The sequence below is a fragment of the Streptomyces sp. NPDC013157 genome, from assembly GCF_042899865.1.
Classification (GTDB): domain Bacteria; phylum Actinomycetota; class Actinomycetes; order Streptomycetales; family Streptomycetaceae; genus Streptomyces.
In genome coordinates this window covers 338369-450117 of record NZ_JBIBAK010000005.1, presented here as the reverse complement: position 1 = coordinate 450117, position 111749 = coordinate 338369, and the positions used below count along the sequence as shown (strand labels likewise).

Annotated in this window: 106 protein-coding genes and 2 pseudogenes (1 of these 108 cut by a window edge); 61 read left to right on the top strand and 47 right to left on the bottom strand. The window is 72.5% G+C overall.

The features are described 5' to 3' along the window. The 6 genes in view from ACFY6U_RS18500 to ACFY6U_RS18475 are tightly spaced (at most 49 nt apart) and all read right to left on the bottom strand, a layout consistent with a single transcriptional unit that may run on beyond the window. A protein-coding gene (locus ACFY6U_RS18500; protein ID WP_390039418.1) for a fumarylacetoacetate hydrolase family protein crosses the window boundary here: on the bottom strand, nucleotides 1–414 show its 5' portion. It extends 543 nt beyond the left edge of the window; 414 of the gene's 957 nt are visible here — the first part of the coding sequence; the start codon lies at nucleotides 412–414; its stop codon lies off the left edge, out of view. Nucleotides 415–420: 6 nt separating this feature from the next. Then, nucleotides 421–1791 carry an FAD-binding oxidoreductase gene (locus ACFY6U_RS18495; RefSeq protein ID WP_390039416.1) on the bottom strand — a complete coding sequence of 457 codons (1371 nt, stop codon included), beginning with the start codon at nucleotides 1789–1791 and terminating at the stop codon, nucleotides 421–423. An 8-nt stretch (nucleotides 1792–1799) separates the two neighbouring features. After that, on the bottom strand, nucleotides 1800–2633 hold the full coding sequence (locus ACFY6U_RS18490) for a cyclase family protein (RefSeq protein ID WP_390039414.1): 834 nt from the start codon (nucleotides 2631–2633) through the stop codon (nucleotides 1800–1802). Next, nucleotides 2630–3634 (bottom strand): amidohydrolase family protein, encoded by a 1005-nt coding sequence (locus tag ACFY6U_RS18485; RefSeq protein WP_390039412.1) that lies wholly within the window; start codon nucleotides 3632–3634, stop codon nucleotides 2630–2632. The genes ACFY6U_RS18490 and ACFY6U_RS18485 overlap by 4 nt, the downstream gene beginning before the upstream one ends. Further along, the gene (locus ACFY6U_RS18480; RefSeq protein WP_390039410.1) at nucleotides 3631–4755 is read right to left on the bottom strand and encodes an FAD-dependent monooxygenase; all 1125 of its coding nucleotides are present in this window, start codon (nucleotides 4753–4755) and stop codon (nucleotides 3631–3633) included. Before ACFY6U_RS18480 ends, ACFY6U_RS18485 begins: the two co-directional genes overlap by 4 nt. Before the next feature lie 49 nt (nucleotides 4756–4804). Further along, nucleotides 4805–5110 (bottom strand): antibiotic biosynthesis monooxygenase family protein, encoded by a 306-nt coding sequence (locus ACFY6U_RS18475; RefSeq protein WP_390039408.1) that lies wholly within the window; start codon nucleotides 5108–5110, stop codon nucleotides 4805–4807. 278 nt (nucleotides 5111–5388) lie between these two features. Between ACFY6U_RS18475 and ACFY6U_RS18470 the strand changes: the two genes are divergently transcribed. The 6 genes from ACFY6U_RS18470 to ACFY6U_RS18445 all read left to right on the top strand — a co-directional run bounded on the left by ACFY6U_RS18470 (nucleotide 5389) and on the right by ACFY6U_RS18445 (nucleotide 12391). Further along, on the top strand, nucleotides 5389–6354 hold the full coding sequence (locus ACFY6U_RS18470; protein WP_390039406.1) for a fumarylacetoacetate hydrolase family protein: 966 nt from the start codon (nucleotides 5389–5391) through the stop codon (nucleotides 6352–6354). Then, nucleotides 6351–7286 (top strand): VOC family protein, encoded by a 936-nt coding sequence (locus ACFY6U_RS18465; RefSeq protein ID WP_390039404.1) that lies wholly within the window; start codon nucleotides 6351–6353, stop codon nucleotides 7284–7286. The genes ACFY6U_RS18470 and ACFY6U_RS18465 overlap by 4 nt, the downstream gene beginning before the upstream one ends. A 29-nt stretch (nucleotides 7287–7315) precedes the next feature. After that, on the top strand, nucleotides 7316–8617 hold the full coding sequence (hisD, locus tag ACFY6U_RS18460; RefSeq protein ID WP_390039402.1) for a histidinol dehydrogenase: 1302 nt from the start codon (nucleotides 7316–7318) through the stop codon (nucleotides 8615–8617). Then, nucleotides 8614–9375: an SDR family NAD(P)-dependent oxidoreductase gene (locus ACFY6U_RS18455; protein WP_390039400.1), complete on the top strand. Its 762-nt coding sequence runs from the start codon at nucleotides 8614–8616 to the stop codon at nucleotides 9373–9375. The genes hisD and ACFY6U_RS18455 overlap by 4 nt, the downstream gene beginning before the upstream one ends. A gap of 290 nt (nucleotides 9376–9665) precedes the next feature. Then, a complete protein-coding gene (locus ACFY6U_RS18450; protein ID WP_390039398.1) occupies nucleotides 9666–11573 on the top strand; it encodes a hypothetical protein in 1908 nt (635 codons plus the stop codon). 68 nt (nucleotides 11574–11641) lie between these two features. After that, complete coding sequence (locus ACFY6U_RS18445; RefSeq protein WP_390039396.1) at nucleotides 11642–12391, top strand: class I SAM-dependent methyltransferase; 750 nt, start codon at nucleotides 11642–11644, stop codon at nucleotides 12389–12391. Here the strand turns inward: ACFY6U_RS18445 and ACFY6U_RS18440 are convergent. The 7 genes from ACFY6U_RS18440 to ACFY6U_RS18410 all read right to left on the bottom strand — a co-directional run bounded on the left by ACFY6U_RS18440 (nucleotide 12361) and on the right by ACFY6U_RS18410 (nucleotide 18410). Then, a complete protein-coding gene (locus ACFY6U_RS18440) occupies nucleotides 12361–13104 on the bottom strand; it encodes a GntR family transcriptional regulator (RefSeq protein WP_390039394.1) in 744 nt (247 codons plus the stop codon). The two genes, ACFY6U_RS18445 and ACFY6U_RS18440, sit on opposite strands and share 31 nt — an antisense overlap. Before the next feature lie 180 nt (nucleotides 13105–13284). Further along, on the bottom strand, nucleotides 13285–14457 hold the full coding sequence (locus ACFY6U_RS18435) for a serine hydrolase domain-containing protein (protein WP_390039392.1): 1173 nt from the start codon (nucleotides 14455–14457) through the stop codon (nucleotides 13285–13287). Nucleotides 14458–14546: 89 nt separating this feature from the next. Next, a complete protein-coding gene (locus tag ACFY6U_RS18430; RefSeq protein ID WP_390039390.1) occupies nucleotides 14547–14951 on the bottom strand; it encodes a nuclear transport factor 2 family protein in 405 nt (134 codons plus the stop codon). Between the two features lie 13 nt (nucleotides 14952–14964). Next, on the bottom strand, nucleotides 14965–15933 hold the full coding sequence (locus ACFY6U_RS18425; protein WP_390039388.1) for an acetylxylan esterase: 969 nt from the start codon (nucleotides 15931–15933) through the stop codon (nucleotides 14965–14967). 285 nt (nucleotides 15934–16218) lie between these two features. After that, a complete protein-coding gene (locus tag ACFY6U_RS18420) occupies nucleotides 16219–16806 on the bottom strand; it encodes a hypothetical protein (protein WP_390039386.1) in 588 nt (195 codons plus the stop codon). 232 nt (nucleotides 16807–17038) lie between these two features. Beyond that, nucleotides 17039–17812: a ferredoxin reductase gene (locus ACFY6U_RS18415; RefSeq protein WP_390039384.1), complete on the bottom strand. Its 774-nt coding sequence runs from the start codon at nucleotides 17810–17812 to the stop codon at nucleotides 17039–17041. Then, on the bottom strand, nucleotides 17805–18410 hold the full coding sequence (locus tag ACFY6U_RS18410; RefSeq protein WP_390039382.1) for a sulfite oxidase-like oxidoreductase: 606 nt from the start codon (nucleotides 18408–18410) through the stop codon (nucleotides 17805–17807). Before ACFY6U_RS18410 ends, ACFY6U_RS18415 begins: the two co-directional genes overlap by 8 nt. A gap of 169 nt (nucleotides 18411–18579) precedes the next feature. Between ACFY6U_RS18410 and ACFY6U_RS18405 the strand changes: the two genes are divergently transcribed. Continuing rightward, nucleotides 18580–19503: an NADP-dependent oxidoreductase gene (locus ACFY6U_RS18405; RefSeq protein WP_390039380.1), complete on the top strand. Its 924-nt coding sequence runs from the start codon at nucleotides 18580–18582 to the stop codon at nucleotides 19501–19503. Continuing rightward, entirely contained in the window at nucleotides 19500–20249 is a 750-nt protein-coding gene (locus ACFY6U_RS18400) for a GNAT family N-acetyltransferase (RefSeq protein WP_390039378.1), read from the top strand. The genes ACFY6U_RS18405 and ACFY6U_RS18400 overlap by 4 nt, the downstream gene beginning before the upstream one ends. Here ACFY6U_RS18400 and ACFY6U_RS18395 read toward each other — a convergent pair. Then, nucleotides 20210–20611 (bottom strand): MarR family winged helix-turn-helix transcriptional regulator, encoded by a 402-nt coding sequence (locus tag ACFY6U_RS18395; protein WP_390039720.1) that lies wholly within the window; start codon nucleotides 20609–20611, stop codon nucleotides 20210–20212. The two genes, ACFY6U_RS18400 and ACFY6U_RS18395, sit on opposite strands and share 40 nt — an antisense overlap. Before the next feature lie 184 nt (nucleotides 20612–20795). Between ACFY6U_RS18395 and ACFY6U_RS18390 the strand changes: the two genes are divergently transcribed. Together ACFY6U_RS18390 and ACFY6U_RS18385 are read left to right on the top strand one after the other, a co-directional pair. Further along, complete coding sequence (locus ACFY6U_RS18390; RefSeq protein WP_390039376.1) at nucleotides 20796–21860, top strand: hypothetical protein; 1065 nt, start codon at nucleotides 20796–20798, stop codon at nucleotides 21858–21860. A 125-nt stretch (nucleotides 21861–21985) separates the two neighbouring features. After that, complete coding sequence (locus ACFY6U_RS18385; protein WP_390039374.1) at nucleotides 21986–22771, top strand: putative protein N(5)-glutamine methyltransferase; 786 nt, start codon at nucleotides 21986–21988, stop codon at nucleotides 22769–22771. Nucleotides 22772–22963: 192 nt separating this feature from the next. Here the strand turns inward: ACFY6U_RS18385 and ACFY6U_RS18380 are convergent, their stop codons facing one another. Next, nucleotides 22964–23551: an NADPH-dependent FMN reductase gene (locus ACFY6U_RS18380; RefSeq protein ID WP_390039372.1), complete on the bottom strand. Its 588-nt coding sequence runs from the start codon at nucleotides 23549–23551 to the stop codon at nucleotides 22964–22966. Nucleotides 23552–23638: 87 nt separating this feature from the next. Between ACFY6U_RS18380 and ACFY6U_RS18375 the strand changes: the two genes are divergently transcribed. From ACFY6U_RS18375 to ACFY6U_RS18365, 3 genes are all read left to right on the top strand, one after another. Next, nucleotides 23639–24127 (top strand): MarR family winged helix-turn-helix transcriptional regulator, encoded by a 489-nt coding sequence (locus tag ACFY6U_RS18375; RefSeq protein WP_390039370.1) that lies wholly within the window; start codon nucleotides 23639–23641, stop codon nucleotides 24125–24127. A gap of 93 nt (nucleotides 24128–24220) precedes the next feature. Further along, nucleotides 24221–25096, top strand: a complete 876-nt coding sequence (locus tag ACFY6U_RS18370) for an acyl-CoA thioester hydrolase/BAAT C-terminal domain-containing protein (protein WP_390039369.1) — start codon at nucleotides 24221–24223, stop codon at nucleotides 25094–25096. A gap of 112 nt (nucleotides 25097–25208) precedes the next feature. Further along, nucleotides 25209–25664 (top strand): VOC family protein, encoded by a 456-nt coding sequence (locus ACFY6U_RS18365; RefSeq protein ID WP_390039367.1) that lies wholly within the window; start codon nucleotides 25209–25211, stop codon nucleotides 25662–25664. Between the two features lie 238 nt (nucleotides 25665–25902). On the opposite strand, the gene ACFY6U_RS18360 is transcribed toward ACFY6U_RS18365, so the two are convergent. Continuing rightward, on the bottom strand, nucleotides 25903–26301 hold the full coding sequence (locus ACFY6U_RS18360) for a winged helix-turn-helix transcriptional regulator (RefSeq protein ID WP_390039365.1): 399 nt from the start codon (nucleotides 26299–26301) through the stop codon (nucleotides 25903–25905). Between the two features lie 77 nt (nucleotides 26302–26378). Between ACFY6U_RS18360 and ACFY6U_RS18355 the strand changes: the two genes are divergently transcribed. Together ACFY6U_RS18355 and ACFY6U_RS18350 are read left to right on the top strand one after the other, a co-directional pair. Beyond that, on the top strand, nucleotides 26379–27332 hold the full coding sequence (locus tag ACFY6U_RS18355) for a zinc-binding dehydrogenase (RefSeq protein WP_390039363.1): 954 nt from the start codon (nucleotides 26379–26381) through the stop codon (nucleotides 27330–27332). 39 nt (nucleotides 27333–27371) lie between these two features. Beyond that, nucleotides 27372–27656 (top strand): hypothetical protein, encoded by a 285-nt coding sequence (locus tag ACFY6U_RS18350; RefSeq protein WP_390039361.1) that lies wholly within the window; start codon nucleotides 27372–27374, stop codon nucleotides 27654–27656. 21 nt (nucleotides 27657–27677) lie between these two features. Here ACFY6U_RS18350 and ACFY6U_RS18345 read toward each other — a convergent pair whose 3' ends face one another. Both ACFY6U_RS18345 and ACFY6U_RS18340 read right to left on the bottom strand, forming a co-directional pair. Further along, on the bottom strand, nucleotides 27678–28424 hold the full coding sequence (locus ACFY6U_RS18345) for a hypothetical protein (RefSeq protein WP_390039359.1): 747 nt from the start codon (nucleotides 28422–28424) through the stop codon (nucleotides 27678–27680). 150 nt (nucleotides 28425–28574) lie between these two features. After that, a complete protein-coding gene (locus ACFY6U_RS18340) occupies nucleotides 28575–30653 on the bottom strand; it encodes a SpoIIE family protein phosphatase (protein WP_390039357.1) in 2079 nt (692 codons plus the stop codon). Between the two features lie 274 nt (nucleotides 30654–30927). Here ACFY6U_RS18340 and ACFY6U_RS18335 point away from each other — a divergent pair, with 274 nt between their 5' ends. From ACFY6U_RS18335 to ACFY6U_RS18320, 4 genes are all read left to right on the top strand, one after another. After that, complete coding sequence (locus ACFY6U_RS18335) at nucleotides 30928–31800, top strand: hypothetical protein (protein ID WP_390039355.1); 873 nt, start codon at nucleotides 30928–30930, stop codon at nucleotides 31798–31800. 123 nt (nucleotides 31801–31923) lie between these two features. Then, the gene (locus ACFY6U_RS18330) at nucleotides 31924–32298 is read left to right on the top strand and encodes a hypothetical protein (protein WP_390039353.1); all 375 of its coding nucleotides are present in this window, start codon (nucleotides 31924–31926) and stop codon (nucleotides 32296–32298) included. A gap of 122 nt (nucleotides 32299–32420) precedes the next feature. Further along, entirely contained in the window at nucleotides 32421–34436 is a 2016-nt protein-coding gene (locus ACFY6U_RS18325) for an FAD-dependent oxidoreductase (RefSeq protein WP_390039351.1), read from the top strand. 22 nt (nucleotides 34437–34458) lie between these two features. Further along, on the top strand, nucleotides 34459–35004 hold the full coding sequence (locus ACFY6U_RS18320; protein WP_390039349.1) for a PadR family transcriptional regulator: 546 nt from the start codon (nucleotides 34459–34461) through the stop codon (nucleotides 35002–35004). On the opposite strand, the gene ACFY6U_RS18315 is transcribed toward ACFY6U_RS18320, so the two are convergent. Next, complete coding sequence (locus tag ACFY6U_RS18315; protein ID WP_390039347.1) at nucleotides 35001–35579, bottom strand: hypothetical protein; 579 nt, start codon at nucleotides 35577–35579, stop codon at nucleotides 35001–35003. The two genes, ACFY6U_RS18320 and ACFY6U_RS18315, sit on opposite strands and share 4 nt — an antisense overlap. A gap of 179 nt (nucleotides 35580–35758) precedes the next feature. Further along, entirely contained in the window at nucleotides 35759–36721 is a 963-nt protein-coding gene (locus ACFY6U_RS18310) for a fibronectin type III domain-containing protein (protein ID WP_390039345.1), read from the bottom strand. A gap of 385 nt (nucleotides 36722–37106) precedes the next feature. Between ACFY6U_RS18310 and ACFY6U_RS18305 the strand changes: the two genes are divergently transcribed. After that, the gene (locus ACFY6U_RS18305; RefSeq protein WP_390039343.1) at nucleotides 37107–37793 is read left to right on the top strand and encodes a glycoside hydrolase family 75 protein; all 687 of its coding nucleotides are present in this window, start codon (nucleotides 37107–37109) and stop codon (nucleotides 37791–37793) included. A gap of 32 nt (nucleotides 37794–37825) precedes the next feature. Here the strand turns inward: ACFY6U_RS18305 and ACFY6U_RS18300 are convergent, their stop codons facing one another. Next, nucleotides 37826–38587, bottom strand: coding sequence for an SDR family NAD(P)-dependent oxidoreductase (locus ACFY6U_RS18300; protein WP_390039341.1), 762 nt, complete (start codon nucleotides 38585–38587; stop codon nucleotides 37826–37828). Between the two features lie 162 nt (nucleotides 38588–38749). On the opposite strand from ACFY6U_RS18300, the gene ACFY6U_RS18295 reads away from it, so the two are divergent. Beyond that, nucleotides 38750–39385, top strand: coding sequence for a TetR family transcriptional regulator (locus tag ACFY6U_RS18295; RefSeq protein ID WP_390039339.1), 636 nt, complete (start codon nucleotides 38750–38752; stop codon nucleotides 39383–39385). On the opposite strand, the pseudogene ACFY6U_RS18290 reads toward ACFY6U_RS18295, so the two are convergent. The 6 genes and pseudogenes from ACFY6U_RS18290 to ACFY6U_RS18265 form a co-directional block, all read right to left on the bottom strand. Further along, nucleotides 39382–40267: pseudogene (locus ACFY6U_RS18290) on the bottom strand (glycoside hydrolase); the annotation flags it as partial. The gene ACFY6U_RS18295 and the pseudogene ACFY6U_RS18290 overlap by 4 nt on opposite strands. 84 nt (nucleotides 40268–40351) lie before the next feature. Next, nucleotides 40352–40762: a PTS-dependent dihydroxyacetone kinase phosphotransferase subunit DhaM gene (locus ACFY6U_RS18285; RefSeq protein ID WP_390039337.1), complete on the bottom strand. Its 411-nt coding sequence runs from the start codon at nucleotides 40760–40762 to the stop codon at nucleotides 40352–40354. Further along, nucleotides 40755–41354 carry a dihydroxyacetone kinase subunit DhaL gene (gene dhaL, locus ACFY6U_RS18280; protein ID WP_390039335.1) on the bottom strand — a complete coding sequence of 200 codons (600 nt, stop codon included), beginning with the start codon at nucleotides 41352–41354 and terminating at the stop codon, nucleotides 40755–40757. The genes ACFY6U_RS18285 and dhaL overlap by 8 nt, the downstream gene beginning before the upstream one ends. Before the next feature lie 59 nt (nucleotides 41355–41413). Continuing rightward, nucleotides 41414–42406, bottom strand: a complete 993-nt coding sequence (dhaK, locus tag ACFY6U_RS18275) for a dihydroxyacetone kinase subunit DhaK (protein ID WP_390039333.1) — start codon at nucleotides 42404–42406, stop codon at nucleotides 41414–41416. Nucleotides 42407–42992: 586 nt separating this feature from the next. Next, nucleotides 42993–43844 carry a hypothetical protein gene (locus ACFY6U_RS18270; protein WP_390039331.1) on the bottom strand — a complete coding sequence of 284 codons (852 nt, stop codon included), beginning with the start codon at nucleotides 43842–43844 and terminating at the stop codon, nucleotides 42993–42995. A 209-nt stretch (nucleotides 43845–44053) separates the two neighbouring features. Further along, nucleotides 44054–46732 (bottom strand): LuxR C-terminal-related transcriptional regulator, encoded by a 2679-nt coding sequence (locus ACFY6U_RS18265; protein WP_390039330.1) that lies wholly within the window; start codon nucleotides 46730–46732, stop codon nucleotides 44054–44056. 260 nt (nucleotides 46733–46992) lie between these two features. On the opposite strand from ACFY6U_RS18265, the gene ACFY6U_RS18260 reads away from it, so the two are divergent. The 3 genes from ACFY6U_RS18260 to ACFY6U_RS18250 all read left to right on the top strand — a co-directional run bounded on the left by ACFY6U_RS18260 (nucleotide 46993) and on the right by ACFY6U_RS18250 (nucleotide 51597). After that, entirely contained in the window at nucleotides 46993–47427 is a 435-nt protein-coding gene (locus ACFY6U_RS18260) for a hypothetical protein (RefSeq protein ID WP_390039328.1), read from the top strand. 121 nt (nucleotides 47428–47548) lie between these two features. Further along, nucleotides 47549–48346, top strand: coding sequence for a hypothetical protein (locus ACFY6U_RS18255; protein WP_390039327.1), 798 nt, complete (start codon nucleotides 47549–47551; stop codon nucleotides 48344–48346). A gap of 308 nt (nucleotides 48347–48654) precedes the next feature. Further along, nucleotides 48655–51597 (top strand): LuxR C-terminal-related transcriptional regulator, encoded by a 2943-nt coding sequence (locus ACFY6U_RS18250; protein WP_390039325.1) that lies wholly within the window; start codon nucleotides 48655–48657, stop codon nucleotides 51595–51597. Here the strand turns inward: ACFY6U_RS18250 and ACFY6U_RS18245 are convergent. The 4 genes from ACFY6U_RS18245 to ACFY6U_RS18230 all read right to left on the bottom strand — a co-directional run bounded on the left by ACFY6U_RS18245 (nucleotide 51519) and on the right by ACFY6U_RS18230 (nucleotide 54322). Continuing rightward, the gene (locus ACFY6U_RS18245; protein ID WP_390039323.1) at nucleotides 51519–51992 is read right to left on the bottom strand and encodes a hypothetical protein; all 474 of its coding nucleotides are present in this window, start codon (nucleotides 51990–51992) and stop codon (nucleotides 51519–51521) included. The two genes, ACFY6U_RS18250 and ACFY6U_RS18245, sit on opposite strands and share 79 nt — an antisense overlap. After that, nucleotides 51977–52336, bottom strand: coding sequence for a hypothetical protein (locus tag ACFY6U_RS18240; RefSeq protein ID WP_390039322.1), 360 nt, complete (start codon nucleotides 52334–52336; stop codon nucleotides 51977–51979). Before ACFY6U_RS18240 ends, ACFY6U_RS18245 begins: the two co-directional genes overlap by 16 nt. Before the next feature lie 209 nt (nucleotides 52337–52545). Then, a complete protein-coding gene (locus ACFY6U_RS18235; RefSeq protein ID WP_390039320.1) occupies nucleotides 52546–53454 on the bottom strand; it encodes an AraC family transcriptional regulator in 909 nt (302 codons plus the stop codon). 4 nt (nucleotides 53455–53458) lie between these two features. Continuing rightward, on the bottom strand, nucleotides 53459–54322 hold the full coding sequence (locus ACFY6U_RS18230; RefSeq protein WP_390039318.1) for a phytanoyl-CoA dioxygenase family protein: 864 nt from the start codon (nucleotides 54320–54322) through the stop codon (nucleotides 53459–53461). 198 nt (nucleotides 54323–54520) lie between these two features. On the opposite strand from ACFY6U_RS18230, the gene ACFY6U_RS18225 reads away from it, so the two are divergent. The 12 genes from ACFY6U_RS18225 (at nucleotide 54521) to ACFY6U_RS18170 (ending at nucleotide 71208) form a co-directional block, all read left to right on the top strand. After that, nucleotides 54521–55630 carry a LacI family DNA-binding transcriptional regulator gene (locus ACFY6U_RS18225; protein WP_390039316.1) on the top strand — a complete coding sequence of 370 codons (1110 nt, stop codon included), beginning with the start codon at nucleotides 54521–54523 and terminating at the stop codon, nucleotides 55628–55630. Continuing rightward, a complete protein-coding gene (locus tag ACFY6U_RS18220; protein WP_390039314.1) occupies nucleotides 55627–56553 on the top strand; it encodes an ABC transporter permease in 927 nt (308 codons plus the stop codon). The genes ACFY6U_RS18225 and ACFY6U_RS18220 overlap by 4 nt, the downstream gene beginning before the upstream one ends. Further along, nucleotides 56553–57431 (top strand): ABC transporter permease, encoded by an 879-nt coding sequence (locus ACFY6U_RS18215; RefSeq protein ID WP_390039313.1) that lies wholly within the window; start codon nucleotides 56553–56555, stop codon nucleotides 57429–57431. Before ACFY6U_RS18220 ends, ACFY6U_RS18215 begins: the two co-directional genes overlap by 1 nt. Before the next feature lie 69 nt (nucleotides 57432–57500). After that, nucleotides 57501–59042 (top strand): ABC transporter substrate-binding protein, encoded by a 1542-nt coding sequence (locus tag ACFY6U_RS18210; RefSeq protein ID WP_390039311.1) that lies wholly within the window; start codon nucleotides 57501–57503, stop codon nucleotides 59040–59042. After that, complete coding sequence (locus ACFY6U_RS18205; RefSeq protein WP_390039309.1) at nucleotides 59039–60070, top strand: ABC transporter ATP-binding protein; 1032 nt, start codon at nucleotides 59039–59041, stop codon at nucleotides 60068–60070. Before ACFY6U_RS18210 ends, ACFY6U_RS18205 begins: the two co-directional genes overlap by 4 nt. Further along, a complete protein-coding gene (locus ACFY6U_RS18200) occupies nucleotides 60067–60891 on the top strand; it encodes an ATP-binding cassette domain-containing protein (RefSeq protein ID WP_390039307.1) in 825 nt (274 codons plus the stop codon). The genes ACFY6U_RS18205 and ACFY6U_RS18200 overlap by 4 nt, the downstream gene beginning before the upstream one ends. Beyond that, a complete protein-coding gene (locus ACFY6U_RS18195; protein WP_390039305.1) occupies nucleotides 60888–63065 on the top strand; it encodes a trehalase family glycosidase in 2178 nt (725 codons plus the stop codon). Before ACFY6U_RS18200 ends, ACFY6U_RS18195 begins: the two co-directional genes overlap by 4 nt. Then, entirely contained in the window at nucleotides 63062–64675 is a 1614-nt protein-coding gene (locus ACFY6U_RS18190) for an FAD-dependent oxidoreductase (protein ID WP_390039303.1), read from the top strand. Before ACFY6U_RS18195 ends, ACFY6U_RS18190 begins: the two co-directional genes overlap by 4 nt. Then, nucleotides 64675–65739 carry a dihydrodipicolinate synthase family protein gene (locus ACFY6U_RS18185; protein ID WP_390039302.1) on the top strand — a complete coding sequence of 355 codons (1065 nt, stop codon included), beginning with the start codon at nucleotides 64675–64677 and terminating at the stop codon, nucleotides 65737–65739. The genes ACFY6U_RS18190 and ACFY6U_RS18185 overlap by 1 nt, the downstream gene beginning before the upstream one ends. Before the next feature lie 67 nt (nucleotides 65740–65806). Then, on the top strand, nucleotides 65807–67933 hold the full coding sequence (locus ACFY6U_RS18180) for an exo-alpha-sialidase (protein WP_390039300.1): 2127 nt from the start codon (nucleotides 65807–65809) through the stop codon (nucleotides 67931–67933). Between the two features lie 247 nt (nucleotides 67934–68180). Further along, nucleotides 68181–68585, top strand: a complete 405-nt coding sequence (locus ACFY6U_RS18175; RefSeq protein WP_390039298.1) for a hypothetical protein — start codon at nucleotides 68181–68183, stop codon at nucleotides 68583–68585. A 340-nt stretch (nucleotides 68586–68925) separates the two neighbouring features. After that, nucleotides 68926–71208: an MMPL family transporter gene (locus tag ACFY6U_RS18170; protein WP_390039296.1), complete on the top strand. Its 2283-nt coding sequence runs from the start codon at nucleotides 68926–68928 to the stop codon at nucleotides 71206–71208. An 83-nt stretch (nucleotides 71209–71291) separates the two neighbouring features. Here ACFY6U_RS18170 and ACFY6U_RS18165 read toward each other — a convergent pair whose 3' ends face one another. Together ACFY6U_RS18165 and ACFY6U_RS18160 are read right to left on the bottom strand one after the other, a co-directional pair. Then, nucleotides 71292–71945, bottom strand: coding sequence for a response regulator (locus tag ACFY6U_RS18165; protein ID WP_390039294.1), 654 nt, complete (start codon nucleotides 71943–71945; stop codon nucleotides 71292–71294). Next, entirely contained in the window at nucleotides 71933–73084 is a 1152-nt protein-coding gene (locus ACFY6U_RS18160) for a histidine kinase (protein ID WP_390039292.1), read from the bottom strand. The genes ACFY6U_RS18165 and ACFY6U_RS18160 overlap by 13 nt, the downstream gene beginning before the upstream one ends. Nucleotides 73085–73324: 240 nt before the next feature. Here ACFY6U_RS18160 and mftR point away from each other — a divergent pair, with 240 nt between their 5' ends. Beyond that, complete coding sequence (mftR, locus tag ACFY6U_RS18155; RefSeq protein WP_351501238.1) at nucleotides 73325–73954, top strand: mycofactocin system transcriptional regulator; 630 nt, start codon at nucleotides 73325–73327, stop codon at nucleotides 73952–73954. A 23-nt stretch (nucleotides 73955–73977) separates the two neighbouring features. Here the strand turns inward: mftR and mftG are convergent, their stop codons facing one another. Then, nucleotides 73978–75522: a mycofactocin system GMC family oxidoreductase MftG gene (gene mftG / locus ACFY6U_RS18150; protein ID WP_390039289.1), complete on the bottom strand. Its 1545-nt coding sequence runs from the start codon at nucleotides 75520–75522 to the stop codon at nucleotides 73978–73980. Nucleotides 75523–75694: 172 nt separating this feature from the next. On the opposite strand from mftG, the gene mftA reads away from it, so the two are divergent. The 9 genes from mftA to ACFY6U_RS18105 all read left to right on the top strand — a co-directional run bounded on the left by mftA (nucleotide 75695) and on the right by ACFY6U_RS18105 (nucleotide 83433). Beyond that, on the top strand, nucleotides 75695–75832 hold the full coding sequence (mftA, locus tag ACFY6U_RS18145; protein WP_351501234.1) for a mycofactocin precursor MftA: 138 nt from the start codon (nucleotides 75695–75697) through the stop codon (nucleotides 75830–75832). Nucleotides 75833–75842: 10 nt separating this feature from the next. Next, nucleotides 75843–76118 (top strand): mycofactocin biosynthesis chaperone MftB, encoded by a 276-nt coding sequence (gene mftB / locus ACFY6U_RS18140; protein WP_390039287.1) that lies wholly within the window; start codon nucleotides 75843–75845, stop codon nucleotides 76116–76118. Next, entirely contained in the window at nucleotides 76115–77347 is a 1233-nt protein-coding gene (gene mftC, locus ACFY6U_RS18135; RefSeq protein WP_390039285.1) for a mycofactocin radical SAM maturase, read from the top strand. The genes mftB and mftC overlap by 4 nt, the downstream gene beginning before the upstream one ends. Further along, on the top strand, nucleotides 77340–78617 hold the full coding sequence (gene mftD, locus ACFY6U_RS18130) for a pre-mycofactocin synthase MftD (protein WP_390039283.1): 1278 nt from the start codon (nucleotides 77340–77342) through the stop codon (nucleotides 78615–78617). Before mftC ends, mftD begins: the two co-directional genes overlap by 8 nt. A 2-nt stretch (nucleotides 78618–78619) precedes the next feature. Next, on the top strand, nucleotides 78620–79351 hold the full coding sequence (gene mftE / locus ACFY6U_RS18125; RefSeq protein ID WP_390039281.1) for a mycofactocin biosynthesis peptidyl-dipeptidase MftE: 732 nt from the start codon (nucleotides 78620–78622) through the stop codon (nucleotides 79349–79351). A 31-nt stretch (nucleotides 79352–79382) separates the two neighbouring features. Further along, entirely contained in the window at nucleotides 79383–80768 is a 1386-nt protein-coding gene (gene mftF, locus ACFY6U_RS18120; RefSeq protein WP_390039279.1) for a mycofactocin biosynthesis glycosyltransferase MftF, read from the top strand. A 125-nt stretch (nucleotides 80769–80893) separates the two neighbouring features. Next, a complete protein-coding gene (locus ACFY6U_RS18115) occupies nucleotides 80894–82075 on the top strand; it encodes a hydroxylase (protein WP_390039277.1) in 1182 nt (393 codons plus the stop codon). Then, nucleotides 82072–82638 (top strand): flavin reductase family protein, encoded by a 567-nt coding sequence (locus ACFY6U_RS18110; protein WP_390039275.1) that lies wholly within the window; start codon nucleotides 82072–82074, stop codon nucleotides 82636–82638. Before ACFY6U_RS18115 ends, ACFY6U_RS18110 begins: the two co-directional genes overlap by 4 nt. A gap of 57 nt (nucleotides 82639–82695) precedes the next feature. Beyond that, nucleotides 82696–83433, top strand: a complete 738-nt coding sequence (locus ACFY6U_RS18105) for a hypothetical protein (protein WP_390039273.1) — start codon at nucleotides 82696–82698, stop codon at nucleotides 83431–83433. A 51-nt stretch (nucleotides 83434–83484) separates the two neighbouring features. On the opposite strand, the gene ACFY6U_RS18100 is transcribed toward ACFY6U_RS18105, so the two are convergent. Genes ACFY6U_RS18100 through ACFY6U_RS18090 form a run of 3 tightly spaced genes read right to left on the bottom strand, consistent with a single transcriptional unit; the run spans nucleotide 83485 to nucleotide 86163 of the window. Continuing rightward, nucleotides 83485–84243 (bottom strand): SDR family NAD(P)-dependent oxidoreductase, encoded by a 759-nt coding sequence (locus tag ACFY6U_RS18100; protein ID WP_390039271.1) that lies wholly within the window; start codon nucleotides 84241–84243, stop codon nucleotides 83485–83487. 7 nt (nucleotides 84244–84250) lie between these two features. After that, nucleotides 84251–85015: an SDR family NAD(P)-dependent oxidoreductase gene (locus tag ACFY6U_RS18095; RefSeq protein ID WP_390039269.1), complete on the bottom strand. Its 765-nt coding sequence runs from the start codon at nucleotides 85013–85015 to the stop codon at nucleotides 84251–84253. 23 nt (nucleotides 85016–85038) lie between these two features. Further along, complete coding sequence (locus tag ACFY6U_RS18090; protein ID WP_390039267.1) at nucleotides 85039–86163, bottom strand: acyl-CoA dehydrogenase family protein; 1125 nt, start codon at nucleotides 86161–86163, stop codon at nucleotides 85039–85041. Between the two features lie 98 nt (nucleotides 86164–86261). On the opposite strand from ACFY6U_RS18090, the gene ACFY6U_RS18085 reads away from it, so the two are divergent. Beyond that, complete coding sequence (locus ACFY6U_RS18085) at nucleotides 86262–87434, top strand: thiolase family protein (RefSeq protein WP_390039265.1); 1173 nt, start codon at nucleotides 86262–86264, stop codon at nucleotides 87432–87434. A gap of 6 nt (nucleotides 87435–87440) precedes the next feature. Further along, complete coding sequence (locus ACFY6U_RS18080) at nucleotides 87441–88196, top strand: enoyl-CoA hydratase-related protein (RefSeq protein ID WP_390039263.1); 756 nt, start codon at nucleotides 87441–87443, stop codon at nucleotides 88194–88196. A 162-nt stretch (nucleotides 88197–88358) separates the two neighbouring features. Here the strand turns inward: ACFY6U_RS18080 and ACFY6U_RS18075 are convergent, their stop codons facing one another. The 6 genes and pseudogenes from ACFY6U_RS18075 to ACFY6U_RS18050 form a co-directional block, all read right to left on the bottom strand. Beyond that, entirely contained in the window at nucleotides 88359–89084 is a 726-nt protein-coding gene (locus ACFY6U_RS18075; protein WP_390039261.1) for an ABC transporter ATP-binding protein, read from the bottom strand. Next, complete coding sequence (locus tag ACFY6U_RS18070) at nucleotides 89081–89353, bottom strand: hypothetical protein (protein WP_390039259.1); 273 nt, start codon at nucleotides 89351–89353, stop codon at nucleotides 89081–89083. Before ACFY6U_RS18070 ends, ACFY6U_RS18075 begins: the two co-directional genes overlap by 4 nt. 36 nt (nucleotides 89354–89389) lie before the next feature. Beyond that, a pseudogene (locus ACFY6U_RS18065) lies at nucleotides 89390–89446 on the bottom strand (hypothetical protein); the annotation flags it as partial. Further along, the gene (locus ACFY6U_RS18060; RefSeq protein ID WP_390039257.1) at nucleotides 89443–89892 is read right to left on the bottom strand and encodes an ATP-binding cassette domain-containing protein; all 450 of its coding nucleotides are present in this window, start codon (nucleotides 89890–89892) and stop codon (nucleotides 89443–89445) included. The pseudogene ACFY6U_RS18065 and the gene ACFY6U_RS18060, both read right to left, overlap by 4 nt. After that, nucleotides 89889–91169, bottom strand: a complete 1281-nt coding sequence (locus ACFY6U_RS18055; protein WP_390039255.1) for a branched-chain amino acid ABC transporter permease — start codon at nucleotides 91167–91169, stop codon at nucleotides 89889–89891. Before ACFY6U_RS18055 ends, ACFY6U_RS18060 begins: the two co-directional genes overlap by 4 nt. A gap of 79 nt (nucleotides 91170–91248) precedes the next feature. Beyond that, nucleotides 91249–92727: an aldehyde dehydrogenase family protein gene (locus tag ACFY6U_RS18050; protein WP_390039253.1), complete on the bottom strand. Its 1479-nt coding sequence runs from the start codon at nucleotides 92725–92727 to the stop codon at nucleotides 91249–91251. A 246-nt stretch (nucleotides 92728–92973) separates the two neighbouring features. On the opposite strand from ACFY6U_RS18050, the gene ACFY6U_RS18045 reads away from it, so the two are divergent. After that, complete coding sequence (locus tag ACFY6U_RS18045) at nucleotides 92974–94251, top strand: amidohydrolase family protein (RefSeq protein ID WP_390039251.1); 1278 nt, start codon at nucleotides 92974–92976, stop codon at nucleotides 94249–94251. Nucleotides 94252–94455: 204 nt separating this feature from the next. Here the strand turns inward: ACFY6U_RS18045 and ACFY6U_RS18040 are convergent, their stop codons facing one another. Further along, complete coding sequence (locus ACFY6U_RS18040; RefSeq protein ID WP_390039249.1) at nucleotides 94456–95466, bottom strand: LLM class flavin-dependent oxidoreductase; 1011 nt, start codon at nucleotides 95464–95466, stop codon at nucleotides 94456–94458. A 77-nt stretch (nucleotides 95467–95543) separates the two neighbouring features. Beyond that, a complete protein-coding gene (locus ACFY6U_RS18035) occupies nucleotides 95544–96317 on the bottom strand; it encodes an enoyl-CoA hydratase/isomerase family protein (RefSeq protein WP_390039247.1) in 774 nt (257 codons plus the stop codon). 102 nt (nucleotides 96318–96419) lie between these two features. Here ACFY6U_RS18035 and ACFY6U_RS18030 point away from each other — a divergent pair, with 102 nt between their 5' ends. The 3 genes from ACFY6U_RS18030 to ACFY6U_RS18020 are packed head-to-tail and all read left to right on the top strand — an operon-like array spanning nucleotide 96420 to nucleotide 99294. Further along, nucleotides 96420–96737, top strand: coding sequence for a hypothetical protein (locus tag ACFY6U_RS18030; RefSeq protein WP_390039245.1), 318 nt, complete (start codon nucleotides 96420–96422; stop codon nucleotides 96735–96737). A gap of 14 nt (nucleotides 96738–96751) precedes the next feature. After that, nucleotides 96752–98272 (top strand): class I adenylate-forming enzyme family protein, encoded by a 1521-nt coding sequence (locus tag ACFY6U_RS18025; protein ID WP_390039243.1) that lies wholly within the window; start codon nucleotides 96752–96754, stop codon nucleotides 98270–98272. Further along, nucleotides 98269–99294 (top strand): phosphotransferase family protein, encoded by a 1026-nt coding sequence (locus tag ACFY6U_RS18020; protein ID WP_390039241.1) that lies wholly within the window; start codon nucleotides 98269–98271, stop codon nucleotides 99292–99294. The genes ACFY6U_RS18025 and ACFY6U_RS18020 overlap by 4 nt, the downstream gene beginning before the upstream one ends. Nucleotides 99295–99424: 130 nt before the next feature. Here ACFY6U_RS18020 and ACFY6U_RS18015 read toward each other — a convergent pair whose 3' ends face one another. Together ACFY6U_RS18015 and ACFY6U_RS18010 are read right to left on the bottom strand one after the other, a co-directional pair. Then, complete coding sequence (locus tag ACFY6U_RS18015) at nucleotides 99425–100216, bottom strand: SDR family NAD(P)-dependent oxidoreductase (protein WP_390039239.1); 792 nt, start codon at nucleotides 100214–100216, stop codon at nucleotides 99425–99427. Continuing rightward, a complete protein-coding gene (locus tag ACFY6U_RS18010) occupies nucleotides 100213–101532 on the bottom strand; it encodes an acyl-CoA dehydrogenase family protein (RefSeq protein ID WP_390039237.1) in 1320 nt (439 codons plus the stop codon). Before ACFY6U_RS18010 ends, ACFY6U_RS18015 begins: the two co-directional genes overlap by 4 nt. Nucleotides 101533–101646: 114 nt before the next feature. Between ACFY6U_RS18010 and ACFY6U_RS18005 the strand changes: the two genes are divergently transcribed. The 9 genes from ACFY6U_RS18005 (at nucleotide 101647) to ACFY6U_RS17965 (ending at nucleotide 111741) form a co-directional block, all read left to right on the top strand. Continuing rightward, nucleotides 101647–102879, top strand: a complete 1233-nt coding sequence (locus tag ACFY6U_RS18005) for a CaiB/BaiF CoA transferase family protein (RefSeq protein WP_390039235.1) — start codon at nucleotides 101647–101649, stop codon at nucleotides 102877–102879. Between the two features lie 89 nt (nucleotides 102880–102968). Further along, the gene (locus tag ACFY6U_RS18000) at nucleotides 102969–104171 is read left to right on the top strand and encodes a cytochrome P450 (RefSeq protein WP_390039233.1); all 1203 of its coding nucleotides are present in this window, start codon (nucleotides 102969–102971) and stop codon (nucleotides 104169–104171) included. A gap of 10 nt (nucleotides 104172–104181) precedes the next feature. Further along, nucleotides 104182–104649: a VOC family protein gene (locus tag ACFY6U_RS17995; RefSeq protein ID WP_390039231.1), complete on the top strand. Its 468-nt coding sequence runs from the start codon at nucleotides 104182–104184 to the stop codon at nucleotides 104647–104649. An 80-nt stretch (nucleotides 104650–104729) separates the two neighbouring features. Next, nucleotides 104730–105917 carry an acyl-CoA dehydrogenase family protein gene (locus ACFY6U_RS17990; RefSeq protein ID WP_390039718.1) on the top strand — a complete coding sequence of 396 codons (1188 nt, stop codon included), beginning with the start codon at nucleotides 104730–104732 and terminating at the stop codon, nucleotides 105915–105917. Next, nucleotides 105904–107403: a class I adenylate-forming enzyme family protein gene (locus ACFY6U_RS17985; RefSeq protein ID WP_390039229.1), complete on the top strand. Its 1500-nt coding sequence runs from the start codon at nucleotides 105904–105906 to the stop codon at nucleotides 107401–107403. The genes ACFY6U_RS17990 and ACFY6U_RS17985 overlap by 14 nt, the downstream gene beginning before the upstream one ends. After that, on the top strand, nucleotides 107400–108656 hold the full coding sequence (locus tag ACFY6U_RS17980) for a MaoC family dehydratase N-terminal domain-containing protein (RefSeq protein ID WP_390039227.1): 1257 nt from the start codon (nucleotides 107400–107402) through the stop codon (nucleotides 108654–108656). Before ACFY6U_RS17985 ends, ACFY6U_RS17980 begins: the two co-directional genes overlap by 4 nt. Nucleotides 108657–108658: 2 nt before the next feature. After that, nucleotides 108659–109423 carry a crotonase/enoyl-CoA hydratase family protein gene (locus tag ACFY6U_RS17975; protein WP_390039225.1) on the top strand — a complete coding sequence of 255 codons (765 nt, stop codon included), beginning with the start codon at nucleotides 108659–108661 and terminating at the stop codon, nucleotides 109421–109423. 2 nt (nucleotides 109424–109425) lie between these two features. Then, nucleotides 109426–110580 carry a CaiB/BaiF CoA transferase family protein gene (locus ACFY6U_RS17970; protein WP_390039223.1) on the top strand — a complete coding sequence of 385 codons (1155 nt, stop codon included), beginning with the start codon at nucleotides 109426–109428 and terminating at the stop codon, nucleotides 110578–110580. Nucleotides 110581–110598: 18 nt separating this feature from the next. Next, entirely contained in the window at nucleotides 110599–111741 is a 1143-nt protein-coding gene (locus ACFY6U_RS17965; protein WP_390039221.1) for a thiolase family protein, read from the top strand. The last annotated feature ends 8 nt before the right edge of the window (nucleotides 111742–111749 follow it).

The window sequence follows — 111749 nt, the reverse complement described above, 5'->3', positions numbered from 1 at the left end:
GCCGATCACCGCGCCGACCTCCAGCTCGAAGTCCAGCACCGAGCAGCCCGCCGGGACCGGCACGTCGTCGCGGGCGCCGTAGGCGGCGTGCGGGTTGGTGAAGTAGAAGTTCGGCGCCCGGTACCACTCCTCCGGGACGTGCTCCAGGCCGTCCAGCGACTTCGACACGCCCTCGATGTGCGCCTCGAACCCGACGAAGTCCCGGATGGACGGCGGCTTCAGCGGCGGCAGCAACCGCACCTGATCCACCGTCAGCTCACCCGGTGTGTTCAGGGCTTCGAGGCCGGCCGCGTACAGCACGCCCGCCTCGACCAGCGTCAGGACGCTCACCCCGTCGGGCAGCGGGTGGAGCACCCGGTCCCGCACCACACCGGCGTGCTCCTCGCCGTCGTGCTCGTATGTCGCGAAACGCATCGCTGCTCAACTCTCCCAGTGGTTGGTGTTGGTGACGGTCCCGGCGCTCAGGTGGCCGGCGAACACGCCCTTGGGGTCACGGGCGGCCCGGATCCGGTTCAGCCGCCGCCACTGCTCGTCACCCATGAACCTCAGCTGCCGTACCGTGAAGTCGGAGTCGCCGAGGTACTGGCCGGCGGTCACCGGCTGCATCGCCGCCATCGCCTCGTCCAGCCAGCCGCGCAGCTCGGCGTCCCGCCCGGAGTCGTCGTGGACGACGTAGCTGGCGCAGTAGATCTCCGACTGCAACGAGAAGGCCATGTCCGGCAGTTGCCGCAGCGGTGCCATGGAGAACCAGATGGTGAAGGTCTGCCGGGTCGGGTGCTCGGTGAACGCCTTGCGGATCGCCGGGACGACCTCCTGCGCGCTGCCGGTCAGCCAGGCGTTGTCCACGAAGTAGCGGTGGCCCTCGGGGTTGGCGGTCCGCTGGCCGGCCAACTGCTCGGCGATGGTGGTCGGTTGTGCCTCGATCCGGAACAGGGCCCGGTCCGCGTACGGATTGGCGTGCAGCGGCGCGAGCGCCTCGGCGGCCTCTTCCGGGCTGTCCGTCATCGAGACACCCGTGACCAGCAGCACCGGTCCGTCGAGGTCGGGCGGGGTCTGGGTGAGGGCCACGATCTCGACCAGGTCGGAGACCGTGTGATGGGTGTCGTGCAGCCAGGTCATGACCTCGTCGAAGAGGCCGAGCGGGTAGGCGTGCACGGTGTGCGCGAGATGCCTGGGCAGGGGGCGGGTGCGCAGGTGGAAGCGGGTGACGACGCCGAAGAAGCCGGGGCCCGCCCCGCGCGCCGCCCAGAACAGGTCGCTGTTCTCGCTCTCGTCGGCCCGGACCAGCTCGCCGTCCGCCGTGACGACGTCGATCGCCACGACGTTCTCGGCCGCCCAGCCCCAGCCGCGCGCGTTCCAGCCCTGGCCGCCCTGGAGCAGGAAGCCGCCGATGCCGACGGACGGACAGTGCCCGCCGTTGAAGAAGCGCCCGAACCCACCGAGATACGGATTGAGTTCATCGCCGCCCTTGACGCTGGGGGTGGCCGTCACGATCCCGGTCGTCTCGTCGTACGCCATCTCGCGGAAGCCGCCGAGGTCGATCAGCAGCGCGTCCCGGCGCACCGACCAGGCGGCCCAGCTGTGCCCGCCGGAGCGGACGGCGACCTGCCAGCCCCGCTCCAGGGCGAGCCGTACGCCTTCGACGACATCCTGTTCGGTGACCGCCCTGAGGGCGGCGGCGGGAGTGCGGTCGGCGGGACGGCGGGCGTTGAAGACCCTGCCGTACACGGCGTCCTCGAAGTCGTCGTCACCGGGGAGGTGGAGGGTGCCGGAGAATCGGTTCGTGTTCACGGGGCGGCTCACTTGACTGCGACGGGGTTGACGGGGGCGCCGGCCGCGCCGGTCACCGGCAAGGCTGCCGCGACCAGCAGGAACTCGTAGACACCGTCGGCCGCGCAGTCCGCCGCGAGGGCCTCCAGGTCCCACATCTCGCCCAGCGGCAGGCCCATGTGGGGGATGGCGGTCCGGTGCAGTGGCGACGACACCGGCTCGGTGAACTCGTGCGGCCGTACTTCGAGGCCCCACGTGTCGGTGGCGATTGCCGCGATCTCCGTGCGGTGCAGCCAGCCGAGGGTGGTGAAGGACAGGCCGGGCGCGTCCCCGGCGCGGTACGCGTCCCAGGTGCCGAGCCGCCGTACCCGGCCCAGCTGCCCGGTGCGGACGAGAACGATGTCACCCCGGCGCACACTGGAGGTGGCACCCTGCGCCTCGACGGTGCCCCGCAGGTGCTCCTCCAGGATCGGGAAGCCGTCGGGGAGCTCACCCCGCGCGTCACCGACCGCCCGGCCGACGTCGAGGAGCACCCCGCGGCCGGTGCAGGCGCCGCGCAGCCGGACGATGCCGGTCACGGAGTCGCCGCCGGTGGTGGTGCGCGGACTGCCGTGCCACACCCGGTCGTCGTCGTGGCTGCTGCCCAACCCGTGCCATCGCGTCCCGGCTCGGCTGCCGGACTCGTCGCGTTCCTGGGCCAGTGAGAACGCGCGGCCGCGCCGGACCAGACTCGCGGCGTGCGCGCGGATCGCGTCGTCGGCGAAGTTGAGCGTGCCCAGCGCGTCGTCCTCGCCCCAGCGGCCCCGGTTGCGGTAGGCGGCGCGGGCCTTGGCCAGCTCTTCCTCGACGGGCCCCAGGATCATCGGGTGTGTCCTTTCAGCAGCAGATCCAGCGCGTTGCCCCCGGCGATGGCGGCCCGGTCGGCGGGGTCGAGGCCGGCCGCGTCCAGGCGGGCCACCGGGTCGGTCACGCCCATGTCGAAGGGGTGGTCGGTGCCGAGCACCACCCGGTCCGCGCCCACCTCCTCGACCAGGTGGCGCAGCGCGCGAGGCGTGTAGACGAGGGCGTCGAACCACATCCGCCGCAGATAGGCGCTGGGCGGCTCGGCGCAGCCGCGCGCGTCCGGCCGCACCCGCCAGGCGTGGTCGGAGCGGCCGATGTACGTCGGCAGATAGCCGCCGCCGTGCGCGGCCACCAGCTTCAGGCGCGGGAACCGGTCCAGGACCCCCGTGAAGATCAGGTGGGAGAGCGCGACCGTGGTCTCGGTGGGCTGGCCGACCGTGTTGCCCAGGTAGTTCGAGGCGAGCCGTGCGCCGAGCGAGCAGCCCCAGGGGTGGACGAAGACGACCGCGCCCAGTTCCTCCGCCTTCAGCCAGACGTCGTCGTGCGCGGGGTCGGCCAGCTCGCGGCCCTCGACGGTGGTGGAGACGCTGATGCCGTACAGGCCCAGCTCGGTGACCGCCTTGTCCAGCAGAGCGACGGCGAGGTCCGGGTGCTGGAGCGGCACCGTGCCGAGGCCGTACAGCCGGCCGGGCGCGGCGGCGCAGTGCGCGGCCACCGACTCGTTGACGGTACGGGCCAGCTGCACCGCGAGGCCGGGGCCGGCCCAGTAGTGGTGCATGGGCATCGGGCCGACCACCTGAAGGTCGACACCCATCGCGTCCAGGCCGGCGAGCCGGGCGTCCACGTCCGTCAGCCTCGCCGCCAGGCGCTGGAGTTGGGCCCGGTTCGCGGTGAGCGACTCGGGGGAGTGGGAGCGCTGCTCGGCGGCCAGTTCGGCCGCGAAGCCTTCGGTGCCGGCCACCAGGGCGTCGGCCTCGGGGACCGCGAGATGTCCGTGGAAGTCGACGACGGGCGTGCTCATGCGGCCACCGTCAGGGAAGCGAGGGTCTCCGACATGATCCGGGCCGGGTCGGCGCCCGGGGTGTCCGGGTGGATCTCCCACTCGGCGAGCCGGAGGGAGTTGTCCAGCACCATGCGGACGCGGGGCAGCCGCCGGGCCATGAACCGGTCCAGGGCCTCGTCCACCGGCTTGTCGGCGGTGACCAGCTCGGCCAGCAGCACCGCGTCCTCCATGCACATCGCGGCACCCTGCGCGATCAGCGGCGGGCAGGCGTGCGCCGCGTCGCCGATCACCATGGCCCGGCCCCGGTGCCAGTTTTCGTCGACCAGCACCGCCTCGATCCAGCGGTAGTCCACCGCCGTGTCGTCCGGCAGCGAGGCGAGTATCTTCCCCCAGGTGCCCCCGTACCCGGCGCCGCGCTCGCGCAGCAGGTCCAGTGAGGCGCGTGGGCCGATCAGGGAGGCGTCCAGGTTCTCGTCGAGGAGGTAGGCGTAGCACTGGTCGTCGGAGATCGGGCTGTAACCGGCCTTGTAGCGCGGACCGCCGTAGTACACCTCGGCACAGTCCATCTCGGCGGGGCGCCGGGCCACCACCCGGAAGATCGACATGCCCACGGGGCGCGGTTTCGCCGGGATACCGATGAGCGCGCGCATCGCGGAGTTGATGCCGTCCGCGCCGACCACCAGGTCGTAGCGGCCGGTGGAGCCGTCGGTGAACGTCACGTCCACATGGCCGGCGGACTGGTCGAGGCCCCGCACGCTCAGCCCCAGGCGGACCGTGACGCCGTGCGCGTACACCGCGTCGCACAGCGCGTTCTGCAGGTCGGAGCGGAGCGCGCCCGCCGTGGACGGCAGGTCCGCGCCGCCGGTGTGCGGGGTCTCCAGCTCGGTGATCAGACCGCCGTCCGCCCGGCGCAGCCGCATGAGGTCGAACGGCACCGCCCGGGCCAGCACCCGGTCCAGCACGCCGACCGAACGCAGGGCCTTGAGCGCGTTGCCCTGGATGGTGATGCCATGGCCCACCCCGAACCACTGGGGCGAGACCTCGACGAGCTCCACCTCGACCCCGCGCTGGGCGAGGGCGAGACAGAGCACGCTTCCGGTGATGCCGCCGCCGACGACGAGCACCTTGTTCACGGGCATGGGCGATCCTTGCGAAAGTAGAAAGACAGGTGGTGGGGGTCAGCGGCTTTCAGCCGGTGAAGCGGGGGCCCAGCTCGTGGTAGTGCTCGACGGCCGGCGGGGCGGCGAAGAACGGGCCGACCAGGGCCCGCCAGCGCGCGAACCGGTCCGACTCCCGGAAGCCGGCCGTGTGCGCCTCGACCGAGTCCCAGCCGACGAGCAGCAGGAACGTCCACGGCCGTTCCTCGCCGCGCAGCAGCTCGGCCCAGCGGAACCCGTCCGCCTCGGCGAGCACCTCGCGGGCCTTGCCGAAGACCTCTTCGAATTCCGCTTCCCGGCCTTCCTCGACGGTCAGCTCGGCGTGCTCGACTACCACGGTGTGCTCCTCGGTTCGGGGTGGCATCGAGCCTGATCGGCGGTAGGTGCAGGGTCAACGGATCGAGGCATCGACAAGGGGGACGTCATCCATCCCCGACGGCGATGGCGGCCCCACGCAGTGCAGCCGCACATCGCCGCAGGCCGCAGCCCGTGCATCGAGAACGGCGGGGGACGGGTGCGCAGGCGATGGCAGCCATCGTGAACGGCCATTTCCGCCGACCGGATGCGGTGCCTAGCGTCGAAGGCGAGCCCCCACCCGTACGAGGAGAGCCGCCCGTGCCCGAACCTTCCCCCTCCCACGCCGGACCCTTCGCGCTCGGCACCTTCAGCGACGGCGCAGCCGCCTTCCCCGGCCTGGTCGTCGGCGCCCGGGTCCGCGACCTCTCCGGCCTGGTGGCGTCGGTACGTGCGCTGGTCGAGGACTGGGACACCTGGCTGCCCCGCCTGCACGACCTGGCCGCCGCCACCGACGGCGACTGGCACAACCTGGCGGACCTGCGGGTCCGGACGCCGCTCGAACCGGGCCAGATCCTGCAGAGCGGCGCCAACTACCGCAAGCACGTGGTCGACCTGGTCGTCGCCGAGAAGGAGAGCGTGCACGGCGCCACCCCGGAGGAAGCCCGCGCCGACGCCGAGAAGATGATGGACGAGCGGATCCGCGACGGCGTCCCCTACCTCTTCCTCGGCTCTCCGCGAGCGCTGTGCGGGCCGTACGACGACGTCGTACTGCCCGCGCTCGGCGAACAGCACGACTGGGAGCTCGAACTCGCCCTGGTCATCGGCAGGCCGGGAAAGAACATCCCGGCCGCGGAGGCCATGTCGTACGTCGCCGGCTACACGATCAGCAACGATCTCACCACCCGTGACCGGCTGTACCGGCCCGACCTGAAGGCCATCGGCACCGACTGGTTCACCGCCAAGAACGCCGACACCTTCCTGCCGACCGGGCCCTTCCTGGTCCCCGCGGACTTCGTCGGGGACCCGGCCGACCTGCGGATCACGCTGCGGCACAACGGGGTGGTCCGGCAGGACGAGTCCACCAAGGACATGATCTTCGACATTCCCCGGCTGATCGCCTACGCCTCCACGACCACCACCCTGCGCCCCGGCGACCTGCTGCTCACCGGCTCCCCGGCCGGCAACGGCGCGCACTGGGGGGTCTTCCTCGGGCCCGGCGACGTGATCGACGCGGAGATCACCGGCCTCGGCCATCAGCGCAACACCGTCAGGAGCCACGCATGAGCTTTGAGCCCATCACCCACCTGCGCCATGTCGACCTGGCCGTACCGGACTTCGCCGGCCAGCGCGCCTTCTACGGCACCACCTGGGGCCTGACCGAGGTCGCGAACGACAGCGGCATCGCGTTCTTCGCCGCCGAGGGCAGCCCCGAGCAGTACATCGTCCGCATCCGCGAGGACGAGCGGAAGCGGATGGACCTCGTCGCCTTCGGCGCGGTGTCACCGGCGGCCGTCGACGAACTCGCGGTGCGGCTGGGGCGGGCCGGGGTGCAGATCATCCACGAGCCCCGGGCACTGGACACCCCGGGCGGCGGCTACGGGCTGCGCTTCTTCGACCCGGACGGGCGCGTCGTCGAGGTCTCCGCGGACGTCGCGACCCGCACCCACCGCAAGATCGAGGAGCGGGAGGCCGTCCCGGTGCGGCTCTCGCACTGTGTGGTCAACTCCCAGGACCCGGAGGGGCTCCGGGACTTCTACGTCCAGCACCTCGGGTTCCGGCTCACCGACACCCTGTACTCCACGCACATGGGCGACCTCATGTACTTCCTGCGGTGCAGCCCGCTGCACCACTCCTTCGCCATCGCGCGCGGACCCCATGTGTCGCTGCACCACGCCTCGTTCGAGATGCGGGGGGTGGAGGAGTACATGCGCGGCACCGGGCGTGCGCTGCGCGCCGGGACCCGGCTCACCTGGGGCCCGGGACGGCACCTGGCGGGCGACAACACCTTCTCCTACTTCCACGACCCGCACGGCAACACCGTCGAGTACACCACCGAACTGGCCGTCCTCGAAGAGGACCTGTGGCACCCCGGCCGGCACGACGTGGACGACCCGATCACCCAGGACCAGTGGGGGACCGCCGACCCGATGAGCGAGTCGGTCGCCAAGGAGCAGTTCAACGACCCCGACGTGCTCTTCGAAGCGCCCCCGGTGTAACCCCGATCCTTCCGAGAAAGGCCGCAGTTGTGGCAGAGATCCTGAAGCACGCCGTGCCCCGGGCCGAGGTGGCCGCCTCCCTCGACCAGGTGCGTGAGACGGTGACCGGTGTCATCGCGGACATTCGCGAGCGCGGTGACACGGCGGTCCGCGAGTACTCCGAGAAGTTCGACAGGTGGAGCCCTGACTCCTTCCGGCTGAGCACGGAGGAGGTCGAGAAGATCGTCGCCTCGGTGCCCCGGCAGGTCATCGACGACATCACGTTCGTGCAGGAGCAGGTCCGTGGATTCGCCCGCCACCAGCTGGACTCCATGGGCGAGTTCGAGGTGGAGACACTGCCGGGCGTGCGGCTGGGCCAGAAGCACATCCCCGTGCAGGCGGCCGGCGCCTACATCCCCGGCGGCCGCTACCCGCTCACCGCCTCGGCCCACATGACCATCGTCACCGCCAAGGTGGCCGGCGTGCCCCGGGTGGTCGCCTGCACCCCGCCCATCCACGGCGAGATCCCCGCCGCCACCGTCGCCGCCATGCACCTCGCGGGCGCCGACGAGATCTGGCTGCTCGGCGGCGTCCAGGCGGTGGCCGCGATGGCCGTGGGCACCGACACCATGGAGCCGGTCAACCTGATCGCAGGTCCCGGCAACGCCTACGTCGCCGAGGCCAAGCGCCAGCTCTTCGGCGAGATCGGCATCGACCTGTTCGCCGGACCGACCGAGATCCTGGTCCTCGCCGACGACCAGGCCGACCCGTTCGTGTGCGCGGTCGACCTGCTCTCCCAGGCCGAGCACGGCCCGGACTCCCCGGCCGTCCTGATCACCACCTCCCGCGAGGTCGCCGAGCGGACCCTCGCCGAGGTCGAGCGCATCCTGCCCTCCATGCCCACCCGCGACTACGCGGAACCGGCCTGGCGCAACCACGGCCAGGTGCACGTCGTCGGCTCGGCCGACGAACTGTACGAACTCGCCGACGCGTTCGCCTTCGAACACGTCGAGGTGCTGACCACCGAGCCGCGCCTCGCACTGGAGAAGATGACCCAGTACGGCGCCCTGTTCCTCGGCGAGGGCACCTGTGTGTCGTTCGGCGACAAGGTCATCGGCACGAACCATGTGCTGCCCACACGTGGCGCAGCCCGCTACACCGGCGGCCTCTGGGTGGGGAAGTACCTCAAGACGGTCACCTACCAGGAGGTCACCGACACCGCCTCGCAGGCCCTGCTCGGGCGGCTGTGCGGGCGTGCCTCCCGCATCGAGCTGTTCGAGGGCCACGCCCGCTCGGGTGACGTACGGGCCGCAAAGGCCGCCGGCGACGCGCTGCCGTGGAACGAAGCGTGAGCCTGGACGGCCGTACGGCCCTGGTCACGGGCGGCGGAGGCCCGCTCGGCCGGGCCTTCGCGCTGGCGCTCGCGGACGCCGGGGCCCGGGTGGTCCTCGTCGGACGGAACGAGCAGGCCCTCGCCCAGGCCGCGGCCAAGGTGGGCGAGGCGGCCCGCACGGCGGTGTGCGACGTCTCCGACCCCGCCGCCGTGCGCGCGCTGACCGCCGAACTCCGCGACGAGGACGTGTCGTTGCTCGTCAACAACGCCGGCGTCGCAGGGCCGGTCCGGCCCCTGGTCGACATCGAACCCGGCGAGTGGGACGACGTGTTCGCCGCCAACGTACGCGGCGTCTACCTCATGTGCCGGGCCTTCCTGCCGGCCATGCTCGCCGCCGGACGGGGCGACATCGTCAACGTCGCCTCGGTCAGCGGCAAACGGCCGCTGCTCAACCGCACGCCGTACACCGCCTCCAAGATGGCGCTGATCGGCCTCACCCGGACGCTGGCGGGCGAGGTGGGCCCGCGAGGCGTCGCGGTCAACTCCCTCTCCCCGGGCCCGGTCCGGGGACCCCGCATGGACCGCAACTTCCGGCTCACCGCGGAACTCACCGGCTGCACGGTCGAGGAGGCGGAACGGGACTTCGCCTCCCGGGCCGCGCTCGGCCGGCTGGTCGAGGAGGACGAGGTCGCGCGGGCACTGGTCGCCATGCTGGCGATGCCGGGACTGTGCGGGGCGGACATCGACCTGTCGGCGGGGATGATCGCCCCGGCGTAGGCGGACGGAGGACCACGGCGAGGTGGACGGCGCGCGGGCCGTCCGCCTCGCCGTCGTGCGTGCCCGCTGCCGGCGACTGTGGCGACTCTGTGTGATCGCCATGAAGCAGGCCGCCCGATCGAAGGCATCGGGTTCCGGGATGCGTGTGTGCGATGTCTGTCCCGGGTTTCCCAGGGCTGATTCACTCCCACCTGCACACCTCAGGTGCTTTCGTCGCCTTGGTTTCGACGGGCGACTCGTAACTCTGCGCGATGACACACCCGCGCACTCCACCCGTGGAAAGGCCTGCAATGACGCTGACATCCCGACGCTCGTTCCTGATCTCCGGTTCCGCCACCGCAGCGGCCGTGCTCGTTCCGGTCGCCTCCGGTACCGCCACCGCCGCGCCCGAGGCGGCGGGCAGGACGATCTCCGTCGCCGCGGGGGAGACCTACGAGCTTGCCGCGACCACCCGGGTGAGCCGGTTGACCATCGGCGACGGCGGCAAGATCGTCGCCCCGGACGGGTACGACATCAGCCTCACCGTCGACGGCGTGGAGACCGGGCAGCTGCTCACCGCGACCGGTGCCACCGGGACCCTCGTCCAGGCCGGCACCTACCGCGGTGACGTCGTCCTCACCGTCGCCGAGTCCAACGACGTCACCTACGAGACGCTGACCTTCCCGTTCCGGCAGGCGCTGTACGTCGGCTCCGACGGGGTCGACTCCGCGAAGTCCGTGCTGTCCGCCGTCCGCGGCGGCAAGGTCACCGACGCCGCCGCCCGCAACGTGTCGATCGCCTCCACCGGCGAGTGCTTCAACGGCGTCTACGTCGAGAGCGGCAGCTACACCCTCCAGAGCCCGACCATCACCCTCGACGGCAACGGACGCTCCGACTTCGCCGGGTACGGCGCGGCCGTGGTCGGCGACGGCTCCGCGACCAAGCTGGTCGTGGACGGCGCACGGATCAGCAACAAGGGCGTGGTCCGCACCACCGTCATCGCCAACGGCGGCGCCAACGTCCTCGTCAGGGACTCCTTCCTGCGCGCCCGCAACGGCGTCCTGCCCGCCGACTACCAGGCCACCGTCGAGACCCCGTACATGGAGTCGGTGCCCTGGATGCTGGGCCTGGACGGCAACGTCCGCGCCACCAACCTGATCGGCAGGAACAGCATCGCCACCTACCTCAACTCGACCGTGTTCTCCGAGACCTGGGGCGCGCTGTCGGTCGAGGGCGGCAGCGGCCTGAAGCTGACCGCGATCAACAGCCACGTCGGCAACACCGGCGACTACGGCTACGGCACCTACGCCATCGGCGACGCCACCGTCCGCGTCCTCGGCTCCCGCTTCGACGTCGGCTCCTACGCGACGATCATCGCCGGGCCGGCCGCCGTCGTGCACTACGGCGACAGCACCCGCGACGCCGTCGCCGCGCTCAACACCGAGCTGGAACTGGGCCTGTCCGACGCCGAGTTGCGGGGCATCCCCGAGCGCAGCACGGTGGTCGACTCCGGCCACTTCGGCTACATGTTCTTCGGCGCCGGCCAACTCACCCTGGACGGCGGCACGGTCATCAACTCCGAGCGGGCCACCTTCCTCAACAAGGGCCAGCAGACCACGATCTCGGTGGACGGCTCGCAGGGCGCCCGGCTCAACCCGCGGGACGGCGTCATCCTGCAGATGATCGAGCTGGACGACCCGGGCCCGGTCCCCGTCAACGGCAAGATGATGAACGTCGGTGTCTACACCGAGCCCACCACCGACCCGGTGAAGAACTCCTCGTTCGACGTCACCGCCGTCCACTCCACCGACGGCGCCGCCACCTTCAGCTCCATCAAGGTGAAGGGCGACTTCTACAACGGCATGCGCAACGGCAAGAACATGGTCCTCACCTTCGAGGACTCCACCGTCACGGGCGTCATCTCGGCGACGAAGGCCAAGCACCGGGTCTCCTCGATCGACTCGTCCACCTTCTACGAGCTGGGCATCGTCACCAACACCGTGCAGGCAGCCGTCAACAACGGTGTGGTGGTGAAGCTGAACAGCGGCTCGACCTGGACGGTCACCGGGACCTCCTACCTGACCAGCCTCACCCTCGCGGCGGACGCCGCCGTGCAGGCACCGCGCGGCAAGTCCGTGAAGCTGACGGTCGACGGCACCGAGACGGCGATCACCGCCGGCTCCACCTACACGGGCGCCCTCACGCTCACGGTGGCGTGACACCGGACGGCGCGGGCGTGGCCGCCGCCGGGCCGCGCCCGCGCCGTGTGCTCCCGTAGGCTGGACGGATGTTCAGCCCCGAAGGCCCGAGCTTCCGTGAACTCGCCGTCCAGGCCCTGTCCTCGGTCGAGCGTGGTTACGACCTGCTGGCCCCGAAGTTCGACCACACCCCCTTCCGGACCCCCGCCCCGGTCCTCGAGGCGGTCGCGAAGGCGCTCACCCCGCTCGGCCCCTTCGCGGACGGCCTCGACCTGTGCTGCGGGACGGGAGCCGGCACCGACGTGCTCGCCCAGGTGTGCCGGCACAGCGTGACCGGGGTCGACTTCAGCGCCGGCATGCTGGAGATCGCCCGCCGGCAGTCCCCGCCCGAGGGCCCGGGCGTCACCTACGTGCGCGGTGACGCCCGGGCCCTGCCGTTCGGGCCCGCCTTCGACCTGGTCGTCAGCTTCGGGGCGTTCGGGCACTTCCTGCCCCGGGAACTGCCCGGTCTCTTCGGCCAGGTCCACGCGGTGCTGCGGCCGGGCGGCACCTTCGCCTTCCCGGTGCTCGCGCCGCCGCGGCCCACCAGCCCCGGGTTCTGGATGCTGCTGGGCTTCGACGCCGTGATGCGCGTGCGCAACGCCCTGTGGCGGCCCCCGTTCGTCATGTACTACCGGGCCTTCCGGCTCGGCGCCGTGCTGGAGGAGCTGGCGCGCGCGGGGTTCTCCGTGGAACTGTCCGCGCTGCCCGAGTTCGGCGAGCGCGACGACGGCAGCCCACGCGCCCGGCTGGTCGTGGCCCGGCGCGGTCAGCCCGCGGCAGGCACCGTGAACTCGTAGACCAGCGCGTCCTGCTGGGCGTCCACCACCAGGTCGGTGATCTCCAGCGGGCGCGCGAACTGGTCGTGCACCCGGCGGGTCACCCGGACCGAGGAGGCGTCCGCGACCTGGGTGATGGAGTCCCGGTGGTGCAGGGTGAGGCCCGCCTGCCGCATCCAGTCGTAGGCCCGGCGCAGCTGCGCGGCGGCACAGCCGTCGGCCCGGTCCCGGTAGCGCCCCAGTTCCTCGACCTCGGTCAGGGCCACGGCCGAGAACGAGGTCACGGCGGTGCGCAGGGAGTGGCCGTCGGGGGAGGCGGACTCGTAGCGGTGGACCAGGGTCGGCCGGTGCGGGGCCAGCCCCAGCGCCGCCGCGTGCTCGGGCGGCGGCTCCTCCCAGGTCACCGTGGCCCGGTCGACCGCGCCGTGCTCGGTGGGCCCGGCGCCCACCGGGAAGGCGAGAGAGACCGGGCTCTCCACCGGCCGGCCCTGCAGCGTCGCGTGACTGCCCCGTCGGTCGGTGGCCACCAGTCCGCTGTGCCGCAGCACCTCCAGCGCCTGCCGGACGGTCTCCCGGCTGACCCCGAAGTGCCGGGCCAACTGCCGTTCCGCCGGCAGCCGTTCCCCGGGCGGCAGGGTGCCGTCGCGCAGTTCGCCGAGGAGTTGTGTCGCGATCCGCCAGTACAGGGGCTGCCCTTCGCTCTCGGAGTGGTCGTGCGGGGTGGTGCGGGCCATGCCGCGCCTCCTGTGGGTGACAGGGCCTGGTCACCGGGCACGCGGACAGACGAGCAGACGCCTGCCGGCGCACCCGATGACAAGCCGTAGCCGTGCGGGTTCGTTCCGCGACCACATCTAGCATTGGTCTAAACCATCAGGGAAGAGCGGTCGGCGGGTTCGGCCGAAACCGTGCGGGCCTCACAGACTCGCGTAAACGGCGTTGACCAGGGCCGTCTTCCGCGGATCGTCCGCGATCCGTGGCCCCATGCGGTTCATGACGTATCCGAGGGAGACTCCCGCTTCCGGGTCGGCCAACCCGCAGGAGCCGCCGAACCCGTCGTGCCCGAAGGCCCGTGGGTTGGGCCCGTACGAGCCGTTGGGCCCGCTCAGCCAGAGTCCGAGCCCGATCTCGGTCTCGTGCTCGAAACCGGCTCCCAGCACCAGGTCACGGCAGCTGCCCTGGCCCTCCCGCACCCGCTCGGCCGCCGCCGGCGACAGCACGCGCAGGCCGTCGTACTCGCCCCGGCCGGCGAACACCCCGTACAGCGCCGCGACCGCCCGGGCCGTACCGTGCCCGTTGGCGGCCGGGATCTCGGCCGCCCGCCACTCGGGGGTGTTCGCCGCGCTCGCTCCCACCCCGGGGTTGGCCAGGGCGGCGACCGCGGCGGGCGCCAACTGGCTGAAGATCGCGGCCTGTTCGCTGTCCGACACGACCCGGGGGTGCACCAGCTCCGCCGCCCGCCCGGCCTGTTTCTCCGGCAGTCCGACCGTGAAGTCGATGCCCAGCGGCCCGGTCACCTCCCCCTCCAGGAACGCCCCGGGCCGCAGCCCCGACACCCGCCGCACCACCTCGCCGACCAGGAAGCCGTAGGTCAGCGCGTGATACCCGGAGGTGGTCCCGGGCTCCCACCAGGGCTCCGTCGCCGCCAGCCGCGCGGTCGTCAGCTCCCAGTCGTACAGGTCCTGGAGCGAGTGCGGCTCGCGCAGCCCGGACAGCCCGGCCCGGTGCGAGAGCAGATGACGGACCAGGATCCGCTCCTTGCCGGCCGCCGCGAACTCGGGCCAGTAGGCGGCCACCGGCGCGTCGAGGTCGAGCAGTCCCCGGTCGGCCAGGATGTGCGCACACAGCGCCACCGGGCCCTTGGTCGTGGACCAGACGTTGACCACGGTGTCCCGCTCCCACGGCCGGGTGTGCGCCGGATCGGCCCACCCGCCCCACAGGTCCACCACCGTCTCGCCGCCGGCCGTCACCGCGACGGCGGCGCCCAGCTCCTCCCGGTCCCGGAAGTTCTCCTCGAACGCCTCCCGCACCGCCGCGAAACGCGGATCACAGTGGCCGTGGACCTGCGGCTGAGGCTCGTGCTCGGACATGCGCCCTCCGTCGTACGCCGGAAAACCCGGACCGCGACGCTGCGGCCCGGGCACCCCGAACGTACCGACTGGTCGGACTGGGGGGAAGATCAGAGGAGGAAGAGTCTCCCGGCCGGCTCCTGGTGCCCCTCCGCGGTGTGCCAGTAGTCGCGGGACTCCACCGCGAGGCCCCACGCGTCGAAGCGCACGAACACGCACCCCGCCAGCGTGGCCGCAGCACCCCCTTCTTCGGACCGCACCCGGAACTCCGCCGCCGCGACCCCGTCCGGGCCCACCAGCGGCGCCGAGAACGCGACGTCCGTCACCCGCTCCGCCTCGAACGACCAGCGCAGGTAGGCGGCGAGTTCGTCCCGGCCCCGGTGCGGGGAGCGGAACGGCATCGAACGGTGCACACAGTCCTCGGCGTGCAGGGCCAGCAGCGCGTCCACGTCGTGCGCGGCCCAGCCCCGCTCCCAGACCCGGACGAACCGCTCCGCGGCCTCCAGCGTGTCCAACTCCGCCGCCTCCTCAGACGTACGAGCGCAGCCAGCGCGCCTTCGCCGCCTCGTGGTACGGGCCGCCGCCCTCGTGGTCGTTGAAGTCGTACACCTCGATCGTCTTGTCCGCGTGCGCCCAGGAGTTGAAGGCCGCGTAGACCGTGGAGGGCGGGCAGGTCTGGTCCTCCAGGGCCGCCGAGAACAGCGCCGGGGCCCGGCCGCGCGCCGCGAAGTGCACACCGTCGAAGTAGGACAGGGTGCGCTGCACGTCCGCCGAGCGGCCGCGGTGGGTCTTCAGGAACAGGGCGATCTCCCGGTACGGGTGACGGTCCGTCAGCGTGGTGGCGCGCGGGAAGTCGCACAGGAACGGCACGTCCGGCGCGACCGCCACCAGGTCCGGGACCAGACCGCCGACCGCGATGGCGATACCGCCGCCCTGGCTGGAGCCGAGCGCCACGGTCCGCGCCGCGTCGGTCAGTGGATGCGAGCGGGCCGCCTCCACCGCCCGGACCGCGTCCGTGAACACCCGGCGGTAGTAGTAGTTCTCGGGCGCGTCGATGCCCCGGGTCATGAACCCGGGGTACGCCGGCGCACCGCCCACCGGGTCCGCGGTGTCGCCTCCGCCGCCCCAGGCGCTGCCCTGGCCGCGGGTGTCCATCGTGAAGTGCGCCCGTCCCGTCGACGCCCAGAGCAGGTTCTCGTGCGCCAGCCCGCGGCCCCCGCCGTACCCGATGAACTCCACGACCAGCGGCAGCGGTTCGGTGGTGCCGGCCGGAATCCGCAGCCAGCCCTTGACCGGGTGGCCGCCGAACCCGGCGAACGTCACGTCGTAGACGTCGACCGTGGACAGCCCGGCGTCGACCGGCTCGAAACGGGCGTCGAGATCGTGCTCGCGGGCTTCCTGGAGCGTCTTGGACCAGAAGGCGTCGAAGTCGTCGGGCGCCACCGACGTACTGCGGTGCTCCCGAAGCTCGTCGAGGGGAAGGTCGAACAGGGCCATCAACAACCGCCTTGGTGAAGGGAAGGTGCGGATGATCACACCGTACGTGGATGGTCCGACGAATCGCCAGGCCCCTGCAGAGCCCGACCACTGCGGCGAGCCCCTGTCACCGGCCGTGGATCCGCTGGTCAGGGGTGCCGGACTGGCGGCCGTGGACGACGGGCGGGAGATCCCGGGCGGTGGGGCGACAACGCCGGGTGGTCGGGTCACCTCGGCCGCAGCGGCGGGCACCGAGCCCGGGGTCCGGGCGTAACGATCGGTGAATGCGGAGGGCAGGCCAGGGTTTCAGGCGCGGCCGCGGGTCCAGTCCGGTCCGGTGCGTGCCCACTCCTGCTCCCACTCGGCGAGCCGGTGGCGCAGTGCCACCCGGCGCACGATGCCGTGGCCGAGCAGCACCACGGCCGCCGCGCCACTCGCCCCGCACAGGCCCACGGTGACCGTGTGCTGCCAGACGGCGACCTCGTCGGGCGGCGGGGCGACCCCGTGCCCCTGCCGGTCGAACCACACGTCCACCGCGTCACCGGTCCGCGTTCCCGCCGGTACCCGGGCCAGGGCGGTCTTCGTCCCCTCGCCGGGCACGGTCCAGCGGACATTCGTCTGGTACGCGTGCGCCCGGTCGCCGCCCTGCACCGACGGCAGCTGCTCCGGGGTGCCGCCGACGACCACCGCCCGGACCATGTGCCGTTCGGACCGCTGCACCGCCGCCACCGACCGCGCCTGCTCATGGGCCCACAGCCCCGCGACCGCACCCGCCAGGGGCGCACCCACGCACAGCAGGACCGCGACGGCCAGCGCGATCCACGCTTCCACCATGTCGGACTTGCGCCGCAGCGGGTTCTGCCGCCAGCGCCAGCCACGCACCCGGGTACGCATGTCGACCTCCTCGCCGCCACAAGAGCCGGAGGGCCGGACAGCCGGTCCGCAGCTCCCAGCGTGCCCCCGCTCGCATGCGAGCGTCCACACGGGACTGGTACCCCGTACGGAGCACCTCGCCCACCGCCCGGAGACACGGATGCGGCACCGGCCGAAGCACAGGTTCCGGCGCGCGCCGCCCACCCGCAGCTACGCTCCGCGTGCCCGGGGCGGCCGTCCGGGGCGCCTCGGGTCAGCCGAACCGCTCGATGCGGATCCGGTCCACCGGCTGTCCGGCCGCCACGAGTAGCCGAGAGGCATGCTCCGCGAACCCGTTGGAGCCGCACACATAGGCCTCCCACCCACCTTCGGGCTGCTCGGCGAGGAGCGGGGCCACATGTGCGGCGGACATACGTCCCACCGGCACACCCTGGGGTGCGGCGCGGGTGAACACGGTCGTGGTCTCCGCGCCCAGCTCCCGCGCGTAGATCAGCTCCTCGGGGGAGCGGGCCGACACCACCATGCGCAGCGGCACGTCCAGGGCCCGGTTCCGGTGGTGCCGGACCATCGACATCAGCGGTACGACCCCGGAACCGGCGCCGACCAGCAGCGCGGGCCGGTCGCCCGGCCAGGCGAAGAAGCCGCTCAGCGGACCGCGCACCTCGACGGTGTCACCGGGCCGGGCCACCGTGTGGAACCAGCCGGAGACCTCGCCGCCCGCGACATGGTCCAGCGTCAGCTCGATGTGCCCGGAGCCGTCCGGTGCGGAGGCGAGGGAGTAGTGGCGCTGGGCCGTGTAGCCGTCCGCGGCGGTCAGCCGGAGCAGCAGGTGCTGCCCCGGCAGGTGCCCCGCCCAGGCCGGCACCGCGAACCGGAAGGTCGCGGCGTGCGGGGTCTCGCGCCGTATCCCGGTGATCGTGGCCGTCTGCCACACCCCCGCGGTCTCGCCGCCGACCTCGATGCGCCCGGGCACCGCGAAGCGCGTCGGGGGAGCGAAGGCCGTCCCGGCGGTCGTCGTCTCAGTCACCGGAGTACCTCTGCTCCTCCCACGGGTTGCCCCGCGCGTGGTAGCCGTTGCGCTCCCAGAAGCCGGGCTCGTCGTGGTCGAGGAGGGTGATGCCGGCGATCCACTTGGCGCTCTTCCAGAAATACAGGTGGGGCACCAGCAGCCGCGCCGGGCCACCGTGCTCGGCGGGCAGCGGCTCGCCCTCGTACTCGAAGGCGATCCAGGCCCGCCCGCCGGTGAGGTCGGCGAGCGGCAGGTTGGCGGTGTAGCCGGTGTGCGCGTAGGCGACGGCATGTGTGGCGGAGCCATGGGGGCGCACCACATCGAAGAACGCGTCCAGCGAGACGCCGCCGAACCGCACCCCGAACTTCGACCAGCTGGTCACGCAGTGGATGTCACCCTCGTAGGCCGACGCGGGCAGGGCGCGCGCCGCGTCCCAGTCCCAGGTGCGCGGCTCGGCGACCAGACCGTCGATCCGGAACGACCAGTCGGCCGGCGCCAGGTCCGGTGTCACCTCGGCGGACAGCACCGGCCAGTCGCCGCCCGTGTCGTACTGCCCGGGCGGCAGTCCGGCGTTGTGGACTCGGGGGCGGCCGGCGAAGCCTCGGGTGACGTTCATGCCTCAACCGTACGACGCCCGATCGGGTGCTCCCGCCCAGGTCAGACCGCCGATCATTGCGGCCGTATGAACGATCCGCGGGTGCGGGAATAGCCGTCCCGTGCCCGTCCTTGCCGCTGAGTGCGGCTGCCGGGACACCGGTGACGGCACCAGAGAGCGAGGAAAAACGATGCCCAAGGCGTACGTCCACACCAGGCACGGCGGGCCCGAGACCGAGGCCTTCGCCGAGGTGGCCCGGCCCGTTCCCGGCCCCGGTGAACTCCTGATCGCGGTCCGCGCGGCGGGGGTCAATCCCGTCGACTGGAAGCTGCGGGGCGGCTTCCGCCGCCCCGGCGAGGGGGAGGCGCACTTCCCGGCCGTCCTCGGCAGCGAGGCCGCCGGTGTGGTCGAGGAGACCGGTGAGGGCGTCACCGGGTTCGCGGCCGGTGACGAGGTCTTCGGCAACACGCCCGGCGGCGCGTTCGCGGAGTACGCCCTGCTGACGGCGTCCCTGACCGCGCACAAGCCCGCCGCGCTGTCCTTCACCGACGCCGCCACCCTGCCGGTCGCCGGAGCCACCGCCTACGACGGCGTACGCCAGCTCGACCTGCCCGAGGGCGCGACCCTGCTGGTCACCGGCGCGGGCGGCGGAGTCGGCGCGGCGGTCCTGCAGATCGCCCACGCCTGGGGCCTGCGGGTGGTCGGTGTGGCGAGCGAGGCCAAGAAGGAACTCGTCGAGTCGCTGGGCGCCGTGCACGTGCCCTCCGGCCCGGGCCTGGCCGACCGGGTGCGGGCCGTCGTTCCCGGCGGCGTGGACGGCGTCTACGACCTGGTCGGCGGCGAGGTGCTCGCCGAGGCGGCCGGCCTGCTCGCCGACCGCACCAAGCTGATCACGGCGGGTGCACCGCCGGAGACCGTCGCCGCGCTGGGCGGGGCGCGGGTGGCACGCGCCCGGACCGCCGCGGTCCTGGACGAGGTGGCCGAGCTCGTCGTGGCCGGTGAACTCGACCCGCACGTCTCGCAGACCTTCCCGCTGGACAGGGCCGACGAGGCGCTGCGCGCCGTCGAGGACGGGCACGCCCTCGGCAAGATCGTGATCGAGGTCGCCATATGAGCGTCCCGCATGCCCGCGAGGGCGCTCCGCACGTCCTGGACAACCCGGCCCGCGCCTCGCTCACCGGCCCGCACGCCCGCTTCGCCGAGCGGCGCGGCCGGATCCTGCGTTACCCCGTCGACGTCTCCCCGTGGCTTGCGCTGCCCGACGATCCCGGCGCCGACGACTGGGCGGATCTCGCCGCCCTGGCCGGCCCCGGCGCCGAGGTCCCGCTGCCCGGCTACCGCGGTGAGCTCCCGGAGGGCTGGGAGCTCACGATGAGCATCGCCGGCGTGCAGTTGGTGGACGAGGGCATGGACGCCGTCCCGGAGCCGGCCGCGGTCCGGCTGGGCCCGGCGGACGTACCGGAGATGCTCGACCTGGTCTCGCGCACCCGCCCCGGCCCGTTCCTGCCCCGCACCGTCGAACTCGGCACCTACCTGGGCATCCGCCGGGACGGCAGGCTGATCGCGATGGCGGGGGAGCGGCTGCACCCGCCGGGCTGGACCGAGATCAGCGCGGTCTGCACCGACCCGGCACACCGCGGCGAGGGCCTCGCGACCCGGCTCATCCGCGCGGTCGCGCACGGCATCCGGGAACGCGGCGAGACCCCCTTCCTGCACACCGGCGCCGAGAACACCCACGCGATCCGCCTGTACGAGTCGCTCGGCTTCCGCCTGCGCCGCCGTACCGCCTTCGTCGCGGCCAGGGTGCCGGAGCGGCTCGGTCAGTCGTCGGCGGAACCCGCCGAGGCCCCGGCGTTGTAGCGCTCCAGGTATCCGGCGAACCTGACCAGGTCCGCCTCCGGCCAGTCCGCCAGCCGCTCCTGGAAGGCGGCCCGGCGGCTGCGCGTGACCTGGGCCAGGATCTCCTGCCCGGCCTCCGTCAGATGCAGCACCTGGACCCGGTGGTCCTCCGGGTCCAGGCGCCGCTCGATCAGCCCCGCCCGCTCCAGCGCCGCCACCTGGCGGCTGACCGTCGACTTGTCGAGCGCGTAGTGCGCGGCCAGGTCGGTGGCCCGGCAGCCGCCGCGCTCCTCCAGGTGCCCGAGCAGGGTGTACGACACCAGCGACAGCTCGGGGTGCATGCGCCCGGCCGAGGCCCGCGCCCGGCGCGCGAACGCCGTCATCTCGCGCTGGATGGTCTCCACCGCCGTCTCCGCCGTCGTCACGGGAACACCTTCGACGGCTGCGCCTTCCACAGCAACGCCCTCACGGGAATACCTCCTCTGACGGTCTAGTTGTATAGTACAACTTGGTCGTGAGTTGTATAAGCCAACCATTTTGGCCGGAAGGTTCTGGAGGTCGTACGCGATGAGGTCACCGGCACTGCGCCATGTGCTCACGCACCTGATCACCCCGCTACTGATGTGCCTGGGCATGGGGCTCGCCTATATGGGCGCGTTCGTCCACCCGGAGCCGAACCACATGCCGGTGGCCGTGGTCGGCGCCGGACCGGAAGCGAAGGTGTTGGCGCAGACCATCAAGGACACCGCCGGCGACAAGCTCGACGTCCGTACCGTCCCCACCCGCGCTGCGGCCGTCGACCTGCTCAGGTCCCGTACCGTGACCGGCGCCTACGTGGCGAACGCCAGGACTCCGGAGCTGATTGTCGCCAGCGCGGCCTCCGACATGGGCGCCACGGCCGTCGAGAAGGTCTTCACCCCGGTCGCCGAGAAGAACGGCGCGGCCCTGAAGATCACCGATGTCGCCAAGCCGGTCGCCGACGACCCCACCGGACAGGGCCTGTTCTTCCTGCTCATCGCCGTGAGCATCGGCTCCTACGCCTCGGTCGCCGCCCTCGGCGCGGCCGGCGCGGCGCTCCCGATGCGGATACGCGCCCTGCTCGCGCTCGGCGTCTCGGCCGTCGTCAGCGGCATCGGCGCGTTCCTCGCCGGACCGGTGTTCCGCCTCGCCCACCACGACCTCGCCGGGGTCTGGGGCATGGCCTGGCTCTACTCCGCCGGCATCCTCCTCATCGGCGTCGGCCTGCACACCTTCCTCAAGCGGTGGACCACGCTGACCATGATGGTGCTGTTCGTGATGCTCAACTTCACCAGCTCCGGCGGGTTGTTCCGCCCCGAGCTGCAGAACGGCTTCTTCGGCACCCTGCACGCCTTCTGGAACGGCGCCGGCTTCGTCGAGGGCATCCGCAGCCTGCTGTACTTCGGCAGCGACGGCCTCGGCCGGAACGTGTGGACCCTCGCGGTCTGGCTGCTGGCCGGCCTCGCGGTCACGGCGATCGCCGCGGCCCACGAGCGGGCCAAGGCGGCGCCGCCCGCCGCAGTGGTCGTACCGGAGTCCCCCGCCGGACCGGCCGGACCGGCCGAGGAGGTCGAAGCGGCCGAGGAAGAGACCGAAGAGACGGTCGGCGTCTGACCGCGCGTCCGCCGGTCGGCTCGTCCGCTCGTCCGCTCGATCGACGGACCGCCTGCACGGCGGTCCGTCCGTGCGGTGACAAACCATCTGACCGGCGCGCCGGCGTGCAGATAGGCTCCCGGGTGATGACCTCACTCTCCGAAACCGGAACCTCCGCCGTCGTCTCCGCGCTGCGCGCCGCCGGCTGCGTCTTCGCCGAGGACGAGGCGGAGCTGATCCTCGCCACCGCCCGCACCCCGGACGAGGTGGCCGCCATGGTGGACCGGCGCGCCACCGGACAGCCCCTCGAACACGTCCTCGGCTGGGCGGAGTTCCACGGGCTGCGCATCCTCGTGGAACCCGGCGTGTTCGTGCCCCGCCGCCGTACCGAGTTCCTGGTCGACCAGGCCCTGGCCCAGGCGCCCGGCGCATCCGTCGTCGTCGACCTGTGCTGCGGCTCCGGCGCGGTCGGGGCGGCCCTCGCCGCTGCCCTCGGGGACGCCGAACTGCACGTCGCCGACATCGACCCGGCCGCCGTCGCCTGCGCCCGCCGCAACATCGCCCCGTACGGCGGCCACGCCCACGCCGGCGACCTGTTCGACGCCCTGCCCACCGACCTGCGCGGCCGGACCGGCATCCTCGCCGCCAACGTGCCCTACGTCCCCAGCGACGAGGTCGGGCTGCTGCCCGCCGAGGCCCGCGACCACGAGCCGCTGGTCTCCCTCGACGGCGGTGGCGACGGACTCGACGTACTGCGCAGGGTCGCCGCGGGTGCGCGCGAGTGGCTCGCGCCCGGCGGCTGCGTCCTGGTCGAGACGAGCGAGCGCCAGACCGACGAAGCCGTGCGCACCTTCCGGCGCGCCGGACTGACCACCCGGCTCGCGGTCTCCGAGGAGCTGTACGCGAACGTCGTGATCGGCGCACGGGACTGAGACCGTGCCCGACAGGGCCCCGGTGCGTCACGCCGCCGTCGGCGTCACCCACGCGCCGGCCACTTGATGTGTGACCGGGCCTGAGCAGTTGTCACCGCGCGAGCCCCGTCCTTCGGCACCGGGAACAGATCACGGCGACGCGTGTGAAGGCGGCGCGGAAGACCGGTCTCACGTGATCGGCCGAACCGCGCCTCATGCAGCTGTGGCCGTCCGTGCCCTGGCCTCGCGGACCCCGCGCAGGGCGCCGGACCAGGCGATCACCTGGTCGAGCATGCCGTCCACGGCGGTGTCGAGGCCCTCCTGGGGGACGAAGGTCCCGGTGTGGAACGAGGGGCGTGTCGAGATGGTGGGCTGGGCCCGGACCGTGGCCACCTGGAGTTCGGCGAGGACGAGCCGCAGCGCCTCGGCGGCCCGGGCCCCGGCGACCCAGCCGCCGTAGCTGATGATCCCGGCGGCCTTGTCGTTCCACTCCCGGTAGACGTGGTCCAGGGCGTTCTTCAGAGCTCCGGGGTAGGAGTGGTTGTACTCGGGGACGAGGAACACGTAGCCGTCGAAGCCGTCGACGAGCGCGCCCCAGGTGCGGGTGTGGTCGTGCTGATACTGCTGGAGGTTCGGGTTGCCGGGTTCGTCGAGGTTGCCGAGGTCGTGGTCGGCGAGGTCGACGAGTTCGTAGTCGGCTCCGCCGTGGGCGCGGGCCGCCTCCAGTGCCCAGGCGGCGATCTGGTCGCCGCGGCGTCCGGGGCGGGTGCTTCCGAGGACGAGTGCGATGCGGAGTGTCACGGTCTTCCTTCCCTGGAGTTGTCACGTCAACTCTGGGTCGGGATGAGTTGAGGTGACAACTCCGCTGGTCGCGGTATCCTCGGGGACATGACGGAGACTCGGTCGCTGGAACCCCGGGAGTGGGAGTTCTGGGATGTCTGGATGCGCGCGCAGCGCCTGCTCACCACGGAGCTGGAGCGTGGTCTGCAGCGTGCCTGCGACATCTCCAAGGCCGAGTTCAGCGTGCTGGTGACGCTGTGGCAGGCCGGCGGCCGTGAGATGCGTGTCGGTGAGCTCTCCGAGTCGCTCGACTGGGACAAGAGCCGCGTCTCACACCAGCTGACGCGCATGGAAAAACGCGGCTTCGTCCAGCGCACCAGGTACGGGGCCGACGGTCGCCGCGCGGGGATCGGGCTGACCGCCGAGGGGCGCCGCGCCGCCCAGAGCGCCGTCCTCGTGCACGGCGCCAACATCCGCCGCCACGTCCTCGACTCGCTCACCCCTGAGCAGGCATCGGTCATCCGGTCGTGGAGCGAGCAGGCAGTAGACCGCCTTGAGCCGAGCCGCGGCGAGACTGCCGGCGACGGCGCGTCCTAGATCGAGCTCCGGCGGTCGCTCCTGGGCGGGAAGGCCATCGCCTGAGAGAGTGTCGGCGGTGTTCTGACCACGGCGTGACGAACGGGGGAGCACGTGGACGTTGTCGAGCAGGAGCTGGACTCTCCCTGGGAAGGCGTCCTGGCCACCCCTGCCCAGGGAAGTGACACCGGCGTGCTGGTCCTGGCCGGTTCCAGTGGGCGCATCGAACGCGAGCGAGCACGCATCCTCGCTCGGCAGGGCATCACTGCTCTGTCCGTCCGCTGGTTCGGCGGCCCGGGGCAGTCCCCGGGAATCTGCGAGATCCCCTTGGAGACCTTCACCACCGCGGTCGACTTCCTCGTGGCGAGCGGGGCACGGCGTGTCGCAATCCTCGGTCTCTCCAAGGGAGCTGAAGCGGCCCTGCTCACAGCGGTGTACGACCCACGCGTGGACGTCGTCATCGCACTGTCACCCACGTCGCGAGTCTGGTGCAACGTGGGTCCGGGCCAGGACGGAGAACAGCACCCGTATCGCTCTTCCTGGACTTGGCGGGAGCAGCCCCTGCCCTTCGTCCCCATGGATGATTCCTGGACCCCGATCGAACCGGGCGACGATCCCGTCGCCATCCGCGGATGGTACGAACTCAGCGAGCGGAGATTCGCGGGTCTGCTTGCCCGGGCGGAGATCCCCGTGGAAAGGGCCCGGGCCGATCTGCTGCTCGTCGCCGGTGGCGACGACGCCATGTGGCCCTCGCTCCCCTTCGCCGAACAACTGGCGGAACGCAGACGCTCAGCCGGGGCCACCGTGCATGTGATCACCCGCCAGGATGCCGGCCACCGACCTCGCTTCCCCGGTGAGAGCCCCGCGCCCCACTCCCCGCACTTCCGGTACGGAGGCACGCCCGAGGCCGACAGGCTCCTGGGTGAGGCCGCATGGCCGCACATCCTCGACAGGCTCGGCAGCACAGCGCTTCCCGGGGTTGCGTCCTGACCTCCCGCCGGTGTGGCAGGAGGCGTTCCTGACGCAGGGGCACCAGGAAGTACGCGCCAGGGCCTGTTTCGAAAGCGGATCGTCTGTCAGTCCTGCCTGGGATGCTCCGAGCATGGAGATGACAGTGCAGCTGACGATCGACTGCTCCGATCCGCAAAGAATGGTGACTTTCTGGGCCGAGGCCCTCGGCTACGTGCCCGAGCCTCCGCCGGGCGAGCACGCCACGTGGCGTGCCTACTGGGCGGCGGTGGGGGTGCCCGAGGCAGAGTTGCCAGCCGGTGCCGGGGATATTCCGGAGTCGATCATCGATCCCGCGGGACGCGGACCGAGGATGTGGTTCCAGCAGGTTCCGGAGCCGAAGGTCGCCAAGAACCGGTGGCACTTCGACCTGAAGGTCGGTGGGGGCCGTGACATCCCACTGGACGTCCGCACACAGCGGGTCACGGCTGCGGTGGAACGGCTGGTCAAAGCTGGTGCCACTGTGCTGCGGATCAAGGATGAGCCGGACATGGGGCTCTACGCCGCAGCCATGCAGGACCCCGAGGGCAACGAATTCGACGTCGTCTGAAGGGCGTTGCGACAGTGCGTTGCGACAGTGCTGGTCACAGCCACTCGTTCACGACTGCGACCAGCACAGTCACCTCTCAGCGGACGGAGGGCTTGTCGTACCTCGTGGCCACCACTGCCCTATGTCTTTCAAGCCGGTTGGTCCCGCATTCGACCGCATGGCGCTCACGGCAGTCGGCCGGGGCGAAAAGCGGTGGCCGGCCGCCACGGGAGCCGCCCGAGAGCCGGTCCGCGCTCGTTCAGTCGGCGTCGGGTCTCTGCTCCGCCGCGGTGTCGTAGGCGGCGCGGGCCTCCGCGATGGCGGCCCGATGCCGCTCGGCCCAGCCCACCAGCTCGGTCAGCGAGGTGTAGAGCTCCCGGGCCATGGGCGTGAGGCTGTACTCGACCTTGGGCGGCACGGTCGGATGCACGGTGCGAACGAGCAGGCCGTCCCGCTCCAGCCTGCGTAGGTTGAGGGTGAGCATCCGTCGGCTGATGCCATTGATGGCGCGTTCGAGTTCGGTGAAGCGGACCGGGCCGTGGGCGGCGGCAATCAGGATCCCGATGCTCCACTTGCCCGCCACGCGGTCGAGCACCTCGGTGACCGGGCAGGCTTCGTCCCTCAGTGCTTCGGTAACACGGGTGTGACTGCGTGACATAAAAGTGCCTCCTTCCGATGAGCAGCAAGGTTATCGATGATGACTGCTGTTACAAGTCGTAAACCAAGGGGGACGGCATGTCTGTTCGCGCTCTCGTCGTCGATCCGTCCGCGTCCACCGCCGTCCGCCTCGCCGACGTGCCCGACCCCGTGCCCGGGCCGGGCCAGGTCCTGGTGGACGTCTCCCACGCCTCGTTGAACTACGGTGACCTCAACGACGCCCGCTCCGGTCGGGTCCCTGTAGGAGCGGTGCTCGGTTCGGACGCCGCCGGAGTGGTCATCCGTGCCGCAACCGACGGAACCGGCCCTGAGGTGGGCACCCGGGTGGTGGCTTTGACCTCGGGGGCGTTCGCCGAGCGCGTCGCGATCGACGTGGGTGCGCTCGCCGAGGTACCGAAGGGCTTGGGCCTGGCGCAAGCGGCAGCTCTGCCGGTCGCCGGAGTGGCGGCACTGCGCTCGCTGCGGGCCGCCGGACTCGGACCGGACAAGAGAGTGCTGATCACCGGCGCATCCGGCGGAGTCGGCCGGTTCGCCGTCCAGTTGGCAGCGCGGGCGGGTGCCCACGTCATCGCGTCCGTGGGCTCGGCCGGCCGCGGGGACGGGCTGGCCGAGGCGGGCGCCGACGAGGTGCTGATCGGTCTGGAAGGACTTCAGCGACCGGTCGACGTGGTCATCGACAGTGTCGGTGGCCCCCAACTGGTCGCGGCGTGGAACCTGCTCGCTCCCGGGGGAAGCGTGCAGAGCGTCGGCTGGACATCCGGAGAGCCGGCGGTCTTTCCGCCGTATGCGACCGTCGGCCCGGCCAAATCGCTGGCCTCCTTCGTCATCGACGGCGATGCCGGCGCGGACCTGGCCGTTCTTGCCGGGCTGGCCGCTGAGGGGGCCGTCACCATCGAGATCGGCTGGCAAGGACCCTGGGACCGCTTCGCCGAGGCTGCTGAGGCCCTCCGCGGACGTCGTGTCTCCGGAAAAGCGGTCCTGGAGGTGGCAGGCGGTGAGCTGCGCGGCGCGGTGGCCTCTGCGCAGAACTAGGCCGTGTCTCTTCGATCAGGTTGGCGCGCTTTTCTGATCATGCTTGCGGGAAAGGGGGTCGAGCCCGTCCTGAACAAGGTCCGCGTCGCCGGCCGAGGTTCAGGGCGTCCGCGGACCCGGCCTGACCGGGTCCGCGCCGACAAAGCGTACGCGTCGCGCAAGAACCGCGCCTACCTGCGCCGACGCGGCATCCGCTGCACCATCCCGGACAAGTGGGGCATCAATCGCCCCCAAGGGCACCGTGTCGTCGCCAGGAGATACGACTGGCTCGCGGTCCGCTACGAGGCGACTGTCCTCGTCGCGGCCATCAACGAGTGGCTGTGACCAGGACATTCGATACACGTCCTAGGTGGTCGCCCCGCTCCCCGACGGGCTCGGAGACGGTGTGCGGTCGCCGGGGCGCTGCCAGGGGCCGCCGCGGTCGTGCATGCCGCCGGCCCGGCCCGTGCCCGTGAAGTCGCCCGAGAGCGCGCCGGACGCGGTGAGCTTGCCGTTGTCGCCGCGGGTGCCGATCAGGACGGCCTTCGCGTCCTTCTTCAGCGCGTCGGAGTCGCCGCGCACCTTGACGTCCGAGCCCACGGTCCACGTCCACGACGCGCCGTCGTCGCTCTTCACCGTGACCTGGTCGCCGTCCACCTTCTCGACCGTGCCCCGCTGCCAGACCCGCACCACGTACGTGCCGGTGTCCGGGTCCTTGACGGTCGTCTCGCCGTGCACGCCCAAGCCGCCCATCCCGAACCAGCCGCGCCCGGGTCCGTGCCCGTCCGGTGCGGAGGGCGACGGTGCACCGGAGGCGGCCGGGGATGCGGCAGAGCCGCCGCCCGAGCCGGCGGCGAAGGCCACCGTGCCGCCCAGGGCGAGCGCTCCGGCGACGAGCGCCACGGTCACCGCGCGCACGCGGAGCGACTGGCGGCGCCACAGGCCGCGCAGCGGCGTGCCCGGCTCACGGTCGGGTCCCGGCCCCGAGAGGACCTCCGACGGGGCTTCCCACTCCGGGGCGGCGGCCTGCGGGGGACGGTCGGGCATCGGCGGGATCGACGGTGCGGTTCCGTCGACGTCACGGCGGTTTTCCTGCTCCGGTTCGTGCGTCACGGCTCGCTCCCATCGGCGAACGGCACGCGGCATCGCGCGATGCATGCCTCTCTGTGAAGTGTGGTCGTCCGCCGATAAGAAGCCGGTAATCAGTCCCTGTGAATCCGATGAATCCGCACGGGTGGATCCGGCGCGCCGGCGCCCCTCCCGCTACGGCAGTTCCTGGGCCCGCGCGATGAGAAGTGCCACGTCGTCGTGGTTGTCGGGGTGGTGGAGTTCCCGCAGCAGCAGGTCGCAGACCTCCTCCAGCGGGCGGGCCGGGCCGTCGAGCAGGGCCAGCAGTTCGTCGAGGCGTTCGTCCAGGGAGTGCGAGCGGGTCTCCACCAGGCCGTCGGTGTAGAAGACCAGCTCGTCGCCGGGCTCGAAGTCGACGGTGGTGGTGGCGAAGGCGACCCCGCCGACGCCCAGCGGGACCCCGGTGGGCAGATCGAGGAGTTCCGGCGGACGGCCGGGGCGGACCCGGGCCGGGGGCAGATGGCCGGCGTTGGCGATCCGGCACCGGCGCAGATGCGGGTCGTACACGGCGTACACGCAGGTCGCGATGGAGTGGTCGAGGCCCGACGTGGTCTTGTCGAGGTGTTCGAGGAGGACCGCCGGGTCGAGGCCCAGTGCGGTCAGGGTGGTGGTCGCGGTGCGCAGCCGGCCCATCGTCGCGGCCGCGTTGATGCCGCTGCCCATCACGTCGCCCACCACGAGGGCCGTTCTGCCGTCGTCCAGCGGAATGACGTCGAACCAGTCGCCGCCCACCTCGACGGTGGCACCGGCCGGCTGGTAGCGGGAGGCGACCTCCAGACCGGGGGTGACCCGGGGATGCGTGGGCAGCAGGCTGCGCTGGAGGGTCAGGGCGGTGGTGCGGGCGTTCTCGTACCAGCGGGCGTTGTCGATCTGTACGGCCGCCCGCGCCGCCAGTTCCCGGGCCAGCAGCAGATCGTCGTCGTCGAAGGGCGCCGGATTGCGGGTGCGCTTGAGATCGAGGGCGCCCAGCACCTCGCCGCGCGCGATCAGCGGCACGGCCAGGTACGAGTGCACCCCGGCCCGGCCCAGCAGCACCGCGGCTTCGGGGGAGGGCGCGATCCGGGCCAGGTCCTCGTCCTTGACCTGCGGGACGACGACGGCCTCCCCGGTCCGTACGCACCCGGTGATCAGCCGGTCCGGTGCGTACCGGGCGACGGTGCCGGGGGCGTCGGCGGCCTGGACCGCGTCCGCGTTCTGTTCCGCGCGCACGGCGAGGGCCCGGAGCGCGGCCGCCTCGGCCGGGCCGAGAGTGCTGCGCCGGCCCTCGACCACCGTGTCCAGCAGCTGGACGGTCGCCACGTCGGCGAGCTCCGGCACGGCGACGTCGGCCAGCTCCCTGGCGGTGCGCTCCAGGTCGAGGGTGGTGCCGATACGGGTGGATGCGTCGGCGATCACGGCCAGCCGGCGGCGCGCGTTCTCGGCCTCGACCCCGGCCCGGTACGGCTCGGTGATGTCCACCACCGAGGTGGCCACGCCCAGCACGTTGTCCAGCGCGTCGTCCAGCCGGTAGACCGACACCGACCAGATGTGCTCCTCGTCCGGGTCGGCGGGCGTACGGCCCACCGCGGAGTGGTCGATGACCGGGTCGCCGGTCCGCAGCACCCGCAGGTAGGCCGACTCCAGGGCGTCGGCGTCCAGCGAGGGCAGTACCTCGCGGATCGTCCGCCCCACGTGCTCCTCGGCCGGGACGCCGTTCATCCGCTCCATCGCCGGGTTGACCGACACGAACCGCAGGTCCGTGTCGAGGACCGCCAGCCCGATGGGCGACTGCTTGACGATCCGCTCGGACAGCGCCACGTCCTGCTCCAGCCGCCGCACGGTCGACTGGTCGGCGGCCAGGCCCAGCGCGAACACGTCGCCGTTGTCGTCCATGAGCCGCATGTTGCGGAACTCGACCACATGGGTGGAGCCGTCCTTGTGCCGGATCGGGAAACCGCCGGCCCAGCTCCGCCCGGTGGTCATCACGTCCGCGAACAGCTTGCCGACCAGTTCGATGTGGCGCTCGTGCACCATCAGCCGGGCCGCGTACCGGCCGAGCGCCTCCTGCGCCGAGTAGCCGAACAGTTCCTCCGCCTGCGGGCTCCACAGCACGATCCGCCCCTTGGCGTCCAGCACGACGGAGGCCACGCTCAGGACGTCCAGCAGCCCGCCCGGCCGCACGGGTCCGCGCACGGGCTCCCGGCCCCCCGGCACCGCGGCCTCGGCTGGACTCATCGCACGCACCGCCTTCGGACTTCCGTACGGCACGTCGTCCCCCGTGCCGACTCTCCCTGTTCTATCGCGCTCACACCCGACTCTCCGATGTCACCGCCGACTTTTCCACCATCTCTCAACACGGCGGCATCCGTACGGCGAAGCGACCACAGGGGCGGCAGGGGCGTGAGTTCACCTTCCCGTCCCGCCATTGGTCTGTACATGACCATCGGGTCCGCGCCAGACTGACCGGCGCACGCGCGTCCCACCCCCCGATACCGAGGAGTAGGCTTCCATGCCCGCGTCCCCCCGGCAACGTTGTCGCGCAGGCCTGACCGCCCTGGTCGCCCTCGCCACCACCCTGGTCCTCGCGACCGCCGCCCCGGCCTCCGCCGCCGACACCTGGACCGAGACCGGCTCCGACCACGCCGATGCGCTGACCGAGAGCCAGGGTCTGACCTCGGTCGAGGTCCCGGCCAACAGTCCCAACCGGTACACCGGCATCGGCACCATCCCGCTCAGCGTCTCCAGCCGCGGCTGGAACCACGTCGGCGACCCCGACGAGTCCTACGACGGCTACTACGTCGAGCCCTACCAGGCGGACTCCGGCACCGCCAAGATGTACCGGGTGCAGGCCCCCGACGGCACCTGGTCGGAGTACGTCCACCCGCTCGCCTCCGGCGAGGCCCTCAACAACTCCTGGTCCGCCATCACGCCCGACAGCCAGTACATGCTCTCCGGCGAGTACGGCACGATGACCCGCTTCCTGGTCTTCCCGACGCCGGGCGCCAACAGGAGCACCTCGCCGTCCGCGAACCTCCCGCTCGCGTCCGTCGTCGACCTGGACCACGCCGTGCGTGACGTGCAGGGCTGCGACTTCTCCGGCGCCACCACCCTGCTGTGCTCCTCGGACGACCCGGACGGCAGCCTCTTCGGCTACACCAAGCCGCTCCTGCAGATCGACCTGTCCGCCCAGCCCGGCTCCGCGAACGTCACCGGGCACGTCACGGCGTTGCGTCAGCTCCCGCTGCGCAGCTCCTGCTCGGGCACCTTCGAGGCCGAGGGCATCGACTACGACCGGCGCACCGGCACCCTGCGGGTCATCGTGATGTCGCCCGGCTTCTGCGTCCTCACGGACAGCAAGACCTACAAGTTCACCCGGAGCTGAGCCCGCGGCCGCCTGCCGCGGCGGGTGGTGCAGGGCCCGGAGATCGGTGCTTTTCTGTTGGCATGGCGTGGTTCGCGGGGGAACCCGTGCTACCGCGCCGTTGCCATGAGAGGAGCGATCACGATGGTCCGTGAGCGACAGCACGAGGAACCCGTCTCGCTGGAGATCAGCGGACGCAGCAAGGAGGACGCCCGGATCGTGTTCGACGCGCTGTGCCAGTGCTTCGAGTCCGACCGGGCCGCCGAGGACGTACCGCAACAGCTCCACGAGACCCGCCCGATGGTGTGGCTCGGCACGTTCGAGGTCACCGACACCCACGAGTGCACCCCGCCGCCCCGGCTCTCGGCCCCGGTCGAGGCCGACGCACAGGGCGGGTACTGGGCGATCAGCCGGCTCCAAACGACCCTCGACTCCCTGTTCACCGTGCGGAACCTGTCGTCCGCGTCGGGAGACCAGGAGAGGGAGCTGCATGTGCTGCTGGAGAGCCGGGGGGCGTAGGGCACCGGCTGAAGATCCAGTGATATGTCACATGCCACCACCTCTGCCGTTGTGCAACTAGTTGCATAAACCGTGCGCGGTCCTCTACAACTACGGTGACGACACCGCGCACGGAGGCCCCCATGAGCCGTTACCCGAACCTGCTGAAACCCCTCGACCTGGGCTTCACCACACTCCCCAACCGCGTGCTCATGGGCTCCATGCACGTGGGCCTGGAGGAGGCCGAGCGCGGCTTCGAGCGGATGGCGGAGTTCTACGCGGCCCGGGCCCGCGGGGGAGTGGGCCTCATCGTCACCGGCGGCATCGCGCCCAACGACGAGGGCCGGCCGTACGAGGGCGGCGCCAAGCTCACCACCGAGGAGGAGGCCGGGCAGCACCGGGCCGTCACCGAGGCGGTGCACCGCGAGGGCGGCCGGATCGCGATGCAGATCCTGCACTTCGGCAGGTACGCCTACCACCGCGACCTGGTCGCCCCGAGCCCCCTCCAGGCCCCGATCAGCCCCTTCCCGCCCCGCGAGCTGACCGACGCCGACGTCGAGCGCACCGTCGACGACTACGCCCGCGCCGCCCGCCTCGCCCGGCAGGCCGGCTACGACGGCGTCGAGATCATGGGCTCCGAGGGCTACCTCATCAACGAGTTCATCGCCGCGCAGACCAATCACCGCACCGACCGCTGGGGCGGCTCGTACGAGAACCGGATGCGGTTCCCCGTCGAGATCGTCCGCCGGGTCCGCGAGGCCGTCGGCGACGACTTCATCATCGTCTACCGGCTGTCCATGCTGGACCTGGTCCCCGGCGGCTCCTCGCTTGACGAGGTGATCACCCTCGCCCGGGCCGTCGAGGCCGCCGGGGCGACCATCATCAACACCGGTATCGGCTGGCACGAGGCCCGCATCCCCACCATCGCCACCTCGGTCCCGCGCGGCGCCTACACCTGGGTCACCAGGAAGCTGATGGGCGCCGTGTCCGTCCCGCTGGTCACCACCAACCGCATCAACACCCCCGAACTCGCCGAGGAGCTGCTCGCCGAGGGCTTCGCAGACATGGTCTCCATGGCCCGCCCGATGCTCGCCGACCCCGACTTCGTCAACAAGGCCGCGGCCGGTACGCCCGAGGCCATCAACACCTGCATCGGCTGCAACCAGGCCTGCCTCGACCACACCTTCAGTGGGAAGATCACCTCCTGCCTCGTCAACCCCCGCGCCTGCCACGAGACCGAGCTGGTCCTCGCCCCGACCCGTCTGAAGAAGCGCGTCGCGGTGGTCGGCGCCGGACCGGCCGGCCTCGCCTGCGCGGTGTCCGCCGCCGAACGCGGCCACGAGGTCACCCTGTTCGACGCGGCGGCCGAGATCGGCGGCCAGCTGAACGTGGCCCGCAGGGTCCCCGGCAAGCAGGAGTTCGACGAGACCCTGCGCTACTTCCGCCACCAGCTCGACGCGCACGGCGTGGACGTACGCCTGAACACGACCGTCGAACCCGAGGACGTCACCGGCTACGACGAGGTCGTGGTCGCCACCGGCGTCACCCCGCGCACCCCCGACATCCCCGGCGTCGACCACCCGCGCGTCCTCGGCTACCTCGACGTGCTGCGCGACAACGCCCCCGTCGGCGACCGGGTCGCGATCCTCGGCGCGGGCGGCATCGGCTTCGACGTCGCCGAGTACCTCACCGACGGCGGCGACAAGGCGAGCGAGGACCCCGAGACGTACTTCAGGCAGTGGGGCGTCGACATGGAGTACCAGGTCCCCGGGGGTCTGGCCGCCCCCGAGCGCCCGGCGCCGCCGCGGACCGTGCACCTGCTCCAGCGCAAGGCGAGCAAGGTCGGCGCGGGCCTCGGCAAGACCACCGGCTGGATCCACCGCACCGAACTCAAGCACCGGGGCGTCACCATGGTCCCGGGCGTGCAGTACGACCTGATCGACGACGCCGGTCTGCACGTCACCATGGACGGCGAGAGCACGGTCCTGGAGGTCGACACCGTCGTGCTGTGCACCGGGCAGGAACCGCGCCGGGGCCTGTACGAGGAACTGGTCGCCGCCGGCTGCAGCGCGCACCTCATCGGCGGTGCCGACGTCGCCGCCGAACTGGACGCCAAGCGGGCCATCAAGCAGGGCACCGAGCTGGCGGCCGCCCTGTAGCGCCCGTCCCTAGGATGAGCGCATGTCACTCCCGCACGCGATCCTCACCGCCCTGCTCGAAAGGCCGTCGTCGGGGCTTGAGCTGACCCGCAGGTTCGACAGGTCGATCGGCTACTTCTGGTCGGCCACGCACCAGCAGATCTATCGCGAGCTCGGAAGACTGGAGGCCGAGGGCTACATCCGCACCCTGCCCACCGAGCAGCCGGCCCGTGGGCAGAAGAAGAGCTACGAGGTCCTGCCCGCGGGCCGCGCCGAACTGGCCCGCTGGACCGCCGCCTCCCAGGACCCCAAGCCGCAGCGGGACGTGCTCCTGCTGCGGCTGCGCGCGGCCGCGGTCGTCGGCACCGACGGCCTCGAAGCCGACCTGCGCCGCCATCTGGAGCTGCACCGGCGGCAGCTGGCCGAGTACGAGGAGATCCAGCGCCGCGACTTCCCACCGGGCAAGGACGCCCCCGAGGACCGGCTGCGGCACCTGGTGCTGCGGGCCGGCATCGACCTGGAGACCTTCTGGACGCAGTGGCTCGGCCACGCCCTGGAGGAGTTCGGCGAAATCCCCGACCCGTCCTAGAGCCGGTAGGGCTTCGAGCGCTTGCGCAGGTACCAGCCGGTGGCGATGACGCCCGAGCCGACCAGCGCGGCGCCGATGCCCAGGGTGAGCGGGCCGTAGTCGCGGGCGGCACCGCCCAGACCGCCCATCACGCCCCGGGCCGGCGCGGCGGGCGCGGCCGACCTGGGGGCGGAGTTTGTGGTGGAGTTGGTGGTGGAGGAGGTCGTCGGCGCGGCGGGGGCGGACGAGACGATCACCGACTGGGTGCCCGCCGTACCGCCGTTGGAGCAGACGACGACCACTGTGTAAGTGCCCGGCGACACCCCCGACCAGGCGGCGGACTGGCTCACCGTGGTGCCCGCCAGGGCCACCTGCCGCCCCTGGGCGAATGCGGTCTGACCGCTGTTGAGCAGCGAGGCGTTGCCCCAGCTGCCGTTGGACTGGGTGCAGGCGCTGGTGACCACCGAGACCGTGGTACCGATGGTGCTCACCGAGATGCCCGAGAGCGCGGCGGACGGGCCGGCGAGCCAGGTCGGGAAAGCGGCGGCGGCCGCCAGGGTCAGGCCGGAGCGGAGGAGAGGTCGTGTAGTGCGCATGGTCTGCCCTCCGGCGGCACGGTCGGCGGAACGTCCCGTGCGCCGCCGGAGGTGGGGAATCTCCCGTGCTGCCTCAGGTTCAGCGAAAGGGGCCCCGGCGGGTCCCGCACCCGGAGGACGACCGGCCAGGTGACTTCTTCCTCCGTCCGGCCCAGGCAGGGATGCGCGTCCGGCTCCCGTCAGGCCCCTGTCGTCACGGTCCGCTCCGCCGACCAGCCGCCCCAGGTGCCGTCCGGCAGCCGTGCCCGCAGCCGCACCCGGTGGCGGACCCCATGGTCCCGGCCCACATAGAAGCTGTAGGTCGACCGTCCCTTCGGTGGGGTGCCGCCCCAGACCAAGGAAGTGGTCGTACCGCCGTCGAGGCGGATCTGGTATTCGGTGACCACACCGTCCACCTGCGGCGGGTCCCAGGCCAGATCCAGGTAGCAGGCCCCGCTCTCCTCGTGGGTCCGCGCCGTGAACGCGGTCGGCGCGGTGTCCCGGCCGTCGCCGCTGCCCGGCGTGGTGAGGCGCACCGCCGCACTCGCGGGCGAGAGGTTGTCGGCCGCGTCCCGGGCCCGGACGGTGAAGACATAGCGGGTGCCCGGCCGCAGCCCCATGACCACGGCCGCGGTCTGGTTCCCGCCCACACTGTGGATCTTGGCGCCGCCCTGCCAGATGTCGTACGACACCACGGCCCGGTCGTCCGTCGAGGCGCCCCAGGACAGTTGCACGGCATTACTGCCCACGGCCCGGCCCACCGGCCGCGCGGGCCGCGTCGGCGCCGAGCGGTCGGCGGCGGCCATCGCGGGGGTGGTCGCCCGCACCGCACGGCTGCGCGGCCCGAGGCTGCCGTCCCCGCCCCGGGCCCGCACGGTGAACACATACGCGGTGGACGGCCTGAGCCTGGTGACGTCCACCATGTGCTGGGAGCCGGGTACTTCCTCGACCTTCGTGGTGCCGCGATACACCTCGTAGGCAAGGATCTCGGAACCCTCCGCCAGCTCGTTCCACATGACGTGCACGCTGGTGGCGCTCCCGGCGGCCGCGGTCACCCCCGTCGGGGCGCCGGGCAGCCGGCCGCTGTCGCCGTCGGGGGCCCCGCCCCGGCCGCAGGACGTCACGAACAGCAGGGCGCAGACCGCGACGGCAACTCGGCGCACGGTTCCGCCTCCCCAAGGACGGCAGCACGGCAATGGTCCGGACCAATATGGACCGCCGGGATGCGGACATCAAGAGGGCCGTATTGCGGACGCCGGGGGAGAGTTACGTATGCTGAGGGTCCTGCGGTCGAACTTCCCGGGAGAACAGGGGAGTTCGCGCCTGTGGCGCGGAACGCTGTCGTCGCTGATCCCGCGCCGGCACGGGCGGCCGGGGCGGTCTGGGCCGACACCGGCTCAGCGCCCCGGCCCTCGGCGACCGCTCACGAAGTGTCAGTTTCGTTGCGCCGAACGGCCCTGTACGGCCCTCACGTGCTGGCCCGGCCGCCGGACCCGCACCATCTTGTTCCGGGTGATTCCATGTCCCCCACGAAAAGGGTCTCTCATCGTGCGTGTCCAGTCGCTGACGCTGGCCGCGGCCGGCGCCGCCCTGCTCGCCCCGGCCACACTGCCCGCCCCCGCCGCCTCGTACGCGGCCCCCGGTGACCGGCACCGGATCTCCGCCGCCGACCTGCTGGCCCGGGTGCGGGAGTGCACCCAGGTCTCCAGGGGCCGCTACCGCTCGGATGCCGACACCGCCGCCACCGTCCCCGTGTGCGGCACCCGGCAGGCCGTCTTCTGGAAGGCCGACCTCGACATCGACTGCGACGGCCAGCGCACCGCCCACTGCAACCGCGGAGCCGACCCGGCGTTCACCGCCACCACCGCATACCAGCAGTCCAACGGCCGTCAGCTCAACGCCGAGAAGCTGCCCTACGTCGTCGTGCCCGGCCCCAGCGGCCGCTGGAACCACTGGGCGGCCGGCATCCGGGGCGGCGCGCTCGCCGCGGTGATCTACAAGGACCGGGTGCAGTACGCGGTCGTCGGCGACACCGGACCGCGCGACATCATCGGCGAGGCCTCCTACGCCACCGCGAAGGCGCTCGGCGTGAACCCCGACCCGCGGGTCGGCGGGGTGGCGTCCGGCGTCACGTACATCGTCTTCAAGGACTCCGGGATCCAGCCCATCGAGGACCGCGAGGCGGCGGAGGCGGAGGGGGAGCGGCTGGCGGAACAGTTCGCCGAGGGCGGCTGACCGGCGGGCCGGCCGCCCCCCGGCGGTGCGGGTCAGACGGCCGCCCAGCCGTTGTCCACCGGCAGGATCGCGCCGTTGATGTTGCTCGCCGCGTCCGAGGCCAGGAACACGATCGCCGCGGCCTGCTCCTCGGGCTCGGAGACCTGGCCCACGTTCCCGAAGTACGGGCCGAGCGCGGCCGGCCCGTGCGCGCCGTCCTCCAGGTCGAGCTGGATGCCGGTCCTGGTGCCGCCGGGTGCGATGGCGTTGGCCCGGATGCCCTGGTTGCGGTACATCACCGCCAGGTTCTTGGTCAGGCCGACGACACCGTGCTTCGAGGCCGTGTAGGCGGCGCCCGCGGCGCTGCCGCGCAGGCCGGCCTCGGAGGCGGTGTTGACGATCGCGCCCCGGCCCGCCGCCAGCATGTGCGGCAGCACCGCCCGGGTGAGCAGGAAGGGCGCGGTGAGGTTGACCCGTATCACCCGCTCCCACTCCGCGTCGCTGACATCCGCCAGCGCCGACATCCGGTCCATGATCCCGGCGTTGTTCACCAGGACGTCCACCCCGCCGAACCGCTCCACCGCCGTCGCGACCACCTCGTCCACCACGGACTGCTCGCCGAGGTCGCCGGTGACGGCCACGGCCGTACCGCCCGCCTTCTCGATCTCCGCCACCGCCGTGCCCGCGGCCTCGGCGTTCAGGTCGGCGACCAGGACCCGTGCCCCCTCCCCGGCGAAGGCCAGGGCGGTGGCGCGCCCGATCCCCGAGCCCGCGCCGGTGACGATGACGCTGCGCCCGTCGAGTCCGCTGGCCATGTGGTGCTCCCATCAGGTGGTTCGAGGGCGCTCGGCGCCCGGTGCGGTCACACCATACGACTTAATGTCGGCGAGTGACATAAAGTCGCGACCTGAATTTTCCGTCACACCGCTGACTCGGGGACAATCTCGGTGCAGCAGCCACCGGCACGGGAGGGACAGATGACCGCAGGGGGACGCACGGGACGGCCGCCCCTGACCGAGGAGCGCAAGGCCGAGATGAGACTGGAGATCGCCCGCGCCGCGGTGGACCTGTTCGTCGCCCAGGGGGTGGCCGCGACCACCGGCGAGCAGATCGCGCAGGCGGTCGGCGTCTCGGCACGCACGGTGTGGCGCTACTTCCCGAGCAAGGAGGCCTGCGTGCGCCCGCTGTTCGCGGCCGGCATCGAAGCCGTCGCCGACTGCCTGCTCGCCTGGCGCCCCGGCCAGCCGCTGGAGGAGGCCTTCGCGCACTCCGTACCGACCGACAGCCGGCTGGTGCGCAGCCCGGACCGCGCCACCATGGGCGCCCTGGTCCGGCTGACCCGTGTCGAACCGGGCCTGCGCGCGGAGTGGCTGCAGTCCTACGACGAGGCCGAACCGGCGTTCGCCCGCGCCCTCGCCGAACGCTGTGGGCTGCCCGCCGACGGTCTGCGGCCCACCATCCAGGCGGCCATGTTCAACGCGGCCCTGCGCGCGGCCGTGGAGCACTACGCCTGGCGCGTCGCCGACGAGGCCATGGACCCCGTCACGGCGGAGGCCGAGCTCACGGCGACCATGCGCTCGGCCCTCGCGGTGGCGGCGGAGGGGCTGGCCTAGGGACGGCTGTTGTACGCCTCCGCCCGCAGCGCCGGACGGCCCGTGGCGAGGGCCCGCGACGGCCAGGACGCGCTGACCGTCCGGGACTCGCCGGGCAGCAGGCGCAGGTAGTTGTGGCTGTAGAGCGTCGGCAGCACGCGGTGACCGTTCGCCTCGTCCAGCAGGGACAGCCGGACCATGGCGGCGACGGCCGGGCCGCGGTTGCGGACGGTGGCCGTCAGGGAGTGGCGGTCCCCGGTACGGGACACCTGGCCGACCGAGACGGACACGTTCACCCGCGGCATCTGCCGAGCGCCTGGAGGGCGGCGGTGGCGCGGTGGCGCCAGTACGTGTTGCGGGACAGCTCCCTGCCGGCCGCGTCCGCCAGGGTCAGCCGGAGCAGGTGCAGGTCGGGCAGGTCGTCGGTCCACTCTGCGGCGAACGCCTCGGCGGTGGCGGACCGTGCCACGTCCACCTTCGCCGTCCGGCCGCTGCCGAGCTGCCGGCCGGACCGGTCGTACAGCCGGGCGGTGACGGTGGCGCCGTGGAGGTCCGCGCGGGCGTGGTTGACCGCGAGGACCTGCCACTTCACCGGATCGGCCTGGACGTGCAGCGGTTCGCAGGCCGAACGGGCGCCGTAGTACGTGCCGTTGACGTCGAAGTCGTAGTCGTAGGTCTGCCAGACGGTGCTGTGCCAGGCCGGGTGGGACATCCACAGCATCAGGCCGGTGGCGTTGTCCCAGAGGTTGGCGTTCCAGGCCTCGAACATGGCTCGGGTGTTCTCGAAGTTGACGAACTGCGCCTTGCGGGCGAAGTCGTCCAGGCCAGTGGCCGCGCCGAGGCGGTCTCGACGGCCGCCTTGTAGTTCTGCGGCGCCTGGTTCCCGCGCTCGCTCCAGTCGTGTCCCGGGTCCGCCACCCCGCGATTCCTGAACCCGGCTCGGCTTCACCCCGAGGTCCGCCGGATCCTGCCGCGACCGGGGAGGTCTCAGACCTTCCGGTAGGTGTAGGCCTCGGCTGCCGCCGCCTCCACGGCGTCGAGGTCGGCCCCGGTGGAGGCCGTGACGACCGCGGCGACCGCGCCCTCGACGAACGGGGCGTCCACCAGGCGGGTGCCGTCCGGGAGTTCGTCGCCCTCGGCGAGCAGCGCCTTCACGGTGAGCACCGCGCTGCCCAGGTCGGTGAGGACGGCGACCCCCGCGCCCCGGTCCACGGACGCGGCAGCGGCGGCGATCAGCTCGGCGCTGGTGCCGAGCCCGCCGCCCTCGGTGCCGCCCGCCGGGGCGACCGGCACCGCCGTGGCACCGCCCGCCAGCCCCTTGGCCAGCTCCGCGACGGACGCCGCGACCTCCGCGCTGTGCGACACCAGTACGATCCCGACCAGCTTGCCGTCACTCACCGGCCGCCTCCGCGAGTCCCGCGACGAGCAGCGCCGACGACGTGGCCCCCGGGTCCTGGTGGCCGATGCTGCGCTCGCCGAGATAGCTCGCCCGGCCCTTGCGGGCCTGCAACGGGATCGTCGCCTCGGCGCCCTGCTCGGCGGCGGCCCGCGCCGCGCCGAAGCCGTCGCCGAGCGCGTCGACCGCCGGCACCAGGGCGTCGATCATCGTCTTGTCCCCGGGCGCGGCCCCGCCGAGCGCCATGACCTTGTCCACCCCGGCCCGCAGCGCCTCGGCGAGCTGGGCCTCATCGACCTCGGCCGCGTCGCCGAGCGCCTTGCCGGTGCTGCGCAGCAGCGTGCCGTACAGCGGCCCGGACGCGCCGCCGACCGTGGATATCAGCTGGCGTCCGGCCAGCGTCAGGACGGCACCCGGGGTGGCGGGCGCGTCCTTCTCCAGCGCGGCGATCACCGCTTTGAAGCCGCGCTGGAGGTTGCTGCCGTGGTCGGCGTCCCCGATGGCGGAGTCGAGGGCGGTGAGCCGCTCCGCCTCACGGTCGACCGAGGCGGCGGTCGCCGCCATCCAGCGGCGGAAGAAGTCGGCGTCGAGCACTGGATCTCCTTGCGTAGCGGTACGGACGCGGGTCGGTGCCGGTCGGTGTCGTCTCTCCCTCACATGCCCCAGCGCAGCGCCGGTGTCTTCACCGGGGCGTCCCACAGCCGCAGCAGTTCCTCGTCGACCTGGCAGAGCGTGACCGAGGCACCGGCCATGTCCAGGGAGGTGACGTAGTTGCCGACCAGTGTGCGGGCCACGTTCACCCCGCGCTCGGCGAGCACCCGCTGGACCTCGGCGTTGAACCCGTACAGTTCGAGGAGCGGGGTCGCGCCCATGCCGTTGACCAGGACGAGGACCGGACTGCGCGGTGGCAGGTCCTCCAGGACGGCGTTGACGGCGAAGTCGGCGATCTCGCCGGACGTCATCATGGCGCGTCGCTCACGGCCCGGCTCGCCGTGGATGCCGATGCCCAACTCCAGCTCGCCGGGCGGCAGATCGAAGGTCGGGGTGCCCTTGGCCGGGGTGGTGACGGCGCTGAGCGCGACACCGAAGCTGCGGGAGTTCTCGTTCACCTGGTGCCCGACGGCCTCGACCCGCTCCAGCGGCTGCCCCTCGGCGGCGGCCGCGCCGGCGATCTTCTCGACGAACAGGGTGGCCCCGGTGCCGCGCCGGCCCGCGGTGTAGAGACTGTCGGTGACGGCCACGTCGTCGTTGACGAGCACCTTCGCCACCTGGATACCCTCGTCCTCGGCGAGCTCGGCGGCCATGTCGAAGTTGAGCACGTCACCGGTGTAGTTCTTCACGATGAACAGCACGCCCGCCCCGCTGTCCACGGCCGCGGCGGCCCGGGCCATCTGGTCGGGTACGGGGGACGTGAACACCTCGCCCGGACAGGCGGCCGACAGCATCCCGGGGCCCACGAAGCCACCGTGCAGCGGCTCGTGCCCGGAACCGCCGCCCGAAATCAGCGCGACCTGCCCGGCCACCGGGGCGTCCCGCCGGACGATCACCCGGTTCTCCACGTCCACGGTGAGCTCGGGATGGGCCGCCGCCATGCCGCGCAGCGCGTCCGCCACCACGGTCTCCGGGACGTTGATCAGCATCTTCATGCGGTCCTCCGTCTAACACTAGCAGACTAGTCCCTGACCTGCGTCTTTGCAGGTCAGGGTGGATCTCTCCCCGTCTCGGTCCCGGCGGTCCACTGCGGCCTGGAGCGGGGTGCGGCGAGGCTGATACCGGTCCGGTGCCGACTTGCGTGATGGTCCGTCAGGTCTGAGGGGCGGCTGTGATGGCGAGTGGCGTAGTTCTCCTGACCGCAGTATCGACCTTGCGCGCACGAAGGTCACCTGGGCGAGGCCTGCGTGTGCGGAGGGCGATGAAGCAAGAGAGGGGGGTGCGGCGAGCGGAGTGCCGGGGGAGATGCCCTCGCCGGCGGCCGGCCGGCACTTCTCGGAGCGGCGGGAGCAGTCGCGGAGGATTCTGCGCGGTCCGTCCCGCTCGCCGTCACGGTCACGGAGACATTCTCCGAGAGGCCGGAAGAGGGCGTCCAGGGCGACACCGTTCTGCTTCTCGACTGTTCTGCTTCTCGTCACAGCCGCGGAGACACGCGTGGGCCCGGCAGGGGCGAACACCCTGCCGGGCCGACACCGCCCGGATCTGCGCAGCGGTGTGATGAACGGGCCATGCGGTCCACTGCTACTTGACGTCGACGTAGTCCCCGGTGGCCGTCGAGGCGGCGGTCGTGGTGTTGGTGGCGAAGGAGAAGCGGTAGTAGCCGTCGGCCGTGGCGGTGGTGGTGGTCTTGAGCGCGCCGCTGGTGCTGCTCGTGACCTTCTTGAGGGTCGTGTAGGTGGTGCTTCCCTTCTTGCGGTACTGGAGCAGCACCCCCTGCCTGCCGTAGCCGGTGTACGTGCCCTTGTTCCAGTCGGCACGCTTGAGGCTGCCGGTGACCGTGATGGTCCTGCCCTTCTTCACCGGCTCCGGGGTGGCGTCGGCGGTCAGCTTGGACGCCTTCTTGATGTGGGTGGTGGCGACGTCGTCGTCGTAGCTGGCGTCGGCGTAGAGGTCGAACCCGCCGAGGAACAGCTTCCAGGTCCCTGCGACACCGTTGTTCTTCAGGTCGGAGGCGGCGTTGATGTGGAAGACGGCCTTGCAGGCGTAGACGCCCGTCTGGGTGGTCGACTCGGTGCAGGCGGGGTCGTCGTCGGTGCCCAGGGATCCGCTGATCGTGTCGGGGCTCGAACTGTCCGTGCCCTGCCAGAGGAAGGCTTCGGTGAGGGCGACACCGCTCGAACTGGTCGCTGTGTACGTCACCGTGACGGACTGCTTGGTGGTGGTGCCGAGCACGATGTCCTTGCCGCCGTTGACGACCGCCTTGGAGAACTTCATGCTGCCCAGCGAGGTTTCCGGGTGGACGGAACGGGCGGCGAAGGAGTCGAGCCCTGCCGTCGCCCCCGGACGCTCCGCCGCCTGGGCGGCTGCCGGAAGGCAGAGCGCGGACAGGGCGACGGCGCCGGGAAGGGCCATCGATATTGCACGTATACGCATGTGACACCCCGTGAGGTCGAAAGTAACCCGCCGGAGGTCTCCGAGCAGGTGTGCCGGGCGCGTGCGGCGCACAGGCCTCATGCGCACCGTACGTCGCGCGGCCCGTGGCTCGGCATCCGTGAAACCACGCAGTTCACTACGGGTGCGGAGGCGGGATTCGCCGTGGATGTTCCGGGCTTTCGCCTGTCCATGCCCACGGCGGGGCGCCGTCAGGGATTGGGGCCGCCCCGGGTGAGGAGGACATGGGTGAGGGTTGCCCGGTTCGCGACGCCCAGCTTCCGGTAGATCTGTCTCAGGTGGGTCTCCACGGTGCGCACGCTGAGGAACAGCGCCTCCGCCACCCGGTGGTTCGTCATGCCCTTGCTGACCAGGTGGGCGATCTCCCGCTCGCGGCCCGACAACAGGGCCCAGGGCCCCTGCGGCGCGGGCGACCGGGTCTGGTCCGCGAGCTCCCGGCGCCGCCGCGCGACCGTGTCGGCGAGCCGTGCCGAGCCGCACCGGCCGGCCAGTACCCCGGCCCGGTCCAGCCAGTCGGCCACGTCCTGCGTGCGTCCCGCGCCGAGGGCTACCCCGGCCGCGTCGAGCAGTGTGCGGCAGAGCTCGATGCGTTCCCCGCCGGAGGCGAATCCCTCGACGGCCTCCCGTGCGCAGCGCAGTGCTCCGTCGACGTCGCCCCGTACGGCGTGGTCCCACATCCGTGCCCGATGCGCGAAGGCCCGTCGGCCGGCCGACGGGAGCTGCCCGGCACAGGACTCGGCCAGCTCCGCCCAGTGCGCGGTGCCGGCCGGGTCGGACGCGGCGGCGGCCGCTCTGGCCAGCGCGTCGCACCAGCGCGGCTTGCGCCAGCCCGCCACCCGGGAGAGTTCCTCGCCCCCGGCGGCGTCCAGCAGCAGCCAGCGGGCGTGTGCCGGGTCCGACGTGCCCGCGTGCAGGGCGAGTTCGGCATGGAAGCAGCTCACGGATACGGCCCAGGCGGCCTGCGAGCCGTCCGCGATCTCCAGTGCCCGGGCGGCCGACGCCTGCCAGGTGTGCCGGCCGCCCGTTCCGCCCTGCCAGAACAGCGTCTCGGCGCGGACCATCGCGATGATCGCCTCCGTCACCGGGGCACGGCCGCCCGTCAGGATCGCATCGGCCCGGTCGAGCGTGGCCAGTGCGGCGCGCAGCCGCCCGGAACGCAGCTGGGTGTTGGACAGGACCGTGAGGACGTCGGGCTCGACATAGACCTGACCGGTGCGCCGGCACAGCGCGGCGGCCCGCTTCAGATGGCGTTCGGCGTCGTCGAGTCGTTCCAGCATCCCCTCGGTCATGCCCAGTTGGAGGAGCGCGTCCAGGTTCGTCGACAGCAGGGAGTCGCCGGCCGTGTCCACGAGATCGGCCGCGTTCGTCGCCTGCCGGCGTGCTTCGTGCTGGTCGCCGAGGAACAGGGAGGCGAGGGCCGCCTGCGCCAGGGCGTGGGACTCGCCGACCCGGTCGCGGTGGTCACGGGCCAGCGCGGCGGCCGTCTCGGCATGGTGGCGGGACGACTCATGGTCCCGCACCGTGTAGGCGTGGTCGGCTAGTTCGACATGCAGGGCGGCGGCGATGGCGCCGTTGTGTTCGGTCAGGGCGGCCAGCCCGGCCCGGGCCATGGATCCCGCCTCCGGGTGCCGGCCGCGGTGGCGTTCCAGCCGGCTCGAATCGGCGAGTGCGGCCGCCTCGTCCGAGCCGGTGATGGTGGACCGCAACGTGTCCAGCAGGGCGCGGGCGTCGGCCGCCTTGCCACTCAGCATCCGGGCGCGGGCGAGCAGGACCTGCGCCTCGTACCAGTGCTCCCCTCCGTCGGGCAGCACCGCGACCGCGGCCTCCAGGTGGTCCACGGCCGCCGTCGGCGAGTCGTACAACTCGCTCCGGGCAGCGCTGATGAGCGTGATGGCGTGGTCCGGCCGGCTCGGGTCGGCGACCTGGGCGACATGCCGGGCGCGCAGGGCGACAGGCGCGGTGCGCCGTGCCAGTTCGGTCTCGGCCCGCCCGTGCATGGCGTGGCGCCGGCTCGGCGGCACCCGCTGGTACACGACCTCGCTCAGAGCACGGTGCCGGACGGCGAGCTGCGGCGCGCGCTCGGCGGGGCGGACGATGTCGAGCCGGGTCAGCACGTCCAGCGCCGCGAGAGCCGTCGGCATGCCGAGGTCCGCCACCGCCGCCAGCAGGTCCGGCTGGAACGGCTCGCCGAGGACGGCCGCGGCGTGTACGGCGGTGAGCGCGTCCTCGTCGAGCCCGGCCAGCTCGGCGAGGATCGCTGTCACGGCCTGGTCGTGTGCCGGGCCGCCTCGAGCGCCCAGCGCTTTGAGGTACAGCGGATTGCCCAGGGCATCGTCGTAGACGGTGTCCGCGTGCAGATGACCGCCGAGCAGTTCCGCCGCCTCCTCCCGGGAGAGCGGACCGAGGGGCACGGTGGTGAGGAGACCGGCCGCCGCCGCGCGCGCCAGCAACTCGGCGCTCTCGGACGGCAGCTGGCGGGGACGGTAGCCGAGGAGACACAGCGACGGCGTGCTGGCGGCGGACCGCAGGGCCCGCTCCGCCAGGACTGTCCCCTCCTCGTGCAGGGCATGCAGATCGTCGACCACGACCACCACGGGCGCGCCCGGACGAGGTGTCGCGTCGGTGACCGACTCCACGGGCACGACCGGGATTCCGTCGGCCCGGGCCCGGGCCGCCACAGCCGCCAGGAGGGTGCTCTTGCCGATGCCGGGCTCACCGGTCACCGCGACGGCCCGCCCGAAACCGGACCGCAACTCGCCGACGGCCTTCAGGAGTTCGCCCGTCTCGGCGGTGCGGCCCACGAACGCGGACGTCTCCTCGTCCGCCCGGCCGGACGCGGACGGACCGCCATATTGCGGATCATCAGCCATGACCGCAGCGTAGTCACACCGGTCGGGCCCGGTCCGGCCCGGCCGTCACTCTGTCTTCGTGCCCGCGTCCCGCCCCCCGGGGGAAAAGAGGCACCGCCGCAGCCGCCCAAGTTACGTGGTTTCACGGATGCCCAGGGTGATCACCCCGCTGGAATGCTGACTTCGGCACATCGCTTCAGCCGCGTGCCGTCGCTTCCGCGGCATGGGACCCATGCCCGGAGGACGCTCCACGCTGATCGTCGTGTGAGGAGGAGTCCAGCGTGTCCACGATGAACGGCATCGGCACCAAGTTCCTGGGGTTCGGCAACCGCAACCGCGACGGCAGTCACTACGCCACCCAGTGGTTCGTCGTCCTCGACCTGCCCGTGCTGCCGCTGCGTCGCTACCGGCTCACCGTCGGCAACAGCACGTACATACCCAGGGGAGCCGGCAGCCGGACCCTGACGCGGTACGTCCTGCACGAGGAGACCCGCCTCGACGGCGGGGAGATCATGCGCACCTACCTGGTCTGGTGGCTCCTGGGGCCACTGGTGGTGGCAGGACCGGCCGCCCTCCTGCTCTGGGCGATCAGCGGCAACCAGGACGGCGGCTTCGGCTTCTGGGCCTTCTTCCTGGCCCTGTCCCTGGCCTGGGTCATGGGAGCGGCGACAGCCATGAACACCTACGGCCGGCGACGGCACGGACTTCCGAAGTAGGCGCCGGCGATGTCGCGTGTCCGCGGGGCCGTCCCGCCGGACACGCGTGACACGAAGCTTCGGGAGGAACACGAATGAGGGCACGGCAGGCCGTGCGGTGGGGAGTTGGGTGCCGGTGAACATGTCCCGCAGGACCGCGGGCCGCTGGCCGGGGATCGCCGCGTGCGCGATGGTCGCGGTGCTCGCGACCGGTTGCACCGACCGAGGCACCGATGCCGGAGCGGATGCGTCGGCCAGCCCCTCCACCAGCGTGTCACCGGTCCGCTCCACACCGTCGGCCGGTCCGTCGCCCACGCCTCCCTATCCGGTCGACGCCGACGGCTGTCACCCCGACAGGGGCTGGAGCCGACGGCAGGCCGCTGCCTGGCTGCAACAGGAGGAAGACCCGACCGGCAAGGTGGGGTTCGTGAAAAGCACGGCCGGATTCAACGGGCCGCTGTGCGAACCGATCACCGTCCAGGTCCAGTTCTGGCGGCTCACCTACCGTTCCGCGGCCGGCGCCCGGGCCGACGGTTCGGCGAGTTCGGCCCCCGACTACTACTTCACCATGGCATCCATGAAACACGTCGAAGTGCGCGTCGACGGACGCCGGGACGTGGCCGTGTCCCCGCCGAAGGGCTACTACTCGAGTCACCGCAGCCCCTGCGTCGGCGGCCTCGTGGCGTTCTACACCGGTGGCCCCCTCACCGAGAAGGAACTGCCGAGCAAGATCGTGTCGGGCGACAGCATACTGACGTTCGACTCGGTGGACTTCCACACGAATCGTGTGATGGACAGCAAGCTGGACAGCCCCGCCGACCCTGCTGTGTGCGATGCCGACGGGAAACCGACCAGGCCCACTTCAGCGCCTTCATTCCCCGGCTCACTTGTCCAGACCCCGTCCTATCCCCCCATTCAGGTCAACCCGAACCACACCTGACGGCGGCGCCGGCCCCGCGTGCGGCGAGCGCCTGTACCGGGTGGGAACCCGTACACCACTTCTCAGGACGCGGCCCGCGCCCGCTCGCCTCCGTCCGCGAGACGGATCGAAGCGCTCGACGCCGGCAGCCGCGCCGCCATGTCCAGTGGCACCCGAACTCACTGCCGAGCGGCGGCCGCTGACGACTCCGGCCCACTCACAGGTCACTGTGCAGGCCACAAGTCGGTCGACGTCATGGCCTAGTATCCGAATCGATGACAAAGGGCGTGATCGCTCGTGTGCACATTCACGGGAAGGGAGGGGCGCGCTTGCCCCCCAGAGATCCGGCCCATGCGAACGGCGTCGTTCTCGTCGGCAGACACCCGCAGGCCGAGCGTCTTTCCGCGGTCGTACAGGATCTGACCGACGGCAGGGGAGCGGTGGTGGAGATCCCCGGTGAGCCGGGGATCGGCAAGACCGCTCTGCTCGGCCTGCTCGCCGAGCGGGCGTCCGGGGCCGGTGTGGCGGTGGCGCGAGCCCAAGCCGCGCACGGCACGACTCAACCCGGCCAGGTCGTCAGGGAGTTGCTGGATACCCTCGACGTGCGGGAATCCCCGGTCGGCCGAGAGCTCGGCGCCGAGGTGCGGAGAGTGCTGGCGCGGTGGGCGGCGCAGCGCGGCGGCGTGCTTGTCCTCGACAACGTGCATCTGTGCGACGAGCAGTCCGCGGGAGTGATCGCGCAGCTCGTGCGGACACCCCCGCCCGGCCCGTTCGTCCTGGCGCTGGCGCATCGCCCGCGGCAGTCCGGCCCGGTACTGAGAGAAGCCCTCGAACACGGAGCCGAGACCGGTTCGGTCATCCGCCTGGCCCCGTCCTCCCTGGATGTCCGGGCGGTGTCCGCCTTCCTCGGTCACGACGGATCCCAGACTGACACCACCTCCCGTCACACCCTCTCCCAGCCGACGCGTGACCATGCCTACACCGAGTGGCACGCCTCCACGGCACCCTTGACCGACGACACGTACGCCGAGCAGTTGCAGGCCGCTTCCGGCGGCAACCCGCGGATGCTGCGGATCCTGCTCGCGGCGCGGTGGGACCCGGACGAGTGGCCGCTGAGTTGCGGTCCGGACCGGGACGGCATGCTCAGGGAGGCCGTACCCGTCCTCACCGAGCTGGACTCCATCAGCACCGACGCCGCGCTCTCGGTCCAGGTCGCCGCCGTCCTCGGCGATCCCTTCCTGCCGGACGACGTCGGCGCGGTCTCCGGTCTCGGTCTCCAACGGGCCCTCGGAGCGTTCACCGAACTCGTCGCGGCGGACCTGATACGACCGCTGCCCTCGGGCGGCGGGTACGTCTTCCGGCACCCGGTGCTCGGCCACGTCGCCCTGCAGCACGCTTCGCCGTCGCTGCGGGGCTACGCCCACCGGCGGGCCCTGGACCTGCTCACCACGCGAGGAGCGCCGGTGCTCCGACGCGCCCGGCAGGCCGAGTACCTGGTGGGCGCGGGCAGCGCTGGGGCCCACCAGGTACTGGTCGAGGGCGCCGCGGAGGCGATGGCCAAGTCGCCGGCCGTGGCCGCCCGCTGGCTGCGTCTGGCGCTGGACCACCTGCCTGCCGACGACGGGATCAGCGCTCTTCGAGTCGCCCTGGTGCTCGACTGCTGCCGGGCCCTGAGCGCCGTGGGCCGCCTGCGGGAAGCCCGTTCCCTCATGCACGATCTGCTCCGGCACCAGTCGGATCTCTCCGAGGATTTGCGGATGAGCGCCTACGCCGTCTGCGGAGAGCTGGAGCGGTTGCTGGGCCGCCACCAGGAGGCCGGAGCGGTGATCCGGACGGCACTCGACCTCGTACCCCGCCCGCTGCCCGTTCCGCTTCCGGCGCCGGTGGCCGAACTGATCACCGCATACGGGCGCGTGCAGCTGTTCCGGGGCGCCTACGCCGAGGCACGCGACGTGGTCCGCGAGGCGGCGGAGGCCGCCGGCGCCGCCGGCCCGGCGGTGCCCTACCTGCGGGCCTTGGGCGCTCTCGGCGACACCCAGCTCGGACTGCTGCCCGAAGCCGTCGACGAGGTCACCACCTGCGCCCGGATGGTGGACGCACTGCCGGACGCCGCTGCCGTCACCATGCCCGACGTCCTGGCGATGCTCGGCTGCGCCGAGCTGTTCCAGGAGCGGTTCCACGACGCCTACCGGCATCTGGAAAGAGGACTGCAGGCCACCGAGGGTGCCACCCGGAGGTTCATCCGGATCAACCAACTCGTGGCTCTGTGCCACCTGGACCAGACCACGGGGCGTCTGGAGTCGCTCTGCCGCCGTGCCGGCGAGGCCGAGCTGCTCGCCCGGATGACCGGGGCCGACGAAGCCGCCGGGCTCGCCATGATCCTGCGGGCGACAGGGCTGCTGTGGACACGTCCACGGCGGGACACCGACAAGCTGCTCGAACTCGCCGGGGAAGGACTCTCCCTGGCCTTGCGCAAGCGGGGCTGGCGGGCAGCGGTAGCGGTCGGCCTGCACGCCCATGCCCAGTTCCTCGGCGGGGATCCGGCAGCCTGTCTGCGCACCCTCGTCGAGGAGGGCGGCCCGCGGCTGCAGCGGCTGATGCGGGCCTGGCAGCCCTCCCTTCTGGCCCTCGCCTCCGTCGCGGCACTGCGGTGCGGTGACGTCGACGCCGCACACGACTGGGCCAGGACCGGGGAGGCCGCGGCTGAGCAGCTGGGGCTGCCGCTGCAACAGCAGCACGTACGCAGAGCCCGGGCCGCGCTGCACGCCGCGCAGGGAGAACACCAGGTGGCGGCAGGGCTGTTCCGCGAGGCTGCGGAATCGTTCCGCCGCGCGGACCTGCCGGTGGAACACGCCTGGACCCTGGTGGCCGGGGCGCCTTCGGTGGGCGCGGTCCATGGCAGCCAGCAGGCGCTCGAGTGGCTCGACACGGCGGGGAAGGCCGCCCGGGCTTGTGGCGCACAGCGGATCCGTGAGGAGGCGGCAAGGGTCAGGATCCTGCTGCCGGCGTCCCGCGCCTCCGCCGGTACGACGGTCGCGACGGCGCAGGACGCGAGCGCCCCTTCGACGGTGGCCCTGCTCACCGAGCGAGAGCGGGAGATCGCGGAACTGGCGGCAGAGGGCAAGCGCACCAAGGAGATCGCAGAGCAGCTCTTCGTCAGCACCAGGACGGTCGAAACCCACCTCGGGCGTATCTACCGCAAGCTCGACATCCCCTCCCGGGCGGCACTGCCGCGCGCACTCGGCCGAGTGGCCCACCGGCCGACCGTCTGACCGTTCGCTCCGGCCGTGCCCCTGCACCACCGGGCCAGGGGCTCGGCCGGGACACCTTCGCCGACCTCCCACCAACAGGCTTCTGCTACCGGAGCGTCAGGCGGCGGACTCCTTGTGCAGGCCGCGGGCGAACGCCAGGAACAGGTGCAGGTTGGTGATGTCCTTGGCCAAGTGGTCGGACCAGCGGACGGGGGCCCCGAGGCGTCGGTGGTCATGATGCGGACCAGGCCGCCCGCGGCTTGGACCTCCCGGACCTGCGGCCAGGGCAGGCTGCCCTGCCCGCGGGCGCTCACGGCCGCGCGGGAGAGCGAGAGCACCCCGAACGGGACCGTGCCGCCCTCGCGGAGCGTCTCCAGCACGGCCGGTCTCTGCGCACGCATCACCGCGTCCTGCATCCGGGGACCCCAGACGCCGGCATCCTCGTAGAACTCCGTGATCCGCACCGCCCCCTGGCCGGGGCGCTCGCCGAGTAGGTGTACTTGGTCGGTATGGGGCGGCCGTTGATGACCAGCTGGGTGATCTCCTGCTGGAGGCGCAGGGAGTCCCAGCGCAGGGCGACCGGCCCGCCGCCGGACGGCGGGTGCACGACCAGCCCCTCTTCGAACAGGTACAGCCGCTGGGCGGCCCGCTTCCGGCTGAAGTCGGGGAAGCGGCGCATGGAGAACCAGTAGTACAGCAGCCCGGGTATCAGGAAGAACACCGTGAGCATGAGGCAGGTGAAGACATGTGCGGCGAACACCGCCCGCCCGAGGCGCTTCGGCGCGAACGCGCCCTGGAGCGCCCCAGCCGGTGGCGGCCGGCAAGGTCTGCGACCTCGGGCGACGCGGGGGTGGGAGGAGTCATGAGGACGAGACTCCGAGTCACGTCCACACGTGACAAGCGTGGGTCTGCGTACGTCCGTTACGTATCTTCGGGATGCCCCGCCGCGACGGCCTCGGGCCGTGGAGGTCATGCGCGCTGCGAGCCCGCTTGCGAGGGCGGCGCCAGGGCCTGGAGTGCGGACAGGACGCCGTCGGTGACCGGGGACGGCGGGGCCGACTCGGGCGGCAGCTTGCGGAAGGCGCTCGGGGACATGCCGTAGACCGCACGGAACCGGCGCGAGAAGTGGTAGGCGTCGGGGAAGCCGCAGCGTACGGCTATGGCGCGGAGCGAGAGGTTGCTCAGCCACAGCAGTGGCTCGGCCCTGGCCAGGCGGAGCCTTTCGAGACCGGCGACGGGGCTGACGCCCAGGTGCCGCCGGCAGATCCGGGACAGCGTGCTCTCCGAGACGCCGGCCGCCCGCGCCAGCCGCTCCAGGGGAAGCGGGCGGGCGACGCCGTCCGACCAGTGGCGGCGGACCGCGGCCATCATGGCGAGCAGCGGCTCCGGGAGCGCCGGTGGGCCGGGGCCGGCGCCGTCCACGAAGGTGAGGAGCAGCAGCCGCAGCGTCTCCTCGGCGTGCCGCTCCCAGCCCGGCGGGCGGGTCGCGCCGAGCGACAGCAGGTACCGGCAGAGCGCGGGCATCGGATCTCCCCGGCCCGACAGGTCCCGGACGACCGGCCAGCCGGTGTCGTCGGGGCGTTCCGTGCCCCCTGCGACCGGGGGCAGCCGGAAGTGCGTGTAGGCGTGCCGGGTGGGCCGGTGCCCGTCCCAGTGGAACGTGTCGCGCATACCGGGGCGCACCAGCAGCAGCGTGCCGGGCGTCAGGGGTACGGTCAGGTCGCCGCAGACCCAGCGGGCGCTGCCGTGCAGCAGCCAGACGAATTCGTACGATCCGGCGTCCCTGGGGCCGAAGACCGCACCGGCCGGGTAGTCGGCGACAGCGGGACCGAGCCGGGACAGCAGCACGGGGGCGGGCGGCGGGACACGTGCCGTCACGGCCTCACCGGTCGCAGCCCCCGGACCGGTCGCGGCGCACCCGGGGCCTGCGCACGTCGGCGGTGCCCTTGTAGGCGTACGGGTCCCGGCCCGCGACCAGCACGATGTCCCGGAAGTCGGCCTGGGCCATGGGTACGTCGGCCCCGGGGGGCGCCCAGGGGAGGAGGGACGAGGCGCTCATGTAGTGGTTGACCAGAGCCCTGCGCAACCCCTGCCGGCCGGTGTTGGGCAGTGACTTGTGCAGCAGGTAGCCGTTGAAGAGCAGCACCGATCCGGCCGGGATCTCGACGGGGACGGCCTGCGTCTCGTCGTACGGGAAGGCGTAGGACTCGACCGTGCAGTCGTAACGGGGGTCCTCGTGCTGCCGGTTGGGGTAGATGACGCCGGCGCGGTGCGAGCCCGGCAGGACCCACAGGCAGCCGTTGTCCACGGTGGCGTCGTCGAGGGCCAGCCAGGCGGCGGTCAGCGACCGGTCCCGGGTGGGGATGAACATCTCGTCCTGGTGCCACGCCTGGCCAGGCTTCCCCTCGGACTTGACGAACAGCATCGACTGCATCGCCTTGACGTCGGGACCGATCACTTCGGTCAGCGGTCCGACGACGGAGGGGTGGCGCATGGTGTCGAGCATGAGCGGCGACAGCTTGTGCGGATAGTGCACGCACAGGAACCGCCGTACGGTCTCGTCGTCGCTCTCGCCCGCGACCGGCGGCGGCGCGCCCTCGACGGCACCCCGCCGGCCGCGGCAGATCCGCGCGGTCTCCGCCCGCAGCTCGGCCACCTCGGCCGGGGTCAGGGCGTCCGGCAGCACCGCGTAACCGTCCCGGCCGAAGCGGGACGCGAGGTCGTCGTCGACGGCGTTCTCGGCCATGGTCCCGATGTTCCTGGACTTCGCGTCCGCATGCCATGGCTCACCCGTGCACAGGGATGGCGAATCCGGTCACTCCGCAAGATCGGATCATCTGTCAGAAACAAGCATGACAAAGGGAGTTCACGTGTCTTGACGCCTTTCGTCGCGTCCGAGTAGCGTCGTTCGGCACTTGCTGATACGTATTAAGTGGGAGCGCTCATGGCACCTCCCGAACGACGTAGACGCACCACCCAACGGGACATCGCCCGGCGTGCCGGAGTCTCCCAGGCGACGGTGTCGCTGGTGATCAGCGGAGGCGCGGCGAGTGCGCAGATCGCGGAACCGACCCGCCGGGCCGTGCTGGCGGCGGCCGAGGAACTCGGCTATACGGCCAACGTCGCCGCGCGCAGCCTGAAGGGCGGCCGGAACCGGCTGCTCGGGCTCTACACCTTCGAGTCGGTGTTCCCGACCGACCAACGCGACTTCTACTACCCGTTCCTGCTCGGCGTGGAGGAGGAGACGGCACGGCAGGGCTACGACCTGCTGCTGTTCTGCTCCGGCGGCGGTGCGTCCAGCACGGCGACGGCCGAGCGGTCCATCTACGCCGGTGGCACCAACCGGCTGAAGATCGCGGACGGTTGTGTCCTGCTCGGCCGGAACGTCCGCCGCGAGGAGCTGTCCGCGCTGGTCCGGGAGGACTTCCCGTTCGTCTTCGTCGGACGCCGCGAGGTGGACGACGGCGAACTCTCCTATGTGGCCGCCGACTACGTCTCGGCGACCGCGGAACTCGTCGCGGAGCTGGCGCGGCTCGGCCACCGGCGGATCCTGTATCTGCGGGCCCCGGAGGACAGCGAGCCCACCAGGGACCGCGAGGAGGGATACCGGCGCGGGCTGGCCGACGCCGGGATCGCCGTGGACGAGGCGCTGATCCGGAGCCTGGCCGATCCGGCGGACCTGACGGTCGACCGGCTGGCGGGGTGGGCCGACGGACTCGGGATCACCGCGCTGCTGGTCGAGCCGACGGAGGACGACCGGCTCACCGGGGCGCTGGCGACGATGGCCGGCACGGAACGGGTCCGGTTCCCGGAGGACTGCTCGCTGGCCCTGCTGGGCGATCCGCCGTCCTGGACACCCGACTCCCGGAACTGGACGCGGTTCTCGCTGCCCCGGGCCCGGATGGCGGGGGAAGCCGTACGGGTGCTGATCGAGCTGCTCGACCAGGAGACCCCCGAGCCGCGGCAGCTCACGGTGCCCTGCGCCTTCGTACCGGGCGACTCGATCGGCCCGGTACCCACGGGTCGTACGGCCGCCAGGAGGCCGAGGACATGATCCGGATGATCGTGCACCGGCTGCTCATCGGAGTCTTCGTGATGTGGGGCGCCGCCTCACTGATCTTCCTCGTCGTCCGGGCCGCACCCGGCGACCCCGCGACGGTACTGCTCGGCCCGGACGCCACCCGGAGCCAGATCGACCAGCTGCGCTCCTCGCTCGGTCTCGACCGGCCGCTCGGCGCGCAGTACCTCAGCTACCTCGGCGACGTCTGCCGGCTCGACTTCGGCCGGTCGCACTGGCTCGGCAGGTCCGCGATGGGCGCGGTCCTCGACCGGCTGCCCGCCACCGTCGACCTCACCGTGACGGCCACCGTGATCGCGGTGATCGTGGGGCTGACGCTCGGCATGCTGGCCGGGGCGCGGCCGGGCAGCCTGGTGGACCGGATGGTCTCGGCCTGCACGATCGCCCTCCAGTCGTTCCCGACGTTCTGGATCGGCATCATGCTGGTCCTGGTCTTCGCCCTCACCCTGCGCCTGCTGCCCAGTTCCGGGGTCGGCACCCCCCAGCACCTGGTGCTGCCCGCCGTCACCCTCTCCTTCCCGTTCGTCGCGATCATCGCCCGGCTGACCCGGACCAGCGTCGCGGAGACGATGGGCGAGAGCTACATCCGGACCGCGCGCGCCAAGGGGCTGACCGAGCGTCAGGTGCTGTTCGGCCACGCCCTGCGCAACTCGCTGATCCCGGTGGTGACCGTGGTGGGCGTCCAGGTCGGGGCCCTGGTCGGCGGCGCCGTGATCGTCGAGAACGTGTTCGCCTGGCCCGGCCTCGGATCGCTGGTGGTGGAGGCGGTCGCCAACCGCGACTACACGGTCGTACAGGGCGCGACCCTGCTCATCGCCGGCATCGTCGTCGTGCTCAACCTGATGGCCGATCTGCTCATCGCCCAGCTGGATCCGCGGATCCGGACGGGAGCCGTCTGATGGCCGACCTCACCGTCGCCGTCGAGCAGCCGACGACGGCTCCGCGGCAGGCCCGGCGCCCGCTCCTGTCCCGGGTCCCCGCCGTGGTCGTGGGCTGCTACCTGCTGGTGGCCGTCGTCGGGCCCCTGCTGATCCACTACGACCCGGTGCACACCTCCCTGGACGACCGGCTGCTCGCACCCGGCTCCAAGGTGTCCACCGGGGGCACGGCCTGGCTCGGCACCGACGGACTCGGCCGCGACATGTTCGCCCAGATCGTCTACGGGGCCCGGACGGCGGTGCTCATCGGCGTGTCCACGGTCGCGCTGTCCTGCCTCGCCGGGGTCCTCCTCGGTGCGGTCGCCGGCTACTTCCGCGGCGTCGCCGACGCCGTACTCGCCCGGATCTTCGACGTCCTGCTGGCGTTCCCCGCGATCCTGCTGGCGATCGTGATCGCGGGCGCCTTCGCGCGCAGTGTCCTGCTGGTCGTCGTCGCGCTCTCGGCGACCGGCTGGATCGGCTTCGCCCGCGTCACCCGGGGCATCGCGCTCTCCCTGAGGGAACGGCCGTGGGTCGACGCCGCCCGGGTGCTCGGAGTGCCCGGCCGGACCGTCCTCGCCCGGCACGTGCTCCCGTTCACGGCCGGACCGATCGTCGCCCTCGCCACGCTCGAGTTCGCTCTGGTGGTGCTGGCGGAGGCGGGCCTCAGCTTCCTCGGCATCGGGCTGCCCCTCTCGACGGTGTCGTGGGGGCAGACCATCGCCAACGGCAAGGAGTACCTCGAAACGCAGTGGTGGATCTCCACCCTGCCGGGCATCGCCCTGTCCCTCCTGATCGTCAACGTGGGCATCCTCGGCGACCAGCTCACCGCCCGCTACGGGCGTGGCCGCTCCGACTGAAACACACCAGGTACAGCGCCTCACCCACCGGCTGACTCCGACCGACCCTCGATCGAGAGGAGCACCATCATGACCAGGACGCGTGAGCACGGGCGGAGCCGGCTGATCCGGCTCGCCACCACCGCCACGGCGGGCGCGGCGCTCCTCGCCGCCTGCTCGACGACCACCGGCGGCGACGACAACGGGGGCGGTTCCGCCTCGACGGACGTGACGGTCGCCGGCACCTATCCGATCGAGAGCCTGGACCCGCACGGGGCCCAGGGCGCCTCCACGGGCACCCAGCTGGCCGCTCAGGAGATCTTCAGCAGACTCGTGAAACCCGCTGCGGACGGCACCCTCGAAGGCGACCTGGCGGCGTCCTGGAAGCCCGACAAGTCCGTCACCGCCTGGACGTTCACGCTGCGCTCCGGCCTCAGCTTCTCCGACGGCTCCGCCCTCGACGCCGACGACGTGGTCGCCTCCTTCCGGCGGATGATCGGCCTGAACGGCCCCAACGCGGGCAACTTCCCGGGCGACACGATGACCAAGGTCTCCGCCACCGAGGTGGTCCTGCACAGCCCGGCGCCCGACGCGTCGGTCCCCGGCAAGCTCGGCACCTTCTACGTCCTCCCGTCGGGCGTCGGCAAGGACGACACCGCCTTCTTCAACCACCCGGTCGGGTCGGGGCCGTTCAGCGTCGACGCGTTCACCCCGAGCGGATCGCTGGTCCTGGTGCCCAACAAGAAGTACCGCGGCACGAAGCCCACGCTCGGCAAGGTCACCATCCGGAACATCCCCGAACTCGCGGCCCGCATGACCGCACTGCGCACCGGCGAGGTCGACGTCGTCTGGGGCATCCCCGACGACCAGCTCGCCTCGCTGAAAGGCCAGAAGGGCCTCACCGTGCAGACCGTGCCGAGCAGCGCCGAGTTCACCATGTGGTTCAACTCCTCGATCCCCGCCCTCAAGGACGCGAAGGTCCGCCGGGCCATCTGGCAGGCCGTCGACTTCGGCACCATCATCGACAAGCTCTATCCCGACACCGGCAAGGCCGCCGACGCACCCGTCACGAGCGTCGTCCTCGGCCACGTGACGCAGCCCGCCGTCGCCCACGACCCGGCAGCCGCCAAGGCGGCCCTCACCGCCGCCGGGTTCGACTTCTCGAAGAAACTCCGGCTGCAGTTCGCCAACGACGAGTTCAAGCCCTTCATCCAGGCCGTCGTCTCGGACCTGCAGAAGGTCGGCGTGCAGGTGGAACCGCTGGAGAAGGAGCAGGCCGTCTTCACGGAGGACCTGCTCGCGCTCAGGTGGGACATCAACTTCCAGCAGCTGGCCACCCCCAGCTACGACGCGGCCAGCAACCTGGGCCGCCTCTACACCTGCGCGGCCAGGCGCATGGGCTACTGCAACAAGAGGCTGGACGGTCTGCTCGCGGCGGCCGGCGCCACGGCCGACAAGGCGCAGCGCACCGACCTCTACGGTCAGGCCAGTCGGATCATCTGGCAGGACGCGGTCGGCATGTACCCGATGTCCGTGAGCATCGCCTACGCCTGGAACAGCGACCTGAAGGGCTTCGTCCCCGACGCCAGCGGGCTGCCGGACTTCGCCGGCGTACGGACCGGCGGCTCGTGACCCCCGCCGGAACCGCACGCGAACACGGGGCCGGGAAGGCGGTGGCCACGACGGACGGACCGGTCCTGCGCATCGAGGACCTGGTGGTGGAACTTCCCGGCCCGCGCGGCACCCGGACCCGCGTGCTGGACGGCGTCTCCTTCGACGTGCCGCGGGCCACCACCGTGGGGCTGATCGGCGAGTCCGGCAGCGGGAAGACCATGACCGCCCAGGCGATCCTGGGCCTGCCGCCCGAGGGCGCCACGCTGGCCGGCCGGCTGCTGTGGCACGGGGAGGACCTGCTCGCCGCCGACCCGGCACGGCGCCGGGCGGTACGCGGCCGGGAGATCGCCATGATCTTCCAGGACCCGCTCGCCGCCCTCAACCCGACCCAGCGGATCGGCCGTCAGGTCGGCGAGATACCGCGCCGCGACCGGCTGCCGCGTGCCGAGGTGCACCGCCGGGTCGTCGAACTCCTCGACCGGGTCGGCGTGCCGGAGCCGGAGCGCCGGATGCGCGCCTACCCGCACGAACTCTCCGGAGGTCTGCGCCAGCGCGCCGTGATCGCCATGGCGCTGGCCGGGAACCCCGCGCTGCTGCTCGCCGACGAGCCCACGACGTCGCTCGACGTCACCGTGCAGGCCCGGATCCTGCGGCTGCTGGCCGCCGTCCAGGCGGCGGACGGCCTGGCGATGCTGCTGGTCAGCCACGACCTGCGGGTCGTGTCGCACGTCGGCGAAGAGGTGGTGGTGATGTACGCCGGACGGGTCTGCGAACGCGGGCCCGCCCGTGACGTCCTGCGTCGGCCCTTCCATCCGTACACCGCCGCCCTGGTACGCAGCGTGCCCGCCGTCCGGACCCGCACCGCACTGGCCGACCCGCTGCCCGGGGCCCCGGCGACCCCCGCGAACCGGCCGGCCGGCTGCGCCTTCCACCCGCGCTGCCCACTGGCCCGCGCCCGCTGCCGCGCCGAACGGCCGGAGGTACGGGAAGTGGCGCCCGGCCGCTGGAGCGCCTGCCACTTCGCGGAGGAGGTGCCGCAGCCGTGAGCACGAGCGAGCGCGCCCTCCTGGACGTGCGTGACCTGCGCGTCCGTTACGGAGGGCGGCGGAGCGGTCAAATCGCCGTGGACGGGGTGAGCCTGTCGGTGGCGCCCGAGGAGACGCTCGGGCTGGTCGGCGAGTCGGGCTCCGGCAAGACGACCGTCGCCCGGTGCGTGGCCGGACTCCTGCGGCCCGGCGCCGGGACCGTCACCTTCGAGGGACGGCCGCTCGGCCGCGCGGGGCGCCGGCCGCCCGAACTGCAGCGTGCGGTGCAGATGGTGTTCCAGGACCCGCGGTCCTCGCTGAACCCGCGCATGACGGTCGCCTCGATCATCGCCGAGGTCTGGAGCACCCACCCCGTCACCGCACCCGAGGGCGACCGCACCGAGGCGCTGCACCGGCTCCTCGCCGACATGGGGCTCGATCCCGAGGTGGCGGCACGGCGCGCGGGGGACCTGTCGGGCGGCCAGTGCCAGCGGGTCAGCATCGCCAGAGCGCTGGCGGTACGGCCCCGGCTGCTGGTGTGCGACGAGGCGGTGTCGGCGCTCGACGTCTCGGTGCAGGCACAGATCCTGCGGCTGCTGGCCGACCTGCGGGGCCGGCACCGGCTCGCGCTGCTGTTCATCTCGCACGACCTGGGAGTGGTGCACCAGATAGCCGACCGGGTGGCGGTGATGCGCCGGGGCGTGATCGTGGAGGAGGGCCGGACCGGCGAGGTCCTGACCGCACCGCGTCACGCGTACACGCAGGCGCTGCTGGAGGCGGCCCTGGACCTGGACGACTCGGTGCCGGGGGACGGCGCCGCCGACGGCGAGGCGGTCGTATGAGTGAGAGGCGGCGTGCCGTGACCCCGGTACCCACCGGCTGGAACACCTGGGACGTCCGTACGCACACCGGCATGAACCGGCTGCCGGACGGGCCGCGCGTGCGGTTCGGCGTCCTCGGCCCCGAAGGCCCGGTGCTCGACGGCTTCACCTGGCGCGACGGCCTCGACCGGCTCGGCCCGCACACCGTGGACGGCAGCTACGCCGAGGTGACGGTACGGGCGGCGGGCCACCGGCTGCGGCTGGAGCTCGCGGGCGGCCCCGGGGATGTGCTGGATGCTCTGGCCGAAAGCACGGGGGTGATCGTGCTGTCCGTGGAGGGCTTGGACGGCATCGAGCAGCAGACGGACCTGGCCGCCACCGTCCGCGCGGGCGGCATCCGCTGGACGCTCACCACTTCGGCACCGGCCCGGAGAATCGAGGGCCCGGCGACTGCGCTGGGGCTGGCGTTCGACACCGAAGCCGACGTGGAACTGCGGATCGCGCCGGCCACATCAGCGCCCCGAAGGGGCGCGGGTCCGTATCGATCTGCGGCTCCGCCGCGGGGCGCGACCAGCCACAACGGCGCGGCAGCCGAACGACGGCACAGCGCGGCCCGCACCGCGGAACGCACCTCGCTTCGTTCCACCGGCTGGCTGGGCGACGCCGCCGACGCCCTGACCCGGGCCGTCACCTGGAACACCGTCTACGCCCCGGACATCGGCCGCGTCCTGACCCCCACCTCACGGGACTTCGTCTGCGCCGAACGCAAGGGCTTCTACGGCACCTGGGCGCTGCACGCCTGGGACACGTTCTTCACCGGTCTCACCGCCTCGGCCGTCGACCGGGACTACGCGCGCGGCATCTTCGAACAGATCCTCCCGTACGCGGACGAGGCCGGCATGATTCCGAACCGGATCTCGGACGACAGGGGCCGCACCGACGACCGCTCACAGCCCCCGGTCGGCGCGCTGACGGTGTATCAGGCGTATCTGGCGGGCGGTCTCTCGCCCGGGACCCGCGACACGGCGCTGCTCGACACCACCTTCCCGGCACTGCTGGCCTGGCACGACTGGTGGCCCCGGGCCCGCCGCGGACCGCACGGGCTGCTCGCCTGGGGCTCCGACCCGGTCGCCGGCGACGCGGCGTCGGCGACCCTGGACCGGGCCAGACGCGAGTCGGGCCTGGACGATTCGCCGATGTACGACGAGGCCCGGTACGACCCGGCGACCCGCACCATGGACCTCGCCGACGTCGGCCTGAACGCCCTGCACATCGCCGACGCCGAGGCGCTGGCGGACATCGCCGGCCTCCTCGGGAAGCGCGCGACGGCCGACCGGTTGCGCGCCGAGGCCGCCGCGGCCCGGACGGTAGCCGACCGACTGCTGTGGGACGACGAGCGCGGCGGCTACCGTAACCTCACCTCCACGGGTACGCATGATCCGCACGTCTCGCCGACGATGCTGTACGCGCTGCTGGGCGGGTTGCCGGACCCAGGCCGTGCCGCGAAGGCGGCGGCGGATCTGCTGAGGCCCGAAGTGCTGGGCGGAGTACGGCCCTTGCCCAGCGTTGCCCGCAACGACCCAGGGTTCGCCGCGACGTACTGGCGCGGCCGGATCTGGGCGCCGATGGCCTATCTCGCCGTACGCGGGCTGCGGAGGTACGAGCTGACCGGGCTGAGCCGGCCGGTGGTGGGGGACCTGCTGCGGCTGTTCCTCCACGAGTGGCACGAGCACGGCCACGTCCGGGAGAACTATCCGGCCGTCGACGGCGAGAACCTGACGAACCTTCGGAAGAGGTCGGACGGGTTGATGGCCTGGGGCGGACTGCTGGCGTATCTCGCCTTCGGCGAACTGGCCGACGCACGGCCGGACGGCTGGCGGTTCGCCCACCCGGGCGAGCCTGCCGAACTGTGCAACCTGCCCCTGGGCGACGGCCGCCTCGACGTCCGGGCGGCCGACCGGCTCACCGTCCACCTCGAAGGACGTGTCCTGCTGGACCTGGCGCCCGGCGTCGTCGTACGGGACTACCAGTGGACCCGTGACCGTGTCACCGGGACCGCCGAGGGCGTCGGCGACCTGCTCGTCACCCCGCCGGGCGGCGGCCCGCCCGTGCCGGTGGCCGTACGGGGCGCGCCTCGGAGCTTCACCTTCGGTCCGGACGGTGCGGGGGACGTACAGGAAGGGAGCGGTGTATGAGCGCGCCGACGTCGGCGGCCACGGACATCCTCGTCGTCGGCGGGGGACTCGGCGGGGTGGCCGCGGCGCTGGCCGCCCTCGACCGGGGGCGGTCGGTCCTGCTCACCGAGGAGACCGACTGGATCGGCGGTCAGCTCACCAGCCAGGGCGTACCGCCCGACGAGCACGCCTGGATCGAGCAGTTCGGCGCCACCCGCACCTACCGCGCGCTGCGCGAGGCGGTCCGCGAGCACTACCGGACCTGGTACCCGCTCACCGAGGAGGCCAGGCGGCGCCGGTATCTCAACCCGGGCGAGGGCCGGGTGAGCCCGCTGTGCCACGAACCGCGGGTCGGCGCCGCCGTCCTGGCGGCCATGGTCGCGCGGTACGTGGCAGCCGGGCGGCTGCGGATCCTGTACCGGCACCGGCCGGTTTCCGCTTCCGCGGACGGCGACCGGGTACGGTCCGTGGTCGTCGAGGGCCCGGACGGCACGCGGGTCGAGGTGTCGGCGCCCTACGTCCTGGACGCCACGGAACTCGGCGACCTGCTGCCACTGACCGGCACCGAGCACGTGACGGGCTTCGAGTCGCGGCGGGACACCGGGGAGCCGAGCGCACCCGACGCGGCCCAGCCGGCCAACATGCAGGCGTTCTCATGGGTGTTCGCCGTCGACCACGTGGCCGGAGAGGACCACACCGTCGACAGGCCGGCCGGCTACGACCGCTGGGCCGCCTACCGCCCGCCGCAGTGGCCGAACCGGCTGCTGAGCCTGAGCGCGCCCGACCCGAGGACGCTGCAGACCGTGCCGCGCGGCTTCACCCCGAACGCAGACTCGGGGCCGGTCGTCGCCGACCAGAGCAAGGACGCGGGCGACAAGGAACTGTGGGAGTTCCGCCGGGTGTTCTCCCGGAAGCTGTACCCGCCGGGGTTCGCCGCGAGCGACGTGACCATCGTCAACTGGCCCATGATCGACTACCTGCCGGGCCCGCTGATCGGAGTGGACGACAAGGAACGGGACCGGCACCTGGCCGGGGCCCGGGAGCTGAGCCTCAGCATGCTCTACTGGCTGCAGACCGAGGCCCCCCGTCCGGACGGCGGCACCGGCTGGCCCGGTCTGCGGCTCCGCGGTGACGTGCTGGGCACGGCCGACGGGCTGGCCAAGGCGCCGTACATCCGGGAGTCACGCCGGATCGTCGCCCGGCGCCGGATCGTCGAACAGGACCTGTCCCTCGCCGTGCGCGGCGACCACGGCGCGGTGCGCTACCCGGACTCGGTCGGCATCGGGATGTACCGGATCGACCTGCATCCCTCCACCGGCGGCGACACCTACATCGACGTGGCCAGCAGCCCCTTCCAGATCCCGCTGGGCGCCCTGCTCCCCGTGCGGATGCGGAACCTGCTGCCCGTGTGCAAGAACATCGGCACCACCCACATCACCAACGGCTGCTACCGGCTGCACCCCGTCGAGTGGAACATCGGCGAGGCGGCAGGGGCGCTGGCCGCGTACTGCCTCGACAACCGACTGGACGTCGAGCAGGTGTACGAGGACGGCGAGGAACTGCGCCGCTTCCAGGACGAACTCACGCGTGCCGGGGTGGAACTGGCCTGGCCCGAGGTCAAGGGGTACTGATGGGTGGTGGCGAAGCGCCCCGAAGGGGCGCGGGGCTGCATCAGTGTGCGGCTCCGCCGCGGGGCGCGACCAGCCACGACGCGGCCGCACTCGAACGACGACCCCTGACGGCACCCGCAGCCGGGCACTCGGTCGTCGACGAGAGGGGGCGGACCGACGGACGCGCCCTGCTGGCCGGCGTCATCGTCCCTCTGGTCACCCCGATGGACCACCCCGGACACCCCTCGGCCCCGGCCGCCGACGCCCTGCTCCGCGCGCTCGCGGCAGCCGGCGCCCGCGGCCTCATGCTCTTCGGCAGCAACGGCGAAGGGCCGCTGCTGCCCACGGCGGAACTGGGCGAGTTCGCCGTCGCGGTGGCCGAGCGCTGGCGCGAACTCACCGACGGCGGACCGGTGTTGGTGAACGCCACGGCCGCCGGAACCGCCGAGGCGCTGGCGCGGGCGGCGGCCGTGCGCCCCGCCGCGCCGGACGCGCTGGTGCTCAGCCCGCCGATCTACTTCCACCACCGGCACGACGAGATCGTCACCCACTACACAGCCTTCGCCGGCCTCGGCGTTCCCGTCGTCGCCTACCACGCGCCCCGCCACGGGAACCCGCTGACCCCCGCCCTGCTCGACGAACTGACCGCCCTCCCGCACCTGGTGGGCATCAAGGACAGCTCGGGCGACCCCGCACTGTTCGGCCACGCCCTCGCGGCGGCCCGTCGGCGCGACGACTTCGGGGTCAGCCAGGGCGCGGAGCGCCAGGCACTCGACGCGCTGCGGCTCGGGGCCGACGGAGTCGTCCTCGGGGTGGCCAACGTGGCGCCCGCGGTGACCGTCGAGCTCGTCCGGGCCCACCGCGACGGCCGGCACGAGGACGCGCGGCGCGCGCAGCAACTGCTCGACGAGGTACTGGCGTTGCACACCGTACGCCCCGGGGTCCCGGCGGTGAAGGCCGTCCTGGCCGGACGCGGACTGTGCCCGCCGTATGCCGCCGCGCCCTTCACACCGTGCTCCGAGGGGGAGCGGAAGGCACTGCACGACCTGCTCGCCCCCCTCGACGCGCACCTCGTACGCGCCTGATCCCGAGTCCGCACCGGTGCCCTCTCCCGTCCGTACTCCCTCCGTTCCGCCCGAAAGGGGTGGCCCCATGTCCGACGACGGACCGAACCGCACCGCCATGAACCGCAGATCCTTCACGCTGGGCGTCGTCGGCGCCACGGCCACCGCCGCACTGGGGCCCGTGGCCCTCGGATCCACGGCACAGGCAGCCGACCACACGTCCGAACCCGACCGGCACGGTGCCTTCTTCGAGGAGCAGACCCTCTGGGACTCCGTCGCCGGCCCGTTGGTGAGCTACCACGTCCACGCGCTCGCCGTGCTGCCCGACGACACGGTCCTGGCCGTGACCGAGGGCCGCCACGAGGTGTGCGACGCCGGTCCGCGTGACCTGCTGCTGCGCCGCAGCACCGACGGCGGCCGGACCTGGGAGGCGAGCCGCACCCTGGTCGCCTCCGTCGACGGCGAGTCCTGGGGCAACCCGGCGCTGGTCGTGGACCGCCGGACCCGGGAGGTCTTCCTCTTCTACATGCTCTCGCTCCGACTCCCGCAGAACACCTCCTGCTCGGGCGACTCCGGCGAGCTCTCTGTGATCTCCAGCCGGGACAGCGGCCGGACCTGGGGCGAACCACGCAGCCTGGCGGGCCTGTTCGACGGCTTCCCCTACAACTGGGCGCTGCACGGCCCCGGTCCGGGCCACGGAATCCAGCTGCGCTCCGGCCGTCTGCTGCTCAACTGCCTGCACCGCAGGGTGATCGTCGGCAACACGGTGGCCCAGCGGTACTACGGCGTCGCGCCGATCTGCAGCGACGACCACGGCGCCACCTGGCAGGCGGCCGGCGAGGTGCCCGTACAGGTCGCGTACCCCGTCAACGAGGCGCGGACGGTGCAGCGCTCCGACGGCACCGTGCTCGTCAACGGCCGCTTCGCGTCGGGCGGTGAGAACCAGCGCATCGTCTCCGTCAGCACCGACGACGGCACGACCTGGTCGCAGCCGGCGCTCGACGGCAGCACCGGATCGTTCAACGCGGTGGACGCAGGCCTGCTGCGCTACACCGGCGGCCCGGGCAGCCGGCAGCCCGGGCGGGTACTGTTCAGCCGTCCCGACTCGCCCGTCAGGTACAACATGACGGTCGCGGTCAGCTACGACGAGGGCTTCTCGTACCGGTACCAGCGGGTCGTCAACGAGAACCGCTCGTTCTACTCGGATCTCGCCCGGCTGTCCGACGGCACGATCGTGCTGCTCTACGGCTGCGACGGTGACATGGCGGGTGTCCCGCAGCGGGTCGACGTCTGCTGTTTCTCGCTCGACTGGCTGACCCGGGGCCGCGACAGCCTTCGCCGCGGCCCCCACTACCGGGAGTCCGTCATCCCGTTGGCCGAAGCGGACCGCGAGGTCACCGGCGGCACCGTGCAGACCGTCACGGATCCCCTCGCGCGCGGTGGCGAGCGGCTGGTCCTCACCCCCGAACGGGTCGGCGACGCCGTGGAGTTCGCCTTCCGGGCGCCGCGCACCGGCGACTACGAGCTGCTCCTGCGCCACTACCGCTCGGCGGACGGCGCCCTGGCCACCGTCACGGCGGACGGCACCGGGCTCCCCGCCCACGCCATCGACACCACGGCGCAGACGGCCGACGGCTTCGACCTGGCCCACCTCGGGACCACCCGGCTGCGCGCCGGACGGCACACCCTGCGCTGCGCGGTGACGGCACCCGGCCGGGGCGGCGGCACCCGGCTCGGCCTGGACTCGCTCAGCCTGATCGAGGCGCCGGGCTCCGCCGACGTACGCGCCGAGGTGGTCGTGGACAACGACCGGCTGGGCTTCGCCGTCGTCAGCGGCAGCTGGCCGACCGCGACGGCGGACCCCGGCTTCTGGTCGGGGAACTACCGTACGGCGCCCGCCGGTTCGGGCGAGCGAAAGGTGCGGTGGCAGCCGGCGGTGCCCCAGGACGGTGTGTACGAGATCCAGACGTCCTACCCCCCGGCCGCCGACCGGGCGAGCAACGCCCCGTACAGCGTCGTCCACGCGGACGGCACCACCACGACCGTACGCATCGACCAGCGGGTCGCGGGCACCACCGATCCGCGCGGCGGCACCTGGGTCCCGCTCGGCGAGTTCCGGCTCCAGGCGGGCCTCGGCACGTCGGTCGAACTGACCAACGACGCCGACGGCGTGGTGGCGGCGGACGCGATCCGCCTGCTGGGCCCGCAGGGCTGACCCCCCCCCGGGGGGGGAGTGGGCCCCGGGTGCTCCGCGGGACTGCGGCTCGCCTGATGATCGGCTCTGCTTCGTGGCGACGCCCGTGCCGGGCGCGTGGTGTAGCCCGCTGCACCACGGACCCGGGAGTGGGCTTCCTCGTGCCGGAGAGCGGACGCCGGAATCGTGGATGCGGGAGATCGGCCGAGGTCGCAACGGACCGCCGATCGGATCAGCCCCTCGCATCCGCCTACCGAAGGACAGTTCCATGCACCCGCTCGCCCGTGTGAAGGCGTTCGTCTCCGATCTGCTGCTGTGGTCGTGCTTCGTCGGTGGACTCGCCGCGAGTTCCGCTTCCGGTGCCGTCCTCGACGGCACCCGGAAGGACCTCGCCACCTGCGTCGGCATCGGCGTCTCGCTCCTGACGGGGTCGCGCATCGCGAAGAAGCCGAAGATCAAGGCGTTCCTGGCGCGGCGGGGCACGCTCTGGTTCCTCTTCCTCTTCAACGGGGCCACCGCCGTCGCCATGTACGTCGCCATGGACGGGGTGAAGGGGATCATGGGCGCCGCGTTCATGGGCCTGGTCTCCCTGGGCGCTGCAGGCGGCCTGGTCGCGAGCTACCGCGGCCCGAAGCGGTCCCGTCCCGAGGCGGCCGACCAGCCCTGGTCCTGACCGACAGCACGACCGGCGGCACGCCCCACGGCAGGGGTGGCCGTCCGTCCCGGTGTGACGCCGACCCGAAGGGACCGCCCGCATGCGGGCGGTCCCTTCGGGCTGTCCGTGGGCCCGGAGCGGCGGGGCAGCGGTGGCTCCGGTGCGCGGACGGGTTGGTGTAGCCGGCTACACCCCGGATGCGGGAGGGCGCTCCCTCGTGCGCCCCGGCGGCCCGCGAAAGGCTGGAGCACAGCGGCGGACGCCTCTCCGGGCCGGCCCTGAACAGGGCGGATCTCCCATGGGGGACTCCTCGTCGTCGCGCCCTCCCCGAACCGCTGATGTGGAGGCCTGTCCCGCCATGGCAACTGTCCTTTATCACCTGGGCCGTGCGGCCTTCCGATGGCGATGGTTCGTGACCGTCCTGTGGGTCGCGGTCCTGGGCGCCGTGGGATTCGCCGCCTCCAAGGCGCCCGCGGCCGCCGACGAGGGCTTCACGATGCCCGGGATCGAGTCCCAGAAGGCGTTCGACCTGCTGGAGCAGCGCTTCCCGGGAACGGCGGCCGACGGGGCGAGCGCCCGGATCGTCTTCATCGCCCCGAGCGGCGAGAAGGTCACCGCCACCGCCCACCGGAAGGCCGTCGAGAAGCTCGTCGACGAGGCCGCCGAGGGGACCCAGGTGGCCACCGCCGTCGATCCCTTCAGGGCGAAGGCGGTCAGCGAGGACGGCCGCACCGCGTACGCGACTGTCTCCTTCACGGCCAAGGCCGACGACCTCACCGACGCCAGCAAGCAGCACCTGGAGCGAGCCGTCGACCAGGCCAGGGACGCCGGTCTGACCGTCGAGGTCGGCGGCGACGCGCTCGCGACACAGCCCGCGGCGGGCGGCAACGCCGAGGCGATCGGCATCGCGGTCGCCGCCCTCGTCCTGCTGGTCACGTTCGGCTCGCTGGCGGCCGCCGGCCTGCCCCTGATCGCCGCGGTCATCGGCGTCGCCGCCAGCATGACCGGCATCATGGCCCTGTCCCGGACCTTCGGCCTGTCGGAGAACACCGGCACCCTCGCCACCATGCTCGGCCTGGCCTGCGGTATCGACTACGCCCTGTTCGTCGTCTCCCGCTACCGAGAGGAACGCGCCAAGGGCCACGATCCGCGGCAGGCCGTGGGCCTGGCCGTCGGCACGGCGGGCTCCGCGGTCGTCTTCGCCGGCCTCACCGTCGTCATCGCCCTGGCCGGTCTCTCGGTCGTCGGCATCCCGATGCTCACCAAGATGGGCCTGGCCGCCGCCGGCGCGGTGCTCGTCTCGGTGCTGATCTGCCTGACCCTGGTCCCGGCGATCCTCGGCTTCTGGCCGAACGCGGTGCTCGCGCGCGGCGCCCGCCGCAACTCCCGGCGCCACCGCAGGAAGCAGCTGAAGACCGAGAACGGCGGCTCGCGGTGGGCCAGGATCGTCGTACGGCTGCCGCTGCCCGTGCTCCTGCTCGGCGTGGTCGGCCTGGGGGCGGTCGCCACCCCCGTCCTCGACCTCCGGCTGGGCATGCCCGGTGACGAGGCCAAGCCCACCTCCACCACCGAACGGCGCGCCTACGACGCGCTCGCCGAGGGCTTCGGCCCCGGCTTCAACGGGCCCCTGACCATCGTGGTCGACGCGAAGGGGGCCGACGACGCCAAGTCCGCCGTGGCGGCGGTCGCGAAGGACATCGGCGCCACCGAGGGCGTCGTCTCCGTGTCGCGGGCCCGCTTCAACAAGGCGGGGGACACCGCGGTGTTCGCGGCCACCCCGGCCACCAGCCCGACCGACGAGAAGACCAAGGACCTGGTCAAGGCCATCCGCGGCGAACGACCCGGCCTCGAACGGGACGCCGGGGTGTCCTACGAGGTCACCGGCAAGACCGCGCTGGACATCGACGTCGCGCAGAAGGTGCAGGACTCGCTGATCCCGTACCTCGCGGTGGTGGTCGGCCTCGCCGTCGTGCTCCTGCTGCTGGTGTTCCGCTCCCTGCTGGTGCCGCTCAAGGCCGCCTTCGGCTTCCTGCTCTCCGTCCTCGCGGCCCTCGGCGCCGTCGTCGCGGTGTTCCAGCAGGGACACGGCGCCTCGCTGCTGGGCGTGGAGTCCACCGGTCCGATCATGAGCATGATGCCGATCTTCCTGGTGGGCATCGTCTTCGGACTGGCGATGGACTACGAGGTCTTCCTGGTCTCGCGGATGCGGGAGGCGTACGTCCACGGCGAGGAGCCCCGGCAGGCCGTCGTCTCCGGCTTCCGGCACAGTGCCCGGGTGGTGGTGGCCGCCGCGCTGATCATGACGGCGGTGTTCTCCGGCTTCATCGGCGCCGGCGAGTCGATGATCAAGATGATCGGTTTCGGGCTCGCCATCGCGGTCCTCTTCGACGCCTTCGTCGTCCGGATGGCCGTCGTGCCGGCCATCCTCGCCCTGCTCGGCCACAAGGCCTGGTACCTGCCGAAGTGGCTGGCCCGGCTGCTGCCGGACATCGACGTGGAGGGCGAGAAGCTGAGCCGCAAGGTGCCCGCCCCGAACGCCCCGAACGCCCCGGACACCTCGAACGCTTCGACGGCCTCGGCCGCTCCGGCCGGGCCTGCGGCGGAGGAGCCGCAGGCGTCGGAGCCCGCCGCGACGCACTGAGGCGAAAGGGGATGAAAGGGGGCGAAAGGAGGGGGGCCGCCCGACCGGGGCGGCCCCTCCCGCTGCGTCTCGCTGCGTTCCGCTCACGCCTGTGGCGTGTGGGCCAGGTAGGCGAGGACCGCCAGCACCCGGCGGTGGCCGCTGTCACTCGGCGGCAGGTTGAGCTTGAGGAACACGTTGCCGATGTGCTTGTGCACCGCGCGCTCGGTGACCACGAGCGTCGCGGCGATGGTCGCGTTGTCGTGGCCCTCGGCCATCAGCCCCAGCACCTCGCGCTCGCGCGGCGTGAGCGAGTCGATCGGCGAGTCCTTGCGGCGGGCGAGGAGTTCGGTGACGACCTCGGGGTCCAGCGCGGTTCCGCCGACGGCCACCCGCTCCAGCGCGTCGAGGAACTCGTCGACCCGGCCGACCCGGTCCTTGAGCAGATACCCGATCCCGCTGGTCCCGCCGCCCAGCAGCTCACTGGCGTACGACTCCTCGACGTACTGCGAGAGCACCAGGACCGGCAGCCCGGGCAGGCGTTCCCGGGCCTCCAGCGCGGCCCGCAGTCCCTCGTCGCGGAAGCCCGGGGGCATCCGCACGTCGAGGACGGCCACGTCCGGCCGGTGCTCCAGGAGAGCGGGCATGATCTCGGGCCCGCTCCCGGCGACGGCCACGACCTCGTGCCCGGCCGAGGTCAGCAGGAGGACCAGTCCCTCCCGCAGGAGGGCGTTGTCCTCGGCGATCACCACACGCACGGCAACTCCACTTCGATCACGGTCGGTCCCCCGACCGGGCTGGACACTTCCATCGTTCCGTCGAGCGCGGCGACCCGCCGCCGCATACCGAGCAGCCCGGAGCCGCCGGCCTCGTCGGCGCCGCCGCACCCCTCGTCCCGTATCCGCACCCTGAGGCCGCGGCGGACCCGGACCAGCCGGACCTCGGCACGGGAGACCCCGCTGTACTTGGCGACGTTGGTCAGCGACTCGGCCACCGCGAAGTAGGCGGCCGCCTCCACCGCCGCGGGCGCCCGGACCCCCTGGTCCAGGCCGCCGTCGTCCACGGTCACCTCGAGGCCGCTGCCCGCCGCCAGCGCCCGCACCGCGCCGGCGAGGCCGCGGTCGCTGAGGATCGGCGGATGGATGCCGCGGACGACCTGCCGCAGTTCCGTCAGTGCCTTCTCGGCCTGTTCCTGGGCCTCGTCGAGGAGCCGCCGGCCGGTCTCGGGATCACCGCCGTAGGCGCGCCGGGCCAGTCCGATGCGCATGGAGAGGGCCACCAGCTGCGCCTGCGCGCCGTCGTGCAGGTCCCGCTCGATGCGGCGCAGTTCCGCCTCGTGCGCGGCGATGGCGTCGGCGCGGGTCGCGGCCAGTTCCTCGACCCGGGCCGTGAGCTGCGCCTGCGGGGACGGCTTGAGCAGCGCGGTCGACCAGTCGGCCTCCAGGTCCGCGAGCCGCACGATCAGCGGCAGGACGACGGCCTCGCGGCGCAGCAGCCCGCACCACAGGCCGTCGACGACCAGCCCCAGCGGCCACAGCGGCAGGGCGAGGGCGAGCAGCGCGCCGTAGAACCAGTACGCGACCATCCAGCGCGCGTCGGTCCGGGTGCCGGGATCCCGTACGGCCGTGACGATCCGCTCGCGCATCGTCCCGGTCAGCGGCCGGTACACCTCGGGGATCTTCACCCCGGTCCAGGCGGCGGTCAGGCTCCGCTTGGCCCCCGCGATCCGCCGGATCAGCAGCACCGTCTCGGGCAGCAGCCAGGCACCGACGACCGCCAGCGTGCCGATCGCGGTGATCAGCAGGACGGTGACGAAGATCCACATTCCGAACGCCATCGCGGCGGCCAGGAAGAGATGGGCCGTGGCCCACCCGGCACGCCGCATCGATTTCCACATGGGGCGAAACTAGACGTTTTGCTTGACTCACGCAAGTTCCTGACCCTTCGGTGACGGTGTCCACGCGGCCGTCCGTGACCGCTGGCCCACCCCCGGGACGCACCCGGTCGCCGGCCGCCCGGCTGGATGTGCGGACCCGGCGGACCGTATCTCGCGAGCGGTGCGAGGATGACGGCTGACGGCGCGGGCCGATCGGTCGCGCGCCGTCGTCAGCGGCCGGGCCTGGGGAAGGGATCGCGGATGGAGCCGCCACGGGGCGACACGGCGGTCTGTGCGGGACCCGCGCGGCCGGCGGGCCGGCCGCGCGCGACCTCACGGGCCGCGCTCGAACGGCTGGGCTTCGAGCTGTTCGCCGAACGCGGCTTCGACGACACCACGGTCGACGACATCGCCGCCGCGGCGGGCATCGGCCGGCGCACCTTCTTCCGCTACTTCGCCTCCAAGAACGACCTCGTGTGGGGTGACTTCGAGGAACAGCTGACCAGGCTCGACGCGCTGCTGACGGCGGCCGACCCGGAGACGCCGATGATGGACGCGCTGCGTGCGGCGGTCGTCGCGTTCAACCGGTTCGACCCCGCGGAGGTGCCCTGGCACCGGCAGCGCATGGCCCTCATCCTGCGCGTGCCGACGCTCCAGGCGGACTCGGCCGTCCGCTACGCGTCGTGGCGGGCCCTCGTCACGGGGTTCGCCGCCCGGCGCCTGCGGCGCCCCGCCTCCGACCTGCTGCCGCGGGTGATCGGCAGCACCGTCCTGGCGGCGTGCGTCGCGGCGTACGAGCAGTGGCTGGCCGAGGAGGCCGCCGACCTGGGCGAACTGCTGGACCTGGCCGTGCGGCAACTCGCGGACGGGTACCGGGACCTGCCCGGGTAGCCGCATCCGCCGCAGGGCGTCGGTCAGGGCAGGCCCCGCCGCACCGCGTCGGCGACGACCTCGCCGATGAGGACGGCGGTGGCGGCCGGGCCCCTGAGCGGCGGCGTCGGCAGGATGGACGTGTCCGCGACGCGCAGACCGGCGACTCCGTGCACCCTGCCGTAGGCGTCGACGGCGGCCCGGGGATCCTCGGCGGGGCCCATCGGAACCGTGCCGCAGGTGTGGTGGGACGTGCCGAGGTGCCCGAGGATCCACTCGTCGAGCAGGCGGTCGTCGCCCAGCACCTCCGCCACCGGCTCCACGAGCCCCGCGGAGACCTCCGCGAACTCGGTCGTAGCGACCAACTCGGCCGTGACACGGACCACTTCGCGCATCCGCTGCCGGTCCGCCGCCGTCGACAGGTACCCGTAGTCGAAGCCCGGGGGCGTCGCGGGATCGGCGGAGCGGGTGCGCATCCGGCCCGTCAGCCGCGGGGTCTGGACGGAGACGAGGAACGCGAGCGGGGCGCCGGGCACGGACACCCTGCCGCCGGTCAGGCCGGCCGGCGGGACGAGGGACTGCAGGATCTCCAGGTCGCCCGGGTGCGCCCCGTCCGACGAGGAGAGGTGCAGCGCGCCGCCGAGCCAGGAACCGACGGGCTCCGGCAGCGGCCGCCGGGGTGCCCACTCCAGCACCAGCTGCGGATGGTCGCCGAACCGCGCTCCGACGGCCGGCGCGTCCCTGACCACGGGGATGCCGAGGGACTCCAGGAGGCGGCGCGGCCCGACGCCCGACAGGTGCAACAGGTGCGGGGAGCGCAACGCCCCTGCACAGAGCACCACTTCACCGCCGTACACCGTGCTGCGGCGTCCGTCCCGCTCGACCACCACACCGGTCGCGCGACCGCGCTCGACGACGACCCTGAGGACCGTACTGCCCCCCTCCACACGGAGGTTGGGGCGCCCGGACGCGGCCGCCAGACAGCCGATGCCCGTGTTGAGACGCACTCCGTCCACGACGTTGCACGGCACCGGGCCGAAACCCGGCGCGTCCTGGGCGTTCTTGTCCGGCTCCGCCGGGAAGCCCAGCCGTCGGGCCGCCGCCCTGAACGCCACGGCGGCGGGATGGCCGAGCCCGGTGCGCCGGACGCGTACCTGCCCTCGGTCGCCGTGCAGCTCACCGCCGCCCCGGTCGAGGTCGTTCTCCAGCGCGCGGAGGAACGGCAGTGTCCGGTCGTAGGACCAGACCGGCCCGGCCGCGGCCGACCAGCGGTCGAAGTCCGCCCGCCGGGCCCGGACGAAGTACCCGCCGTTGACGGTCGTCGAGCCGCCGAGGACGCGTCCCCGTACGACCGTGTACGGGCGCCGAGGAGTGAGGTGGACCGCGTACGGCTGGACGGCGGGGTGTCCGGGCTGTGCGCCGGGCACGAGCCGGGCGTCCAGCAACTCCGGTGCGAACGCCGCCGGACGGGACGGTACCGGGCCGGCCTCCAGCAGCAGCACCGTACGGCCGGGATCCTCGCTGAGCCGCGCCGCGAGCACGGCACCGCTGCCGCCGGCCCCGACGACCACGACGTCGGGGCGTCTCATCCGCGCGCGTCCCATACCGGGCGGGAACGGCACGGCGTCAAGTACCCCGATGGCGCGGTGAGGTTCATCAGCGTCCCCTTCGAAGCTCCGTGCCGTCCGGCGTCTTCACTTTCGGCACCCGGTGTCATTATTCTCCGACTGTCCGATGGGAGCGCTGCCCAGGGAGAGTCACATGAACGGACCGCACGCCACCCCGCCCGTCCCGGCCACCGAGATCCCGGACGAGGGCACCCCGGCCGAGGAAGCGCTGATCGAGGCCGACGAACTGATCGAGGAGGTCTCCATCGACGGCATGTGCGGCGTCTACTAGGCGCCGCCGTATGACCGCCATGGACCTCGACCGCGCCTGGGACCTGCATCCGCAGGTCTCGGTGCGGCCCGAACCCTTCGGTGCGCTGCTGTACCACTTCGGCACCCGCAAGCTGTCGTTCCTCAAGGACCGGCGGCTGCTGGCCGTGGTCCAGGCCCTCGCGGAGGCGCCCACGGCCCGTGCCGCCTTCCTGGCCGCGGGCCTCACGGAGAACGAACTGCCCCGCTACGGCCGGGCCCTCGCCGTACTCGCGCAGTCGTCGATGGTCGTCGGGAGGACCTCATGACCGCCACGCCTACGTCCACGCCCACGTCCTCGTCCCCGTCCCGGCTGGTCGACCTGTTCGAGCTCGGGCTCGACGCACCGATCTGCCTCACCTGGGAACTCACCTACGCCTGCAACCTCGCCTGCGCCCACTGCCTGTCCAGCTCCGGCCGCCGCGACCCGCGTGAGCTGAGCACCGCCGAGGCCGAGGCCGTGATCGACGAACTGGAGGCCATGCAGGTCTTCTACGTCAACATCGGCGGCGGCGAGCCCACGGTCCGCCCCGACTTCTGGGAGCTCCTGGACTACGCCACCGCCCATCACGTGGGCGTGAAGTTCTCCACCAACGGCGTCCGGATCACCCCCGAAGCCGCCGAGCGCCTCGCCCGCAACGACTACGTGGACGTCCAGATCTCGCTCGACGGCGCGACCGCCGACGTCAACGACGCGGTGCGCGGCCCCGGTTCGTACAGCACGGCGGTCCGGGCGCTGGAGCGTCTCGCCGCGGCCGGCATGAAGAACTTCAAGATCTCCGTGGTCTGCACCCGGCACAACATCCCGCAACTGGACGCCTTCAAGGCACTCGCCGACCGTTACGGCGCCCAGCTGCGCCTGACCCGGCTGCGCCCCTCCGGACGCGGCGCCGACGTCTGGGACGACCTTCACCCGACCGCCGCACAGCAACGCGAGCTGTACGACTGGCTGCTGGCCCACGGCGAGAACGTGCTGACCGGCGACTCCTTCTTCCACCTCTCCGCCTACGGCCAGGCACTGCCGGGCCTCAACCTGTGCGGAGCCGGCCGCGTCGTCTGCCTGATCGACCCGGTCGGCGACGTCTACGCCTGCCCGTTCGCCATCCATGACGAGTTCCTGGCCGGCAACGTCCGCGAGCCCGGCGGCTTTCGCGGCGTGTGGCGCGACTCGGAGCTGTTCCGGCGGCTGCGGACACCCCAGCACGGCGGTGCCTGCGCCTCCTGCGCGTTCTACGACACCTGCAAGGGCGGCTGCATGGCGGCGAAGTTCTTCACCGGGCTCCCGCTGGACGGACCGGACCCCGAGTGCGTGCAGGGGTACGGCGCGGAACGGCTCGCCCGGCGGGACACGGCCCGGCTGCCCAAGCCGTCCGGCGACCACTCGCGGCGCCCCGTGGACCTGGTCCTCACCCGCCGCCCTCCGGTGAGCGAGTGCGCCGAGAGCCCCCTGGCCGGGCTGGATCCGACACCCACCGGAAAGGGCGGGACACATGCCTAGGAACCCCTGGTTCGAGTCGGTCGCCGAGGCCCGCCGCCGGGCGAGACGGCGGCTGCCCGGCTCGGTCTACGGCGCGCTCGTCGCGGGCTCGGAGCGCGGCCGCACGATCGACGCCAACACGGATGCCTTCGCCGAACTGGGCTTCGCGCCGCGCGTCGTCGGCCACCACGCGGAGCGCGACCTGTCCACGACGGTCCTCGGCGTGCCCACCGCGCTGCCCGTGCTCATCTCACCGACCGGAGTGCAGGCGGTCGACCCGGACGGGGAGGTGGCCGTGGCCCGGGCCGCCGCGAACCGAGGCGTGATCATGGGGCTCAGCTCGTTCGCCAGCAAGCCCGTGGAGGAGGTGGCCGCGGCCCAGCCCGACTTCTTCTTCCAGCTGTACTGGAGCGGCACCCGCGACACCATGGTGCGGCGCATGGACCGGGCCAGGGCCGCCGGCGCCAAGGCGCTCATCGTCACCCTCGACTGGTCGTTCTCGCACGGCCGCGACTGGGGCAGCCCCGCCATCCCGGACAGGCTCGACCTCAGGACCATGCTGAGGTTCGCCCCCGACGTCCTGCCCCGGCCCGGATGGCTGTGGCGGTACGCCAGGTCGGGCCGCGTCCCCGACCTCACCGTCCCCAACCTGACCGCCCCCGGCGGCGAGGCACCCACCTTCTTCGGCGCCTACGGCGAGTGGATGCAGACGCCGCCGCCCTCCTGGGAGGACCTCGCATGGCTGCGTCAGGAGTGGGGCGGCCCCTTCCTCCTCAAGGGCGTCTGTCGCGTGGACGACGCCAGGCGGGCGGTCGACGCCGGCGTCTCGGCCCTGTCCGTGTCCAACCACGGCGGCAACAACCTGGACACCACCCCGGCCACCATCCGGCTGCTCCCCGCCATCGCGGAAGCCGTCGGCGATCAGATCGAGGTCCTGCTGGACGGCGGGATTCGGCGCGGCGGCGACGTGGCGAAGGCACTCGCCCTCGGCGCCCGCGCCGTCCTGATCGGCCGCGCCTGTCTGTGGGGCCTCGCCGCGAACGGGCAGGCCGGCGTCGAGAACGTGCTGGACATCATGCGCGGCGGACTGGACTCGGCCGTCCTCGGCCTCGGCCACGCTTCCGTGCACGAACTGGCCCCCGACGACCTGGCGGTACCGCCCGGCTTCCGGCTGACCCTGGGCGGCGGCGCGGACCTGACCCCGGCGCCCGCGGCGACCGACACCGCCCCTGCGCCCACGGCTGCCAATCCTGAGCCGACGGCTGCCGACGCCGGGTCCACGGCCGCCTGACCATGTCCGAGGACTCCGTGCCGCCCGTCCTGGCCGACGCCGTCTGGCCGGCCGTGCCCTCCGGGGCGCTCGTCCTGGTCCCGGTCGGGTCCACCGAACAGCACGGTCCGCATCTGCCGCTCGACACCGACACCGTCGTCGCCCGCGCCGTCGCCCGGCGCACGGCCGACTCCCTGGGCGACCGACCGCACGGGCCGCCGCTGGTGGCCCCCGCCCTGGCCTACGGCGCGAGCGGCGAACACGCCGGCTTCCCCGGGACCGTCTCGATCGGGCACGAGGCGCTGCGCGCGGTCGTCGTGGAACTGACCCGCTCGCTGTCCCTGTGGGCGGGCCGGATCGTGTTCGTCAACGGCCACGGCGGCAACACGGCCACGCTCGGCGGTGCCCTCGCCCAGCTGCGCACCGAGGGCCACGACGCCGTCTGGACCGCCTGCGAGGTCCCCGGCGGCGACCCGCACGCCGGCCGTACGGAGACCTCCCTGCTGCTGCACCTGGCACCCGAACGCGTCCGCCTGGACGCCGCCGTCGCCGGCGACACCCGCCCCCTGCCCGTTCTCCTGCCGGAACTGATGGCCCGAGGTGTCCGCGCGGTCTCCGCCTCCGGCGTCCTCGGCGACCCGGCCGGCGCCACGGCCGAGGAGGGCGGCCGGGCCATGGCCGCGCTGGTCTCCGCCACGGTCCGCCGCATCACCGCCTGGTCCCCCGACGACCGGGGCCGTCTCACCGAACGCTGACGTCGTCCCCTGCTGCGAAAGGTGCCCGCCGATGACGCTTCCCCTCGGCTTCGTCGTCCGGTTCGACCGGCACACCCGGGTGGTCGACGGCGGCCGGGCGCTGCTCGGCGGGTATCCGACCCGGCTGCTCAAGCTGACCCCGCGGCCGCGGCGGCTGTTCACCGGTCGGGTGCTGGTCGTACGGGACGCGGCGGGCGCGCTGCTCGCGGACCGCTTGCTGGAGACGGGCATGGCACATCCCGTCGTCGGCTCGCTGCCGGCGCCGGCGGACCCCCGGTACACGGTCGTCGTGCCGGTCCGCGACCGCCCGCGCCAACTCGACCGCCTGCTGCGGAGCATCGGGCCCGGCCGCCCGGTGATCGTGGTCGACGACGCCTCCCGGCAGCCGGCCGCCGTGGCCGCCGTGGTGGCACAGCACGGTGCCCGGCTGGTCGCCCTCGCCGCCAACCTCGGGCCCGCCGGGGCGCGCAACGCCGGACTGCGCCTGGTCACCACGCCGTACGTGGTCTTCGCCGACTCCGACATCGTGCTGGACCCCGACACGGTCCCCACCCTGCTCCGGCACTTCGCCGACCCCCGGGTCGCGATGGCCGTACCCCGCATCACCGGGCTGTCCGCCCCGGCCACGACCTGGGTCGAACGGTACGAGAACTCGCGGTCCTCGCTCGACCTCGGCGCGCATCCGGCCCCGGTACGGCCCGGCACTCCCGTCTCCTGGGCCTCCTCCGCCTGCGTGGTGGCCCGGACCGACGCGCTGGGGGAGGGTTTCGACGCGGGCATGCGGGTCGGGGAGGACGTCGACCTGTGCTGGCGGCTGGTGGCGGCGGGGCGCCGGGTGCGGTACGAACCCGCCGTCCGGGCGGCCCACGAGCACCGGGTGCGGCTCGCGGACTGGCTGCTGCGCAAGGCCGTCTACGGCACCGGGGCGCAGCCCCTCGCCGAACGGCACCCCGAGTCCGTCGCACCCGTGGTGTTCGCCCCGTGGAGCACGGCGCTGGCCGCCGCGCTGCTCGCCGGACGGCGCTGGTCGGCACCGGCCGCCGCGGCCGTCCTCGGGATCGTCACCGTGCGCATCGCCCGCAAACTCGACGGCACCGAGCACCCCTACCGGCTGGCCGTGCGGCTCACCGGCAACGGAACCCTCGCCACCCTCTCGCAGACCGCCGCGCTGCTGACCCGCCACTGGTGGCCGCTGACGGCCGTCGGCTGCGTGCTCTCCGGCCGGGTGCGCCGCGCCACCGCGGTCGCCGCGCTGGCCGACATCGCCCTTGAATACCGTCGGGATCAAGCCACCCTCGACCCGGTGCGCTACGGCCTCGCCCGCCGCCTGGACGACCTCGCCTACGGGTCCGGCGTCTGGTTCGCCGCCCTCCGGGCCCGTTCCGGCGCCGCGCTGCGGCCCCGCATCACCCGCTGAGACGGCCCAGTCCCGGTCAGCGGAAAGCGCCCGGCCCCCGCCCGTCCCCTGCCCCGACACTGGGTCGTCCCGCCGCCGGCGCCACGCCGCGCGGGCGATGGACCAGTCACCAGGAGGTGGGCGGAGTGACGCATGAAGTGGTCGGCCGTGTCGAGGAGTCGGGTCCGGAACTGGCCGCGCTCGCCGACGAGAACGAGTCACTGGGCAAGTTGAGCGACCGTACCGTCGAACTGCTGCGTTCCGCCGGTGTCATACGGCTGCTGCAGCCCAAGGAGTACGGCGGTTTCGGCGCGCATCCCCGGGACTTCGCCGAAGCGGTGATGGCGGTCGCGCGGCACGACGGGGCCGCCGGCTGGGTGTGCGGTGTCGTCGGGGTCCACCCGTGGGAGCTGGTCCAGATGGACCCGCGCCTCGCCCACGAGGTGTGGGACGCCGACCCGGACACCTGGATCGCCTCCCCCTACATGCCCAACGGCATCGCCGAACCGGTCGAGGGCGGCTATGTCCTCAGCGGCCGCTGGCCGTTCTCCTCCGGCAGCGACCACTGCCGCTGGGACTTCCTCGGGGCGCTCCTCGGGGACGGCAAGGGCAGGCCCGCGGGTCCGATCACCGTCATGCACGTGGTCCTGCCCCGCGCGGACTACGAGATCATCGACGGCACCTGGGACGTCGTCGGCCTCTCCGGCACCGGCAGCAAGGACGTCGTCGTCGACAAGGCGTTCATCCCCGGGTACCGCACCGTACGGCAGGAGGCCGTCCAGGACGGGGCGGCCGCCGAGGCGATCGGGCTCACCGACACGCTCTACCGGCTGCCGTTCGCCTCGATGTTCCCGCTCGGGATCACCGCGGCCGTCATCGGCATCTGCGAGGGCGCGCTCGCCGTCCACCTCGGCCAGCAGAAGGACCGGGTCGCCGTGACCGGCGTCCAGGTCCGCGACGACCCGTACGTGCTCTACGCGGCCGGGGAGGCCGCCGCCGAGATCGCCGCCTCACGGGTCCAGCTCATCGACGGCATCAGCCGGTTGTACGACAAGGCCGAAGCCGGCCTGCCGATCACCATCGAGGACCGGGCGAACGTACGGCGCAACCAGGTGCGTTGCGCCTGGCGGGCCGTCTCCGCCCTGGACGAGATCTTCGCGCGGTCCGGCGGCAACGCCATCCGGCGCGGCAACCCGATCCAGCGCTACTGGCGGGACGCGCACGTCGGACTGCAGCACATGATCCACGTGCCCGGCACGGCGTACCACGCCAACGCCCTGGCCCAGATGGGGCTCGAACTGCCCGAGGCGATGCGGGTCCTGATATGAGGGACGGCGCGGTCCGTGCCCGGGAGGTGGATGTGATCGAGGGCCGCCGGTTCCGTGACGTCCTGGGCAACTTCCCGACCAGCGTGGTCGCGATCACCACCACGGACGCCGGGGAACGGCCGCACGGGATGATCGTCGGCACCTTCACCTCGGTCTCCCTGGACCCGCCCCTGGTGTCCTTCCTGGCCGACCGCTCCTCCACGACCCTGCGGACCATCAGGGCGGCGGGCCGCTTCTGCGCCAACGCGCTCGCGGGCGACCAGGAGCGGCTCTCCCGGCGGATGGCGGCGGGCCCGGCGGGCGAGCGGTTCACGGACATGACCTGGGAGCCCTCGCCGCTGGGCAGTCCCGTCCTGGACGGGGTCGTGGCCTGGGTGGACTGCGCGGTGGAGCAGGTCGTCGAGATCGGTGACCACCTGCTGGTCGTGGGCCGGGTCCACGACCTGTGCGTCGAGTCGTTGAAGACCCCGCTGCTGTTCTTCCGCGGCGGATACGGCGACTACCTCTCCAGCGCGACGCTGCTGCTGGACAGGCTCGTCGGCTGGGACGAGATCGGCCGGTAGGCACCGGTCGGCAGCAGCCGGCCGGCGGACACCGGCCGGCCCACAAGGGAGCCGCAGTTGAGAAGAGACCTGTATCTGAGACTGGAACGCGTGTCGGCGTGGTGCGGAGTCGTCCTGATGGTGGGCTTCGTCGTCGCCTTCAGCGCGGGCCACCTGCTCACCCCGGTGGACCCGAGGATGAGCCCCGCGGACCTCGTCACGTTCCTGCACGACCACCGCACGGGGATCCTGTGGTGCACCGTGATCATGGTGCTGGCCGTGCCCTTCGAGTACCCCTACGTCGTCGTGACGAGCCTTCAGATGAAGCGTGTCGAGGGCGGCTGGGGTCTGCTGTCCATGATCCAGCTGACCACCGGTGTCGTCGCCCCGCTGGGCTTCTTCTTCCCTCTCGCCATCCTCTGCGCCGCCGCGTACCGGCCGGAGATCCACTCGCCCGACGTCCTGGCCGCGCTGACCGACACCTTCAACCTCATGCTGGTGGGCAACGCGTGCATCTTCGTCCTCCAGGTCTGGTCGATCGGCTACACGGCGTTCATCGACCACCGGGAGAAGCAGGTCTTCCCCAGGTGGTACGGCTGGCTGAGCATCGTGCTGGGCGTGCTCCTCATCCCGGGGGCCTTCGTCTTCGTCACGGACAGCGGGCCGTTCGCCTGGAACGGGGTGCTCGCGAACACGATCCCCTCGCTGACGTACTTCGTCTGGAAGATCGCCACTCCTTATGTGCTGCTCAAGGCGATCAGGTCGGAGGAGCAGGAACTGGCCGGCCAGGCGGAGGCCGAACCGGTGACCGTCTGAGCGCTTGCCTGTGGCCGTACCCCGGCAGGGGGCACGGCCACAGGCATGTCGTCAGACCGAGAGCGCGAACCCGCCCGTCACCCGCAGGGTCTCACCGGTGATGAAGGACGCCTTCGGGGAGACCAGGTACAGCAGTGCCTCGACGATGTCCTGCTCCCGTCCTTCCTGCGGCAGGATCTGCTCCCCGAGGACGCGTTCCGCCTCGGCGGGGGAGAGCTGGGCCCGCACCGCGTCGGTGAAGATCAGGCCCGGCGCGATGGCGTTGACCCGGATGCCGTCGGCGGCGAACTCCCGCGCGAAGGACACCGTCAGACCGCGCACGGCGAGCTTGGACACGCCGTAGATGCTGCGGTTCGCGTAGGCCGCCGAGGAGGAGATGTTGACGATGCAGGCGCCGGCACGGCCCTTCATGGCCTCCCGCGCAGCCATGGTGCAGATGACGGTGCCCATGATGTTGACGTCGACCACGCGCCGGACCTTCGCCAGGCCCAGTTCGGTGAAGGGCTTGTTGTAGGCGGCGTGCAGACCGGCGTTGTTGACCAGGATGTCGAGTCCGCCGTGGCGTGCGGCGATCTCGTCCACCACGGCGCCGACGCCGTCCTCGTCGGCGACGTCGCAGGCGACCCCGGTCGCGCCCCGGCCCCGCGCGGTCAGCTCCCGGGCCGCCTCGGCTGCGGCGTCGCCGTCGATGTCGGCGAGCACGACCTGCGCGCCGAGCGCCGACAGCGCCTCCCCGAAGGCCTTGCCGAAGCCCCGGCCGCCGCCGGTGATCAGGGCGACCTTGCCCTGGTGCGGTGTGGTGTCCGGCATCAGAACCTCACTTCGGTCCGAACCGCTGGCCGGCGTCGAGGCGCAGGCACTGGCCGTTCAGCATCGGGTTGTCGACGACCGCCAGGGCGAGCTTCGCGTATTCCTCGGGCCGGCCCAGCCGCCGGGGGAACGCCGCGTCCCTCACCAGGGCGGCCCGCGTCCCGGCGGGGATCTTCTCGGTGGCGCCGGTCTCGAACAGACTCGGCGCGATGGCGACGACCCGGATACCGAGGGAGCCGAGGTCCCGGGCCATGGTCAGGCTCATGCCGGCGATGGCCGCCTTGGCGGCGGAGTAGGCGACCTGCCCGATCTGCCCCTCGAAGGCGGCGATCGAGGAGGTGTTGACGATGACACCGCGTTCGCCGTCCGGTTCCTCGGGCTCGTTGCGGCTCATGTGCGCGGCGGCCAGCCGGCTGATGTTGAAGGTGGCGACGGTGTTCAGGTCGAGGATCCGGCGGAAGGTGTCCAGGTCGTGCGGGCCGTCCCTGCCCAGGGTGCGCCGCACACTGCCGCCGCCCGCCGTCGTGACCGACACGTGCAGCCCGCCCAGCGCCTGTACGGCCGCGTCCAGCGCGCTCTCGGTCGCCGCGAAGTCGGTCACGTCGACGGGGTGGAAGCTGCCGCCGAACGCGGCGGCGACCTCGCCGCCCGCCGACACCGGGCGGTCGAGCACGGCGACGTCGGCGCCGCGGGCCGCGAGGAGTTCTGCGGTGGCCCGGCCCATGCCGGAGGCGCCGCCGACCACCACCGCCTTCTTTCCCTTGATCTCCATGGGGAACCTTTCGGATCGTCCGCTCACGCGGATGCGGGAGACGCCCGCAGGAAGGTGCAGAGCCGGTCGCGGTGGACGGCGGCGTCGCCGTACAGCACGCTGTCGGCCCTGGCCCGGCGCAGGTGGAGGTGGAGCTCGTGCTCCCAGGTGAAGCCGATGCCGCCGTGCAGCTGGAGGGCCCGGCCCGCGACCTCGCCCGCCGCGGCCGCGACGTACGAGGCGGCGGCGCAGGCGGCCCGGCCGGCGTCCTCGGCGCCCGCGTCGGCGGCCATCGCCGCGTAGTAGCCGGCCGCACGGGCGCCGTGCACCCGCAGCGCGATGTCCGCGCAGGCGTGCTTGACGGCCTGGAAGGTGCCGATGGGGCGGCCGAACTGCACGCGGGACGTGGTGTGTTCGACGGTCAGTTCCAGCATGCGCTCCATCACCCCGAGCGCGTCGGCGCAGCGCAGCACCGACGCCTCGTCGAGGAGCCGCTGGATCTCGCCGGGGCCGGCGGTGAGACGGCGGTCCGGCGGCACCCGCACACCATCGAACCGGACCTCGTGGAACGAGCGGGTCAGGTCCAGGACCCGCTGCCGCCCGACCGTCACACCGGGGGCCGCACGGTCGACGAGGAAGGACGCCGGGACCCCGTCCTGGCGTGCGGTGACGAGCAGCCAGCGGGCGCCCCCCGCGTCCTGCACCGCCGTCTTCGCCCCGTCCAGGACCACCGCGTCCCCGTCGGAGCGGGCCGTGGCCCGCACGCCGTCCAGGGACCACGGGGCGTGCGGTTCGGCGAAGGCCCAGGTGGCCCAGTGCGAGCCCGCGGCGAGCACGGGCAGCACCTCGGCGCGCAGCGCGGCCGACCCCGTGGCGGCGAGCGCCCGCCCGGCGACCGCGGTGGACGTGACGGGTCCCCGCCCGAGCGCGCGCCCCATCTCCTCGGCGACGAGGGCGAGTTCCACCAGGCCCTGGCCGGCGCCGCCGTACTCCTCGGGCAGGCCGAGACCGGGCCAGCCGAGGTCGGCCGTCAGCCGCCACACCTCGGGGTCGACGTCCTCCGTACGGTCCGCCCAGGCCCGTACGTGCTCGATCGGGGCCCGCTCCGACAGCAGGTCGCGGGAGGCCTCACGGAGGAGTTCCTGCTCTTCGCTGAGCTCGAAGTTCACCACTTCAAGGTATCCTCTTTTGGATGGTCGGTCGAGATCGCTCGCTGAGATTGCAGGTGATCTGTCGATCAACCCTGTATTTGAGTATTCTGAATCCCATGGTTGATGCCGTTTTTCTCTCCGCGTGCCGCACCGCCATCGGAACCGCCCGCCGGGGGAGCCTGCGGGACACCGACGCCTTCGAGCTCGCCGTCGTCGTCGTCCGCGAGGCCGCCAGGCGGAGCGGACTGCCACCCGAGGCGATCGACGACGTCGTCCTCGGCGAATCCCTGGCCGGAGGCGGCGACATCGCCCGCCACGCGGCCCTCCAGGTGGGCCTGACCCAGGTCCCCGGCCTGGCCCACAACCGGCACTGCGCCTCCGGCCTGGCCAGCGTGGCGACCGCCGCCGCCGGCGTACGCGCCGGGATGGACCGGGCCGTGATCGCGGGCGGGACGCACTCCTCGTCGATGGCGCCGGTGGCCCGGAGGCGGATTCCGGGGAGCGACGACTGGCAGGACCCCTGGATGGCGCCGACCCATGCGCCGACGCCCGACGCACCCAACGACGACATGGGGGTCCTTGTCGGCTGGAACACCGCCCGGCTGGCCGGGCTCACCCGGGCGGAGATGGACGCCTGGGCGCTGCGCTCCCACGAGCGGGCCGTACGCGCCATCGACGAGGGCCGGTTCGCCGACGAGATCGTGCCCGTGCCGGTCACCGGCCGGGACGGGACCACCTCGGTCTTCGACACCGACGAGCATCCGCGCCGCGACACCAGCGCCGAGAAACTCGCCGCGCTGAAGGTGCTGCACCCCGAGATCGAGGGGTTCTCCATCACGGCCGGCAACTCCAGCGGAGTCAACGACGGCGCCGCGGCGGTCGTCGTCGCCGGTTCGGACCTGGCCGCCGCGCACGGACTCACCCCGATCGCGACCGTACGGTCCTGGGCGAGCGTGGGAGTCGACCCCGTCGAGACGGGGCTGGCGCCGGTCGCGGCCATCCGCAAGGCCCTCGACCGGGCCGGGCTCGGCATCGGCGACGTCGACCTGGTCGAGGTCAACGAGGCCTTCGCGGCCGTGGCCGTGGCCACCACTCGTGAGCTGGGTCTCGACCCCGAGCGGGTCAACCCGTTCGGCAGCGGCTGCAGCCTCGGCCACCCGATCGCCACCACCGGCACGCGCATGGTCGTGACCCTCGCGCACGAACTGCGCCGCCGGGGCGGCGGGACCGCGGTCGCCGCCATGTGCGCGGGCGGAGGCATGGGCTCGGCGATGGTCCTGACGGTCTGACCGACGGTGATCCAGGTCGGAGCCGAGGGGCTGGACTGCCGCTGGGCGGACGGTGTGCTGTGGCTGACGCTCGACCGGCCGCAGGCACGCAACGCCATGACCATCGCCATGCGGCGCGGGCTGATCGAGGCGGTCCGGGCGGCCGACGCCGACGCGGAGACCCGGCTGGTCGTCCTCACCGGCACCGATCCCGCGTTCTCGGCCGGCATCGACCTCAAGGAGGCGCTGGGCAACGGCACCGGCTCCCCGCGCGGCACGCGCACGGACCCGGCCGAGGTGGTGCGGGCGTCCCGCACGCCGGTGCTCGGGGTGGTCAACGGCCTTTGCTACACGGGGGCGTTGGAGCTGGCGCTGTCGTGCTCGTTCCTCATCGCCTCCGACCGGGCACGGTTCGCCGACACCCATGCCGCGATCGGACTGGCGGCGGGCTGGGGGATGAGCGCGCTGCTACCGCGCGCGGTCGGCACCCGGCTCGCGCGCCGGATGATGCTGACGGGCGAGGCCATCGACGCCCCACGGGCCCTGGCGGCGGGCCTGGTCACCGAAGTCGTGCCGCACGACTGCCTGCTCGACCTGGCGCGCGAGATCGCGGACCTGATCCGTGCCGCCCACCCCGGGGCCGTCGCGGAGACACTCGCGCTGCTCGCGGACGGGGAGGACACCAGCCTCGCCCACGCCCTCGCGCTGGAGGCACGGGCGAAGCTGCGCCGACACCACGACGTGGCCGAGGTGGCGCGCCGGTTCGGGGAACGGACCGGGTGAAATCCGCTGCGGTTCGGCAGCGCCCGCGAAGGGGGGCGCGGGGCTGTGCAAACGTGCGGTTACCGCCGCGTGGGCGCGACCAGCCACGATGACGCCGCAGACGATCGACGGCGCTTCGTGGCCCCGCGGCGGAGCCGCACATCGGCACAGCCGGCGGAGCGTTCACGCCGCCGTCGCCTCCCCCAGGTAGCGCCGCAGCAGCTCGGGTCCCGCCAGCCCCGCGGCACCCGCCCAGGCGACACTCCCGCGCCGCAGGACGAGACAGTGGTCGGCGAAGTCGAGCGCCCGGCTCGCGAACTGCTCGATCATGACGACGGCCACACCGGCGGACCGGGCCCGGCGCAGGCTCTCGAAGACCACGTCGACCATCTTCGGCGCGAGCCCCAGCGACAGCTCGTCGGCGATCACCAGGCGGGGGTCGGCCGTCAGGGCCCGGGCCAGCGACAGCATCTGCTGCTCGCCGCCCGACAGCGTCCCCGCGGCCTGTCGCCGCCGCTCCCGGAGCACCGGAAAGATCTCGAAGGCCCGCTCCAGGGCCGCCGGCCGGCCACGCCGGTCGCCGGCGGTGGCCATCCGGAGGTTCTCCAGCACCGTCAGGGTGGGAAACACCCCGCGCCCTTCGGGGAGATGGACGAGCCCGGCGCGGCGGATCGCGTCGGGCGGCTGCCCGGTGAGGTCCCGGCCGTCGAGCGCGAAGCTTCCGGCGGCGGCCGGTACGAGTCCCGACAGGGCTCTGGCCAGCGTGCTCTTCCCGGCTCCGTTCGGTCCCAGCACCGCGAGCGCGCTGTTCGGCGGCACCTCGAACGTCACGTCCCGCAGCGCCGGGACGGCCCCGTACCGGACCGTCAGGTCACGGACGGCGAGCAGCGGGGAGCCGGTGACGGTCATGCGGAAGTCCGTTCCTCGTCCTGGCCCGCGCCCAGGTACGCGGCGCGTACGGCGGGATCCCGGCGCACCTCGGCGGGGGAGCCCGCACTGATCTCGACGCCGAAGTCGAGGACGTGGACCACGTCGCTCATCCCCAGCACGAGCTCGACGTCGTGCTCGACCAGCAGCAGCGACACCCCGTGGTCGGCCACGACACGGGTGAGCGTCGACGCCAGCTCGTCGGTCTCGCGCGCGTCGAGTCCGGACGACGGCTCGTCGAGGAGCAGCACACCCGGGTCGACGGCGAGGGCCCGGGCGATCTCCAGCAGCCGGCCGGTGCCCAGGGGCAGCCCGCCGGCCGGCCGGTGCGCCTGCCCGGTCAGCCCCAGCTCCGCGAGCAGCGCGTCGGTCCTGCGGTCCTCGTCGGCCGGAGCCCGCCGGAAGCCGCCCCGGTGACGAGGTCGGTCCAGATCCGGCGGCGGGCGTGCCGCAGCCGGTACGCGAGCAGCACGTGCTCACGGACGGTCAGCCCCGGGAACAGCTCCGGATGCTGTAAGGTACGCGCCAGCCCCCGCCGGGCCCGTGCCTGCGCACTGGCCCGGGTGACGTCGCGGCCGTCCATCAGGACAGTGCCCTCGCTCGGCGCGAGCAGCCCGGACAGCACGGCGAACAGCGTGCTCTTGCCCGCGCCGTTGGGGCCCACCAGCCCGACCGCCGTAGCCGGCGGCACGGCCAGGCCGACCTCGCTCAGGGCGACGAGTCCGCCGAAGCGGACGGTGACCCCGCGGGCCTCGATGCGCGGTGGTGCCGTACCCGGTGCCGGTTTCATACGAGTTCTCCCTCGGGCGTCGAAGGCTCCTCGGCGCGGGCTCGCCGGCTCTGCCGCCATCGGCCCAGCTCGCGCAGTTGCCGGGCGTGCATCGCGATGATCCCCTCGGGGTTGCGGGCGAGCATGACCGCGCCGAAGCCGAACAGGATGACCGGGATCCCGGCCCAGCGGGTCGGCAGGTACGTCCGGAACACGCTGGGCAGCACGGCGAACGCCACTCCGGCGACGAGCGCCCCGACGACGGGCCGCGCTCCCACGGTGACCAGGACGGCCAGCCAGACCAGGCCGGTGAACGGGTTGAACGAGTCGGGCAGCGCCGACTGGTAGGCGAGCGCCAGGAGACCGCCGCCGACCGCCGCGACGAAGGTGGCCACGGCGGACACGAGCACCTTGACCGGCACGACGCCGAGCCCGAGCGTGCGGGAGCCGGCCTCGCTCCAGCGGACCGCCGTCACGGCGAGCCCCGCCGTCGAGCACCGCAGGTTGACGACGAACAGGCCCAGTACGGCGAACACCGCCAGCCCGAGCAGCGCGAAGCTCCGGTTGTCCAGAGCCCAGGCGGGGCGGGGCATGAAGATGCCCTGACCGGAGTTGTAGAAGCGGTCGCGCAGGAAGACCAGGTTCTGGGCGAGCAGCCCGAAGGTCAGGGTCACCAGGGCGACGTACAGGTTGCCCAGCCGGATCGTCAGCAGGCCGAGCACCACACCGACCGGGACCACGCACACCGCGCTCACCAGCACCGCCGCCAGGGGCGGCCACCCGGAGTTCGTGGTCAGGTCGGCCGCGAACAGGGCGCCCAACCCCGCGAAGGTGATCTGGCACAGCCAGATCATGCCGCCCTCACCGGTGACGAGCGTGCCGGACAGCAGTGCCGTGGCCAGCGCGATGCTGTTGGCCGTCAGTCCGGTCCAGAAATCGTCGAGGACCAGGGGCAGACACCCGACGACGGCGAGGGTCGCCAGCGGTGCCAGAAACCCCGAGGGAGCCGTGATCGCGGGCGCGCCCGTGCCCCCCGCGCGGACGGCGCGGTCCGGCACACCGCCCGCGGGTGCGTCGCCCGCCCGGCCGCGCACCGCGTGGGCGAGCAGGAAGACGAGCATGAAGAGGAAGGGGACGCTCGGCACGATCTGTGCCGACAGCGCGCTCTGCGGATCGAGGTAGCGCTGGATCACGCTGGTGACCACGCCCATGGCCAGGGCGACCGCGACGGCCGTCGGCAGACTGCGCAGCCGGGCCGCCACCACGGCCGCGAAGGCGGCCGCCATCAGGAACGTCATCCGGCGGCGTCACCGGCCTGCGGCGAGCAGATACCCGGCGTGAAGGTCAGCGCCGGGTAGCGGCCGGGCGGCACGTGCCTCAGCGTGCCGCCCAGCTGACCGTCTTCGTCTGCAGGTACTCGTCCAGGCCGAACTCGCCCCACTCCCGGCCGAGTCCGCTCTGCTTGTAGCCGCCGAAAGCGGCCCGGGGTATCACTCCGGCGCTGCTCGCGTTGATGGCGACCGCGCCGGTCCGGATACGGGACGCCATCTCGTACGCGGCCACGGTGTCGGCGCTCCACACAGCGCCGGCGAGACCGTAGGGACTGTCGTTGGCGATCCGCACCGCCTCCTCGTCGTCCGCGAACGGAATGACGACGCCGACCGGGCCGAAGAACTCCGTGCGTGCGACGGTCATGGAGTTGTCGACGTCGGCGAAGAGCGTGGGTTCGACGAAGTAGCCGCGCCGGAGACCGGGGGGCCGGCCGCCGCCGCAGACGAGTCGGGCCCCCTCTTCCTCGCCGGCGCGGATCAGCTTCTCGACCTTGCCCCGCTGGGCCTCGCTGATCAGCGGGCCCATGGTGGTGGCCGGGTCGGCCGGATCGCCGACCTTCACCCGCGCGAGGGCCGCGGTCAGCCGGGCCACCAGTTCGTCGTGGACGGACTCGTGGACCAGCGTGCGGGTCAGCAGGGAGCAGCCCTGTCCGGCATGGGCGGTGATGCCCGTGAACGCGGCGCGGACCGCCCCGTCGAGATCGCCGTCCGCGCGGACGATGTTCGCCGACTTGCCCCCGAGTTCGAGGACGACCTTCTTCAGCGAGGCGGCGGCCTGGGCGTAGACCGTGCGGCCGACCGTGTCGGAGCCGGTGAAGCTCACCAGGTCCACCATGGGATGGGTGGTCAGCGCCCGGCCCGCCGCCGCGTCGCCGGTCACGATGTTCAGCACACCCGGCGGCAGCCCCGCGGCGTCCGCGAAGTCACCGATCAGCAGGGACTCCAGGGGCGTGGCGGGCGCCGGCTTCAGCACGGCGGTGCAGCCGGCCGCGAGTGCCGGGATCACCTTCATCATGCTGAGGAAGAACGGGAAGTTGTAGGCGGAGACCAGCGCACACACCCCGAACGCCTCGCGGCGCAGCACCCCTTGGGAGACGCCGATGCCGGGCGCGATCGTGGGGTCCATCGGGCGCTCCCAGTCGAACCTGGGGATCACCCGCTCGGCCATGTCCCGCAGATGTGCCACCGGCACGCGGGTCTGAAGGGTCTCCGCCAGGCCCCGGACCGAGCCCGCCTCCGCCATGTTGACGGCGACGAGTTCGGGCAGCCGACGCTCCATCTCCTCCGCCATCCGTAGCAGGACGCCGGCCCGTTCCAGCGGCCGCATCCGTGGCCACGGTCCCTCGTCGAAGGCGCGCCGGGCCGCCTGCACGGCCTCGTCGACGTCGGCCGGCGAGGAGCCGGGGACCTCGGCGATCGTCTCCTCCGTCGCCGGGTTGCGGACGGAGACCGGCGTGTCCGACCGGCCGCCGGTACGCCGCCCGTCGATGTAGAGCTGCGCGGAGAACGCGTACGCCGTCGTCATGTCCGTCTCCTGCTCGCCTGCGGTGATACCCGAGCCTGTTCAAGTTGAGTGTACTTAATTGGTGCATCATGAGAAGGGTGTGCGCCATGTTCCCCGTGTCAGCAAGGCGTCAGGTTTCGCGGCGGGAACTGCCTGCTCATTCCGTATGCTGAATCATTGACTAGACCGATCGGTACAGCTAACTTCGGCAACACCAGCGGGTTGGATTTCTGCGACGAACGACGAGGTTCGAAAGAGGTACCGCCTGTGTTCAAGGAATTTGTCGTCTCCGGCGACTCGCACATCATCGAGCCGGTCGATCTCTTCAAGACCCGGCTGCCCAGGCACCTGCGTGACCGTGCCCTGTGGGAAGAGGAGTTCACCCTCGACGAGCCGATCGTCGAGGGCGGGCACACCGAGTTCAAGAAGCTGCACACCATCGGCTTCGACGGCTGGACCATCTCCAAGTACCGGCAGACCGGCGGGGAGACCCCGGACGGCGACCCGGAACACATCCTCCGGGACATGAACTTCGACGGCGTCGACGCCTCGGTGATGTTCCCGAACCTCTCGCTGTTCGTCCTGTTCACGGACGACCACGAACTCTCCATGGCCCACGCGCGGGTGTGGAACGACTATCTGGCCGAGCGGTATCTGCCGTACAAGGACCGGCTGCGGCCGACGGCGGCGATCCCGCTCACGGACGTCCCCGCGGCGGTCGCGGAGATCGAGCGGGTCGCGCGCCTCGGGATCGGCGCGATCCTCCTGCCGGAGATCCCGCCGTTGCCGTACTACGCACGCGAGTTCGACCCGGTGTGGGCGGCCGCCCAGGCGCACGGGCTGCCGGTGTTCATCCACGTGGCGACCGGCGGAGTGCGGGTCAAGGAGCAGGTGTCCGAGACCGCGCTCACCGTCCGCGGCCTGATGACGGCCATGAACATGGGCAAGGGAAACCTGACCGACGACATGGTGGCCGGCCGGACCATGGGCAGCGCCGTCGGCTCGGCCGTGGCCGGCCCGCAGGGCATCATCGCCAGCCTCGTCGGCGGCGGGGTGTGCGAGCGTTTCCCGGACCTGCACTTCAACCTGATCGAGTACACGGCCGGCTGGCTGGTCTCCTTCATGGGGTACATGGACAAGGCGTGGAAGACGGGCACGGGTCAGGACCCTGACTGGTGGCTCGGTTTCTGGGACGACAGCCGCGGTCCGAAGGAGCAGCCCTCCATGGGGCGCCTGTTCGCGGTGAACGACAAGTGGCCGTACCCGCTCAAGCCGACCGAGTACGTCCGCCGGCAGATCCACGTCCAGTTCGCCGACGATCCCACGGCCGTCAAGGCCCGCCACATCACGGGCCTGTCGACGGTGATGTGGGGCAACGACTACCCGCATGCCGAGGGCACGTTCCGCAGCAGTGAGGAGTGTGTCGCGGAGAACTTCGAGGGGGTGGGCGACGAGGACCGCGCCGCCATCCTCGGGGGCACCCTCGCGAAGGTCGTCGGCTTCGACACCAGCCGTAAGCTCGCCCCGGTCCCCGAGCAGGCCTGAGCGCCCGGCTCGCGTCCGCCCGGAGGAGCGCCCCGTCCCGGGGCGGACGCGCTGCCGCGGTGCGTGGCCGGAAGCGGCGGATCGGTGGTGCGGCGCCCCTCGAGCCACGCCCAGGGGGGGCCGAATCAGGAGTGCGGGCAACTGCGCGGCCAGCCCTCACCGACCCGCAGACGCACTTCTCGGACCCGCGCTACCGCTCGCCGCTCAGACCGCATCCGGCAGCGCGCCGATCAGGGCCAGCCCGGCTCGGGCGTACGCGGCACGGCGGCCGCGGCTCACCATGAAGCTCGGTGGGGCGAAGAAGCCGATGTCGCGGGGGAGCGAGCCGACGCGGCGGCTCAGCGTCTCCTTCGCGTCGGCGGTCGTGCCGCAGACGGCGATCTCGGTGAGCATCTCGTCGGTGACCGCCCGGGCCATGGTTTCGGTGTCACCGGCCCGGAAGGCGTCGCGCAGCCGGGCGACGGGCTCCTCCCAGCCGTGGTGGGCGACGAAGGGGTCGTACGTCCGGACCGTGAGGTAGAAGGCGATCATGCGCCGGGCGTCGGCGATCGCGCGTTCGGGCGCGTGGTCGTCGACCGCCGTGATGATCCAGCCGTGTTCGAGCGGACGCGTGCCGGCCGGGTCGTGTTCGTCCGCACCCCGGGCCACCGCGGGCCGTATGACCTCGTTCCACCAGGAGCCGGTGAACAGCCCGTGCCCGACGACGCCGTCGGCGACCCGGCCGGCGGTGACGGCCATCCGGGAGTTGAACGCCGCGAGCAGGACGGGGATGTCCAGCCGGCCGAGCACGGGGGCCCGGACGTCGGCGTCGAGGTCGTAGAACTCACCGGCGTACCGGACCCGCTCGCCGTTCTCCGCGTGCAGCCAGGCCACTACGGCACCCACGGTCTCGGCGATCCGGGTCACCGGCCGTTCCGCGGGCACGCCCAGCCAGTCCCTGTTGATCCGGAACGCCGCGCTGCCCAGCCCGAGGAACAGCCGGCCCGGCGCCTGGGCGTGCAGGTGTCGCAGGGCGGTGGCGTGGGCGTAGGGGGTGCGGGCGAAGGCGTAGGCGATGGCGGGCCCCGCCATCGCGCGCTCGGTGTTCGCCACGATGTCGGCCACGGTGAGGTAGGAGTCGTGGTCGGCGAACTCTCCTGCGCAGAAGGCCTCGGCGCCGGCCTGCTCGGCCTCCCGTCCGACGTCCCGGCCGGGCCAGGGCATACCGAACCGCATGACAGCCTCCCGTTGGTCACCTCGTAACGGCGTTCTCTTGAAAAAAGTACACTTATTTGGGTGTGGGCGGGAAGTCGTCAGCGCAGTGTCCACCTCCCCCGGGGCACCGCCGCGCGGTCGATCTCGGCCTTCCCGATCGGGTTCCCGAGCTGCGTGTAGGACAGGCCGGTGCGCAGCGCCTGGGTGCGGGTGGAGTCGAGGGACTCCCAGATCGCACGGACCGTGCCCTGGACGGCGGCCGGCGGCTTCGCGGCGATGATGCGGGCGATGCCGTCGGCCCGGTCCCACAGGTCCTCGCGCGGCAGCACCTCGCTGACCAGGCCGATCTGCAGCGCGCGGGCCGCTGACACGCGCTCGTCCAGACCGAGCAGGGCGATGCGCAGCGCCTCGCCGAGGGGGACGCGCCGGGCCAGCCCGATGGGTTCGAGGGCTGCCGTGAGCCCGTAGCTGACATGCGGGTCGAAGAACGTGGCGTCCTCCGAACAGATCAGGATGTCGGCCTCGTTCAGCCAGTAGAAGGCACCCCCCGCGGCCATCCCGTGCACCGCGCAGACCAGGGGTTTCCACACCTGGTTCAGCTTCGGCGAGAGGTACTCGCCGGGATCGGTCTGCGACCAGACGTTGGGGTGGCGGTCGATGCCCTCCTTCACGTCCATCCCCGTGCAGAACGCCCGGTCACCCGCCCCGCGCAGCACGACGACGCGCACGTCGTCGTCGTTCCTGACGGTGTCCCAGAGGAAGGTGAACTCCTCCAGCATCCGCTGGTTGAAGCCGTTCATCGCCTCGGGCCTGTTGAGGGTGACGGTGGCGACGTGGTCGGTCACCTCGAACAGGACGGTCTCTAGTTCCATCCGGCAGCTCCGTTCTCGACGCGATCGAGGAAAGTAGTATACTTTTCTCTGGTTACTCGGTGCCGCATGTTCGGCGCCACGAGAGCCGCGGAGGACACTGCGATGAGGCCACGCGTGGGGCAGATGCTCGCCAGTACGGTCGACACGACGGCGGTGATCGTCGTGCGGTGCCCGGACGAGGAACTGGAGATCGGCTGCGGCGGAGCCGCCATGGTCGAGGGCAACGGGAACGGGGCGGGATCCGCCGCCACCGGTACGGCCGACCCGGGCCTGACGGGCGGTTCACTGCTCGGGAAGCGGTACGCCGACGACGAGCTGGGCGTGGAACTGCTGTGCACCAAGCCGGGACCCGGCACGCTGACGGTCAACGGCGTCCCGCTGCCGATGAAGACCGCCAAGCCGCTCCCGGCCTCGGACTGAGGGGCGGGCGGTCCGTGAACGTGTCGATGCTCCTGGACATGGCCGCCGAGGGTTTCGGTGACCGGGTCGTCATAGGGCGCACGGACGACGGCCTGACCGCCGCGCGGCTGCGTGAACTCGCCGCCGGCGGGGCGAGGTCGATCCGCGACGCCGAGGCCGACGCGATCGTGTACCTCGCGGTGAACGGTCCGGCCCTCCCCGCCGCGCTGTTCGCGGCCGCCCGCGCCGGAGTACCCCTGGTACCGGTCAACTACCGCCTGGGCGACGCCCAGCTGGACGCCCTGCTGGCCAACCACCCCCGTGCACTGGGCATCGCCGACCCGGCCCACGGCGCGGCGCTGCGCCGCGCGGGACTGCCGGTCCGCAGCCCCGCCGAGTGGCTCGCCCAGGCCGCGGAGCACGCCGACGCGCCGGGCGGAGCCGACGACGGCCAGGCGGTTCCCGAGGCCCCCGCCGTCCTCATCTACACGAGCGGCACGACCGCCGAGCCGAAGGGCGTGGTACTGCGCCACCACAATCTGGTCTCCTACGTCCTGTGCACGGTGGAGTTCGCCGCGGCCGACCCCGACGAGGCCGCGCTGGTGAGCGTTCCGCCATACCACATCGCCGCCGTGTCGAACGTGCTGACCAACCTGTACGCCGGGCGTCGTGCCCTCACCCTGGAGCAGTTCACCCCGGACGGCTGGCTCGACGTCGTACGGGAGCAGCGGATCACCAACGCGATGGTCGTACCGACGATGCTCGCCCGCATCATGGACACGGACGGGCTCGACCGCTCGGTGCCCTCGCTGCGCACGCTCGCCTACGGCGGGGCCCGGATGCCGGTCCGGGTCGTCGAGACCGCGCTGCGGGCCTGGCCGCACGTGGACTTCGTGAACGCCTACGGGCTCACCGAGACCTCCTCCACCATCACCGTGCTGGGCCCGCAGGAGCACCGTACGGCCGTCGCGAGCGAGGATCCCGCGGTTCGGGCCCGGCTCGGCTCGGCGGGGCTGCCGGTGCCGGGTGTCGAACTGGAGGTCCGCGACGTGTCCGGCGCGGTGGTGGCCCCCGGCGGGACCGGGCAGATCTGGGTACGCGGCGAGCAGGTGTCGGGGGAGTACGCGGGAGGGGGCTCCGCCGTCGACGAGCGGGGCTTCTTCCACACTCGCGACCGGGGCCGCCTCGACCACGACGGCTACCTCCACCTGGAGGGCCGGGCCGACGACACGATCATCCGCGGCGCCGAGAACATCGCGCCCGCCGAGATCGAGGACGTCCTGCTCGGCCACCCGGACGTGCTCGACGCGGTGGTCGTCGGCGTCCCCGACGAGGAGTGGGGCCAGCGCATCGAGGCGGTGGTCGTCCTGCGCGACGGCGTGAGCGTCGACCCGGAGGTCCTGCGGGCCGAGGTGCGCGGCACGCTGCGCGGCTCGAAGACGCCGGAGCGCATCACCCGCTGGCCGGAACTGCCCCGCACTCCGACCGGCAAACTGATCCGCCGCGACATCGTCCGGGCGCTCACCGCCGGGGACCGGACGGGGGCCGGCGCATGAGCGTCGTCGCCGACAGCGCGGACCTGACCGCGGAGCTGACGCGGCGGACGGCCGTCGCCCTGCGCGACTGGGCACCCGAGGCCACGGTGGAGTCGGTCGAACCGCTCGCCGGCGGCACGTCGAGCCTCACGTACGTGGCCGTACTGGCCGGTGCCCCCGCCGGCCACGAGCGCGTCGTCCTCAAGGTGGCCCCGCCCGGCCTGGAACCGGTCCGCAACCGGGACGTCCTGCGCCAGGCGCGGCTCATGCAGGTGCTGGCCGGGGTGCCCGGTGTCCGGGTGCCGAAGGTGCTGTTCTCCGGCAAGGGCGCTCCCACGGCCCAGCAGCCGTTCGTGGCCATGGAGCTGGTGCCCGGACAGTGCGTGGAGCCGGTGCTCGTGCCCCGCGGAACCGTGCCCGCCGGGCAGGTGCGGGCCCGTGCGCTCGACGCCGCCCGGATGCTCGCCCACCTGCACCGCGTGGACCCCAAGCGCACCGCGCTGGCCGTGGAGCCCGTCGTCACGCCCGCCGCCGAGATCGACCGCTGGGCACGGGCGTTCACCACCGTCCCCGAGGACCTGCGCGCCGGTTGCGAGGCGGTCGAGGCACGCCTGCGGGCCACCGTGCCCGCCGCGATGATGCCGGTGTTCATCCACGGCGACTACCGGCTCGGCAACGCACTGTGCGACGCCGACTCGGTCAACGCGGTCATCGACTGGGAGATCTGGTCGCTCGGCGACCCCCGGGTCGACATCACCTGGCTGACCTTCTTCACGGACGAGGCACATCACCCGGCGTCCGTCTCCGAGGAGCCGACCGGGATGCCCGGCAAGGCCGAGCTGATCGACGCGTACCAGGAGGCGCGTGGCGAACCGCTGCGTGACATGGCGTGGTTCGAGGCGCTGACGAAGTACAAGGAGGCGGCGGCGACGGCGCTGCTGATCAAACGGGGGCGGAAGGCGGGGCGGTTGACCGACATGCATCGGCGGATGGCACCGGCGTTGCCGGTGTTGTTGGACGAAGCAATGGGGTTGCTCGGCTGAGTGCTTCGGCTGCGGGCGCGTCGTGGTTGCTCGCGCAGTTCCCCGCGCCCCCAAAAACGGGGCGCGATCGCAGCCCCTGCTTTCAGGGGCGCGGGGAACTGCGCGACCAGCCCCCACGCACCCGCACTGTTCAGTACAACCCGCCATCCACCCGGATGACCGACGCCGTCGTGTAACTCGACGCCTCGCTCGCCAGATACAGCGCCGTGCTGATGATCTCCTCCGGCCGTCCCGGCCGGCCCACCGCGCTGCGCGTGCTCTGCCTCTTCTCCTCCGTCCACGCCTTGGAGATGTCCGTCAGGAACGGGCCCGCGGAGATCGTGTTGACACGTACCGTCGGACCGTACTCCAGGGCGAAGACCGTGGTCAGCGCGTTGAGCGCGGCCTTGGCACCGGCATACGGGCCGAACCGCGGCTGGGGGAACAGCGCGCCCGACGAGGAGATGTTGACGATCGAACCGCCGTCGCCCTCGGCCATCCGCCGCCCGACCAGCGAGGCGAGCCGGAACGGGCCCTTGAAGTTGACGCCGATCACCTTGTCGAAGAGCTCCTCGCTGGTCTCCGCGGAGGAGGGGGCCAGCGGGGACATCCCGGCGTTGTTGACGAGGACGTCGACGTGACCGAACTCCTCGTACGCGAGGTCCGCGAGCCGGCCGAGGTCCTCCCAGCGGCCCACGTGCGCGGCGACCGGCAGCGCGCGCCGGCCCAGCTCGCGGACCTCCGCCGCGACCGTCTCGCACGCGTCGAGCTTGCGGCTCGCGACCACCACGTCCGCGCCCGCGGTGGCGAAGGCCCGCACCATCTCCCGGCCCAGCCCCCGGCTTCCGCCGGTGACGAGCGCGACCTTGCCGGACAGGTCGAACAGGTCGGCCGGGGCGATGGACTTGGCGTCCCGACCGCCCGCGTCGCGCTCGCCGCTCATCCGTCCACCCGGCCGCTGAGAGCGTCGTCCTCGATGATGTGGGCGTACCGCTTGCGGGCCGCCTCCAGCTTCGGCGGGATGTGCTCGCTCGGGAACAGGCCCTCGGCCGGCGTGTAGTTCCTGAGGAGCTGCTTGGCGATGGTGGTGCGGTGCACCTCGGTCGGGCCGTCGGCGAGAGCGAGGTTGGGCGCGGCCATCCACCACTTGGCGAGCGGGAGTTCACCGGTGGTGCCGAGCGAGCCGTGCAGATGGACCGCCCGCTGGACGATGTCGTGCAGCACCTTCGCCGTCTGCACCTTGCACATCGCGATCTGGGTGCGGGCGGCGCCGTGGGGCTGGGTGTCGATGATCCAGGCGGTGTGCAGCACGAGGAGCCGGAACTGCTGCAACTCCACCCAGGAGTCCGCGATGAACTGCTGCACCGCCTGCTTGTCGGCGAGCAGGGTCCCCTGCGTACGGCGGGACAGCGCGCGCTCGCACATCATGTCGAAGGCGCGCGCGCACTTGCCCACCGTACGCATCGCGTGGTGCACCCGGCCGCCGCCGAGCCGGGCCTGTGCGACCTCGAAGCCCTCGCCGGGGGCGCCGAGCATGGCGTCCAGCGGGACGCGTACCTGGTGGTAACGGATGTAGGCGTGGATGCCCTCGTCGAGGTTCTCCCGCTCGTCCATGGTGCCGACGTTGCGCTTGATCTCGATGCCGGGCGTCCGTGACGGCACGATGAACATCGACATGCGCTGGTGCGGGGGCGCGTCCGGGTCGGTGACGGCCATGGCGATGAGGAAGGCCGCGTACCGGGCGTTGGAGGAGAACCACTTCTCCCCGTCGATCACCCACTGGTCGCCGTCCCGCCAGGCGCGGCAGGTGAACTCCTTGGGGTCGGCGCCCGCCTGCGGCTCGGTCATCGAGAAGGTCGAGACGATCTCGCCGTCCAGCAGCGGCCGCAGATACTCGGCCTTCTGCTCCTCGGTGCCGAACATCGCCAGGATCTCGGCGTTCCCGGTGTCCGGCGCGGCGGTGCCGAAGACCGTCGGCGCCCAGTAGGAGCGGCCGAGGACCTCGTTGAGCAGGGCGAGCTTCACCTGGCCGTAGCCGGGCCCGCCCAGTTCGGGGCCGAGGTGGCAGGCCCACAGACCCTGCTTGCGGACCTGCTCCTGCAACGGCCTGAGGATCGCGCGGGCCTTCTCGTTGCCGGTGTCGTACGGGTCACCGCCGTGCGGGAACAGGAGGTCGAGCGGCTCGACCTCCTCGCGCACGAAGGCGGTCGCCCAGTCGAGCTTGGCCTGGAAGTCAGGTTCGATCGTGAAATCCAGCATGGCGAAAACAGTATACTTTTTGGCGGCCCCGGTCCATACTCGGAGCCGCAAGGGGTCGATTGGGTATGCGCAATAGCAGGTATGCGCGTAAGTGAGGTCGGGAGGTCGAGTCGGATGCAGAGGCCGATGGAGGGCGTGCGGGTGCTCGAAGTCGCGCAGTTCACCTTCGTCCCGGCGGCGGGTGCCGTGCTGGCCGACTGGGGTGCCGACGTGATCAAGATCGAGCACGCCGAACGCGGCGACGCCCAGCGCGGGCTGGTGCGGGTGCTCGGGTACGAGGCGGCCAGCGAGGGTTCCTCGTTCTTCCCGATCATGGAGGGGCCCAACCGCGGGAAACGCAGCGTCGGCCTCGCCCTGGAGAAGCCCTCGGCGCGGCCCGCGCTGGAGGAACTGATCCGGTCCAGCGACGTGTTCCTCACCAACTTCCTGCCGGAGGCCCGCAAGAAGCTGCGGATCGAAGTGGAGGACGTCCGGGCGATCAACCCCGACATCATCTACGTCCGGGGCAGCGGCTTCGGCGCCCGCGGGGAAGAGGCCGGCAAGGGCGGCTACGACAGCACCGCCTTCTGGGCGCGCGGCGGCAGCGCCGCCGGTGTCACCCCGCCAGGCGCCGACCGCATGACCCGGATGCCGGCCGGCGCGTACGGCGACTCGATGGGTGGCATGACCATCGCCGGCGGCATCGCCGCCGCGCTGTACTCCCGGGCCACCACCGGCGAACCGTCCGTCGTGGACGTGTCCCTGATCGGCGTCGGCGCCTGGGCGACCCAGTTCACCGTCAACCTCGCGCTGCTGACCGGCGGCCCGCTCCCGGTGCGGACCCAGCCCCGGTACGGCTCGGCCACCAACCCGCTCATCGGCGCCTACCGCACCGCCGACGGCCGCTGGATCGAACTGTCGATGCTGCAACCGGGCCGCTACTGGGCCGAGTTCTGCAAGCTGGCCGGCCGCGAGGAGCTGGGCGGCGACGAGCGGTTCGACAGCACCGAGAAGCTGATGGCGAACGCGGCCGAGGCCGCCGAGATCGTCGCCGGTCTCATAGCCTCCCGCCCCTACCCGGAGTGGGTGGAGATCCTCTCCCGGGGCGAGGGGCAGTGGTCGGCCGTGCAGAACGCCTGGGAGGTGGGCCAGGATCCGGCCCTGCGGGCCAACGGCCTCATCGCCCCCGTCGTGGACGCCGACGGCGTCGACCGCGAACTGGTCGCCTGCCCCGTGCAGTTCGACGAGACCCCGGCCACCCTCACCCGGGCACCGCAGTTCGCGGAACACACGGACGAGGTGCTGCGCTCGCTCGGCTTCAGTGCCGACGAGCTGATCGCGCTCAAGATCGACGGCGCGGCGACCTGACGGACGTACGGCCAGACGGCGAGACGACCAGGCGACGAGACGTGACCGGACGACGAGACGTGACCGGACGTACGACGAAAGGAGCCGTGATGCGGACGAAACTCGACGAGTCCGAGGGAACGTACGAGGGCACGCCCGCCTACCACTTCGACAACCGGCTCGGCGGGCCGGTCCTCAGCCACCAGGAGCGCTGGGACGAGATGGCCGGCACCCACGACGGGTTCCGCAGCACCGTCGCGCGCGGCTTCTGGGTCGTCACCGACGGGCCGGCCGTGCAGCAGGCGCTCCAGGACTGGCGGACCTTCTCCAGCAAGTCGGTGACGGCGCTGGAACCGGACCCGAAGTTCCTGTGGATACCCGAGATGCTGGATCCGCCCACGCACAGCGTGTGGCGGCGCCTGCTCGGCCGCTACTTCTCCCCGGGCGCCGTGGCCGCCCGAGAACCGGAGGCCCGCCGGACCGCGGCGGAGCTGATCGACGCGCTCAAGGACCGCGACGGCGCCGACGTGCTCGACGAGTTCGCGCGCCGCTTCCCGACCCTGATCTTCATGCGCATGATGGGCCTGCCGGAGGACGACCTTCCCACGTTCCTCGCCTGGACCCGCGAACTGCTGCACCTCTCGCACGCCGAGGACCCGGGCGGCGCCCGGCAGCTGACCGCCATGCGGGAGGTGTCGGCGTACTTCGAGGAACAGATCGCGCTGCGCCGCAGAACGCCCCTGGACGACCTGCTCTCGCACGCCATGACCTGGACCATCGACGGCGAACCGATCAACGACCGGGACATGCACGCCTTCTGCGTCCTGATGTTCCAGGCCGGCTTCGACACCGTGCCCATCTCGATCGGCTGGGCGCTGTACCACTTCGCCACGCACCCGGAGCAGCGCGCCGCGATCCTCGCCGATCCCTCGCTGATCCCGACCGGAGTCGAGGAGATCCTGCGCGTCTACTCCTTCGTCGTCCCGGCGCGCAAGGCGACCCAGGACGTCGAGATCGGGGGCTGCCCGGTCAGGGCGGGCGAGATGGTGATGCTCCCGCTCGCGGTCACCAACCGCGACCCCGAGCGGTACGAGCACCCGCTGGAGGTGGACCTGCACCGCAAGGCCACCAACCACATCGCGTTCGGCTCCGGCCCGCACCGCTGCCTGGGCTCGCACCTCGCCCGCCTCGAACTCAACGTGGCGGTCGAGGAGTGGCACCGGCGCATCCCCGACTACCGGGTCGCCCCCGGCCAGGAGCTGTGGCAGCACGGCAACATGTACGGCATCAAGTCGCTGCGGCTGGAGTGGTGAGGCGCCGGCCATGACACATCCCCTGCACGCGGCGGACCTGTACCACACCGGGATCGTCGTCGACGACGTGGACGCCTGGAAGGCCCGGATGACGGAGGCCGCCGGGTACCGGTGGACCGAGACCATGTCGGCGGAGCTGCCGGTGCGGCTGTCGGACGGCGACCGGTTGCTGAACCTCCGCTACACCTACTCCCTGGACGCTCCGCACATCGAGCTCGTCCAGGCGATCCCCGGCACCCCGTGGACGGCCGCCGCACACATCGCCACCCACCATCTCGGCTACTTCTGCGACGACCTGGCGACGACGTCGAAACGGCTGGCGGCGGCGGGCTTCGCCCTGGAGGCCTGCGCGGTCGTCGACGGCGAACCGTCCGTCTTCGCCTACCACCTGGCCCCCTCCGGCATCCGCATCGAGATCGTGGACCGCACCCGGATTCCCGACTTCGCCGCCTATCTGCGGTCGAAGACGCCCCGGTGAGGGCCGACGTGACCGCCGACACGACGGCCGACGTGACCGCTGTGGCTCCGGCCGCAGCGGCGGCCGAGGACGGGAAGGACGTGTCAGCCACCTTCACCGAGGAGCACGAGCAACTCCGCGCGACGCTGCGCCGCTTCCTGGCGGACAAGGCGCCGAGCGAGGCCGTGCGCCGCTCGATGGAGTCCGCGGACGGACACGACCCGGTGCTCTGGCGGCGGATGGCCGGCGAACTCGGCCTGCTCGGGCTGGCGTTGCCCGAGGAGTACGGCGGCTTCGGCGGCGGCCCCGTCGAGTTGGGCCTCGTCCTGGAGGAACTGGGCCGGGCCCTGCTGCCCTCCCCGTACTTCGCGACCGTGGCCCTGGCAGGCCAGGCCCTCGCGGTCTCCGGCGACGAGACGGCCAAGGCACGCTGGCTGCCGGGTATCGCCGACGGCTCGCTGACCGGCACGCTGGCACTGGCCGAGGAGAACGGCTCGTGGCACGTCGAGGACGTGAGGGCCGAGGCCGTACCCGACGGGCGCGGTCCCGGCGACCGGGTGTCGGGCACGAAGATGTTCGTCGTCGACGGCCACAGCGCCGACCTCGTCCTGACCGTCGCCCGCTCGGCCGCCGGCCCCCGGCTGTTCGCCGTGGAGGGTACGGCCCCCGGAGTGACCCGCACCCGGCTGGAGACGCTCGACCCGACCCGGCGCCTGGCGCGGATCGATCTCGACGGCGCCCCGGCGCTGCCGGTGGGCCCGGCGGCCGCGGACGCCGCAGCGTACCTGCGCCGGGTGACCGACCTCGCGGTGGTGGCGCTGGCCGCCGAGCAGGCCGGCGGCGCGCAGGCGTGTCTCGACGCGGCCGTGGCGTACGCCAAGGTCCGGGTGCAGTTCGGCCGGCCCATCGGCTCCTTCCAGGCGGTCAAGCACAAGTGCGCCGACATGCTCCTGAAGGTGGAGGCGGCACGCTCGGCGGCCTACCACGCGCTGTCCGCGGCGGCGGACCTGCCGCGGCCGGGGGAGTCGAGCGAGTCGCCGCTGTCCACGGCCGCCGCGGTCGCCGCCGTCTGCTGCGCGGACGCCTACACCCACGCGGCCAAGGAGAACATCCAGATCCACGGAGGCATCGGCTACACCTGGGAGCACGACGCGCACCTCCATCTGAAACGCGCGAAGTCGTCCGAGCAGCTCCTCGGCAGCCCGGCGACGCACCGCCGGCGGCTGGCCGGGCTGGTGGGAATCACCGCGCCAGAGGCGACGAAAGGCCGAGCACGTGGGAATCCGTGACCGTCTGTCCCGGCTGCTCGCCGAAGCCGCCGCCGAGGCCGAGGCGATCGAGTACGACGGCGAGTGGTGGACCTGGGGACAGGTCCGCAGGACCGCGGGCGGTGTCATGGCGCTGCTGGACGAGGTGGGCCTGCCGCCCGGCGGCCGGGTCGGCGTCGTACTGGAGAACCGGCCCGAGCACGTCGCCGTGGTCGCCGCGGTGATCGCCTCCGGGCGCTGCCTGGTCATGCTGAGCCCGTTGCAGCCGGCCGAGCGGCTCGCGTCCGACGTCGACCGCTGCGTGCTGCCCGTCGTCGTCGGCGGCGCCGAACCACTGGCCCGCACAGGCGTGTTGGAAGCGGTGACCGCCCACGGCGCCGCGCTGGAACTGGGTCCGGACGGCACGGTGAAGCCGGCCGGCGGCACCGCTCCCGCCGACGCCCCGGCCAACCCCGGCGTCGCCGTGGAGATGCTCACCTCCGGCACCACCGGCCCCCCGAAACGCGTCCACCTGCGCATCGGCCAGCTCGACCAGGCCCTCGTCTCCGGCGGGCAGACGCCGAAAGCGGAGCGTCTGCTGTCGACGTCGGCCTCGCTCGTGTCCAGCCCGCTCGTGCACATCGGAGGGCTGTGGCGGGCGCTCGCCTGCCTCGCGACCGGACGTCGCATGCTGCTGATGCCCAAGTTCGCCGTCGAACCGTGGACGAGCGCGGTGGAACGGCACGGGCTGCGCGCGGCGAGCCTGGTGCCGGCCGCGATCCGCGCCGTGCTCGACGCCGAGGTGCCGAAGGAACGGCTGGCGAGCCTTCAGGTCGTCACCTCCGGCACCGCGCCCTGCCCGGCCGAACTCGCCGACGCGTTCTTCCGCGCGTACGACGTGCCCGTCCTGATGACCTATGGGGCGACCGAGTTCGCCGGAGCCGTCGCGGGCTGGACGCTGCCGCTGCACGAGCGGTGGTGGCGGCAGAAGGCGGGCAGCGCCGGGCGCGCCTTCGACGGCGTCGAGCTGCGGGTGACCGGCGAGGACGGCGCGGAACTGCCCGTCGGCCGGACGGGCCGCCTGGAGGTCAGGACCGAACAGAGCACGCACGGCGGCCGGGTGTGGGCGCGCACCAGCGACCTCGCCCGGATCGACGCCGACCGGTTCGTCTGGATCGAGGGACGCGCCGACGACGCGATCGTCCGCGGCGGCTTCAAGGTGCAGCCGGACACGGTCCGCCGCGTCCTGGAGTCGCACCCGGCCGTACGGGAGGCGGCCGTGGCCGGACTGCCGGACGTGCGGCTCGGCGAGGTACCGGTCGCGGCGGTCGAGGCCGAACCGGACCGGCCCGCACCGGACCCCGCCGAACTCGCCGCCCTCTGCCGCGGCCGGCTCACCCCCTACGAGGTGCCCGCACACGTCGTCGTCCTCGCCGAACTGCCCCGGACCCCCTCGGGCAAGGTCAGCCGGGTGGAGCTGCTGGGCCTGGTCCGGGACCGGCTGGGACCGAAGGAGGAACAGCGATGACGGACACCGAGGAGCGGTTCGGCGTGCTCACCGACGAGGCCGTCGAACGCTCCAGGCGCCGCCTAGGCATCCCCCGGCCCCAGCGCAACCCCCCGCACAACTACGAGGTGACCTGGGACGCCGTCCGCCACTTCGCCTACGGCTACGGCGACGACAACCCCCTGTACTGCCACCCCGCGTACGCGGCCGGCACCCGCTGGGGCACCCTGCTCGCACCGCCCACCTTCCTCTACACGATGGGCGAGGACGCCGCCCCGCCGCCCGACCCCGGGACCAAGGCGCTCCTCAAGGGCGACCCCTTCGCCGGACTCGGCTCCTACCAGGCGGTGATGGAGTTCGAGTGGTGGCGCCCGCTGCGACGGGGCGACCGCTGCCGGGTGCTGCAGACCCAGGTGGGCGTCGACCTCAAGCCCAGCCGCTTCGGCGGCCGCACGGCCCACGTCGTCAACGACTACCTCTACGCCAACGGGCGCGGTGAGATGCACGCCCTGCGCCGGGGCACCTGGATCAACGCGGAGCGCCACACCTCGAAGCAGCGGGCCAAGGAACGACTCGTCCAACGGCCCTACACCGACGAGGAACTGGCCGCGATCGACACCGCCTACGCGGCCGAGACCCGGCGCGGCGCCGAGCCCCGGTACTGGGAGGACGTCGAGATCGGCGAGGAGCTCCAGCCCCGCGTGAAGGGGCCGCTGACCACCACCGACGTGGTCGTCTGGCACCTGGGCTGGGGCATGCAGCTCACCCCGCCCGGCGCGTTCGGGATCGCGGCGAAGGTCCGGCGCAAGGCGCCCGGCCTCTACCCGCCCAACCCGCTGAACATCCCCGACACCGTGCAGCGGCTGCACTGGGAGCCCGAGCGGGCCCGGGAACTGGGCCTGCCGGCCCCCTACGACTACGGCGGCATGCGCGAGACCTGGCTGTGCCACCTGCTCACCGACTGGATCGGCGACGACGGCTGGCTGTGGAGACTCCGCTGCGAGCACCGCAGGTTCAACTACCGCGGCGACACCACCTGGGTGCGCGGCACGGTCGTCGGCAAACGCCTGGCGGACGGGCGCGCCGAGGTCGACGTCGAGGTGCGCTGCGAGAACCAGCGGGGCGAGGTCACCACCCCCGGTACGGCCGTCGTCCTGCTGCCCACCCGCGACCGGCCCGTCGAACTCCCCGCGCCGCCCGCGGCGGACCTGGACGGCATGGTCGCCCATGAACTGGCCCGATTCGCCGTGACCGGCGAGCATTCGAGGAGGTAGGCGTGTCCGACGAGGTACTGGTGGAGCGCCGCGGCGCGGTGCAGCTCATCACGATCAACCGCCCGGCGGTGAAGAACGCCCTGGACGCCGCGGTGGCCGAAGGAGTGGCGGCCGCGGTCGACGAGCTGGACGAGTCGGACGAGCTGCGGGTCGGCGTGCTCACCGGAGCGGGCGGCACGTTCTCGGCGGGCATGGACCTCAAGGCGTGGCTGCGCGGGGAGACCCCGGCGATCGAGGGCCGCGGCCTGTGCGGGATCAGCATGACCCCGCCGCGCAAGCCGCTGGTCGCCGCCGTGGAGGGCTGGGCCCTGGCGGGCGGCTTCGAACTCCTGCTGGCCTGCGATCTCGTCGTCGCCGCCCGCACGGCCCGGCTCGGCGTGCCCGAGGTGACCCGCTCGCTGGTCGCCCGCGCGGGCGCCGCACTCCACCTGCCGCGCCGCATCCCGTACGCCATCGCCCTCGAACTGCTCCTGACCGGCCGGCCGATCGACGCCGCGCGGGCGGCAACGTACGGTCTGGTCAACCGGCTCACGGAGGAGGGCGGCGCGCTGGAGGGTGCCCTCGAACTCGCGGCGACCATCGCGGCGAACGGCCCGCTCGCGGTCGCCGCGACGAAGCAGATCGCCCGCTCCACAGCCGACTGGACCTTGGACGAGGCGTGGGGCAGGCAGTTCGACATCGCCGAGCCGGTGTTCCGGTCCGAGGACGCCCGGGAAGGGGCGGCGGCGTTCGCGGAGAAGCGGGCACCGGCCTGGAAGGGCCGCTGACGATGACGTCCGGAGCCGGGACCACCGGCCGCGACGGGACGCCGGCCGGCGTGGCCGGGCCGCTCGCCGGCTGCCGGGTTCTCGAACTCGGCGGTATCGGACCGGGACCCTTCGCCGGCATGCTGCTCGCCGATCTGGGCGCGGAGGTCGTCCGGGTCGACCGGCCTGGGCGGGAGTCCGAGCCGGACGCGGGCGGGCCGGCGGCCGTGCTCGACCGGGGCAAGCGGTCGGTCGTACTGGACCTGAAGCGACCCGCCGCGGCCGAGGCACTGCTGCAACTCGTGTCGCGCGCCGACGTGCTGATCGAGGGGTTCCGGCCCGGCGTCACCGAACGGCTGGGCATCGGACCGCACGACTGCCTGGCCCGCAACCCCCGCCTGGTCTACGGCCGGATGACCGGCTGGGGCCAGGACGGACCCCTGGCCGCCGCGGCCGGACACGACATCACCTACATCGCGCTCACCGGCGCGCTCGGCGCCATCGGCGAGGCGGGCGGCCCGCCGCGGATCCCGCTGAACCTCGTCGGCGACTTCGGGGGCGGCGGCTGCTACCTCGTGATCGGGGTACTGGCCGCGCTGCACGCCGTAGGGCGCACCGGCGCGGGCCAGGTCGTCGACGCGGCGATCGTCGACGGCACCGCCCACCTGCTCGCCAGCACCTTCGCCAAGCTGGCACGCGACGAGTGGCGCGACGAGCGGGGCGTCAACCGGTTCGACGGCGGCTGGCCCTTTTACGCCGTGTACGAGACGAAGGACGGCCGCCATGTGGCCGTCGGCGCGCTGGAACGCAAGTTCTACCGCAGTCTGGTCGAACTGCTCGACCTCGGCGTGGACCCGGACCGGCAGCACGACCGCTCGGCCTGGCCGCGGCTGCGGGAGCTGCTGGCGGAGCGCTTCGCCGAGCGCACCCGGGACGAGTGGGCGGCGCTGTTCGAAGGCACCGACGCCTGCGTGGCGCCCGTCCTGAGCCTGACCGAGGCGGCGGCACACCCTCATCTGGCGGCCCGCGCAAGCCTGTTCACCCGCGACGGAGTGCTCCAGCCCGCCGCGGCCCCCCGCTTCTCGGCGACCCCGGCACGACCCGGGCGCACGGCACCGGCCGCCGGCGCCGACAGCCGCGCCGTGTTCCGCGACTGGGGCGTGCCGTACCCCGAATGACCTGACCTAGGAGTTGTCATGCGAGACGCCGTCATCGTCGACGCCGTACGCACCCCGATCGGCAAGCGCAACGGCTCGCTGGCGTCGGTGCACGCGGCGGACCTGTCGGCCGAGGTGCTCAAGGCGCTGGTGCAGCGCACCGGCATCGACCCGGGCACCGTGGACGACGTGGTCTGGGGCTGTGTCACCCAGATCGGCGACCAGTCCAGCAACGTCTGCCGGTTCGCGGTGCTCGCCGCGGGGTGGCCCGAGCACGTCCCGGCCGTCACCGTCAACCGGGCCTGCGGCTCCAGCCAGCAGGCCGTCGACCAGGCCGCGCACGCCGTCATGGCCGGCCAGTACGACCTGGTGGTCGCGGGCGGCGTCGAGACCATGAGCAGGGTGCCGCTCGGCTCGCACCGGACGACCGGGCAGCCGTACGGTCCCGCCGCCATCGCCCGCTACGGCGGTGTCGAGTTCAGTCAGGGCGTCGGCGCCGAACTGATCGCCGAACGGTACGGGTTCAGCCGTACCCGCCTCGACGAGTTCGCCTCCGAGTCGCACGCGAAGGCCGCCGCGGCGATCGACGCGGGCGTCTTCGACGACCACCTCGTGCCGATCGACGTCGACGGAACCAAGTTCGCCGCGGACGAGGGGCTGCGGCGGGGCACGTCACCCGAGACGCTGGCCCGGCTCAAGCCGTCGTTCAAGGAGGACGGCGTGATCCACGCCGGGAACGCCTCCCAGATCTCCGACGGCGCGGCGGCCCTGCTCATCACCACCCCCGAGCGGGCCCGTGACCTCGGCCTCACCCCGGTCGCCCGCTACCACACCGGAGCGGTCAGCGGCGCCGACCCGATCACCATGCTCCTCGGCCCGATCCCCGCGACCGAGAAGGTGCTGCGCCGCTCCGGGCTGTCCCTCGACGAGATCGGCGCCTACGAGGTCAACGAGGCCTTCGCACCGGTGCCGTTGGCGTGGCTCGGCGAGACCGGCGCCGACCCGGAGCGGCTCAACCCGCTCGGCGGGGCGATCGCCGTCGGCCACCCGCTCGGCGGCTCCGGTGCCATCCTGATGACCCGGCTGCTGGCCCGGATGCGCCGCGAGAACCTCCGCTACGGCCTCCAGACCATGTGCGAGGGCGGTGGCACGGCCAACGCGACGATCGTCGAGCTCCTGTGACGACCACC

Excerpts from the sequence above, each read along its gene's own strand:
- ACFY6U_RS18490 (WP_390039414.1), bottom strand. The coding sequence starts at position 2,633 with ATGATCCTGGGGCCCGTCGAGGAAGAGCTGGCCAAGGCCCGCGCCGCC.
- ACFY6U_RS18485 (WP_390039412.1), bottom strand. The coding sequence starts at position 3,634 with ATGAGCACGCCCGTCGTCGACTTCCACGGACATCTCGCGGTCCCCGAG.
- ACFY6U_RS18480 (WP_390039410.1), bottom strand. The coding sequence starts at position 4,755 with ATGCCCGTGAACAAGGTGCTCGTCGTCGGCGGCGGCATCACCGGAAGC.
- ACFY6U_RS18465 (WP_390039404.1), top strand. The coding sequence starts at position 6,351 with ATGAGCTTTGAGCCCATCACCCACCTGCGCCATGTCGACCTGGCCGTA.
- ACFY6U_RS18450 (WP_390039398.1), top strand. The coding sequence starts at position 9,666 with ATGACGCTGACATCCCGACGCTCGTTCCTGATCTCCGGTTCCGCCACC.
- ACFY6U_RS18445 (WP_390039396.1), top strand. The coding sequence starts at position 11,642 with ATGTTCAGCCCCGAAGGCCCGAGCTTCCGTGAACTCGCCGTCCAGGCC.
- ACFY6U_RS18440 (WP_390039394.1), bottom strand. The coding sequence starts at position 13,104 with ATGGCCCGCACCACCCCGCACGACCACTCCGAGAGCGAAGGGCAGCCC.
- ACFY6U_RS18435 (WP_390039392.1), bottom strand. The coding sequence starts at position 14,457 with ATGTCCGAGCACGAGCCTCAGCCGCAGGTCCACGGCCACTGTGATCCG.
- ACFY6U_RS18425 (WP_390039388.1), bottom strand. The coding sequence starts at position 15,933 with ATGGCCCTGTTCGACCTTCCCCTCGACGAGCTTCGGGAGCACCGCAGT.
- ACFY6U_RS18420 (WP_390039386.1), bottom strand. The coding sequence starts at position 16,806 with ATGCGTACCCGGGTGCGTGGCTGGCGCTGGCGGCAGAACCCGCTGCGG.
- ACFY6U_RS18410 (WP_390039382.1), bottom strand. The coding sequence starts at position 18,410 with ATGAACGTCACCCGAGGCTTCGCCGGCCGCCCCCGAGTCCACAACGCC.
- ACFY6U_RS18405 (WP_390039380.1), top strand. The coding sequence starts at position 18,580 with ATGCCCAAGGCGTACGTCCACACCAGGCACGGCGGGCCCGAGACCGAG.
- ACFY6U_RS18400 (WP_390039378.1), top strand. The coding sequence starts at position 19,500 with ATGAGCGTCCCGCATGCCCGCGAGGGCGCTCCGCACGTCCTGGACAAC.
- ACFY6U_RS18395 (WP_390039720.1), bottom strand. The coding sequence starts at position 20,611 with ATGACGGCGTTCGCGCGCCGGGCGCGGGCCTCGGCCGGGCGCATGCAC.
- ACFY6U_RS18390 (WP_390039376.1), top strand. The coding sequence starts at position 20,796 with ATGAGGTCACCGGCACTGCGCCATGTGCTCACGCACCTGATCACCCCG.
- ACFY6U_RS18385 (WP_390039374.1), top strand. The coding sequence starts at position 21,986 with ATGACCTCACTCTCCGAAACCGGAACCTCCGCCGTCGTCTCCGCGCTG.
- ACFY6U_RS18375 (WP_390039370.1), top strand. The coding sequence starts at position 23,639 with ATGACGGAGACTCGGTCGCTGGAACCCCGGGAGTGGGAGTTCTGGGAT.
- ACFY6U_RS18365 (WP_390039367.1), top strand. The coding sequence starts at position 25,209 with ATGGAGATGACAGTGCAGCTGACGATCGACTGCTCCGATCCGCAAAGA.
- ACFY6U_RS18360 (WP_390039365.1), bottom strand. The coding sequence starts at position 26,301 with ATGTCACGCAGTCACACCCGTGTTACCGAAGCACTGAGGGACGAAGCC.
- ACFY6U_RS18355 (WP_390039363.1), top strand. The coding sequence starts at position 26,379 with ATGTCTGTTCGCGCTCTCGTCGTCGATCCGTCCGCGTCCACCGCCGTC.
- ACFY6U_RS18350 (WP_390039361.1), top strand. The coding sequence starts at position 27,372 with ATGCTTGCGGGAAAGGGGGTCGAGCCCGTCCTGAACAAGGTCCGCGTC.
- ACFY6U_RS18340 (WP_390039357.1), bottom strand. The coding sequence starts at position 30,653 with ATGAGTCCAGCCGAGGCCGCGGTGCCGGGGGGCCGGGAGCCCGTGCGC.
- ACFY6U_RS18335 (WP_390039355.1), top strand. The coding sequence starts at position 30,928 with ATGCCCGCGTCCCCCCGGCAACGTTGTCGCGCAGGCCTGACCGCCCTG.
- ACFY6U_RS18330 (WP_390039353.1), top strand. The coding sequence starts at position 31,924 with ATGGTCCGTGAGCGACAGCACGAGGAACCCGTCTCGCTGGAGATCAGC.
- ACFY6U_RS18325 (WP_390039351.1), top strand. The coding sequence starts at position 32,421 with ATGAGCCGTTACCCGAACCTGCTGAAACCCCTCGACCTGGGCTTCACC.
- ACFY6U_RS18320 (WP_390039349.1), top strand. The coding sequence starts at position 34,459 with ATGTCACTCCCGCACGCGATCCTCACCGCCCTGCTCGAAAGGCCGTCG.
- ACFY6U_RS18315 (WP_390039347.1), bottom strand. The coding sequence starts at position 35,579 with ATGCGCACTACACGACCTCTCCTCCGCTCCGGCCTGACCCTGGCGGCC.
- ACFY6U_RS18300 (WP_390039341.1), bottom strand. The coding sequence starts at position 38,587 with ATGGCCAGCGGACTCGACGGGCGCAGCGTCATCGTCACCGGCGCGGGC.
- ACFY6U_RS18295 (WP_390039339.1), top strand. The coding sequence starts at position 38,750 with ATGACCGCAGGGGGACGCACGGGACGGCCGCCCCTGACCGAGGAGCGC.
- dhaK (WP_390039333.1), bottom strand. The coding sequence starts at position 42,406 with ATGAAGATGCTGATCAACGTCCCGGAGACCGTGGTGGCGGACGCGCTG.
- ACFY6U_RS18270 (WP_390039331.1), bottom strand. The coding sequence starts at position 43,844 with ATGCGTATACGTGCAATATCGATGGCCCTTCCCGGCGCCGTCGCCCTG.
- ACFY6U_RS18265 (WP_390039330.1), bottom strand. The coding sequence starts at position 46,732 with ATGGCTGATGATCCGCAATATGGCGGTCCGTCCGCGTCCGGCCGGGCG.
- ACFY6U_RS18255 (WP_390039327.1), top strand. The coding sequence starts at position 47,549 with ATGTCCCGCAGGACCGCGGGCCGCTGGCCGGGGATCGCCGCGTGCGCG.
- ACFY6U_RS18245 (WP_390039323.1), bottom strand. The coding sequence starts at position 51,992 with ATGCAGGACGCGGTGATGCGTGCGCAGAGACCGGCCGTGCTGGAGACG.
- ACFY6U_RS18230 (WP_390039318.1), bottom strand. The coding sequence starts at position 54,322 with ATGGCCGAGAACGCCGTCGACGACGACCTCGCGTCCCGCTTCGGCCGG.
- ACFY6U_RS18225 (WP_390039316.1), top strand. The coding sequence starts at position 54,521 with ATGGCACCTCCCGAACGACGTAGACGCACCACCCAACGGGACATCGCC.
- ACFY6U_RS18220 (WP_390039314.1), top strand. The coding sequence starts at position 55,627 with ATGATCCGGATGATCGTGCACCGGCTGCTCATCGGAGTCTTCGTGATG.
- ACFY6U_RS18215 (WP_390039313.1), top strand. The coding sequence starts at position 56,553 with ATGGCCGACCTCACCGTCGCCGTCGAGCAGCCGACGACGGCTCCGCGG.
- ACFY6U_RS18210 (WP_390039311.1), top strand. The coding sequence starts at position 57,501 with ATGACCAGGACGCGTGAGCACGGGCGGAGCCGGCTGATCCGGCTCGCC.
- ACFY6U_RS18195 (WP_390039305.1), top strand. The coding sequence starts at position 60,888 with ATGAGTGAGAGGCGGCGTGCCGTGACCCCGGTACCCACCGGCTGGAAC.
- ACFY6U_RS18190 (WP_390039303.1), top strand. The coding sequence starts at position 63,062 with ATGAGCGCGCCGACGTCGGCGGCCACGGACATCCTCGTCGTCGGCGGG.
- ACFY6U_RS18185 (WP_390039302.1), top strand. The coding sequence starts at position 64,675 with ATGGGTGGTGGCGAAGCGCCCCGAAGGGGCGCGGGGCTGCATCAGTGT.
- ACFY6U_RS18180 (WP_390039300.1), top strand. The coding sequence starts at position 65,807 with ATGTCCGACGACGGACCGAACCGCACCGCCATGAACCGCAGATCCTTC.
- ACFY6U_RS18175 (WP_390039298.1), top strand. The coding sequence starts at position 68,181 with ATGCACCCGCTCGCCCGTGTGAAGGCGTTCGTCTCCGATCTGCTGCTG.
- ACFY6U_RS18170 (WP_390039296.1), top strand. The coding sequence starts at position 68,926 with ATGGCAACTGTCCTTTATCACCTGGGCCGTGCGGCCTTCCGATGGCGA.
- ACFY6U_RS18160 (WP_390039292.1), bottom strand. The coding sequence starts at position 73,084 with ATGTGGAAATCGATGCGGCGTGCCGGGTGGGCCACGGCCCATCTCTTC.
- mftR (WP_351501238.1), top strand. The coding sequence starts at position 73,325 with ATGGAGCCGCCACGGGGCGACACGGCGGTCTGTGCGGGACCCGCGCGG.
- mftG (WP_390039289.1), bottom strand. The coding sequence starts at position 75,522 with ATGAGACGCCCCGACGTCGTGGTCGTCGGGGCCGGCGGCAGCGGTGCC.
- mftA (WP_351501234.1), top strand. The coding sequence starts at position 75,695 with ATGAACGGACCGCACGCCACCCCGCCCGTCCCGGCCACCGAGATCCCG.
- mftB (WP_390039287.1), top strand. The coding sequence starts at position 75,843 with ATGACCGCCATGGACCTCGACCGCGCCTGGGACCTGCATCCGCAGGTC.
- mftC (WP_390039285.1), top strand. The coding sequence starts at position 76,115 with ATGACCGCCACGCCTACGTCCACGCCCACGTCCTCGTCCCCGTCCCGG.
- mftD (WP_390039283.1), top strand. The coding sequence starts at position 77,340 with ATGCCTAGGAACCCCTGGTTCGAGTCGGTCGCCGAGGCCCGCCGCCGG.
- mftE (WP_390039281.1), top strand. The coding sequence starts at position 78,620 with ATGTCCGAGGACTCCGTGCCGCCCGTCCTGGCCGACGCCGTCTGGCCG.
- mftF (WP_390039279.1), top strand. The coding sequence starts at position 79,383 with ATGACGCTTCCCCTCGGCTTCGTCGTCCGGTTCGACCGGCACACCCGG.
- ACFY6U_RS18110 (WP_390039275.1), top strand. The coding sequence starts at position 82,072 with ATGAGGGACGGCGCGGTCCGTGCCCGGGAGGTGGATGTGATCGAGGGC.
- ACFY6U_RS18100 (WP_390039271.1), bottom strand. The coding sequence starts at position 84,243 with ATGCCGGACACCACACCGCACCAGGGCAAGGTCGCCCTGATCACCGGC.
- ACFY6U_RS18095 (WP_390039269.1), bottom strand. The coding sequence starts at position 85,015 with ATGGAGATCAAGGGAAAGAAGGCGGTGGTGGTCGGCGGCGCCTCCGGC.
- ACFY6U_RS18085 (WP_390039265.1), top strand. The coding sequence starts at position 86,262 with ATGGTTGATGCCGTTTTTCTCTCCGCGTGCCGCACCGCCATCGGAACC.
- ACFY6U_RS18075 (WP_390039261.1), bottom strand. The coding sequence starts at position 89,084 with ATGACCGTCACCGGCTCCCCGCTGCTCGCCGTCCGTGACCTGACGGTC.
- ACFY6U_RS18060 (WP_390039257.1), bottom strand. The coding sequence starts at position 89,892 with ATGAAACCGGCACCGGGTACGGCACCACCGCGCATCGAGGCCCGCGGG.
- ACFY6U_RS18055 (WP_390039255.1), bottom strand. The coding sequence starts at position 91,169 with ATGACGTTCCTGATGGCGGCCGCCTTCGCGGCCGTGGTGGCGGCCCGG.
- ACFY6U_RS18050 (WP_390039253.1), bottom strand. The coding sequence starts at position 92,727 with ATGACGACGGCGTACGCGTTCTCCGCGCAGCTCTACATCGACGGGCGG.
- ACFY6U_RS18040 (WP_390039249.1), bottom strand. The coding sequence starts at position 95,466 with ATGCGGTTCGGTATGCCCTGGCCCGGCCGGGACGTCGGACGGGAGGCC.
- ACFY6U_RS18035 (WP_390039247.1), bottom strand. The coding sequence starts at position 96,317 with ATGGAACTAGAGACCGTCCTGTTCGAGGTGACCGACCACGTCGCCACC.
- ACFY6U_RS18030 (WP_390039245.1), top strand. The coding sequence starts at position 96,420 with ATGAGGCCACGCGTGGGGCAGATGCTCGCCAGTACGGTCGACACGACG.
- ACFY6U_RS18020 (WP_390039241.1), top strand. The coding sequence starts at position 98,269 with ATGAGCGTCGTCGCCGACAGCGCGGACCTGACCGCGGAGCTGACGCGG.
- ACFY6U_RS18015 (WP_390039239.1), bottom strand. The coding sequence starts at position 100,216 with ATGAGCGGCGAGCGCGACGCGGGCGGTCGGGACGCCAAGTCCATCGCC.
- ACFY6U_RS18010 (WP_390039237.1), bottom strand. The coding sequence starts at position 101,532 with ATGCTGGATTTCACGATCGAACCTGACTTCCAGGCCAAGCTCGACTGG.
- ACFY6U_RS18005 (WP_390039235.1), top strand. The coding sequence starts at position 101,647 with ATGCAGAGGCCGATGGAGGGCGTGCGGGTGCTCGAAGTCGCGCAGTTC.
- ACFY6U_RS18000 (WP_390039233.1), top strand. The coding sequence starts at position 102,969 with ATGCGGACGAAACTCGACGAGTCCGAGGGAACGTACGAGGGCACGCCC.
- ACFY6U_RS17995 (WP_390039231.1), top strand. The coding sequence starts at position 104,182 with ATGACACATCCCCTGCACGCGGCGGACCTGTACCACACCGGGATCGTC.
- ACFY6U_RS17980 (WP_390039227.1), top strand. The coding sequence starts at position 107,400 with ATGACGGACACCGAGGAGCGGTTCGGCGTGCTCACCGACGAGGCCGTC.
- ACFY6U_RS17970 (WP_390039223.1), top strand. The coding sequence starts at position 109,426 with ATGACGTCCGGAGCCGGGACCACCGGCCGCGACGGGACGCCGGCCGGC.
- ACFY6U_RS17965 (WP_390039221.1), top strand. The coding sequence starts at position 110,599 with ATGCGAGACGCCGTCATCGTCGACGCCGTACGCACCCCGATCGGCAAG.